The sequence below is a fragment of the Spirillospora sp. NPDC127506 genome (assembly GCF_040302145.1).
Taxonomy (GTDB): domain Bacteria; phylum Actinomycetota; class Actinomycetes; order Streptosporangiales; family Streptosporangiaceae; genus Spirillospora.
This window is the reverse complement of record NZ_JBEORG010000005.1, coordinates 166,497-262,575: the sequence shown is the minus strand read 5'-3', so window position 1 is coordinate 262,575 and position 96,079 is coordinate 166,497. Positions and strand designations below refer to the sequence as shown.

Annotated in this window: 98 protein-coding genes (1 of these 98 running past the window's edge); 48 read left to right on the top strand and 50 right to left on the bottom strand. The window is 72.9% G+C overall.

Annotation, left to right across the window (positions count from 1 at the left end; genetic code table 11):
- Positions 1 to 92 (top strand): acyl-CoA dehydrogenase family protein (locus ABTW95_RS08465; protein WP_353821960.1); only part of this gene is annotated, 92 nt, incomplete at its 5' end.
- Here the strand turns inward: ABTW95_RS08465 and ABTW95_RS08460 are convergent.
- Together ABTW95_RS08460 and ABTW95_RS08455 are read right to left on the bottom strand one after the other, a co-directional pair.
- The gene (locus ABTW95_RS08460; protein ID WP_396454734.1) at positions 85 to 1,515 is read right to left on the bottom strand and encodes a sensor histidine kinase; all 1,431 of its coding nucleotides are present in this window, start codon (positions 1,513 to 1,515) and stop codon (positions 85 to 87) included. The two genes, ABTW95_RS08465 and ABTW95_RS08460, sit on opposite strands and share 8 nt — an antisense overlap.
- A gap of 1 nt (position 1,516) precedes the next feature.
- Positions 1,517 to 2,197, bottom strand: a complete 681-nt coding sequence (locus ABTW95_RS08455; RefSeq protein WP_500225664.1) for a response regulator transcription factor — start codon at positions 2,195 to 2,197, stop codon at positions 1,517 to 1,519.
- 116 nt (positions 2,198 to 2,313) lie between these two features.
- On the opposite strand from ABTW95_RS08455, the gene ABTW95_RS08450 reads away from it, so the two are divergent.
- The 3 genes from ABTW95_RS08450 to ABTW95_RS08440 all read left to right on the top strand — a co-directional run bounded on the left by ABTW95_RS08450 (position 2,314) and on the right by ABTW95_RS08440 (position 4,723).
- Positions 2,314 to 2,973, top strand: a complete 660-nt coding sequence (locus ABTW95_RS08450; protein ID WP_396449185.1) for a PepSY domain-containing protein — start codon at positions 2,314 to 2,316, stop codon at positions 2,971 to 2,973.
- 39 nt (positions 2,974 to 3,012) lie between these two features.
- Complete coding sequence (locus ABTW95_RS08445) at positions 3,013 to 3,810, top strand: SAM-dependent methyltransferase (protein WP_396449186.1); 798 nt, start codon at positions 3,013 to 3,015, stop codon at positions 3,808 to 3,810.
- A 103-nt stretch (positions 3,811 to 3,913) separates the two neighbouring features.
- A complete protein-coding gene (locus tag ABTW95_RS08440; RefSeq protein WP_396449187.1) occupies positions 3,914 to 4,723 on the top strand; it encodes an ArsR/SmtB family transcription factor in 810 nt (269 codons plus the stop codon).
- Between the two features lie 173 nt (positions 4,724 to 4,896).
- Here the strand turns inward: ABTW95_RS08440 and ABTW95_RS08435 are convergent, their stop codons facing one another.
- A complete protein-coding gene (locus ABTW95_RS08435) occupies positions 4,897 to 5,553 on the bottom strand; it encodes a trimeric intracellular cation channel family protein (RefSeq protein ID WP_396449188.1) in 657 nt (218 codons plus the stop codon).
- A 37-nt stretch (positions 5,554 to 5,590) separates the two neighbouring features.
- Positions 5,591 to 5,860 carry a hypothetical protein gene (locus tag ABTW95_RS08430; protein WP_396449189.1) on the bottom strand — a complete coding sequence of 90 codons (270 nt, stop codon included), beginning with the start codon at positions 5,858 to 5,860 and terminating at the stop codon, positions 5,591 to 5,593.
- Positions 5,861 to 5,997: 137 nt separating this feature from the next.
- Between ABTW95_RS08430 and ABTW95_RS08425 the strand changes: the two genes are divergently transcribed.
- Positions 5,998 to 6,630 (top strand): YdcF family protein, encoded by a 633-nt coding sequence (locus tag ABTW95_RS08425; protein WP_500225660.1) that lies wholly within the window; start codon positions 5,998 to 6,000, stop codon positions 6,628 to 6,630.
- Between the two features lie 33 nt (positions 6,631 to 6,663).
- Here ABTW95_RS08425 and ABTW95_RS08420 read toward each other — a convergent pair whose 3' ends face one another.
- The 3 genes from ABTW95_RS08420 to ABTW95_RS08410 all read right to left on the bottom strand — a co-directional run bounded on the left by ABTW95_RS08420 (position 6,664) and on the right by ABTW95_RS08410 (position 8,606).
- Positions 6,664 to 6,852: a DUF5999 family protein gene (locus tag ABTW95_RS08420; RefSeq protein ID WP_500225679.1), complete on the bottom strand. Its 189-nt coding sequence runs from the start codon at positions 6,850 to 6,852 to the stop codon at positions 6,664 to 6,666.
- Between the two features lie 158 nt (positions 6,853 to 7,010).
- The gene (locus tag ABTW95_RS08415; protein ID WP_396449191.1) at positions 7,011 to 7,523 is read right to left on the bottom strand and encodes a hypothetical protein; all 513 of its coding nucleotides are present in this window, start codon (positions 7,521 to 7,523) and stop codon (positions 7,011 to 7,013) included.
- Between the two features lie 267 nt (positions 7,524 to 7,790).
- The gene (locus tag ABTW95_RS08410; RefSeq protein ID WP_396449192.1) at positions 7,791 to 8,606 is read right to left on the bottom strand and encodes an SAM-dependent methyltransferase; all 816 of its coding nucleotides are present in this window, start codon (positions 8,604 to 8,606) and stop codon (positions 7,791 to 7,793) included.
- A gap of 278 nt (positions 8,607 to 8,884) precedes the next feature.
- On the opposite strand from ABTW95_RS08410, the gene fdhA reads away from it, so the two are divergent.
- Entirely contained in the window at positions 8,885 to 10,099 is a 1,215-nt protein-coding gene (gene fdhA / locus ABTW95_RS08405) for a formaldehyde dehydrogenase, glutathione-independent (RefSeq protein ID WP_500225657.1), read from the top strand.
- Between the two features lie 36 nt (positions 10,100 to 10,135).
- Here the strand turns inward: fdhA and ABTW95_RS08400 are convergent, their stop codons facing one another.
- From ABTW95_RS08400 to ABTW95_RS08390, 3 genes are read right to left on the bottom strand one after another with little or no spacing between them, the layout of a single operon-like run.
- Positions 10,136 to 11,944 (bottom strand): GMC family oxidoreductase, encoded by a 1,809-nt coding sequence (locus ABTW95_RS08400; protein WP_396449194.1) that lies wholly within the window; start codon positions 11,942 to 11,944, stop codon positions 10,136 to 10,138.
- Entirely contained in the window at positions 11,941 to 13,317 is a 1,377-nt protein-coding gene (locus ABTW95_RS08395) for a tocopherol cyclase family protein (RefSeq protein WP_500225649.1), read from the bottom strand. The genes ABTW95_RS08400 and ABTW95_RS08395 overlap by 4 nt, the downstream gene beginning before the upstream one ends.
- Positions 13,314 to 14,009 (bottom strand): FadR/GntR family transcriptional regulator, encoded by a 696-nt coding sequence (locus ABTW95_RS08390; protein ID WP_500225647.1) that lies wholly within the window; start codon positions 14,007 to 14,009, stop codon positions 13,314 to 13,316. Before ABTW95_RS08390 ends, ABTW95_RS08395 begins: the two co-directional genes overlap by 4 nt.
- Positions 14,010 to 14,112: 103 nt before the next feature.
- Between ABTW95_RS08390 and ABTW95_RS08385 the strand changes: the two genes are divergently transcribed.
- Together ABTW95_RS08385 and ABTW95_RS08380 are read left to right on the top strand one after the other, a co-directional pair.
- Positions 14,113 to 14,631, top strand: coding sequence for a YbaK/EbsC family protein (locus ABTW95_RS08385; RefSeq protein WP_500225645.1), 519 nt, complete (start codon positions 14,113 to 14,115; stop codon positions 14,629 to 14,631).
- The gene (locus tag ABTW95_RS08380) at positions 14,628 to 15,215 is read left to right on the top strand and encodes an HD domain-containing protein (RefSeq protein ID WP_500225642.1); all 588 of its coding nucleotides are present in this window, start codon (positions 14,628 to 14,630) and stop codon (positions 15,213 to 15,215) included. The genes ABTW95_RS08385 and ABTW95_RS08380 overlap by 4 nt, the downstream gene beginning before the upstream one ends.
- Here ABTW95_RS08380 and ABTW95_RS08375 read toward each other — a convergent pair.
- Positions 15,191 to 16,285 carry an FAD-binding protein gene (locus ABTW95_RS08375; protein WP_500225641.1) on the bottom strand — a complete coding sequence of 365 codons (1,095 nt, stop codon included), beginning with the start codon at positions 16,283 to 16,285 and terminating at the stop codon, positions 15,191 to 15,193. The genes ABTW95_RS08380 and ABTW95_RS08375 overlap by 25 nt on opposite strands.
- Positions 16,286 to 16,294: 9 nt before the next feature.
- Positions 16,295 to 16,756 (bottom strand): MarR family winged helix-turn-helix transcriptional regulator, encoded by a 462-nt coding sequence (locus tag ABTW95_RS08370; RefSeq protein WP_396449200.1) that lies wholly within the window; start codon positions 16,754 to 16,756, stop codon positions 16,295 to 16,297.
- 118 nt (positions 16,757 to 16,874) lie between these two features.
- On the opposite strand from ABTW95_RS08370, the gene ABTW95_RS08365 reads away from it, so the two are divergent.
- Both ABTW95_RS08365 and ABTW95_RS08360 read left to right on the top strand, forming a co-directional pair.
- Positions 16,875 to 17,336, top strand: a complete 462-nt coding sequence (locus ABTW95_RS08365; protein ID WP_500225638.1) for a DoxX family protein — start codon at positions 16,875 to 16,877, stop codon at positions 17,334 to 17,336.
- 312 nt (positions 17,337 to 17,648) lie between these two features.
- Complete coding sequence (locus tag ABTW95_RS08360) at positions 17,649 to 19,082, top strand: alpha,alpha-trehalose-phosphate synthase (UDP-forming) (protein WP_500225634.1); 1,434 nt, start codon at positions 17,649 to 17,651, stop codon at positions 19,080 to 19,082.
- Here ABTW95_RS08360 and ABTW95_RS08355 read toward each other — a convergent pair.
- Entirely contained in the window at positions 19,015 to 19,695 is a 681-nt protein-coding gene (locus ABTW95_RS08355; RefSeq protein WP_396449203.1) for an ATP-binding protein, read from the bottom strand. The two genes, ABTW95_RS08360 and ABTW95_RS08355, sit on opposite strands and share 68 nt — an antisense overlap.
- Positions 19,696 to 19,888: 193 nt before the next feature.
- Here ABTW95_RS08355 and ABTW95_RS08350 point away from each other — a divergent pair, with 193 nt between their 5' ends.
- Together ABTW95_RS08350 and ABTW95_RS08345 are read left to right on the top strand one after the other, a co-directional pair.
- Positions 19,889 to 20,119: a DUF397 domain-containing protein gene (locus ABTW95_RS08350; protein ID WP_396449204.1), complete on the top strand. Its 231-nt coding sequence runs from the start codon at positions 19,889 to 19,891 to the stop codon at positions 20,117 to 20,119.
- A gap of 67 nt (positions 20,120 to 20,186) precedes the next feature.
- Positions 20,187 to 21,722, top strand: coding sequence for an AMP-binding protein (locus ABTW95_RS08345; RefSeq protein WP_396449205.1), 1,536 nt, complete (start codon positions 20,187 to 20,189; stop codon positions 21,720 to 21,722).
- 115 nt (positions 21,723 to 21,837) lie between these two features.
- Here the strand turns inward: ABTW95_RS08345 and ABTW95_RS08340 are convergent, their stop codons facing one another.
- Positions 21,838 to 23,373, bottom strand: coding sequence for a DHA2 family efflux MFS transporter permease subunit (locus ABTW95_RS08340; protein WP_396449206.1), 1,536 nt, complete (start codon positions 23,371 to 23,373; stop codon positions 21,838 to 21,840).
- Positions 23,374 to 23,706: 333 nt separating this feature from the next.
- Positions 23,707 to 26,967: an NACHT domain-containing protein gene (locus ABTW95_RS08335; RefSeq protein WP_500225631.1), complete on the bottom strand. Its 3,261-nt coding sequence runs from the start codon at positions 26,965 to 26,967 to the stop codon at positions 23,707 to 23,709.
- A gap of 186 nt (positions 26,968 to 27,153) precedes the next feature.
- Between ABTW95_RS08335 and ABTW95_RS08330 the strand changes: the two genes are divergently transcribed.
- From ABTW95_RS08330 to ABTW95_RS08320, 3 genes are all read left to right on the top strand, one after another.
- Positions 27,154 to 27,957, top strand: a complete 804-nt coding sequence (locus ABTW95_RS08330) for an MBL fold metallo-hydrolase (RefSeq protein ID WP_500225630.1) — start codon at positions 27,154 to 27,156, stop codon at positions 27,955 to 27,957.
- A gap of 69 nt (positions 27,958 to 28,026) precedes the next feature.
- Entirely contained in the window at positions 28,027 to 28,503 is a 477-nt protein-coding gene (locus ABTW95_RS08325; RefSeq protein WP_500225628.1) for a MarR family winged helix-turn-helix transcriptional regulator, read from the top strand.
- Positions 28,504 to 28,589: 86 nt separating this feature from the next.
- Complete coding sequence (locus ABTW95_RS08320) at positions 28,590 to 29,513, top strand: LLM class flavin-dependent oxidoreductase (RefSeq protein ID WP_396449210.1); 924 nt, start codon at positions 28,590 to 28,592, stop codon at positions 29,511 to 29,513.
- A gap of 43 nt (positions 29,514 to 29,556) precedes the next feature.
- On the opposite strand, the gene ABTW95_RS08315 is transcribed toward ABTW95_RS08320, so the two are convergent.
- Entirely contained in the window at positions 29,557 to 30,342 is a 786-nt protein-coding gene (locus ABTW95_RS08315; RefSeq protein WP_500225626.1) for a class I SAM-dependent methyltransferase, read from the bottom strand.
- Between the two features lie 48 nt (positions 30,343 to 30,390).
- On the opposite strand from ABTW95_RS08315, the gene ABTW95_RS08310 reads away from it, so the two are divergent.
- Positions 30,391 to 30,978, top strand: a complete 588-nt coding sequence (locus ABTW95_RS08310) for a TetR/AcrR family transcriptional regulator (RefSeq protein WP_396449212.1) — start codon at positions 30,391 to 30,393, stop codon at positions 30,976 to 30,978.
- A gap of 60 nt (positions 30,979 to 31,038) precedes the next feature.
- Here ABTW95_RS08310 and ABTW95_RS08305 read toward each other — a convergent pair whose 3' ends face one another.
- Entirely contained in the window at positions 31,039 to 31,779 is a 741-nt protein-coding gene (locus ABTW95_RS08305; protein WP_396449213.1) for an FkbM family methyltransferase, read from the bottom strand.
- A gap of 93 nt (positions 31,780 to 31,872) precedes the next feature.
- Between ABTW95_RS08305 and ABTW95_RS08300 the strand changes: the two genes are divergently transcribed.
- Together ABTW95_RS08300 and ABTW95_RS08295 are read left to right on the top strand one after the other, a co-directional pair.
- On the top strand, positions 31,873 to 32,391 hold the full coding sequence (locus tag ABTW95_RS08300; RefSeq protein ID WP_396449214.1) for a SigE family RNA polymerase sigma factor: 519 nt from the start codon (positions 31,873 to 31,875) through the stop codon (positions 32,389 to 32,391).
- On the top strand, positions 32,381 to 33,616 hold the full coding sequence (locus tag ABTW95_RS08295) for a hypothetical protein (RefSeq protein WP_396449215.1): 1,236 nt from the start codon (positions 32,381 to 32,383) through the stop codon (positions 33,614 to 33,616). Before ABTW95_RS08300 ends, ABTW95_RS08295 begins: the two co-directional genes overlap by 11 nt.
- A 57-nt stretch (positions 33,617 to 33,673) precedes the next feature.
- Here the strand turns inward: ABTW95_RS08295 and ABTW95_RS08290 are convergent, their stop codons facing one another.
- Genes ABTW95_RS08290 through ABTW95_RS08275 form a run of 4 tightly spaced genes read right to left on the bottom strand, consistent with a single transcriptional unit; the run spans position 33,674 to position 39,352 of the window.
- Positions 33,674 to 34,822 (bottom strand): acyl-CoA dehydrogenase family protein, encoded by a 1,149-nt coding sequence (locus ABTW95_RS08290; RefSeq protein WP_396454967.1) that lies wholly within the window; start codon positions 34,820 to 34,822, stop codon positions 33,674 to 33,676.
- A 5-nt stretch (positions 34,823 to 34,827) separates the two neighbouring features.
- The gene (locus ABTW95_RS08285) at positions 34,828 to 35,772 is read right to left on the bottom strand and encodes a hydroxymethylglutaryl-CoA lyase (protein WP_396449222.1); all 945 of its coding nucleotides are present in this window, start codon (positions 35,770 to 35,772) and stop codon (positions 34,828 to 34,830) included.
- Between the two features lie 11 nt (positions 35,773 to 35,783).
- Positions 35,784 to 37,730 (bottom strand): acetyl/propionyl/methylcrotonyl-CoA carboxylase subunit alpha, encoded by a 1,947-nt coding sequence (locus ABTW95_RS08280; RefSeq protein WP_396449217.1) that lies wholly within the window; start codon positions 37,728 to 37,730, stop codon positions 35,784 to 35,786.
- A gap of 8 nt (positions 37,731 to 37,738) precedes the next feature.
- Positions 37,739 to 39,352 (bottom strand): carboxyl transferase domain-containing protein, encoded by a 1,614-nt coding sequence (locus ABTW95_RS08275; RefSeq protein ID WP_396449218.1) that lies wholly within the window; start codon positions 39,350 to 39,352, stop codon positions 37,739 to 37,741.
- Between the two features lie 87 nt (positions 39,353 to 39,439).
- Here ABTW95_RS08275 and ABTW95_RS08270 point away from each other — a divergent pair, with 87 nt between their 5' ends.
- A complete protein-coding gene (locus tag ABTW95_RS08270) occupies positions 39,440 to 40,030 on the top strand; it encodes an SACE_7040 family transcriptional regulator (protein WP_396449219.1) in 591 nt (196 codons plus the stop codon).
- Here the strand turns inward: ABTW95_RS08270 and ABTW95_RS08265 are convergent.
- Both ABTW95_RS08265 and ABTW95_RS08260 read right to left on the bottom strand, forming a co-directional pair.
- Complete coding sequence (locus ABTW95_RS08265) at positions 40,027 to 41,376, bottom strand: extracellular solute-binding protein (protein ID WP_500225621.1); 1,350 nt, start codon at positions 41,374 to 41,376, stop codon at positions 40,027 to 40,029. The genes ABTW95_RS08270 and ABTW95_RS08265 overlap by 4 nt on opposite strands.
- Positions 41,373 to 43,469 carry a vWA domain-containing protein gene (locus tag ABTW95_RS08260; protein ID WP_396454395.1) on the bottom strand — a complete coding sequence of 699 codons (2,097 nt, stop codon included), beginning with the start codon at positions 43,467 to 43,469 and terminating at the stop codon, positions 41,373 to 41,375. Before ABTW95_RS08260 ends, ABTW95_RS08265 begins: the two co-directional genes overlap by 4 nt.
- 216 nt (positions 43,470 to 43,685) lie before the next feature.
- On the opposite strand from ABTW95_RS08260, the gene ABTW95_RS08255 reads away from it, so the two are divergent.
- Together ABTW95_RS08255 and ABTW95_RS08250 are read left to right on the top strand one after the other, a co-directional pair.
- On the top strand, positions 43,686 to 45,236 hold the full coding sequence (locus ABTW95_RS08255) for an AMP-binding protein (RefSeq protein ID WP_396448667.1): 1,551 nt from the start codon (positions 43,686 to 43,688) through the stop codon (positions 45,234 to 45,236).
- Positions 45,237 to 45,312: 76 nt separating this feature from the next.
- Positions 45,313 to 46,608: a chromosome segregation ATPase gene (locus tag ABTW95_RS08250; RefSeq protein ID WP_500225620.1), complete on the top strand. Its 1,296-nt coding sequence runs from the start codon at positions 45,313 to 45,315 to the stop codon at positions 46,606 to 46,608.
- Positions 46,609 to 46,717: 109 nt separating this feature from the next.
- On the opposite strand, the gene ABTW95_RS08245 is transcribed toward ABTW95_RS08250, so the two are convergent.
- Genes ABTW95_RS08245 through ABTW95_RS08230 form a run of 4 tightly spaced genes read right to left on the bottom strand, consistent with a single transcriptional unit; the run spans position 46,718 to position 50,180 of the window.
- Positions 46,718 to 47,404, bottom strand: a complete 687-nt coding sequence (locus tag ABTW95_RS08245) for an adenosylcobinamide amidohydrolase (RefSeq protein ID WP_500225619.1) — start codon at positions 47,402 to 47,404, stop codon at positions 46,718 to 46,720.
- 30 nt (positions 47,405 to 47,434) lie between these two features.
- Positions 47,435 to 48,223, bottom strand: coding sequence for an ABC transporter ATP-binding protein (locus ABTW95_RS08240; protein ID WP_396448663.1), 789 nt, complete (start codon positions 48,221 to 48,223; stop codon positions 47,435 to 47,437).
- On the bottom strand, positions 48,220 to 49,260 hold the full coding sequence (locus ABTW95_RS08235) for a FecCD family ABC transporter permease (RefSeq protein ID WP_396448662.1): 1,041 nt from the start codon (positions 49,258 to 49,260) through the stop codon (positions 48,220 to 48,222). The genes ABTW95_RS08240 and ABTW95_RS08235 overlap by 4 nt, the downstream gene beginning before the upstream one ends.
- Positions 49,257 to 50,180: an ABC transporter substrate-binding protein gene (locus ABTW95_RS08230; RefSeq protein WP_396448661.1), complete on the bottom strand. Its 924-nt coding sequence runs from the start codon at positions 50,178 to 50,180 to the stop codon at positions 49,257 to 49,259. Before ABTW95_RS08230 ends, ABTW95_RS08235 begins: the two co-directional genes overlap by 4 nt.
- Before the next feature lie 277 nt (positions 50,181 to 50,457).
- On the opposite strand from ABTW95_RS08230, the gene ABTW95_RS08225 reads away from it, so the two are divergent.
- Positions 50,458 to 51,087, top strand: a complete 630-nt coding sequence (locus ABTW95_RS08225; RefSeq protein WP_396448660.1) for a TetR/AcrR family transcriptional regulator — start codon at positions 50,458 to 50,460, stop codon at positions 51,085 to 51,087.
- Positions 51,087 to 51,473 carry a VOC family protein gene (locus ABTW95_RS08220; RefSeq protein ID WP_396448659.1) on the top strand — a complete coding sequence of 129 codons (387 nt, stop codon included), beginning with the start codon at positions 51,087 to 51,089 and terminating at the stop codon, positions 51,471 to 51,473. The genes ABTW95_RS08225 and ABTW95_RS08220 overlap by 1 nt, the downstream gene beginning before the upstream one ends.
- On the opposite strand, the gene ABTW95_RS08215 is transcribed toward ABTW95_RS08220, so the two are convergent.
- From ABTW95_RS08215 to ABTW95_RS08205, 3 genes are all read right to left on the bottom strand, one after another.
- Complete coding sequence (locus ABTW95_RS08215) at positions 51,451 to 52,362, bottom strand: LLM class F420-dependent oxidoreductase (RefSeq protein ID WP_500225616.1); 912 nt, start codon at positions 52,360 to 52,362, stop codon at positions 51,451 to 51,453. The genes ABTW95_RS08220 and ABTW95_RS08215 overlap by 23 nt on opposite strands.
- Positions 52,363 to 52,435: 73 nt before the next feature.
- Entirely contained in the window at positions 52,436 to 53,077 is a 642-nt protein-coding gene (locus ABTW95_RS08210) for a hypothetical protein (protein WP_500225615.1), read from the bottom strand.
- A gap of 54 nt (positions 53,078 to 53,131) precedes the next feature.
- Complete coding sequence (locus ABTW95_RS08205) at positions 53,132 to 53,422, bottom strand: hypothetical protein (protein WP_396448656.1); 291 nt, start codon at positions 53,420 to 53,422, stop codon at positions 53,132 to 53,134.
- A 105-nt stretch (positions 53,423 to 53,527) separates the two neighbouring features.
- Here ABTW95_RS08205 and ABTW95_RS08200 point away from each other — a divergent pair, with 105 nt between their 5' ends.
- Both ABTW95_RS08200 and ABTW95_RS08195 read left to right on the top strand, forming a co-directional pair.
- A complete protein-coding gene (locus tag ABTW95_RS08200; protein ID WP_396448654.1) occupies positions 53,528 to 54,283 on the top strand; it encodes an alpha/beta hydrolase in 756 nt (251 codons plus the stop codon).
- Positions 54,284 to 54,351: 68 nt separating this feature from the next.
- On the top strand, positions 54,352 to 55,251 hold the full coding sequence (locus ABTW95_RS08195) for a type IV toxin-antitoxin system AbiEi family antitoxin (protein ID WP_396454394.1): 900 nt from the start codon (positions 54,352 to 54,354) through the stop codon (positions 55,249 to 55,251).
- A gap of 21 nt (positions 55,252 to 55,272) precedes the next feature.
- On the opposite strand, the gene ABTW95_RS08190 is transcribed toward ABTW95_RS08195, so the two are convergent.
- Both ABTW95_RS08190 and ABTW95_RS08185 read right to left on the bottom strand, forming a co-directional pair.
- Positions 55,273 to 55,656 carry an MmcQ/YjbR family DNA-binding protein gene (locus tag ABTW95_RS08190; protein ID WP_396448652.1) on the bottom strand — a complete coding sequence of 128 codons (384 nt, stop codon included), beginning with the start codon at positions 55,654 to 55,656 and terminating at the stop codon, positions 55,273 to 55,275.
- A 266-nt stretch (positions 55,657 to 55,922) separates the two neighbouring features.
- A complete protein-coding gene (locus ABTW95_RS08185) occupies positions 55,923 to 57,440 on the bottom strand; it encodes a carboxylesterase/lipase family protein (RefSeq protein ID WP_396448651.1) in 1,518 nt (505 codons plus the stop codon).
- A 448-nt stretch (positions 57,441 to 57,888) separates the two neighbouring features.
- Here ABTW95_RS08185 and ABTW95_RS08180 point away from each other — a divergent pair, with 448 nt between their 5' ends.
- Positions 57,889 to 58,845 carry a PDR/VanB family oxidoreductase gene (locus ABTW95_RS08180; protein WP_500225612.1) on the top strand — a complete coding sequence of 319 codons (957 nt, stop codon included), beginning with the start codon at positions 57,889 to 57,891 and terminating at the stop codon, positions 58,843 to 58,845.
- Positions 58,846 to 58,862: 17 nt separating this feature from the next.
- On the opposite strand, the gene ABTW95_RS08175 is transcribed toward ABTW95_RS08180, so the two are convergent.
- A complete protein-coding gene (locus ABTW95_RS08175) occupies positions 58,863 to 59,813 on the bottom strand; it encodes an alpha/beta hydrolase (protein WP_396448649.1) in 951 nt (316 codons plus the stop codon).
- Positions 59,814 to 59,936: 123 nt separating this feature from the next.
- Between ABTW95_RS08175 and ABTW95_RS08170 the strand changes: the two genes are divergently transcribed.
- Both ABTW95_RS08170 and ABTW95_RS08165 read left to right on the top strand, forming a co-directional pair.
- Positions 59,937 to 60,986: a helix-turn-helix domain-containing protein gene (locus ABTW95_RS08170; RefSeq protein ID WP_396454393.1), complete on the top strand. Its 1,050-nt coding sequence runs from the start codon at positions 59,937 to 59,939 to the stop codon at positions 60,984 to 60,986.
- Between the two features lie 101 nt (positions 60,987 to 61,087).
- Positions 61,088 to 61,702 carry an HU family DNA-binding protein gene (locus ABTW95_RS08165; RefSeq protein ID WP_500225609.1) on the top strand — a complete coding sequence of 205 codons (615 nt, stop codon included), beginning with the start codon at positions 61,088 to 61,090 and terminating at the stop codon, positions 61,700 to 61,702.
- Positions 61,703 to 61,723: 21 nt separating this feature from the next.
- Here the strand turns inward: ABTW95_RS08165 and ABTW95_RS08160 are convergent, their stop codons facing one another.
- From ABTW95_RS08160 to ABTW95_RS08150, 3 genes are all read right to left on the bottom strand, one after another.
- On the bottom strand, positions 61,724 to 62,956 hold the full coding sequence (locus tag ABTW95_RS08160; protein WP_500225607.1) for an acetyl-CoA hydrolase/transferase family protein: 1,233 nt from the start codon (positions 62,954 to 62,956) through the stop codon (positions 61,724 to 61,726).
- Positions 62,956 to 63,567 carry a CBS domain-containing protein gene (locus ABTW95_RS08155; protein ID WP_396448645.1) on the bottom strand — a complete coding sequence of 204 codons (612 nt, stop codon included), beginning with the start codon at positions 63,565 to 63,567 and terminating at the stop codon, positions 62,956 to 62,958. Before ABTW95_RS08155 ends, ABTW95_RS08160 begins: the two co-directional genes overlap by 1 nt.
- Before the next feature lie 148 nt (positions 63,568 to 63,715).
- Complete coding sequence (locus tag ABTW95_RS08150; protein ID WP_396448644.1) at positions 63,716 to 65,110, bottom strand: GntP family permease; 1,395 nt, start codon at positions 65,108 to 65,110, stop codon at positions 63,716 to 63,718.
- A gap of 136 nt (positions 65,111 to 65,246) precedes the next feature.
- On the opposite strand from ABTW95_RS08150, the gene ABTW95_RS08145 reads away from it, so the two are divergent.
- Positions 65,247 to 66,029 carry a FadR/GntR family transcriptional regulator gene (locus ABTW95_RS08145; protein ID WP_396448643.1) on the top strand — a complete coding sequence of 261 codons (783 nt, stop codon included), beginning with the start codon at positions 65,247 to 65,249 and terminating at the stop codon, positions 66,027 to 66,029.
- On the opposite strand, the gene ABTW95_RS08140 is transcribed toward ABTW95_RS08145, so the two are convergent.
- On the bottom strand, positions 66,026 to 66,877 hold the full coding sequence (locus ABTW95_RS08140; RefSeq protein ID WP_396448642.1) for a DUF72 domain-containing protein: 852 nt from the start codon (positions 66,875 to 66,877) through the stop codon (positions 66,026 to 66,028). The genes ABTW95_RS08145 and ABTW95_RS08140 overlap by 4 nt on opposite strands.
- 55 nt (positions 66,878 to 66,932) lie before the next feature.
- On the opposite strand from ABTW95_RS08140, the gene ABTW95_RS08135 reads away from it, so the two are divergent.
- Both ABTW95_RS08135 and ABTW95_RS08130 read left to right on the top strand, forming a co-directional pair.
- Complete coding sequence (locus ABTW95_RS08135) at positions 66,933 to 68,072, top strand: AI-2E family transporter (protein ID WP_396448641.1); 1,140 nt, start codon at positions 66,933 to 66,935, stop codon at positions 68,070 to 68,072.
- A 155-nt stretch (positions 68,073 to 68,227) separates the two neighbouring features.
- A complete protein-coding gene (locus tag ABTW95_RS08130) occupies positions 68,228 to 68,641 on the top strand; it encodes an OsmC family protein (RefSeq protein ID WP_396448640.1) in 414 nt (137 codons plus the stop codon).
- On the opposite strand, the gene ABTW95_RS08125 is transcribed toward ABTW95_RS08130, so the two are convergent.
- Positions 68,586 to 69,836: an MFS transporter gene (locus ABTW95_RS08125; protein WP_396448639.1), complete on the bottom strand. Its 1,251-nt coding sequence runs from the start codon at positions 69,834 to 69,836 to the stop codon at positions 68,586 to 68,588. The two genes, ABTW95_RS08130 and ABTW95_RS08125, sit on opposite strands and share 56 nt — an antisense overlap.
- A gap of 36 nt (positions 69,837 to 69,872) precedes the next feature.
- Here ABTW95_RS08125 and ABTW95_RS08120 point away from each other — a divergent pair, with 36 nt between their 5' ends.
- Complete coding sequence (locus ABTW95_RS08120; protein ID WP_396448638.1) at positions 69,873 to 70,922, top strand: LacI family DNA-binding transcriptional regulator; 1,050 nt, start codon at positions 69,873 to 69,875, stop codon at positions 70,920 to 70,922.
- Positions 70,923 to 71,096: 174 nt separating this feature from the next.
- On the opposite strand, the gene ABTW95_RS08115 is transcribed toward ABTW95_RS08120, so the two are convergent.
- The gene (locus ABTW95_RS08115; RefSeq protein WP_396448637.1) at positions 71,097 to 71,726 is read right to left on the bottom strand and encodes an LUD domain-containing protein; all 630 of its coding nucleotides are present in this window, start codon (positions 71,724 to 71,726) and stop codon (positions 71,097 to 71,099) included.
- Positions 71,727 to 71,884: 158 nt separating this feature from the next.
- Between ABTW95_RS08115 and sigJ the strand changes: the two genes are divergently transcribed.
- Positions 71,885 to 72,823, top strand: a complete 939-nt coding sequence (gene sigJ, locus ABTW95_RS08110; RefSeq protein ID WP_396454390.1) for an RNA polymerase sigma factor SigJ — start codon at positions 71,885 to 71,887, stop codon at positions 72,821 to 72,823.
- 205 nt (positions 72,824 to 73,028) lie between these two features.
- On the opposite strand, the gene ABTW95_RS08105 is transcribed toward sigJ, so the two are convergent.
- Positions 73,029 to 74,453: an endo-1,4-beta-xylanase gene (locus tag ABTW95_RS08105; RefSeq protein WP_396454389.1), complete on the bottom strand. Its 1,425-nt coding sequence runs from the start codon at positions 74,451 to 74,453 to the stop codon at positions 73,029 to 73,031.
- A gap of 379 nt (positions 74,454 to 74,832) precedes the next feature.
- Between ABTW95_RS08105 and ABTW95_RS08100 the strand changes: the two genes are divergently transcribed.
- The 5 genes from ABTW95_RS08100 (at position 74,833) to ABTW95_RS08080 (ending at position 80,004) form a co-directional block, all read left to right on the top strand.
- Positions 74,833 to 76,266, top strand: coding sequence for a non-reducing end alpha-L-arabinofuranosidase family hydrolase (locus ABTW95_RS08100; RefSeq protein ID WP_396448634.1), 1,434 nt, complete (start codon positions 74,833 to 74,835; stop codon positions 76,264 to 76,266).
- Positions 76,267 to 76,421: 155 nt separating this feature from the next.
- Positions 76,422 to 78,053: a glycoside hydrolase family 27 protein gene (locus ABTW95_RS08095; RefSeq protein ID WP_396448633.1), complete on the top strand. Its 1,632-nt coding sequence runs from the start codon at positions 76,422 to 76,424 to the stop codon at positions 78,051 to 78,053.
- Between the two features lie 172 nt (positions 78,054 to 78,225).
- Positions 78,226 to 78,663: a MarR family winged helix-turn-helix transcriptional regulator gene (locus ABTW95_RS08090; RefSeq protein ID WP_396448632.1), complete on the top strand. Its 438-nt coding sequence runs from the start codon at positions 78,226 to 78,228 to the stop codon at positions 78,661 to 78,663.
- Positions 78,664 to 78,741: 78 nt separating this feature from the next.
- Positions 78,742 to 79,119, top strand: coding sequence for a Rid family detoxifying hydrolase (locus tag ABTW95_RS08085; protein ID WP_396448631.1), 378 nt, complete (start codon positions 78,742 to 78,744; stop codon positions 79,117 to 79,119).
- A 3-nt stretch (positions 79,120 to 79,122) separates the two neighbouring features.
- Entirely contained in the window at positions 79,123 to 80,004 is an 882-nt protein-coding gene (locus ABTW95_RS08080) for a PhzF family phenazine biosynthesis protein (protein WP_500225603.1), read from the top strand.
- A 77-nt stretch (positions 80,005 to 80,081) separates the two neighbouring features.
- Here ABTW95_RS08080 and ABTW95_RS08075 read toward each other — a convergent pair whose 3' ends face one another.
- Both ABTW95_RS08075 and ABTW95_RS08070 read right to left on the bottom strand, forming a co-directional pair.
- Positions 80,082 to 80,987 (bottom strand): phosphotriesterase family protein, encoded by a 906-nt coding sequence (locus ABTW95_RS08075; RefSeq protein ID WP_396454388.1) that lies wholly within the window; start codon positions 80,985 to 80,987, stop codon positions 80,082 to 80,084.
- Positions 80,984 to 81,412 carry a carboxymuconolactone decarboxylase family protein gene (locus ABTW95_RS08070; RefSeq protein ID WP_396448628.1) on the bottom strand — a complete coding sequence of 143 codons (429 nt, stop codon included), beginning with the start codon at positions 81,410 to 81,412 and terminating at the stop codon, positions 80,984 to 80,986. Before ABTW95_RS08070 ends, ABTW95_RS08075 begins: the two co-directional genes overlap by 4 nt.
- A gap of 86 nt (positions 81,413 to 81,498) precedes the next feature.
- Between ABTW95_RS08070 and ABTW95_RS08065 the strand changes: the two genes are divergently transcribed.
- Entirely contained in the window at positions 81,499 to 82,101 is a 603-nt protein-coding gene (locus tag ABTW95_RS08065; protein ID WP_396448627.1) for a CGNR zinc finger domain-containing protein, read from the top strand.
- Positions 82,102 to 82,242: 141 nt separating this feature from the next.
- On the opposite strand, the gene ABTW95_RS08060 is transcribed toward ABTW95_RS08065, so the two are convergent.
- Positions 82,243 to 82,860, bottom strand: a complete 618-nt coding sequence (locus tag ABTW95_RS08060) for a LysE family translocator (RefSeq protein ID WP_396448626.1) — start codon at positions 82,858 to 82,860, stop codon at positions 82,243 to 82,245.
- 22 nt (positions 82,861 to 82,882) lie between these two features.
- Between ABTW95_RS08060 and ABTW95_RS08055 the strand changes: the two genes are divergently transcribed.
- Positions 82,883 to 83,758, top strand: a complete 876-nt coding sequence (locus ABTW95_RS08055; RefSeq protein WP_396448625.1) for a helix-turn-helix domain-containing protein — start codon at positions 82,883 to 82,885, stop codon at positions 83,756 to 83,758.
- A 91-nt stretch (positions 83,759 to 83,849) separates the two neighbouring features.
- On the opposite strand, the gene ABTW95_RS08050 is transcribed toward ABTW95_RS08055, so the two are convergent.
- On the bottom strand, positions 83,850 to 84,764 hold the full coding sequence (locus ABTW95_RS08050) for a class I SAM-dependent methyltransferase (protein WP_396448624.1): 915 nt from the start codon (positions 84,762 to 84,764) through the stop codon (positions 83,850 to 83,852).
- 123 nt (positions 84,765 to 84,887) lie between these two features.
- Here ABTW95_RS08050 and ABTW95_RS08045 point away from each other — a divergent pair, with 123 nt between their 5' ends.
- The 3 genes from ABTW95_RS08045 (at position 84,888) to ABTW95_RS08035 (ending at position 87,515) form a co-directional block, all read left to right on the top strand.
- Positions 84,888 to 85,274 (top strand): VOC family protein, encoded by a 387-nt coding sequence (locus tag ABTW95_RS08045; protein WP_500225601.1) that lies wholly within the window; start codon positions 84,888 to 84,890, stop codon positions 85,272 to 85,274.
- Positions 85,275 to 85,567: 293 nt separating this feature from the next.
- A complete protein-coding gene (locus tag ABTW95_RS08040; protein WP_396455154.1) occupies positions 85,568 to 86,632 on the top strand; it encodes an L-type lectin family protein in 1,065 nt (354 codons plus the stop codon).
- A 367-nt stretch (positions 86,633 to 86,999) separates the two neighbouring features.
- Positions 87,000 to 87,515, top strand: coding sequence for a hypothetical protein (locus tag ABTW95_RS08035; RefSeq protein ID WP_500225600.1), 516 nt, complete (start codon positions 87,000 to 87,002; stop codon positions 87,513 to 87,515).
- Positions 87,516 to 87,606: 91 nt separating this feature from the next.
- Here ABTW95_RS08035 and ABTW95_RS08030 read toward each other — a convergent pair whose 3' ends face one another.
- A complete protein-coding gene (locus ABTW95_RS08030) occupies positions 87,607 to 89,166 on the bottom strand; it encodes a phytoene desaturase family protein (RefSeq protein WP_396453182.1) in 1,560 nt (519 codons plus the stop codon).
- A 60-nt stretch (positions 89,167 to 89,226) separates the two neighbouring features.
- Positions 89,227 to 89,850, bottom strand: coding sequence for a TetR/AcrR family transcriptional regulator (locus tag ABTW95_RS08025; RefSeq protein WP_500225598.1), 624 nt, complete (start codon positions 89,848 to 89,850; stop codon positions 89,227 to 89,229).
- 63 nt (positions 89,851 to 89,913) lie between these two features.
- On the opposite strand from ABTW95_RS08025, the gene ABTW95_RS08020 reads away from it, so the two are divergent.
- A complete protein-coding gene (locus ABTW95_RS08020; RefSeq protein WP_396453185.1) occupies positions 89,914 to 90,219 on the top strand; it encodes a DUF2834 domain-containing protein in 306 nt (101 codons plus the stop codon).
- A gap of 35 nt (positions 90,220 to 90,254) precedes the next feature.
- Here ABTW95_RS08020 and ABTW95_RS08015 read toward each other — a convergent pair whose 3' ends face one another.
- Positions 90,255 to 90,677, bottom strand: coding sequence for a VOC family protein (locus ABTW95_RS08015; RefSeq protein ID WP_500225677.1), 423 nt, complete (start codon positions 90,675 to 90,677; stop codon positions 90,255 to 90,257).
- Positions 90,678 to 91,163: 486 nt separating this feature from the next.
- Here ABTW95_RS08015 and ABTW95_RS08010 point away from each other — a divergent pair, with 486 nt between their 5' ends.
- The 3 genes from ABTW95_RS08010 (at position 91,164) to ABTW95_RS08000 (ending at position 94,114) form a co-directional block, all read left to right on the top strand.
- Positions 91,164 to 92,204, top strand: coding sequence for a zinc-dependent alcohol dehydrogenase family protein (locus ABTW95_RS08010; protein ID WP_396453192.1), 1,041 nt, complete (start codon positions 91,164 to 91,166; stop codon positions 92,202 to 92,204).
- A 165-nt stretch (positions 92,205 to 92,369) separates the two neighbouring features.
- Entirely contained in the window at positions 92,370 to 93,200 is an 831-nt protein-coding gene (locus ABTW95_RS08005) for a universal stress protein (protein ID WP_396453190.1), read from the top strand.
- A gap of 41 nt (positions 93,201 to 93,241) precedes the next feature.
- Positions 93,242 to 94,114, top strand: coding sequence for a universal stress protein (locus tag ABTW95_RS08000; RefSeq protein ID WP_396453188.1), 873 nt, complete (start codon positions 93,242 to 93,244; stop codon positions 94,112 to 94,114).
- Positions 94,115 to 94,208: 94 nt separating this feature from the next.
- Here the strand turns inward: ABTW95_RS08000 and ABTW95_RS07995 are convergent, their stop codons facing one another.
- The 3 genes from ABTW95_RS07995 to ABTW95_RS07985 form a co-directional block, all read right to left on the bottom strand.
- A complete protein-coding gene (locus ABTW95_RS07995; protein WP_500225596.1) occupies positions 94,209 to 94,625 on the bottom strand; it encodes an Hsp20/alpha crystallin family protein in 417 nt (138 codons plus the stop codon).
- Positions 94,626 to 94,796: 171 nt separating this feature from the next.
- The gene (locus ABTW95_RS07990; RefSeq protein ID WP_396451217.1) at positions 94,797 to 95,318 is read right to left on the bottom strand and encodes a CBS domain-containing protein; all 522 of its coding nucleotides are present in this window, start codon (positions 95,316 to 95,318) and stop codon (positions 94,797 to 94,799) included.
- Positions 95,319 to 95,386: 68 nt separating this feature from the next.
- A complete protein-coding gene (locus ABTW95_RS07985) occupies positions 95,387 to 95,701 on the bottom strand; it encodes an SHOCT domain-containing protein (RefSeq protein WP_396451215.1) in 315 nt (104 codons plus the stop codon).
- 140 nt (positions 95,702 to 95,841) lie between these two features.
- Here ABTW95_RS07985 and ABTW95_RS07980 point away from each other — a divergent pair, with 140 nt between their 5' ends.
- A protein-coding gene (locus ABTW95_RS07980; RefSeq protein ID WP_396451213.1) for a universal stress protein crosses the window boundary here: on the top strand, positions 95,842 to 96,079 show its 5' end (the start). 647 nt of this gene lie beyond the right edge of the window; 238 of the gene's 885 nt are visible here — the first part of the coding sequence; the start codon lies at positions 95,842 to 95,844; its stop codon lies beyond the right edge, outside the window.

The window sequence follows — 96,079 nt, the reverse complement described above, 5'->3', positions numbered from 1 at the left end:
AGCGGATGATGCGCGACGCCAAGATCACCCAGATCTACGAGGGCACCAACCAGATCCAGCGCATGGTCATGGCCCGCCAACTCCTCAAGTAGCCGGCAGCCGCACCTCGAACACCGCGCCGCCGCCGGGGGCGTCGCCGACGGCGATGCTCCCGCCGTGCGCCCGCGCCAGGTCCCGGGCGATGGCGAGGCCCAGCCCGGCGCCGCCCTCGTCCCGGCTGCGCGCGTCGTCCAGCCGCACGAACCGCTCGAAGATCCGCTCCCGGTCGGCGGCCGGCACGCCCGGCCCGTCGTCGGCGACCCGCAGCACGGCCGTGCCCGCCTCCTCGCGCAGCGAGAGCTCGACCGCGGCGTCCGCGTGCCGCTCGGCGTTGTCGAGCAGGTTGCCGACCACCCGCGACAGCCGTCCCGGCACCCCCATGACCCGCGGGTCGCCCTCGATCGACGCGCGCACCGCGACCCGGCCGGCGCCCGCGCGCCGCTCCAGCTCGTCCCGGACGAGCCGCCCGAGCGGCACCGGACGGGCCGGCGGGCGGTCGCCGGCGTCGATGCGCGCGAGGAGCAGCAGGTCGGCGGCGAGGTGCTGGAGCCGCACGACGTCCGCCACGAGCCCGTCCACGTCCAGCAGCCCCGGGTGCGCGGCCGCCACCTCCAGCTGCGTGCGCAGCGACGCGATCGGGCTGCGCAGCTCGTGCGAGGCGTCGGCGACGAACCCGCGCTGCCGCGCCACCGACTCCTCCAGAGCGGCGAGCGTCTCGTTGGTCGTCGCGGCGAGCCCGGCGATCTCGTCCCGCGACTCCGGCACCGGCACCCGCCGGGCCAGGTCGCCGGACGCGGTGATCTCCGCCAGCTCCGCCCGCACGGCCTCCACCGGCCGCAGCGCCCGCCGCGTGACCAGCCACGTCACCCCGGCGACCACGGCGAGCAGCAGCGGCAGCCCGGCCAGCATCGCCCGGGTGACCGTGCCGACCGCGTCCCGGGCGGCGGCCAGGTCGGCGCCCGCGTACACGGTGACGGTCTCGTCCCGCGGAGTCGTCACCTCGACCGCGGCGAACCGGTAGCCGGCGGTCCGGCCGTCCACGGTCGCGCCGCCGGTGGTGAACGCCGGGTCGCCGTCCGACACCTCGCCCCGTCCGGGATCGTCGTCCCGGTCGTCGCCCCGGTCATCGTCGTCGCCGCGGCCGCGCCCGGAACCGCCCGGCCGCACCTCGGAGGAGCCGGTGCCGTGAATCGCCTCCAGGTCCTCGCTCACCGCCCGGACACGGCCGTCCTCGCCGACGACCTGCACCGGATGGTCCTCGGCGTCGGGCAGGTCGAGCGCCCCGTAGGGGACGCCGGTCGCGAGCTGCGCCGCGACCTCCCGCGCCGCGACCTCGGCGCGCAGGTCGGCCTGCCCGGCGAGGTTCGCGCGCAGCAGCAGCACCACCGCGAGCCCCGCGGCGACCAGCGCGCCCGCCACCACGGCGGTCGCGCCCACGGTCGTCCGGGCCCGGACGGACGACGGGCGGCGGGCCACCTCAGGCGCCCCCGTCCCGGGCCAGCCGGTACCCGGCGCCGCGCACCGTCGTGATCGACCGGCGCCCGAACGGGACGTCGAGCTTGCGGCGCAGCGCGCTCACGTACACCTCGACGATGTTGGGGTCGCCGTCGTAGGCGAAGTCCCAGACCGCCTCCATGATCTGCGCCTTGGACACGACCCGCCCCGCGTTCGCCGCCAGGTGCTCCAGCACCGCGAACTCCTTGGCGGTCAGCTCCACCTCCGCGTCGCCCCGGAACACCCGGTGCGCGGCCGGGTCCACGGTGAGGTCGCCGAGCACGATGGCGGGCGCGGCGCCGCGCGTCCGGCGGCGCAGCAGCGCGCGGACGCGGGCCACCAGCACCACGTACGAGAACGGCTTGGTGAGGTAGTCGTCGGCGCCCGTGTCGAGGCCCTCGGCCTCGTCGTACTCGCCGTCCTTGGCGGTCAGCATCAGGATCGGCGTCTCGTCGCCCGCCGCCCGCAGCGCCGCGCACACCCGGTAGCCGTTCATCCCGGGCAGCATGATGTCCAGGACGATCAGGTCGTAGCCGCCGCCGAGCGCCCGGTGCAGGCCCTCGGCGCCGTCGTGGACGGCGTCCACCGCGAAGCCCTCGGCCGCCAGCCCCCGCGCGAGGGACGCGGCCAGGCGCTTCTCGTCCTCCACGATCAGCAGGCGCATGCCCTCAGCCTGCCAAACCCCGCCTGAAGACGGCTTCAGGTTGCTTCAGGAGCGCTACAGGAACGTCCGGCATCGTCGGTTCCGCAACGTCGGAGGGCACGAAGGGGCGGAGTCCGATGAAGATCGACGCACGGCGCCTGGCCGGGCGCATGGCCAGGGGACGCGGGCTGCTGGTCACGGTGGCCGCCGCGGGCGTCCTGGCGGCCGGGGGAGCGACGGCCGCGGTGGCCGCGGCGCACGACGACGACGGGCCGGGCGCGAGCGCGACCCCCACCGGCGACCGGCCCGGTACCCGGCCCGGCGACCGCAGCGGGGGCGGCGGCGCTCCGGCTGCGGCGGAGGTGCCGGTCGCGCGGGCGGTGGACGCCGCGCTGAAGGCGGCGCCCGGCAGGGTCGCGGAGATCGAACTCGACGACGAGCACGGCGTGACCGCCTGGGAGATCGACGTCGTCACCGACGGCGGCGACCGGCGCGACATCGCCGTCGACGCCGGAACCGGCGAGGTCCTGGCGAACCGCGCCGACGACCGCGACGACCGGGACGGCGACCGCGACGAGGACCCCGCGGCCCTGCGCCGGGCGAAGGTGACCGCGCCGGCCGCGGCCGGCGCGGCGCTGAAGGCGGTCTCCGGCCGGGTGACGTCCGCCGAGTTCGAGACCTGGCATGGCAAGGCCGTCTGGGAGGTCGACGTCACCGGCGAGGACGGGACGGCGTACGAGATAACCGTCGACGCCGCCACGGGCGAGGTTCTCGACAGGGAGGCGGAACAGGACTGACGCGTGTCGCGGCGGGGAAGGGGACCAGGGGAGGTGCGCATGAGTGAACAGAAACCCGGCCCCGACATCGACACCAGCGTCTCGCACGTGGCGCGCATCTGGAACTACTGGCTGGGTGGCAAGGACAACTATCCGGTCGACCGCGAGGTCGGCGACCAGATCCTCGGGATGCTGCCGGACGTGGCCCGGCTGGCGCGCGCGTCCCGGCTCTTCCTGAACCGGGTCGTGTGGCACCTCGCCGCCGAGGCGGGCATCCGCCAGTTCATCGACATCGGGACCGGCCTGCCCACGGTCGACAACACCCACGAGGTCGCGCAGCGGGCCGCGCCTGAGTCGAGGATCGTCTACGTCGACAACGACCCGCTGGTGCTGGAGCACGCGAAGTCGCTCCTCACCAGCACCCCCGAGGGCCGCACGGCCTACATCCACGCCGACGTGCGGGAGCCCGACGCGATCCTGGAGGCCGCCGCGGAGACGCTCGACTTCAGCAAGCCGATCGCGTTCACGCTGATGGGCATCCTGGAGTTCGTCCCCGACGACGAGGAGGCGTACCGGATCGTGCGGCGGCTGATGGCGGCGGTGCCGTCCGGGAGCTACTTCGCGATGTACGACGGGACGAACGTCATCCACGGAGAGGCGTCCGACCGGATCGTGGAGGTGTGGAACGCCTCCGGAAACGCGCAGCTGGCGCTGCGGACGCCCGAGCAGATCGCCGGGTTCTTCGAGGGCCTGGAGGTGCTGGAGCCGGGGATCGTCCCGGTGACGCACTGGCGCCCGGACACGCCCGGCGAGCAGGAGGCGGTCGACGCGTTCGGCGGGGTGGGCCGCAAGCCCTGACCGCCCGCGCCGTTGACATGCAACCATCCGGTTGCCTATCGTTTCAGGCAACCGGATGGCTGCATGTCCGGACGGCGGCCGCGACGAAGGCACTGGCGGGCAGATGGGCGCTCGCACGGACGAGGACATGGACGAGGACGACGTCTTCAAGGCGCTCGCCGACGCGAGCCGCCGCCGGCTGCTGGACGGCCTCAACGCCCGCAACGGCCAGACCCTCCGCGAACTGTGCGCCGGGCTCGACATGACCCGGCAGTCGGTCAGCAAGCACCTGGCGGTCCTGGAGGCCGCCGGGCTCGTCACGGCCATGCGCCGCGGGCGCGAGAAGCTCCACTACCTCGACGCCGCCCCCATCAACGCCATCGCCGACCGCTGGATGAGCCGGTACGACCGGCACCGGGCGCGCGCGCTCGCCGACCTGAAGACCGCATTGGAGCAGGCCCCGATGACCGCAAGCGAGTTCGTCTACACCACCTACATCAACACCACGCCGGAGCGCCTCTGGCAGGCCCTCACCGACCCCGCCTTCACCCGCGGCTACTGGGGCGTCTCCTTCGAGACCGACTGGAAGCCGGGCTCGACGATCACGTGGCACGAGGAGGGCGCGACCACCGCCGACCCCGAGCAGGTCGTCCTCGAAGCCGACCCCGGCCGCCGGCTCTCCTACACCTGGCACACCTTCACCCCCGAGTGGGCGAAGAGCGTCGGCGTGGACGAGGAGACGCGGCGCAGGCTCATGGCCGAGCCCCGCTCCACGGTGACCTTCGACATCGAGCCCGCCGGCGAGACGGTCAAGCTGACCGTCGTCCACCGGGCCGGCGAGGCGCTGCTCGACATGTCCCGGCACGGCTGGCCGCACGTCCTGTCCGGCCTGAAGACCCTGCTGGAGACCGGCGCCCCCCTGCCCAGCGTCTGACCGGCCGGCCACTTCCGCGACCGCGACCTGTCCCGCACACCGTCCTGTTCCGCACACCGTCCTGTTCCGCACACCGTCCTGTTCCGCACACCGTCCTGTCCCGCGCACCGTCGTCTCGCCCGACCTCGGCGACGCCGAGGAGGCCGCGGCCTTCGCCCGGCCGGGGCGCCGACTCACCGCCCGCCGCCGGGCGGGTCGTCCTCGGCGGCGGTGCCGGGCGGGCGCGGGGCGTTGAGGTTGTAGCGGACGCCGAGCATCCGGATGACGAAGCAGGCGCCCGCGGCGAGCAGCGCGGAGGGCAGCGCGTAGAGGTCGGCCTTGACGGCCGCGACGGTGATCCCCGCCGCGACGAGGGCCGGGATCGCGTACAGGTCGCTGCGCAGCACCGACGGGATCTGCAGGACGAGCGCGTCCCGGATCGTGCCTCCGCCGACCCCGGTGACCACCCCCAGCGCCAGCGCCGGCCCGATCCCCAGCCCGTAGGACAGGGCCTTGCTCGCCCCGATGACGGCGAACGTGCTCAGCCCGATGGCGTCCAGGACCGTGATCGGCATGTCCAGGCGGCCGAGCCGCCTGCTGAAAGCGAACGCGAGCAGCCCGCCGCCGGCGGCGAGGGCGAAGTAGCGCCAGTCGACGAACGTGGCGGGCGGGACCGCGCCGATGAGGACGTCGCGGACGACGCCGCCGCCCAGCGCCGTGATCATGCCGAGCGACACGACGCCGACAACGTCCAGCCGCGCCGCCCGCACCGCCGTCAGCGCCCCGTTCAGCCCGAACGCGAATGTGCCGGCCAGGTCCAGCGCGAGCAGCAGCGGCGGTTGGGTGCTCATCGCCCGTACCTGCCGAGGGGCGGGCGCGGCGCGCACGTCACAGCCGCATGCCGCTGCCGCCGGACTCCTCCTCGCCGTCGCTGGTGCGCTCCAGCTCCAGGTACTCGTCGTCGGGCCAGAGCTCGTCGGCGAGGCCGGCGAGGTACTCCTCCTCAGCGGGGTCCAGCTCGGCGACCATGGACTCCGGGTGCGCCGCCCCGGCGGGCGGTGCGCCGGGCGCGGCCCTCGACGGCATGGGGCGGAGCAGGCGGGGCAGGCAGAGGCCGAACAGCGCGAGCAGGCACGCGAGCACCAGGACTGTGATCACACCACACCGTCCTTTCGCGGTCGAGTTCCACATGATTCTTGCGTAAGTAACAAAACAGTTGAACGTTATCGGGACCGCCCGCCGGATGGGAGCCCGACATGCGGGGCGCCGGGGACAATGACCCGGTGGAGTCTCATGTGGACGCGCGTGCGCGCGAGCTGGCGAGGACCGTCTGGGACCACCTGGTGCTGTCCGGGCCTCTCTCCAAGGCTGACGTGATCCTCGCGCTGGGGTGCCACGACACGCGGGTCGCGGCGCACGCGGCGAGGCTTTGGCATGACGGATGGGCGCCGCTGGTGGTCGTCTCGGGCGGGCGCGGCAAGATCACCTCGGCCTGGGCGGAGACCGAGGCGCGGGTGTTCGGGCGGGTCGTGCGCGAGCACGGCGTCCCGGAGGACGCCCTGCTGCTGGAGGAGACGGCGGCCAACACCGGGGAGAACATCACGGCGTCGCGGCGGCTGCTGGGGGAGCGGGGGATCGCGGTGCGGAGCGGGATCCTGGTCGCCAAGCCCTATATGAAGCGGCGGGCGGTCGCGACGGCGCGGCGGCAGTGGCCCGGCGTGGACTGGTCCGCCGCCGCGCCCGACCTCGGGTTCGACGGGTTCGAGGCGGACGAGCGCCGGTTCATCGAGCTGATGGTGGGGGACCTGCAGCGGATGGTGGTGTACGCGGAACGCGGCTTCCAGGTGCCGATGCCCGTCCCGGCGGAGGTGTGGGCGGCCTACGAGGAGCTCGCCCGGCTGGGATACGACAGGCACGTGATCAGATGACGCGCCTCGGCCGGCGCGGCCGGTGCGCGCCCGCTACGCGGTCGTGATCGGGCGGTGCGGGGCGATGGCCCGGCCGTCCGGCAGCAGCTCGCCGGTGTCCTCGAAGACCACGATGCCGTTGCACAGCAGGCTCCATCCCTGCTCGGGATGGGCGGCGACGATCCGCGCGGCCTCGCGGTCGAGGTCGTCGGGCGCCGGACACTGCGGCTCGTGCGTGCAGATGGTGTCGTGCTGAGCGGTCACGGGGTTCCTCCACGGTGTCCCTGTGATTAAGGACATACTGCAGCCTGCCGCCGTGCGTCCGAAATATGCAAGTGGATGGCGGATTCTTTACCGTTCAGTGCGTGTGAAGCGCGGTGAGATCGGGCATTTGGTGCGATTCACCGCAAGAGACCACCGTCGGGCTCGTCGCCGTGGTCCACGTCCAGGCCGACGACGGACGTGCAGCCGGTGCAGATCCACTCGGCGATGACGGCCTCGGAGTTGGTCGCGTGCGTCCGGTACGGGCGGTCGACCGCCCGGCGGCGCATCCCGTGGCCGCACGACGAGTGCAGGAGCCGGCCGCAGGTGGGGCACGGCCACACGTCCTCGCGCCGGAGGTCGCAGCGCGGGCACAGCGGCGCCTCGTAGCCCCCCGCCGGCTCGCCGAAGGCCATCTCGTTGAGCCACTCCTGCTCAAGGTCGAGGTACTCGTCCCCGGGCCAGTGGTGGTCGGCGAGCCACGCGAGGTACTCCTCGTCCCCGGGCCCGAGGACGGTCGTCAGGGACTCGGGGTGCTCGCGGTCCGAGCCGTGCCGGTACGAGCGTTGTCGGCGCCTGCCGTGCCGCGCGGTGGCCAGGAGCGTCACGAGGCCCAGGAGCGCGGCCGCGGCCAGGCCTGTCGCCAGGGGCATCGCGGCGTCCTCACATGATCTTGTGGCGGGAAGGTCCGATCATGAATGCACTTCACAAAACGCTGCGAACGCTACAAGAAAGGGTTGACAACGGAAAAGTCGATCAGAAAGATCCTTTACTGATTCATGATCGGGGCCGGCGTCCGGAACCGGGCGGTCGCCGCGTCCGCAACCGCGCGGCCTGCGGGAACCGGCCCTCCGAGCCTCCCGGACCGCCCGCGCCCGGCGGCCCGGTTTCACTCTCCGCTGAATCCGGGTTTCCCGGACTCAGTCCTTGCGGCCGAGCACGGCCACCATCTGGGTGTGCAGGGGGTGCTCCAGCGGCCCGGCCGGCCCGTTGGGGCGCCACTCGGTCACGTTGGCGACGCCCGGCTCCAGGATCGTGAGCCCGTCCATGAACCGCGCGATCTCCGACGAGTGGCGGAAGTAGGAGCCGCCCAGGCCCGACTGCAGGATGCGCTTGGCCTCCTCGACGCGCGGGTCGTTCCCCGAGTCGTGCAGGTGCGTGAGAATGACGTGGCTGCCGGGCGCGAGGTGCTCCACCAGGGCCCGGACGACGCCCGCCGGGTCCCGCTCGTCCGGCACGTGGTGGATGATCGCGGCCAGCACGACCCCGATCGGGCGCGACAGGTCGAGCATCCCGGTCAGCGCGGGGTGGGAGAAGATCTTCTCCGGCTCGTACAGGTCGCCCTGGATGAACGTCGCGACGCCGTCCTCGGTGAGCAGCGCCCGCCCGTGCGCCAGCACGATCGGGTCGTTGTCGACGTACACGACCTTCGCGGCGGGGTTCGCGGCCCGCGCGAACTGGTGCACGTTGGACGCGGTCGGCAGCCCCGATCCGATGTCGAGGAACTGGTCGATGCCGACGTCGCGTCCCAGGTACGTCACCGCGCGCTCGATGGCGACCCGGTTGCCCTGCGCCACCACGGGCGCCTCCGGGACGAGCTCCATCACCATGTCGGCCACCTCGCGGTCGGCGGCGAAGTTGTCCTTCCCGCCGAGGAAGTAGTCGTACACCCGCGCGAACGTCGGCGTTGAGGGATCGATGCCGGGGGGCGCGCTCTCGGGAAGCTCATCGGCCACGACGTGCGGCTCCTTCTGTCCAAACGCCTACGCCGCCGGCGCAGGTGGTCCTGGCCCGAGCATAGGCCCGAATCCCTTGCGGGGGAGGGCCTTTCGCGCCCCGGGGTGCGGTTTCCGCGGAGCCGGGGTGCGGGGATCCGGGCGGGCGGGCCGGCCGGCCGCCGTGTCCTCGCAGTCCTGCGGTGCCCGGGGACCTGAACCAGCCTCCGAAAAACGGACTAAGGGACACAAGTCGGGTATGGGGTTCCGCACCGATCGTCAACGCGGAGGGAGCAACCGTGGCGGACACCAACCGAGGCGTCGTCTACCAGGGGCCGGGCAAGGTCACGGTCGAGGACCTGGACTTCCCGAAGCTCGAACTCGCCGAGCAGGGCGGGCGCAAGCTCCAGCACGGGGCGATCCTGAAGGTCCTGGCCACCAACATCTGCGGCTCCGACCAGCACATGGTGCGCGGCCGGACGACCGCGCCCGCCGGGCTGACGCTCGGCCACGAGATCACCGGCGAGGTGATCGAGACCGGCCGGGACGTCGAGTTCGTCAAGGAGGGCGACCTCGTCAGCGTCCCGTTCAACATCGCGTGCGGCCGCTGCCGCAACTGCAAGGAGGGCCACACCGGCGTCTGCGAGAACGTCAACCGGGAGCGGCCGGGCGCCGCCTACGGGTACGTCGACATGGGCGGCTGGCACGGCGGGCAGGCCCGGTACGCGGTCGTCCCGTACGCCGACTTCAACCTGCTCAAGTTCCCCGCCGACCGCGACACCGTGATGGCCAAGCTGCCGGACCTCGCGATGCTGTCGGACATCTTCCCGACCGGCTACCACGGTGCCTGCACCGCCGGCGTGACGACCGGCTCCACCGTGTACGTGGCGGGCGCGGGCCCGGTCGGCCTCGCGTGCGCGACCGCCTGCCTGCTGCTCGGCGCCGCCGTCGTGATCGTCGGCGACCTGAACGAGCAGCGGCTCGCGCAGGCCCGCGGCTTCGGCTGCGAGACGATCGACCTTTCGCGGCACGACGACGTGCCCGGGCGGATCGAGCAGATCCTCGGCGTCCCCGAGGTGGACGCGGCCGTCGACTGCGTCGGGTTCGAGGCGCGCGGCCACGGCCCCGAGGGCTCGGCGGGGGAGCAGCCGGCGACCGTCCTGAACACCCTGATGGAGATCACCCGCGCGGCGGGCGGGCTCGGCATCCCCGGCCTGTACGTCACCGGCGATCCCGGCGCCGCCGACGAGAACGCCAGGGTCGGGCAGTTGGGACTGCGTCTCGGGCTCGGCTGGGCCAAGTCGCAGTACTTCGTCACGGGGCAGTGCCCGGTGATGAGGTACAACCGGCAGCTGATGATGGCGATCCTGCACGACCGGGCGGAGATCGCGCGGAACGTCAACGCGTCGGCGATCCCGCTCGACCGGGCGCCCGAAGGGTACGCCGAGTTCGACCGGGGCGCGGCGCGCAAGTACATCCTGGACCCGCACGGCGTGCTGGGGTCCGCGGCCTGACGCCCGCCGGCCGCCGCACGTCGCCCGCCGGCCCCGTCACTCGATGCCCCGGGCGATCCGCAGCGCCATCGCCATGATGGTGAGCTGCGGGTTCACCTCGGGGCACGTCGGCAGCACGGACGCGTCCGCGACGTGCACGCCGCGCACGCCGCGCAGCCGCCCGTACGGGTCGACGGGCGCGGCGGCCTCGTCCACGCCGAGCCTGGCCGTGCCGGTCGGATGGAACCCGGCCAGGTGCAGGTCGGCGCGCGAGGCCGCCGCGACCGCCCGGACGAGCTGCTCCTCGTCCCGGACGACGGGGTCGCGGGCCAGCCCGGTCAGCACCTCCTCCGCCCCGGCGGCGAACAGGACCCGCCCCATCGCGACCATCGCGCGGCGCAGCCGCCCGGCGCTCTCGCGGGTCAGGTCGTAGCGGAGCAGCGGGCGGCGCCGCGCGCCGTGCACCCGGCCGGACGGGGCGTCCGCGATCATCGCGCCGAGCACGGCGAGGTCGCGCGCGCCGTCCAGCTCGCCGCGCAGGCCGCGGCCGAGGCCGGGCAGCGGGAACGAGGTCATGCCCGGCGGCGCGGCGGTCGCCTCGATGAGGATGCCGTCGCCGTGCAGCTCCTCGATGCCGACGCTCTGCATGACCCCCGTCCACGACTCCACCGGCTCGGCGAAGCGTCCGGCCACGTTCGTCGCGGGGTGGACGGCCATGCCGCGCCCCAGTTCCGGATGCCCGCCGAGGCCCGAGCGCCGCAGCAGCGGGGGCGTCTGCGTGGCGCCCGCCGCGACGACCACGCGCGGCGTGAGGATCTCGAAGGACGTGCCGTCCGGGCGGCGCGCCCGCACGCCGGTCGCGGTCCCGCGCTCGACCAGGATCCGCTCGGCCCGCGCATGGGTCACGATGCGCGCTCCGGCCTCGCACGCCTGCGGGAGCGCGTTGAGGTGCACGCCGTACTTGGCGTTGTGCGGGCACCCCACGGCGCACTGGGCGCTGCCCCTGCAGCCCGGCGCGTTGCGGCGCAGCGGCGCGGCCCGCCAGCCGAGCCGTTCGGCGCCCGCGAGCGCGAGCCGCCCGTTGCGGCCGAGCGGCCCGGCGGGCTGCCGCGCGACGCGCAGCGTGGCCTCGACCTCGTCGAGGTCCGCGGCGAAGTCCGCCACGGGGACGCCGAGGGACGTCCAGCGGCGCAGCACGCGGTCGGGCGTCCGGTAGCAGGTGCCGCTGTTCACGACGGTCGTCCCGCCGACCGCGCGGCCCTCGGGCAGCAGCACGGGCGGGCGGCCGAGCGCCACCGCCGCGCCGCCGTCCCGGTACAGGTCGAGGAACCGCTCCAGCGGCGGGCGCTCCCGGAACTCGGCGGCGGTGAACCGCCGCCCCTCCTCCAGGACCACCACCGACATGCCGCGCCTGGCCAGGGTCCGCGCCGCCATCGCGCCGCCCGCGCCGGACCCGATCACGACGGCGTCGGCGGTCGCGCAGGCCGGCCAGCCGGCGGACGGCGTGCAGTCGAGCGGGGCGTCGGGGCGGACGGGCTCGCCGGGCTCCGGCGGCCCGGGCAGCAGCCCGGTCCCGGCCGCCAGCAGCAGCGGGATCTTCATCGTCTCGGCGATCCGGGCGGTGGACGCGCGCGAGGCCAGCAGCGCGCAGAGCGCGTCCCGCCGGCCGGCGTCGAGCCGGTCCAGGGGCCGGCCGGTGGTGAGGCGCGACAGCGCGTCCAGCGTGCCGGCGCCCGCGGCCAGCCCGAGCCGCGCGGGACCGGGCAGCGCGTGCACGATGGCCTCGGCGCCCGCGGTGACCCGCGCCAGCTCGTCCTCGTCGTCGATGCCGAGCAGCACCGAGATCGTCCCCGCCATGGCGCTCATCGCAGCCCCACCTCCGCGTGGCCGGTGCCGTCCAGCCGCCACTCGCGCTCGGTCGCCCAGGAGCGCCCCGACCGGCGCGCCAGCGTGATCCGCACGTCCGCGCGCTCGGTGTTGTGGCAGACCGCCGGGGCGCCGTCGGGATCGGCGTAGTCGACCGCGACGGTCTCCTCAGGCCGCTGCGCGACCTCGACGCGCAGCAGCCGGTCCCCGATCCGGCCCCGGACCGTCCAGGCCGGGAGGCCGATGTCGGCGCGCAGCCGGAGCGCCGCGAGCAGCGGGTCGCCGGAGGGCAGGTCCCGCCCGTCCACCCGCAGCCGCACGAACGGGAGCGGGGGCAGCCGGTCCAGGCCCGGCCGCGTCGAGACCGCGGCCACGATCTCGCACACGTCGCCGCCGCCGAGGTCGGCGTGCAGCCACGCCCACCGGCGCGCGTTGCCGTGCCCGTAGATGCGGGCGGACGCGCCCGGCGCGCCCTCCAGCTCCAGGACCCGGTCGCCGAAGCGCACCGCGCCGCCGTAGACCGCCGCCGGCTTCGGGACGATCTGCGCCGCCGGCAGCAGCTCCCGCTCCCACGCCCAGCGCGGGAACGTGTGGATCGGCCGCCCGCCGCCGGACTCGCGCAGGTCCCACGTGATCGGCCCGGCCGTCCCGGTGAGCCGGTCGTCGGTCTGCACGACGGGCCCGGCGGCGAACAGGGCGTCCTCGGGGCGGGTCCACTCCTCCGGACCGAACCGCGCGAGCACCGGGCGCTCGCCGGGCGGGAACACCGCCGCCCAGCCGTGTGCGCGCGCACCGCCGCCGTCCGGCGCCACCAGCTCGTGGTGGAGCCACACCCCGGTGCCGGTCGCCGGGTCGGTCAGCGTCGTGTACCAGACCTCCAGCCGCCCGGGCCGGCCCCGCCACCGCGACCGCATCGGGTCGTCCCGCCGCGCCGGGACGCGGAAGCTCGCGAGGAACGCCGCGAGGTCCCGCCGCAGGCGGAACCGCAGCCGCGCCTCGCCGACCACCTTCCCGTCCGCGTCGGTCACGGTGGCCGGCAGCGAGGTCATCGAGCGGACGGGCCGGCCCGCGGACACCGACTTCCAGCCGTCCAGGTGCAGGCGGCGCCCGTCGCCGGCGGTGAAGTCCAGGGTGTAGCGGATCCGGCGGGCGGCGAGCGGCGCGACGCGGAGCCGGCCGGACGCCTCCGGGTCGTCCGCCCAGTCCGGCACCGCGACCCGTCCCGTCAGGGCGCCCTCGGCGTCGCCCCACGGCCGCAGGACCCCGGGCAGGTCGGCGGCCAGCTCCAGCCGCATCGGCCGCGCCCGGTCCTCCCCGGAGAGCCGCAGCTCGCCCTCCATGACCTCGCTGAACGTCGTGCGCCTGGCGCTCATCGCGCACCCCTCGTCATGATCGCCTCGGTCTCGGTGAAGTAGGCGTCGGCCGCCTCGCGCGTCCGGTCCGGGTCGCCGTCGCACAGCGCGTCGATCAGCGGCGTGAGCCGGTCCGCGGCCGCGCCGGGGTCGGCGAACGCGTGCGCGAACCCCTCCCGGACGGCCAGGTAGGCGTTCAGCAGCGCGTTCACCATGAACCCGTACACCCGGTTCCCGGTCGCGCCGCCGATGACGCGGTGGATCTCGCACTCGGCGAGCTGCGCCGCGTCCGCGTCCGGCGCGTTCCGGACCTCCTCGGCCAGGTCCCGCAGCAGGGCGCGCTGCCCGGGCGTCGCGTGCTCCGCCGCCCGCGCCGCCACCCGCGCGCCGACCTCGCGCCGGACCTCGAAGATCTCCGCCATCCAGGCGGGGCCGACCGTGCGGGCCAGCATCGGCAGCAGCTCGGGGCCGCCGAGCCGCTCGTAGTCGCGGACGCGCGTCCCCACGCCGTGCCGCGTCTCCAGCAGCCCGGCCTGCGCGAGCCGCACGATCGCGTGCTTCAGCGACGTGCGCGTCACCTCGTACCCGGCGGCCAGTTCCCGCTCGGGCGGCAGGTAGGAGCCGGGCGGGTACCGGCCGCTGAGCACGTCGTCGCGCAGCCGGTCGACGAGCGAGTCCACGACGGTGTCGCGGGGGATCGGCGAGGACGGCACGGAACCTCCTGTGGCTGAGTGGCTCAGCCACTGGACCACAAGGGAGGTCCCGGCGTCAAGACCGTGGCAAGGTGGGACGGGCGACACGGAAGGGGACGCACAGATGCTCGGCACGCTCGACTGGGGCCCGGCGGACGAACGGCTCGACCTCCTCGCGGCGCCCGTGGCCGCCGCTGTCGGCGCGGTACCGGACGCCGAGGTCGCCGAGATCGACCCCGGGCTCGCCGACACCGCCGCGTTCTGCGAGCGCTACGAGGTGCCCCTGGACGCCAGCGCCAACTGCGTGGTCGTCGCCGCCAAGCGCGGCGGCCAGGTCTCCTACGCGGCCTGCATGGTCCTCGCCACCGGCCGCGCCGACGTGAACGGCGTCGTCCGCAGGCGCCTCGGGGCCCGCAAGGTCTCGTTCGCGCCGATGGCGGACGCGACCTCGCTGACCGGCATGGAGTACGGCGGCATCACCCCCGTCGGCCTCCCCGGGGGCTGGCCGGTGCTGGTGGACGAGGCCGTCGCCGCCGCACCGCGCGTCGTCATCGGCAGCGGCCTCCGCAAGTCGAAGATCCTCCTGCCCGGCAAGGCGCTCACCGGGCTCCCGGGAGCCGAACTCCTCGCCCTGGCGCGGTGAGCGGCGCGCTGCGCCGGGTGCTGGCCGACCCGGGGCCGCGCCCGCTTCCGGACGCGGCCGTCCGCCTGCTGACCGCCGCCGGCGCGCCGCCGCGCCTCGCCGCGCACCTGCGCGCCGTCCACGACGTGGCCGCCGACCTGGTCGCCTGGGCCGGCGAGCGCCATCCGGCGGCGGCCGTGGACGCGGAGGCCGTCCTGTTCGGCGCCGCCACGCACGACATCGGCAAGGCGCTGCATCCCGCGGAGCTGTCCGGTCCGGGCTCGGCGCACGAGCGGGCCGGGCACGCCCTGCTGCGCGAGCACGGCGTGCCCGAGCGCCTCGCGCGCTTCGCCCGCACCCACGCGTCCTGGGACGCCCCCGGCACCGGCATCGACGACCTCCTCGTCAGCCTGGCCGACAAGATCTGGAAGGGCAAACGGGTCCCGGGCCTCGAACAGCGGATCGTGGACGTGCTCGCCGCCGCGTCCGGCGAGGAGGCGTGGCGGGTCTTCACGGAGCTCGACGACGTCTGCGACCGCCTCGCCGCGGGAGCCGACGCGCGGCTGGCCTTCCAGGCCGCCTATCCGGTCGAGTCGACGGCGTAGCGGACGCCGCCGGCGGCTCTGGCGCGGCCGAGGAGGCGGCGGTTGGCGGCGAGCATGTCCGGGACGGACGCGCAGCCGGGGGAGGCCGTGCGCAGCACGCTGAACAGGACCGGGTCGTCCGGCGCCGCCAGCATCGGGACGTGGCCGACCCGGAGCGCCTTCACCAGGATGACGCCGCTCAGGCCCAGCTCCGCCGGGGACGTCTCGGCGAGCGTCGACTCGATCACGGCGGCCGCGCGGGCCATGGGCAGGAACACCATGGCCCACGGGTGCGGGCGCGCCCATTCGCCGAGCGCGACCAGCTCCGCGACGTCGGGGCGCATCCGGTCGGCGAAGTCGAGGTAGGCCAGGGTCTCGGTCTCCGCGGTGCCGGGCGGCGGCTCGGCCCCGTCCCCGTACAGGACGGCCTTGGCCTCGAAGCGCCAGCCGCCGTCCGCGGGCCTGACCCGGCCCGAGATGTGATCGGCCGTGACCTCGCGCTGGACGCGCAGCAGGTCGCTCGCGTCCCGGCACGGGATCGTGCAGGAGAGGACCCGCTCGGGCGCCGGGACGAGCCGCAGCGCCGCTCCCGTGATGACCCCGTGCCGGCCGAGCCCGCCGCGGACGGCGTCGAAGAGGCCGGGCCGGACGGCGGGGGAGCAGGTCACCTGCGCGCCGTCCACGACGACGTCCAGCGAGAGCACGTTGTCGGCCTGCGTGCCGTGCACGTGGGACGTCCCGCCGATGCCGCCCGCGGAGATCGTCCCGCCGGCCGTCACGTCCAGGTGGTCGGTCAGGACGGGCGGGGCCAGGCCGTGCGGCAGCGTCGCGGCGAGGACCTCGCGCCAGGTCGTCCCGGCGGCGACGGACGCGTGCCGCTCGCCGACCTCGCGGACGCCCGCGAGCCCGCGCATGTCGAGGGAGACGCCCGCGGTCAGCGACTGCCCGGAGGCGGAGTGCCCGAGGCCGCGCGGGACCGCGTCCAGCCCGTCCGCGGCGGCCGCGCGGACGGCTTCCGCCACCTCCGCCGCGGACCCCGGGCGGACGACCCGCGCGGGCGAGCGTTCGACGATGCCCCCGAAATCGCGCATGGGCGCCGGTCAGCGGCCGCGGAGGCGGTCGGCCACGCGGCTGAGCGCGTCGCCGAGCAGCTCGATCTCCGCCGGGGTCAGCACGTCGATGAGCGTCTCGCGGACGACGCGGCGGTGCCCGGGCCGGACGCGGTCGAGGGCGGCGGCGCCGTCGTCGGTCAGTTCCGCCCACACCGAACGGCGGTCGGTGGCGCAGCCCGACCGCTTGACGAACCCGGCCCGTTCGAGCTGGGTGACCTGGTAGGTCAGCCGGCTCTTCGACACCATCACCTCCCGCGCCAGGTCCGACATGCGCAGCCTGCGTTCCGGGGCGGAGCGCAGTTTCACCAGCACCTCGAATTCGGCGTGGGACAGCCCGCCGTCCCGCTTGAGCTGCCGCTCGATCTCGTGGTCGACCAGGTGCCCTGCCGCGAGGAAGGCCATCCAGGCGCGCAGCTCGTGCGGCTCCAGTGCGTCCCCGGCATCGTTCACGTGGGTGATTCTAGTTGGCATGAAAACACCCTTGAAGTTTCTAAATGGTCTGAATTTGAATCATCTTGCTAGCGTTCTGCTAGTTCGCTTTTGAACCTTCCAGTGGAGGAGACGAGGTATGCTCCCACCCCGCCGCCATCCCGCCCTGCCCGACGCCGGCCTGCTCCTCGGCAGGCTCGCCGTCGGCGTCGTCTTCGTCGCGCACGGCTGGCAGAAGCTCACCGACGAGGGCCACGCGGCAGTCGCCCGCTCGTTCGACCACCTCGGCATCCCGCTGCCGGGCCTGGCGGCCGTCTACGGCACCTGGGTCGAGCTGCTCGGCGGCGCCGCGCTGATCGCCGGGGTCCTGGTGCCCCTCGCCGGCGTCCTCATCGCCCTCGACATGGCGGGGGCGTTCTACTACGTGCACATGGGCAAGGGGCTGTTCAACCAGGAGGGCGGCTATGAGTACGTGATGGTCCTCGGCGTCGTCTGCCTCCTGCTCGCCTTCACGGGCGGCGGCCGCTTCTCCCTCGACGCGCTCGTGCGGGGCCGCCGCCGCGGCGCGTCCGAACCCGGACGGCAGTCCGTCCCCGCCTGACGCCCCCCGCCTGACGCTCCCCGCCCGCTCGATCGACCGGGGCCGGGCCTCGCCGCCCCGAGGCCCGGCCCGTCAATGTGATCTGGGTAACTTTTCCGCCCGCTCGGCGGGTGCCGTGACCGCCGTCTCGACACCGGTCACCTGGCGGGAAAGGAATATGGCCCGCTCCAATCCCGCGGGATCGTCCTCCCCGGTCCCTGACATCCGCCTTTTCAACCTCCTGCTCCTTAGCGTCGAAGTGACAAGATGTTCCCGATGACCGTTTTTGGGCATGAGTGATCGCTGAGGGTTTCCTGGAGAGGCGGGTCGCAGGTGTCGCGCGGTAGTGAGTTCGTAGTGGTGGCCAACCGGCTTCCGGTCGACCGGATCGTCGGGGACGACGGCGTCCCCCGCTGGCGGCGCAGCCCGGGGGGCCTGGTCAGCGCCATCGCCCCGGTGATGCGGCGGCGGCAGGGCACGTGGATCGGGTGGACCGGTGCGCCGGACGAGGAGATCGAACCGTTCGAAGAGGACGGCATGGAGCTCCACCCCATCACCCAGTCCGCGCAGGAGGTCGAGCTCTACTACGAGGGCTTCTCCAACGCGACGCTATGGCCGCTCTACCACGACGTCGTGGCCCCGCCCGTGTACGACCGCGCGATGTGGGACGCCTACGTCCGCGTGAACAAGCGGTTCGCGGAGGCGGCGGCGGAGGTCGCGGCCAAGGGGGCGGTCGTCTGGGTGCAGGACTACCAGCTCCAGCTCGTCCCGTCGATGCTCCGGGAGCTGCGCCCCGACCTGCGCATCGGCTTCTTCCTGCACATCCCGTTCCCGCCGGTCGAGCTGTTCTGGCAGCTGCCGTGGCGGCGGCGGATCCTGGAGGGCCTGCTCGGCGCCGACCTGGTCGGCTTCCAGCTGCCCGGCGCCGCGGCCAACTTCGTGCGGCTCTGCCGGCGGCTGCTGGACGCCCGCTACGTCAAGCAGGACGTCTTCTGGGACGACCGCGTCGTGCGCGCCCGCGCGTTCCCGATCTCCGTGGACGTGGGCGAGCTGAACGACCTGGTCGGGCGGCCGGACGTCCAGGAGCGGGCGCAGGAGATCCGCGCCGACCTCGGCGACGCGACGATCCTGCTGGGCGTCGACCGGCTCGACTACACCAAGGGCATCACGCAGCGGCTGCAGGCGTTCGGGGAGCTGTTCGAGGACGGCCACCTCAAGCCGGGCCAGGGCGTGTTCGTGCAGATCGCCACGCCGAGCCGGGAGCGGGTCGAGCAGTACCAGCTGCTGCGCGAGGAGATCGAGCAGCTGGTCGGGCGCATCAATGGGGAGCACGGCGAGATCGGGTTTCCGGTCGTGCACTATCTGCACACCTCGTATGACCGCGCCGAGCTGGCCGCGCTCTACCTCGCCGCGGACGTGATGGTGGTGACCCCGCTGCGGGACGGCATGAACCTGGTCGCCAAGGAGTACGTGGCCTGCCGCAAGGACCTGCGGGGCACGCTGGTGCTGAGCGAGTTCACCGGCGCGGCGGCCGAGCTGAAGCGCGGCGCGTTCCAGGTCAACCCGTACGACATCGACGGGCTCAAGGGCACGCTGCTGGCGGCGCTGAACGCCGAGCCGGCCGACCAGGCGCGGCGGATGCGCGCGATGCGCCGCCGCGTGATCGAGAACGACGTGGACCGCTGGGCCCACGCGTTCCTCAGCGAGCTGGAGCGTCCGGAGCGGTCCCGCTCCGCTGAGCAGGCTCCGCCCCTGCCGGCGGGCTGACCCGCAGGTCGAAGGCCGCCCAGACGGCCTTGCCCCCGGTGGCGAGCCGCGCCCAGCCCCACGCGTCGCTGATCGCGCCGACCACGACCAGGCCGCGGCCGCCCTCCACGAAGCGGTCGGGCTCGGCCGGCGCCGGCTCGGGCGCGCGGGCCGACGGGTCCGTCACCGACACGACGAGCCGCCGCGGGTGCCCGACCAGCACGACCTGGATCGGGCACAGCGGCAGCGGCTGGGGCAGCCCCTCCAGGCCGTGCCGCAGCGCGTTCGTCACCAGCTCCGACACGGCCACGACCACGTCGCCGGCGTCGCCGGAGAGGCCCCACTCGTCCAGCGTGGCCTGGGTGAACTCGCGCGCCGACCGGGGTGCGGTGATCTCCGCGGGGAGCACCCGGCGCGCGGTGCGCGGGGTGCCGGCGTGCGGCGTCGGCCACAGCCCCGCCAGGCCGGGCACGGCGACCGGGACGCTCGCGCGGGGGTTCGCTGGGGCGTTCGGACCGGGCGGCGTCGGCGCCGCATCCGGCCAGGGCGCGTGCACCGCGGCGGCGGCGTGCCGCGGGCGGCCGCCCCCCATGGCGGCGGGGGCCGCGACTTCGTCTGCCTGGTCAACGGTCATGGTCGAACCTCTGAGGCGTGCGGAGTGGTCACCGGCGAGCGTTCGCTATCTTGCTCCCCAAGTCGTGCAGATGCAAGACCGTCTGCATGAACGAATGCAAGAACGAATGCACGTGCATCTCGTACCATTGTGTGGGGTGGGGCGAGATCGCGGTCTCCCCACGGGGAGACCAAGACGCCTAGAGGGGGCAGACATGGACGGCCACCACATGTCGGACGTCCGGCGCACCGGGCTCGTCTGGCAGAAGAGCCGGCGGAGCAACCCGTCCGGGAACTGCGTCGAGATGGCCGAACTCCCCAGCGGGGAGATCGCCGTGCGCAACTCCCGGGACCCCGAGGGAGCGATCCTCGTCTACACGCGCGAGGAGGTCGAGGCCTTCGTGGGCGGAGCAAAGGACGGTGACTTCGACCACATTCTCGTCTGACGCACCACCCGGCGGCGCAAAACCGAATCCCATTCCATTCCGCCGCCGAGCCCGGTAGGTTGCGGCCATGCACCTGGGGCAAATCGCAGCTCAGACGCCCGACAAGCCCGCCGTCGTCATGGCGGGCTCCGGGCGGGTCGTCACTTTCCGGGAACTGAACGAGGAGTCCAACCGGCTCGCGCAGCTGCTCCGCGCGGAGGGGCTGCGCCCGGGGGACCACATCGCGTTCATGCTGGAGAACCATCCGCTCTACCTGGCCATAGCCTGGGCCGCCCAGCGGTCCGGGCTCTACTACACCGCCATCAGCTCGCGGCTCCAGCACGAGGAGCTCGCCTACATCGCGGGCAACTGCGAGGCCAAGGTCTTCATCACCAGCGCGTCGATGGAGGCCGCCGCGCAGAACCCGCCGGACGTGCCGCTGCGCCTCATGCTCGGCGGCACGGCACCCGGCTACGAGTCCTACGAGGAGCGCGTGGCCCGGTACCCGTCCACGCCGATCGAGGACGAGTGCGAGGGCATGGACATGCTCTACTCGTCCGGCACGACCGGCCGCCCCAAGGGGGTGAAGCCGCCGCTGTCCAAGGCGCCGATGGGCGAGGCCGGCCCGCTCTACATGCTCATCTCGCACCTGTTCGCGGCGGACGCCGACTCGGTGTACCTGTCGCCGGCGCCGCTCTACCACGCCGCGCCGCTGCGCTACTCGCTCGTCTTCCACCGGCTCGGCGCCACCGTCGTCGTGATGGAGAAGTTCGACCCGGAGAAGGCCCTCGCGACCATCGAGAAGTACCGCGTCACGCACAGCCAGTGGGTGCCGACCATGTTCATCCGGATGCTCAAGCTCCCGGACGAGACCCGCGCCCGCTACGACGTGTCGTCGCTGGCCTGCGCCGTCCACGCCGCCGCGCCCTGCCCCATCCCGGTCAAGGAGCGGATGATCGAATGGTGGGGCCCGATCCTGCACGAGTACTACGCGGGCACCGAGGGCAACTGCTTCGTCTACACCAACTCCGAGGACTGGCTGACCCACAAGGGCACCGTCGGGCGCTGCATCCTGGGCGAGGTCCACGTCTGCGACGAGGAGGGCAACGAGCTGCCCCCGGGCGAACCGGGAACCCTGTACTTCGGCAACGGCCCCACGTTCGAGTACCACGAGGACGAGGAGAAGACCGCCGCCTCGCGCGACCCGAAGGGCCGCGGCTGGTCGACCCTCGGCGACGTCGGCTACGTCGACGAGGACGGCTTCATCTACCTCACCGACCGCCGCGCCTACATGATCATCAGCGGCGGTGTGAACATCTACCCGCAAGAGGCCGAGAACGTCCTCGCGGTGCACCCCAAGGTCGCCGACGTCGCCGTCTTCGGCGTCCCCGACGCGGAGATGGGGGAGGCGGTGAAGGCCGTCGTCCAGCCCCTGTCCATGGACGACGCCGGCCCGGAGCTGGAGGCCGAGCTGATCGCGTACTGCCGCGACCATCTCGCGCACTACAAGTGCCCGCGCTCGGTCGACTTCCGCCCCGAACTGCCGCGCCACCCCACCGGGAAGCTCTACAAGCGGCTGCTGAAGGACGAGTACTGGGGCGACAAGCGCCCTGCGACCGCCTGAGAGCGCCCAGGACGGCGAAACCCCGGCCGGGTCCCGCTCGGGATCCGGCCGGGGCGTGGAACGCGCCAGAGGCGCTCTGGCGGCTGGGCCCGGTGCATCGGCCCAGCGGCCCGGCCTAGTGGATCGGCACCGGCGCGTCGACCGCCGCGGCCTCCGGCTTCCGCCGCGGCAGCAGCAGCGCCGGCAGGAACGCCAGGGCGATCAGGCCGACCGCGTACCAGTAGGTGTGCTGGAACGCGTCCGCCATCGGCCCGGCGATCTTCTCCATGATCGCCGGCGGCACCTTCTCGGTGCTGCCGATCTCGCCGCCGGCCCCGCCGCCCAGCTTGCTGGTGAGCTGGTTCGCCAGCAGCACCGACATCATCGCGGTGCCGATGGACGCCGACACCTGCTGGATGATGTTCAGCATCGTGCTGGCCCGCGGCACCTCGTCGTGGGCGAGGGTCTGGATGGCCGCGGCCATCGTCGGCATCATCGTCAGCCCCATGCCGAGGCCCATCACGAACAGGACGCCGCCCAGCGTCCAGTAGGACGTGTCGCCTTGCAGCACCGCCGCGAAGGACGCCACCGACAGCGTCACGACGACCAGGCCGCCGAGCACGACGCGCCCGGGGCCGATCCGGTCGGTGAGCTTGCCGCCGATCGGCATCGTGACCATCGCGCCGAGGCCCTGCGGCGCCAGCAGCAGGCCGGCCGCCATCGCGCCCTCACCGCGCACCACCTGGTAGTACAGCGGCAGCAGCAGCATCGCGCCCATGAACGCGGTCACGAACAGCACCATGGTGCCGGACGCCGCCGCCACCGACCGGCGCTTCAGCAGCCGCAGGTCGATGAGCGGAGTGCGGGCGAGCAGCGCCCGGAACACGAACGCGATCATCAGCGCCGCGCCGGCCACCGTGAACACCAGCGGCTCGGTCTGGAGGAAGTCGCGCGCCTCGGCGCCCCTGGCCACGCCGTAGATCAGCGACGCCAGGCCGGGGGACAGCAGTATCAGCCCGAGCAGGTCGAGCCGCTCGGCCGGCTTCGGCTCGTCCTTCTTCAGGATCCTCGCCGCCAGCGCCAGCGCGACGATGCCGATCGGCAGGTTGATGAAGAAGATCCAGCGCCACGACACGTCGTCGACGAGCCAGCCGCCGATGATCGGGCCGAGGATGGGGCCGAGCAGCATCGGCACGCCGACGATGCTCATCACCTGGCCGACCCGCTGCGGCCCGGCCGCCTGCGTCATGATCGTCATGCCGGCCGGCATGATCATGCCGCCGCCGAGGCCCTGCAGCACCCGGAAGACGATCAGCGACTCGGCCGACCACGCCAGGCCGGCGAGCGTCGAGCCGGTCACGAACAGCAGGATCGAGACCATGTACAGGCGCTTGGTGCCGAACCGCGCGCAGGCCCATCCGGTGACGGGGATCACGGTGGCGAGCGCGAGGGTGTAGCCGGTCGCCACCCACTGGATCGTCGCCAGCGAGGTGCTGAACTCCTTGGCCAGGTCGTTGATGGCCACGTTGACGACGGTCACGTCCAGGATGGACATGATCGCGCCGAGGACGACGACCCCGGCCACGGCGAGGACGCCGCGGTCGAGACCACCGCCTGCGCCGGATCCCTTCAGCGGGGCGTCCGCCGTCTGTTGAGACGCGGGAGCGGTCAACTCTCTTCCAATCGTCGGGGCCCGCACGCGGGCACGCAGGACCGTGGGCACGTTTCAGGGGGTGAGCCGCAAAAATACTGCAGCGACTGACACTTTCGCGAACCGTTAAACTTCGCGCGCTCCGGGAGTATTCCAGCGCCCTACGACAGAACCCCCCAGCTCTCCGCCGTTCACGGTGCGACCTCGACCAAGGTCGAGGTCAACGAGATGTGACGCATCAGACACCGGACTCCTCCCTTCGCGGGTCACAGGGGGCAGACCGCCGCCCGCCCCGGAACTCATCGCTTCGGCGAGAAGAACCCGACCCGCCGGCGGTGTCGCTGATGAGGCCGATCAGCGGATCTTCAGCCGCCGTCCCAGCGCCTCGGCCCCGCGGACGTCCTGCCCCGCCCGGATCGTCACCGTCAGCCTGCGGTTGGCGGCCAAGGGCGACAGATCCAGCCCTGGCGCGGCGTCGGCCAGGATGAGTTCGCGAAGGCCCGGCAGGGACGCCAGCGGTCCCAGATCGGAGAGCCGCCGGCAGTTCTCGAGATCGAGAAGCGTCAGCCGCGGGAGGCTTTGCAGCGGCCGCAGGTCCTCGATCTCGGACCAGCCCACGTGCAGCCTCCGGACGCCGGTCAGGAGAGAGAGCGATCCGAAGTCGGTCACCTGCTTGCAGCCGGGGATCCAGAGATCGGTGAGCGGCAGGTCGGCCAGCGGACGGAGGTCCGTCAACCCGTCGCAGCGCCCCACGTACAGCTGACGCAGCCCGGGAATCTTCGCGCCGATGTCCGCGAAGCCGCCGGCGAGGTCCGTGTCGCTGATGTCCAACGACCGCAAGCGCCCGAGGGGGAGCTCGTCGAGGCTCGCCAGGCGGGTGCAGCCGAACAGCGAAAGATGGGTCAGCTCCGTCTGCCGCTTCACCGGGGAGAATTCGCTGATCCTCTCGCAGTCCGACAGCCAGAGCTCGTCGAGCCGGGGCAGGGCGTCCAGGAAAGCGGGGTCGCCGAGCAAGTGGCTGGGGAGCACGATCTCAAGGCTGCGCAGGGCAGGGAGGGGCGGCAAACCTGCGAGATCCGGGACCAGGTTCTCCGCCTCGAGGCTCAGGTGGACCAACTCGCCGGCGTGAGGGCTGAGGAAATCGAAGTCGTCGATGTCCTCGGCATCGACGCTCAGGTCGGATAGCGGGGGCACCTTTCCGAGTGCTTCCATCTGCCGGGGCTGCCGGTGGATCCTCAGGGTTCCGCCCGCAGGGGACCGGCCGAGGACATGCTCGGCGTACTCGTCGGCGTCGAAGTAGCTCCACGCCTGGTTCAGTTCGTCGCGCACGCGCCGCCGGGTGTCGCGGGCGTAGCGCGCCAGGAGGTCCAGCGCGCCGGGCCCGTTGATCAGCCAGGCAGTCTGCACCGTCGCCGAAGCAGCGGCCTCGCTGAGCCCGTCGAGGGTCTCGGGCAGCCGGGCGAGGACCGGTTCGCCGGCGGTGGCGAGGGACCGGGCGGACGCCTCGTCACGGGGCGGGATGAGGTCGTCCAGGCATTCGTCGAGGTCGCTGCGGAGATCGTCCGGTACGGAGGGGAGGGTCTCCAGGCAGGCGATCGCCATGAGCTTCAGGGCGCGGCCCCGCCGCCTTTCGGCGCGGGCACGGGCCAGGATGCCGCTCAGGAGTTCGCGGCGCAGGGGCTCGTTGGCATGGCCGGCGGCCATGATGACCGTTTCACGCCAGGTGTCGCGGTGCGCGTGCTGTACGAGCAGCTCCATGTCGCCGAGGTCCGCGGCCTGCTTGGCGGCGAGGTACTCCTGGACGGTCCGGTGCACGAAGTCGATGCGCCCCGGCACCGGCTCGCGGAGTACGCCGCTGCGCTGGAGCAGCTCGCCCAGGACCTCGTCCGGAGGGACCCGGACCTGCGGCATCGACGCCAGCCGGTCGGCGACGAGCCGCTCCACCATGCGCTTCGGCAACTCGACGCGGGAGCTGGTCGAGAGATGCCAGGCGATGTCCTGCAATATGCGGATCTTCTGGTCGCGTTCGAGGGCGCCCGGGATGCCGCGTCTGGCGTCCCGCGTCTCCAGGAGCATGTCCAGCGCGGCCCCGTACAGGCCCATGCGGTTGCGGGGGAGCACCTCCCGGTCGAGGTTGAGCGCGCACAGCATGGCGGCGAGCAGCGGGCTGGACGCGAGCGTCCGCAGGTGCGGCGCCGACTCCAGCCGGGCCAGGAGCCGCGCCTCGTACGAGGGGAGGCGCTGCGGCGGGCAGGGCAGGTCGGGGCAGTCGCGGACCGCGTTGTGCCAGTGCCGGACGAGCGTCCGGATGTCCGCCGGGGCCAGCTGCTCGAGGAACGCCGTCGCGAACCCCTCGGCCCGCAGCCAGTCGGAGCCGGCGGCGGCCGGACGCGAGGTGACGATGATCCGGATTCCGTGGAACGCGCCGACTATCCCCTTGAGCCACGTCCGGACGGCCTGGCGCTGGGCTCCGGGGACCTCGTCCACGCCGTCCACGAGGAGCAGCGCCCGGCCGGACCCCAGCCGCCGGTGCGCCCACCCGCGCGGCATGATCCCGGCGAGATGGCCGGCGACGTCGTCGATGAACTCCTCGGGACGCGGCAGCGGCTTGCCCGCGTGGCTCCGCAGCTTGACGACGAACGGGACGCACCCGTTCCAGTCCCGCAGCGGGCCGCTGAACGAACCCCGCGCGGCCGTGACCGCGAGCCAGCGGAGCAGCGTGCTCTTGCCGCCGCCCGCCTCACCGCGCAGCAGCATCAGCCGGTGGCCGCCGAGGGCCGCCTCGACCCGGACGGCGCCCTTCCTGACCTCGTCCCGCCAATCGCTGATCGGCACGGCGCGGGGCGCCTGCCGCCGAGGCTCCCGCCTGCTCTCGTCGGACACGTTGAGGCTGATGTAGGCGACGCTCAACGTCGTCTGCGGACGGGTGAACCGCTCGAACCGCACCCCGAACAGCTCCAGCGTGTCCAGGGAGTCGCTGATCGAGGCGAGGTACCTGCGGGTGAACTCGTCGTCGTCCGATTCGCCTTCGGGTGCGTCGAGGGTCCGGGCGGGAAGCCGGGCGAGGACGGCGTCCACCTGATCGGCCAGGCCGCTCAGCCGGCTCAACATCTCGACGGACGCGCGCGGGCCGAACTGCGGCAGGTGGACGATGATGCGCGCGAGGCAGTCGCAGCACTCGTCCAGTACCACCTCGTAGAGTCGCGCCCCGGCCTCGCCCAGTTCGAACTCGGCCTTCCGCGCCGGAAGCCGCGACCGCAGCCCCCGGGCCAGCTTGACCGGATCGGCGTCGGCGGCGAACAGCGCGTCGTCCGAGAGGTCGGCGCGGTCGAGGGTGCGGACGACCTCGTCCAGCGCCGCGACGCGGTCGCCGTCGGTGAGCCCGCCGAACTCGTGCCCGGCGAAGGTCATGAGCCGTTCGGCGACGGAGTCGGCGATGCCCTCGAACTGCCGCTGGACGCGCCGCCGCTTGATCTCGTCCGGGAAACCGGTCTTGATCAGCTCGACGAGGTCCTTGCCCGCCCCGTCCCTGGCGGACCGCCCCGCGAGCCACCGGCCCACGGCCAGCTGCGCCACCGACCCGCCCACCCGTAACGCGGCGACCTCGACGGACACGGAACCCCCAATGCACGGAGAGAGGCCATTATGACGAGAAGTGCTCCCGCACATCCACGCGATCTCGACGACCAGGCCGCCGTCCCGCCGCTCAAGGTGGCGCACTCTTTGCGGACCGGTAACCCGAGTATGGGCGTTCGGCGACACACTGGGGCATATCACCCTCAATGCGACATTGGGGGAGTCATGTTCATCTCACGACCGGCGCCGGACGTCGTCGCCCTGACGGACGCGGTGCCGCTTCCCGGTATCGGGTTCCTCCCGGTCAACGCCTACGTCCTGTACGCCGGGGAACCGGTGCTGATCGACACGGGCCTGCGGTCGTCGAGCCCGGAGTTCGTGGAGGAACTCTGGTCGCTCATCGAGCCCGCCGACCTGCGGTGGGTCATCCTGACCCACCCCGACGGCGATCACACCGGCAGCGTCTTCGAGATCCTCGACGCCGCCCCGAACACGCGGCTGGTGACCGCCATGCCGGACATGGACCGCCAGGCGCGCGAGCGCAGGATCTCGCCCGAGCGGGTATTCCTGCTCAACCCCGGCGAGTCGCTGGACGTGGGCGACCGGCGGCTGCTGGCGTTCCGTCCGCCCTTCTCCGACAGCCCGGCGAAGCTGGGCCTCATCGACGACGCGACCGGAAGCTGCTTCAGCTCCGACGGCTTCGGCGCCCCGGTGACCACCGCCGACTTCCTCGAAAGCGACGACATCGGCGCTGTTCCCGAGCCGGACCGCATCGCGGGCCAGCGCCTCTGGGCCGCGGTGGACAGCCCGTGGCCGTCCGGCATGGACAGGGATGCCTTCCTCTCCACCCTCCTGCCCCTCCGCGACGTCGACCCGCCGGTCGTTCTGAGCTCCCACCTGCCGCCGGCCCACCACAAGGCCGAGGCGCTGCTCGACACCTTGGCGAACGCCCAGGACGCCTGCCACGGCGTCGGCCCCGACCAGGCAGCGCTCCGCCGTATGTTCGCGGAGATGGCGGCCCGCACCTGACACTCGGCCGAGCCGCCTCTCAAAGCCGTCCCCGGTGGTAGTTCGTTGCGCGAACTGTACGCTGGATGCATGCGGAACCGGGATGACGAGCAGATCGGGGCTGTGTCGGCGCTCGTGCGGGGCGCGTTCTTGGTGAATGCCGTCTATACCGAGTCGGCGCGGGAGCACGGCATCACGTCGCAGCAGGGCCAGCTGCTGTGCGTGCTGATGGCGCGGCCGCGCGGGATGAGCGAACTCGGCGCGATGCTCGGGCTGGCCAAGTCGAGCCTCACCGGCCTGGTGGACCGCACCGAACGGAACGGCCTGGTCCGCCGCGAACCCGATCCGCAGGACATGCGCGCGGTCCGGGTCGCGCTGACTCCGCAGGGCGGCGCCCTCGCCGAGGAGTTCTACGCCGAGACCTGCCGGCGAGTCGAGAAGCTGACGGCGGGTCTGAGCCCCGCCGAACGCGACGCGCTCGCCGGGTTGCTCGGCCGCGTCGTCTTGGACAACGAGGTCCCCGTCGTCTTCCTGGAGCCGGCCGAAGGGGCCGGGCGCGACCGCTGACACTCCGGCGGGGTTTGAAGTTCGTACTGCGAACTATTATCGTTCGTGGTACGAACTCATCTCTTGTCTGTGGGAGCGTGGATCAGATGGACTCGGCATTGGCGCAGGATGTCGTTTTCGGCTTCGGAGCGCATAGCGTCATCGATGACGCGGCCGCACTGCTGCGCATGGCGCAGCAGGCCGACCGTGACGGGCTCGACCACTTCTCGCTGTCGGACCATCCCTACCTCGGCGAACGCCTGGACGCCTATGCCGCGATCGGCTTCATCCTCGGCCGCACGGAGCGCATCACGGGTTTCGCCAACGTCTCGAACCTGCCGACCCGGCCCGCGCCCATGCTGGCGCGGACGGTGACGTCGCTGTCCGCGCTGTCCGGCGGCCGCGTCATCCTCGGCATGGGCGCGGGCGGGCTGTGGGACCGGATCTCCGACATGGGGGTGCCGAAGCTCTCACCGGGCGAGGCCGTCGACGCCTTCGAGGAGGCGATCGTCCTGGTCAAGAAGCTGTCGGGCGGCGGCCCACCGGTCACCTACCGCGGCGCCCACTACCGGGTGAACGAGATCGCGCCGGCTCCGGTGGCCGCGCCGCCCGTGTGGACCGGGTCGGTCGGGCCGAAGTCCCTCGCCGCCACCGGGCGAGTGGCCGACGGCTGGATCCCCGGTCGCGCGGCGGACTGGCGCAGCGAGCGCTACCGGACGTCCCGCCCGGTCATCGACGAGGCGGCGGAGGCGGCGGGCCGCGATCCGCGCGAGATCCGCACGGTCTACAACCTGCCCGGACGCATCACCGACCGGCCGCTCGCCGCCACCCGCGACCGCAATGGACGCTGGATCGGCGGCTCCGCCGACCAGTGGATCGACGAGCTGACCGAGGCGGTGCTGGAGTACGGCGCCTCCGGGTTCACGCTCTTCTCGTCCGGCGGCGGGGCGCAGGACCTCGTCTCCCTCGCCCGCTGGGGGCAGGAGATCGTCCCGGCGGTGCGCGAGGCGGTGGCGAAGCGGACCGCTTAGCGCCACGCCTGCCGGCGGGCGGCGACGGCGCCGCGGCCGCCCCTCAATTGCGGGACGCGACCGCCACCACGGTGGTGTACCCCATGGTGAAGGCCCCGCCGACGGCGTCGATCGCGGCGCCGATGCCGTCGAGGACCTCCCGTTGCTTGTCGGCCGGAAGCTGGGAGTGGAGGCCGAACGTGGGCACCTGCTCCAGCCATTCGTCCCGGGTGTAATGGCGCTCCCAGTCGAAGCGCCACTCTTCCGGAGCGCCGTACGCGCCCGTCTCCCGCATCCCGTCGGACGCCTTGCCGCACAGCACCGAGTACGCGTCCGCGTTCGGCGTCGGGCGGTGGAAGAGCGGCGAGTCGGGCATGACGCGCCGGTAGACCGCGGTGAAGGCTTCCCCCAGGCCGGACGGAGGCTCGAACGCGTTCCAGAACACGGCCAGACGCCCCCCGGAGCGCAGCGCCTGTGCGGCCTTGGCCGCACCGGCGACCGGGTCCACCCAGTGCCACGCCTGTGCGGCTATGACCGTGTCGAACGTCCGCCCTGCGGGTTCCCAGTCCTCGATCTTCGCCACCTCGGTGTCCACGCCGCTGCGCCGGGCCAGGTTGGCCATGCGCGCGTCCGGCTCGACGCCGAGCACCCGGCAGCCGGCCGCTCGGAACTGCCGGGCCGCGATGCCCGTGCCGCAGCCGACGTCGAGGACGTCGGGCCCGCCCGCGGCGAGCCGCCGCACGAGGGCGTCCGGGTAGCTGGGCCGGGTCCGGTCGTAGCGGTCGGCGTCGGCGCCGAACGACTCCGCCACGTGGCGCTGGTGATGGGGCTCGTTCGATAGAGTGGGCATGTGCCCACCATAGTGGGCGCTTGCCCACTCGTCTAGGGGGGATGCGCGGTGCCGACGGGAGTGGCCCTGCGGGACGTCCGCGAGCAGCTGTTCGACGCCGCCGAGCGGATCCTGCTCCAGGACGGCCCCAGCGCGCTGACCAGCCGGGCGGTCACCGCGGAGGCCGGCGTCGCCAAGGGCGTCCTGCACCGGCACTTCACCGACTTCGACGCCTTCCTGGCCGAGTTCGTCATCGACCGGGTCGGCCGGATGGACCCGCAGGCCGCGGCCCTGCGCGAGTCCGCCGGCACGGGCGCGGTCATCGACAACCTCACCGACGCGCTGGCGGCCCTGTTCGCGTCCGTCGCCGTCGCGATCGTCCCGCTCGTCACCTTCCGGACCCGGCTCCGCGTCCTGCTCCGGCGGACGTGGCCCGCCGGCGTGCCCGTGCTGACGGAGGCCGTGACCATCATCGAGTCCTACCTCGCCGCCGAACGCGATCTGGGCCGCCTCGCGCCGGGCGCCGACGTCGAGACGCTCGCCCCCACCCTCATCGGCGCCGCGCACCTGCTGTTCGCCGACCGCACCGGCCCCCGGCCGGAGCGCGACGCCGTCCGCAAGATGGTGTCCACGGTCATCGGCGGCGCCCTTCACTGACCCCCCGATCCTCCGATCAGGGCAGGAACGGCGCCTGACGGCCCTCGGCCGGCCCGGTGCTCAGCCGCGCAGCCGGGCGTAGACGTCCCCGGAGCGCCCGCGCGGCCTGATGCGCTCCAGCTGCCGCCGCAGCTCGGACGCGTCCAGCCACCGCGGGGCGGCGAACCGCATCGTCTCGACGGGGGAGTAGTTGTACTCGTACGCGCCGAGCTCCTCCACGATGCGCAGCACCTCCAGGGAGGCGTCGTGCGCCGACGGGATGTACTCGAACGACAGCGCGGGCACCGGCTGGGACAGGCCCGCGAGGACGTCCGCCTCGAAGCCCTCGACGTCGATCTTGCAGAAGGCGGGCACGCCGTGCACCGCGATGAGATCGTCCAGCGTGGTCACCTCGACCTCGGCCGACCGGTCCCAGCGGACGCGCGCGAAGCTGCTGTCGGCCGTCACCGACTCGATCCATCCGGGCGACATGGACGACACGGTCGGCGTCGCGCTGGACAGCGCCAGCCGGGCCTTCCCCGGCTTGGCGCCGGCGGCGCCCGGTACGATCACGACGTCCCGGTCGCGCCCGAAGAAGAGCCGCAGGACGCGCAGGCAGTCGGGCTGGGGCTCGACGGCCACCACCCGCGCGCCGAGCCGCCGCCACACCCGCACCCGGCCGCCCACGTGGGCGCCGATGTCGAAGGCGACGTCACCGGCCCCGAGGAACTGCCCGTAGAGGCGCATCGCGCGCCGGTGCTTGCCCGGAACCCCGTAGTACATGACCAGCGAACGAGCGATCCCATAGGCGCGCAGCAGCATCCACCGACCCTACCCCGCCGTCACCCGCGCGAACGGGCGTGCAACAGATTCGGCGGAACGGGCGTCCTGGGTGTGAAAGGAAAGGACGGGCCTTTGGACGACGACGGCGTGACGTACGAGGAATTCGTGGCGGCCCGTGCGCAGGCGCTGCTGCGGTACGGCTACGTCCTCACCGGCAACGCGGACGACGCGGCCGACCTGCTGCAGGAGGGGTTGATCAGGTTGCGCGGGGCCTGGGGACGGGTCGTCAACAAGCACGATCCCGAGGGGTACGTCCGGAAGATCATGTCGCGGCAGCACATCAACATGTGGCGGCGGCGCAGGCGCGAGCACCTCGTCGGGAGCGTGCCGGAACGGCACTACGACGACGGCGGCCTGGAGCGGGCCGAGCACGACCCGCGGCTGTGGGAGGCGCTGACGACGCTCCCGCCGAGGCAGCGCGCGGTGCTGGTGCTGCGCTACTACGAGGACCTGTCCGACGAGGAGATCGCCGGGACGCTCGGCATATCGCGCGGGACGGTGCGCAGCCAGGCCTCCCGCGCGCTCGACAAACTTCGCGCGGACTGGCGGCCGGCCGCCGCGTCCGCCGCGGGAGGGCATCATGACCGATGATCTGGACCGCGCACTGCGCGGCACGCTGTCGACCGCGGCGCGGGAGGCCCCGGGGCTCCCGCCGGAACTGCTGGAGCGCGTCGAGGCGGGCCACCATCGCAGGCGGCGCCGCCGGGCGGCGGCCGCCGGGCTCGCCGTCGCGGTGGCGGTCGCCGGGACCGGTGTCGCCGGCGCCCTGGCGCGCTCGGCGGACGAGGCGGCTCCCGTCGCCGCGGACGGCCGGCTGAAGCCGCTGTCGCCCGCCGACCTCGGAACGCCGGTGAAGGTGCGCGAACGGTGGCCGGACGCCGTCCGGAGCGTCCCCGGCCGGCTGCCGAACGGGCGCGAGCTGCACCCCGTCGAGCTGCTGGGCGACGGCACGCTGGTGGCCGCGACATGGTCGTCCCTCCAGATGCCGGACAAGCTGTGGTCCTACGACCTCGCCGCCGGCGAGGCCCGGACGATCACCGACATCGTGGTCCCGCGCGGATCGAGGATCTACGCGTCCGACTTCACCATCGCGGGGGACCAGGTCGTGTGGTGGCTGTCGTACCGGGCGAAGGGCGGCGACAGGGTCGAGGTCTGGGGCGCGCCGCTCGCGGGCGGCGCGGCGCACAAGATCACCGGGCTGCCGGGGCGGGACGTGTCGACGCTGCTCGCCGAGGAGGACGGCGTCGTCCTGGCGACGAGCGACGGCGTGTACCGGGCGCCGCTCGCGGGAGGCGCGGCCGAGCGGATCCCCGGCACCGAAGGCTTTGAGATCGTGTCCTGGCCGTGGATCGGCTCCCCCGCCTCCCTGAAGGGCGGCGTCGGCTACATCCGGTACCGCACGCTCTGGAACGTGAGCACCGGGGAGCGCCGCAAGGCCCGCCTCGCGCCGTTCAAGGGGGCGTGGACGTGCGGCGTGACCTGGTGCGTCGGCGGCCCCGCGTCCGGGGTCACCTACCACGGCGACGTGAAGACGGCCGTCCAGCGCAGGGACGGGAAGGCCGGCAGGACGCTGCCCGGCGACCGCGTCGGGCCGACACAGCCCCCGATCTACGGGCGGTACCTCGCGTACTTCCCGGAAGGCCCCGCCAAGACGAAGACCCACATCCTGTACGACATCGAGTCGGGCAGGCTGCTCGACACCGGGATACGGCGGACGCACGAGGTGCTGGGCTCCGTGCGGAACAACCAGGACCCGCAGTACTTCCTTGAGGCCGAGGGCGGGACGGTGCTGCTCGACCTGTCGAAGATCCGCTGATCGTGCGGCCGGCCCGTGGCGCGCGGGCCGGCCGCTCCGTTCGATCAGGCCGCCCGATCAGGACGGCGGGAGGCCGAGGGCGCGGGCGATGAGCATGCGCTGCACCTCGGAGGTGCCCTCGCCCACTTCGAGGATCTTGGCGTCGCGGTAGAACCGGCCGACGGCGTACTCGTTCATGAACCCGTAGCCGCCGAAGATCTGCGTGGCGTCGCGGGCGTTGTCCATCGCGGCGTTCGAGGCGACCAGCTTCGCGATCGCCGCCTCCTTCTTGAACGGCTCGCCGCGCAGCATCTTCGCGGCCGCCGCGTAGTAGGCGAGGCGGGAGGTGTGCGCGCGCAGCTCCATGTCGGCGATCTTGAACTGCACGGCCTGGTAGCGGCCGATCTCCTTGCCGAACGCCTGCCGCTCGCGGACGTAGCGCAGGCACTCGTCCACGCAGCCCTGGGCGAGCCCGACCGACAGCGCGGCGATCGCGATGCGGCCCTCGTCCAGGATGCGGAGGAACTGGGCGTAGCCGCGGCCGCGCTCGCCCACCAGGTTCTCGGCCGGGACGCGCACGTCGTCGAAGGACAGCTCGCGCGTGTCGGACGACGACCAGCCCACCTTCGAGTACTTGCGGCCGACGGTGAAGCCCGGGGTGCCGTTCGGGACGATGATCGTGGAGATCTCGTTCTCGCCGGTGTAGGCGGTGACGGTGACGAACGCGGTGATGTCGGTGCCGGAGTTCGTGATGAACGCCTTCGACCCGTTGATCACCCAGGAGTCGCCGTCCAGGCGGGCCGTGGTGCGCATGCCGCCCGGGACGTCGGAGCCGCCGCCCGGCTCGGTCAGCCCGAACGCGGCCAGCTTCTCCCCGGACGTGAGCTGCGGCAGCCACCGCTCCTTCTGCGCGGCGGTGCCGAACCGGTAGATCGGCATCGCGCCGAGCGAGACGCCGGCCTCCAGCGTGATCGCCACGGACGAGTCGACGCGGGCGAGCTCCTCCAGGGCGAGGCAGAGCGCGAAGTAGTCGCCGCCCATGCCGCCGTGCTCCTCGGGGAACGGCAGCCCGAACAGCCCCATCTTGCCCATCGCGGCGACGATCTCGTACGGGAACTCGCCGCGCTCGTACAGGTCGCCGATCACCGGGGCGACGCTCTCGCGGGCGAACCGCTCGACCGTGCGCCGCAGCTCCTCCTGCTCGTCGCTGAGCGTGAAGTCGATCATCAGTGCTACTCCGAATCGGGTGACGGGGACGGTGCGGGGGACGGGGTGGGCGACAGGGCCTGGACCACGCGGGACGGGCTGGGCCGGCCGAGCCGCTCGGCCATCCAGCGGCTGGTGGCGGCGAGCTTGTCGAGGTCGACGCCGGTGTCGATGCCGAGGCCGTTCAGCATCCAGACGAGGTCCTCGGTGGGCAGGTTGCCGGTGGCGCTCTCCGCGTAGGGGCAGCCGCCGAGGCCGCCGGCGGAGGCGTCCACGACGGTGACGCCCGCCCGCAGCGCGGCGAGGGTGTTGGCGAGCGCCTGCCCGTAGGTGTCGTGGAAGTGGACGGCGAGCCGGTCGGGGCCGATGCCCGCCGCGGCCAGCGCCTCGATGAGCGCGGTGACGTGGCCGGGCGTGCCGACGCCGATGGTGTCGCCGAGGCTGAGCTGGGAGCAGCCCATGTCCATCATGCGGGACGCCACGGACACCACCTGCGGGATGGGCACGTCGCCCTCCCACGGGTCGCCGCACACCATCGACACGTAGGCGCGCACCCAGAGGCCCTCGGCGCGGGCGCGCCGCACGACGGGCGCGAACATCGCGAGGGACTCGTCGACGGTCCGGTTGAGGTTGCGGCGCGCGAACGTCTCGGTGGCGCTGCCGAAGACGGCGATCTCGCGGACGCCGTTGGCGAGCGCCCGGTCGAGCCCCCGCTCGTTCGGGACGAGCACCGGGTAGCGCAGCCCGGGCGAGCGCGGCAGGACGTCGAGCAGCTGCTCCGCGTCGGCGAGCTGCGGAACCCACTTGGGGTGGACGAAGCTGGTCGTCTCGATCGTGCGCAGCCCCGCGTCCGCCAGCCGGGTCACGAACTCCGACTTGACGTCGACGGGGACGACCGCCTTCTCGTTCTGCAGGCCGTCCCGCGGCCCGACCTCGTAGATCGTGACCCGCTCGGGAAGCCCGGAAAGCATTACCCGCACTGTCAAGCCTCCTCGATCACGGCCAGCACCGCGTCCAGCGCGACCTGCGCGCCCGCGCGGACCGGCAGCTTCGCCACGACGCCGGCGAGCGGCGCGGTGACGGTGTGCTCCATCTTCATCGCCTCGACGACCACGAGCGCCTGCCCGGCCTCGACCCGGTCGCCCTCGGCAGCCTTGACCGCCAGGACCGTTCCCGGCATGGGGCTGCGCAGCACGCCGTCGCCGGCGGCGGCCGCCGCGGCGCCGCCCTCGGCGCGGACGTGCTCGCTCAGCGCCCACACGTGCCCGCCGCGGCCGAGCCACAGCGTGCCGCCGTCGCGGACGGCCTCGAAGGAGGTCGTCCTTCCACCGTAGGTCAGGGTGAACGGGCCGCTCAGCGCCGCGTCGACCGGTTCGCCGTCGCCGATCGCGACGCGCGCGGACGCGGCCCGGCCCTGCACGCGGACCTCGACCGGGTCGCCGCCGGACGGCGTGATGATCCACGGCGCCCAGGCGTGCGCGCCGGGACGCCAGCCGTCCGGGATGTCCCAGGGGTCGCCGGCGCCGTCCGCGGATTCGAGGGCGCGCATGCGCTCCAGCGCGGCGGCGGCGAGCACCTCCGGCGGGACCGGCCCGCTCGCCGTCAGGTCGTCCAGCGAGCGCTCGACCAGGCCCGTGTCGAGATCGCCCGCGACGACCGAGGGGTGCCGCACCAGCGCGCGCAGGAACGCGACGTTCGTCGGGACGCCCAGCAGCGTGTACCCGGCGAGCGCCCGGTCGAGGCGGTGCAGTGCCTCGGCCCGGTCCGCGCCGTGGACGATCACCTTGGCGAGCATCGGGTCGTAGGAGCCGCCGACCTCGGTGCCGGTGTCGAGCCCAGAGTCGACGCGGACCCCGGCGGGTTCGCCGAGCGCCAGCACGCGCCCGCCGGTGGGCAGGAAGCCGCGGGACGGGTCCTCCGCGTAGACGCGGGCCTCGATGGAGTGCCCGTCGAGGCGGACGTCGTCCTGCGTGAACGGCAGCGGCTCCCCGGCGGCGACCCGGAGCTGGAGCTCGACCAGGTCGAGGCCCGTGACCAGCTCGGTGACCGGGTGCTCCACCTGCAGCCGGGTGTTCATCTCCATGAAGAAGAACTCGCCGGGGCGGTCGGCGGAGACGATGTACTCGACGGTTCCGGCGCCCGCGTATCCGACGGCCCGCGCGGCGGCGACGGCGGCGGCGCCCATGCGCGCGCGGGACTCCTCGTCCAGCAGCGGGGACGGCGCCTCCTCGATGATCTTCTGGTGCCGGCGCTGCAGGCTGCACTCGCGCTCGCCCAGGTGGACGGCGCCGCCGTGCGCGTCCGCGAACACCTGGATCTCGATGTGCCGCGGGTTCTCCACGAAGCGCTCGGCGAGCAGCGTGTCGTCGCCGAACGAGCCGCGCGCCTCGCGGCGGGCGGAGGCGATGGCCTCGGGCAGGTCCGCCGCGTCCCGCACGAGCCGCATGCCCTTCCCGCCGCCCCCGGCGGACGGCTTGAGCAGCACCGGCAGCCCGACCTCCAGCGCGGCGGCCTCCAGTTCGGCGTCCGAGAGACCCGGCTCGTCGCGCCCCGGGACGACGGGGACGCCGGCCGCCGCGACCGTCCGCTTCGCGCGGATCTTGTCGCCCATCGCCTCGATCGCCTCGGCGGGCGGGCCGATGAACACCAGCCCCGCCTCGCCGCACGCCCGCGCGAACGCCGTGTTCTCGGCGAGGAACCCGTACCCGGGGTGGACGGCGGGCGCCCCGGCGGCGCGGGCCGCCGCGATCACCGCCTCGATGTCCAGGTACGACGGGATCAGCAGGGCCTCGTCCGCCTCCCGCACGTGCCGGGCGCCCGCGTCGGCGGCGGTGTGCACCGCCGCGGAGCGGACGCCGAGCCGCCGCAGCGTGCGGAACACGCGGACGGCGATCTCCCCGCGGTTGGCGACCAGGACGCTGTCGAACATCAACACCCTCACATCCGGAAGACGCCGTAGCCGACCGGCTCCAGCGGTGCGTTGGCGGCCACCGACAGCCCGAGCCCCAGCACGCGCCGGGTGTCGAGCGGGTCGATCACCCCGTCGTCCCACAGCCGCGCCGTCGAGTAGTAGGGGTTGCCCTGCGCCTCGTACTGCTCGCGGATCGGCGCCTTGAACCGCTCCTCCTCCTCGGCGGGCCACTCCTCGCCGCGCGCCTCCATCCGGTCGCGGCGGACGGTCGCGAGGACGCTCGCGGCCTGCTCCCCGCCCATGACCGAGATGCGCGCGTTCGGCCACATCCACAGGAACCGGGGCGAGTACGCCCGGCCGCACATCGCGTAGTTGCCGGCGCCGAACGAGCCGCCGATGACGACGGTGAACTTGGGGACGCGGGCGCACGCGACGGCGGTGACCATCTTCGCGCCGTGCTTGGCGATGCCGCCCGCCTCGTACTCGCGGCCGACCATGAACCCGGTGATGTTCTGCAGGAACACCAGCGGGACGCTCCGCCGGTCGCACAGCTCGATGAAGTGCGCGCCCTTCTGCGCGGACTCGCTGAACAGGATGCCGTTGTTCGCGACGATCCCGACCGGGTGCCCGTGGAGGCGGGCGAACCCGGTGACGAGCGTGGCGCCGTACTCCTTCTTGAACTCCTGGAAGCGGCTGCCGTCCACGATCCGGGCGATGACCTCGCGCACGTCGTAGGGGGTGCGCGAGTCGGGCGGGACGATCCCGTACAGCTCGGCCGGGTCGGCGGACGGTTCCTCGGACGGGACGACGTCCCACGGGCGCGGCTCGCGCGGGCCGAGCCCGGCGACGATGTCGCGGACGATCCGCAGCGCGTGCGCGTCGTCCTCGGCGAGGTGGTCGGTGACGCCGGACGTCCGGGAGTGCAGTTCGCCGCCGCCCAGCTCCTCGGCCGTCACGACCTCGCCGGTCGCGGCCTTCACCAGCGGCGGCCCGCCGAGGAAGATCGTCCCCTGGCCGCGCACGATCACGGCCTCGTCGCTCATCGCCGGGACGTACGCGCCGCCCGCCGTGCACGAGCCCAGCACCGCCGCGATCTGCGGGATGCCCTTCCCCGACAGCGTGGCCTGGTTGTAGAAGATGCGGCCGAAGTGCTCGCGGTCGGGGAACACCTCGTCCTGCCGGGGCAGGAACGCGCCGCCCGAGTCGACCAGGTAGACGCACGGGAGCCGGTTCTGCAGCGCCACCTCCTGCGCGCGCAGGTGCTTCTTCACCGTGACGGGGTAGTACGTGCCGCCCTTGACGGTGGCGTCGTTGGCGACGATCACGCACTCGCGGCCGGAGACCCGGCCGACGCCGGTGATGATCCCCGCGCCCGGCGCCTCGCCGCCGTACATGCCGTTCGCGGCCAGCGGCGACAGCTCCAGGAAGGGCGAGCCGGGGTCGAGCAGCGTGTCGACCCGGTCGCGGGGGAGCAGCTTCCCGCGCGCGACGTGCCGCTCGCGGGCCCGCTCCGGCCCGCCGCGCCCGGCCTCGTCGATGCGCTCGCGCAGCTCCGCGACCAGGGCCTCGTTGTGCGCGGCGTTCGCCTTGAACGCCTCGCCCGCGACGTCGGCGCGGGTCCCGATCTCGGGTCCGGCCATGGCCCCCCTCCCGGTTAACGCTCATTAACAATGCTTGTGCAGGGCCGATGTTAACGGCCGTTAACAACTCTAGTCTAGACTGCCCCCATGACCTCCCCACGGGCCGCGGCGCTGGACGGCCCGCCGAACCCGCGCCGCGCCGAGATCCTCGGCGCCGCCGCCGAACTGTTCGCGCGGCGCGGCTACCACGGCGCGTCCATCGGCGACCTCGGCCGCGCCGTCGGGCTCACCGGCCCCGCCCTGTACCGGCACTTCAGCGGCAAGGAGGCCGTGCTCGCCGAGATGCTCCTCGACATCAGCGAGCGGCTGCTCGCCGAGGGCGTCCGCCGCGCCGCCGACCCCGACCCCGCGCGCGCCCTCGACGCGCTGCTGCGCTGGCACATCGCGTTCGCGCTCGACAACCCGGCGCTGATCACCGTGCACGAGCGGGAACTGGACAACGTGCCCGAGCCGCAGCGGCACCGCGTCCGCCGGCTCCAGCGCGCCTACGTGGAGGAATGGGTCGCCGTCCTGCGCCGGCTCACCCCCGGCCTGCCGGACGACCGGACGCGCGCCGCCGTCCACGCGTGCTTCGGCCTGCTCAACTCCACCCCGCGCAGCGCCACCGGCCTCGACCGCGACGCCATGGGCGACCTCCTGCACGCGATGGCCCGCGCGGCGCTCGAAGGCGTCCGCTAGCAGGACGCCGTGCGCCCGTCCAGCGACCGCTCGACCGCCCGCGCGAACGACTCGGCGTCCGTCCCGGCCCCGTCGAAGATCTTCTGCACGCAGCCGCGGAACGTGCCGGTGAACGTGCTGTAGTGCGGGGTCACCGGGCGCGGCCTGGCCCGCCCGAGCGCGGTCACCACCGCGCGTCCCAGCTGGGTGAGCTGCGCCTGGTCGGGCGTCTCGACCTCGCCCGGTCCGGGCGGCTGCCCGGTGAGGGACGAGCACGCCGCCGCCTTCACGTCGGCGGGGGAGTGGCGGCCGGGGGACAGGCCGAGCGCCGAGTAGCGGCCGGGCGCGAACCCGCCGCAGGAGAACAGCAGGCGCTGGCTGCCCGTCCCGCTCAGGAACTCCACCAGGTCGGCGGCGGCGTCCGGGTTCGGGGAGTGCTTCGACACCGCGAGGTTCTGCCCGCCGAGGACGGTGCTGCCCGGCAGCGCCGTCACCCCGAACCGCAGGCGCGCGCCGTCCCGCATCCGGGGCTCGGACGCCAGCGCCGAGAACGCGTACGGCCAGTTGCGCATCAGCCTCGTCCCGGACGCGAACGCCTCGATGCTCTGCAGCTCCCCGTACCGCCGCGACGCGGCCAGCGGCCCGTGCACGCGCGCCGCGAGCCGGGACAGCGCCGGGTACACCTTCGTCCGCAGGTCGTCCTCGCTCGGCCGAGCCTCCCCGGTGAGCCGCCCGGCGCCGCCGTCGTTCCACACGGCCTCCAGCGCGTTCACCGTCAGCCCCTCGTAGTCGGCGAGCTGCGTCGCGACCTCGGACTGGGCGAGCCCGGGCCACGCGGACGGCGGCGTCACGCCCTCCCGGTAGTAGAGGAGCCCGACGTCCACGTTGAAGGGGACGGCGTACTGCTCGCCGTCCCACTCGCCCGTCCGCAGCGCCGCGGGGAAGAAGTCGTCCAGGTCGTCGATGCCCTCCAGCGGACGCAGGTAGCCGGCGTCGGCGAACTGCGCCGTCCACGTGTTGTCCATGATCAGGACGTCGTAGGCGCAGCCGCCGGACTCCTCCACCGCCTTGATCTGGCTGTGCTGCAGGTCGGTGGACTCCGCCACCTCCACGAGCGTGGCGTGCGGGTGCGGGCGGCCGTCCGGGTAGCGGCCCTCGTTCCACTGCCGGATCAACGCGCGCCGCTGGTTCTTCAGGCTGACGTCCGTCCCGCCCGCGACGAACAGCTCGGCCCGGTCGCAGCCGGCCTTCATCGCCGGGTACGACGCGTCCGGCCACAGCACCGCCACCAGCCACGCGGCCAGCACGAGCGCCGCCCCGGCCGCCGCGGCGACCCAGGCCCTCCGGCTCTGCGGCACCCCTCTCATCGCAGCTCCGACAGCAGTTCGGCGGCCTGCTCGGCCTCGGGCGCCCCGGTCAGCGCCACGCAGCCCTTCCCGTCCTCCGGGCCGAGCGCGGCCGCGATCTCCTTCACGGGCGAGGCGTCGCACGTCGCGGGGCCGGTCAGCACCACGGTGAGCCGCAGCCCCGGATGCCGCTCGCGGAACTCGCCGGACAGCCACTTCACCCGCGACCCGAGCCCCGGGTTGGTGGCCGGGACCTGCCCGTCGGTGACGAGGACGAGGTTCTGCCTGCCGGGCCCGAGGCCGGCCGCCGCGATCGCGTCGCTGAGCGGCTGGTCGGCCCCGCCGGACGCGACCGCCTGCAGCCGGCTGGTGATCGCGCTCTTCTGCTCCGGGGACGCCGCGTCCTGCGGGACGTTCCCGAACGTCTCGGGGCTGCCCGGCGGCGCCGTCGCCGACGACACCTGCAGGCCGGCGCGGTCGTTGCTCTGCAACTGCGCCACGAGGCTGCGCAGGAACGACGTCCCGCGCGCGAGGCGGGAGCCGCCGCGGGCCTGCGCGGCGCCGCCCATCGACCCGGACACGTCCAGCATCAGCGACACCGACGTCCGGGGGCGCGCCGCCCCGATCCGGTCGAGGGTCTCCTGCACGCCCGCCGGCGGCTGCAGCCCGACGACGGGCGGCATGACGCGGGCGCCGACCATGCCCTGCAGCCGCGACAGGTAGTAGTGCCGGGTGTCGCCCTCGCGGGGCGCCGGGACGACGCCGCGGTCGTCGCGGAACCCCTGCAGCGTCAGCGGGTTGCGGTCCAGCCACTCGCGGAACGCGGTGACCGCCGCGTCCCGCTCCCGCGTGTCCTGGCCGCGCCACCTGACCTGGACGAACGGGTGGTCCAGCGTCGGCAGGTCGGTCGCGTAGTAAGGGTGCAGCCGCCACTCGGCGTAGGGGGCGGCGCCGGGGTCGACGGCCCCGCAGCGGTCGCCGAGCGGCCGCCCCATGTCGTAGTCGTGCAGCGCCTGCTCGGGCACGGCGACGGCGATGTCGTCCGGGGGCTCGGACTGCTGCGCGGCGGCCCGCTCCCGGAAGCGGCACAGCAGCGACACCGCGTCCGGGGCCACCAGGTCGGCGGGTTCGGCGAACCGCTCGTCCGCCGCGTCGCCGCCCGGCATCCCGTCGTACAGCGCGGGCGTGACGGCGAGCGCCGCCGCCGACGTCTCCGGGACGGGGCGGGCGATCGCGCGCAGCCGCACCCCCGCGTCCGCGATCCGGTCCAGCAGCGCCGCCGTGGCCGGCGCGATCGGCGCCGCGATCGGGTCGGCCACGGACTCGTGCGCCTTGGTGAACAGCGCCAGCACCAGCGGCGACGTCCCGACCGAGCCGCGCACCCGGAACACCGGGTCGCCCTTGCCGGCCGGGGCTCCCGCGACCGCCCCCGCCGCCGTGGTCTGGCCGGGCCCCTTGGGGACGAAGTCGTACTCCGCCGTCGACGACGGGATCCAGATGTCGGGCTGCGGGCCGAACAGCTGCTGGTCGTCGGCGTGGCCCGGGTCGGCCGCCTCGCTGTGCCGCCACAGCAGCCGGAACCCGTCGTACAGCGAGACGGGCCCCGCCTCCGGGACGACGGTGACGCTGTACTCGCGGCAGCCGCGGTCCTCGCTGTCGTCGGCGAACTCGGCCGCGGCGGCGCGCAGCGGCGTCAGCGTCTCCGGCGCGGTGAGCACCCGCAGTTCGAGGGGCTGCCCGCACGGGCTCGCGTGCTCGCGGAGCCGGTGCACGCCGGTACCGGCCAGCAGCACGAGCGCCATCAGCGCGGCCCCGCCGAGCCCCCACCCGAGGACCGCGCCGCCCCGCCGCAGCGTCCGCGACACGCGTTCCAGGACGGCGTGCACCATCCGCGGGTAGAAGGCGAACAGGGCGCCCGTCACCACGGCGAGGATCAGCAGCGCGACGGCCGCGTTCAGCCAGAACGTGCCGTGCACCAGCGTCACCCCGAGGCTGACGATCAGCGCCGAGCACACGTCGATCGCGATGACCTGGAGGATCCGGCGGAGCCAGCCCGGTAACCCGTCTCGGCGCCCGGGGCCGGGTGGCCGGCCGCCGCCGTACGGTTGCGTCATCCCCGTCCCATCGACGCGCAGGTTCGCTCTCGGCCCCCGGTTCTGACGCTTCATGATACGTAGCCGCCCCCTCACGGTCAGGCGGGTTTCGCTGTCCGGGGCCGGTCGGTCTTCGCGGGGCCGGTGCGCCCGACCGTCTTGACGGACCGCCAGCAAGGTGGGTCAGATGGATCCGGGGGTCCCCCGGCCGCCAGTCCCGGACAGAGGAGATGCCGTATGGGTGTCGAAGGTGTCGGCTTCTACGAGATCGCACGGAACGACCCGGACCGCCCCGCCGTCCTCGCCCCCGGCGGACCGGTGACGTACGGCGGGCTGCACGCCGAGGTGAACCGCCTCTCCCGCGCGCTCGGCGACATCGGCCTCGGCCCCGGCGACGTGCTGGCGACCGTCCTCGGTAACCGCCGCGAGTTCCTCACCGTGATGCTGGCCGCGATGCAGTCGGGGCTCTACCTCGTGCCGGTGAGCCGCCACCTGACCGAGCCCGAGATCGGCTACATCCTCGCCGACTCCGGCGCCAGGGCCGTCGTCACCGAGAGCGAGTTCGCCGGCGCGGTCTCCGGCGCCGCCGACGAGGCGGGCGTGCCGGCCGAGGGGCGGGTGAGCGCCGACGAGGCGGAGGGGTACCGCCCGCTCGCCGGGCTGTGCGCGTCCGGGAGCGCCGACCCGCCCGCCAAGCGGCAGATGGGCTCGGTCATGCTCTACACCTCCGGGACCACGGGACGGCCCAAGGGCGTCCGGCGCCCGCTCATGGACATCCCGCCCGAGATGCTGTTCGAGGTCATGCGGCAGACGCTGATGAAGAACCTCAGCCTCGAACCCGGCGACGACGAGGTCCATCTCGTCGTCGGGCCGCTGTACCACTCGGCGCCGTGCGTCCATGCGCTGATGGCGCTCAGCCTCGGCCACGCCGTGGTGATCTCCGCCCACTTCGGACCCGAGCGGACCCTGGAGCTGATCCAGCGGCACCGCGTCACCAACTCGCTGATGGTGCCGACCATGTTCCACCGCATGCTCGGGCTGCCGGACGAGGTCAAGGCGAAGTACGACGTGTCGTCGCTGCGGCAGGTGTTCCACACGGCCGCGCCCATCCCGGTGGAGACCAAGCAGCGGATGATGGACTGGTGGGGTCCCGTCCTCTACGAGTACTACGGCTCCACCGAGAGCGGCCCCGTCGTGGTCGCCGGCCCGCACGAGTGGCTCGCCCGCCCCGGCACGGTCGGCCGCGCCGTCGAGGGCGTCCAGATCAAGATCCTCGACCCGGACGGCGCCGAGCTGCCGCCGGGGGAGACCGGCCTGATCTACGCGAGCGGGCAGCCGGGGTTCGAGTACCACGACGACCCGGAGAAGACCGCCGCCGCGATGCGCGGCGACTTCTACACCCCCGGCGACCTCGGCCGCCTCGACGAGGACGGCTGGCTCTACATGAGCGACCGGCGCACCGACCTCATCATCTCCGGCGGCGTCAACATCTACCCCGCCGAGATCGAGTCCGTGCTGCTGCAGCATCCGGCGGTGGGCGACGCCGTGGTGATCGGCGTCCCGGACGATGACTGGGGGCAGAGCGTCGTCGCGCTGATCGAGCCGGCCGAGGGCGCCGAGGCCGGCGGCGAGCTGGCCGCCGAGCTGCTCGCGTTCTGCGAGCCGCGGCTGGCGAAGCTGAAGCACCCCCGGCGGCTGGAGTTCCGCGCGTCGCTGCCGCGCACCCCGTCCGGCAAGCTCAGCCGCCGCCGCGTGCGGGAGGACTACCTGGGCGAACGGCGGGACTGACCGCTCCGCGGGCGCCGGCCGAAACTCGTCGCGGGAATCGTCGAACGCCTCGTGCGGCCGATGCGTACAACGGCACATGAAGGACCAGAAGGTCGCCCCGCTCGACGACGTCGCCCCGACCCCCGCCGCCACGACGAAGACCGACCTTCCCGTCATCACCGACCCGGCCGCCTACGCCGAGGAGGAGGCCGCGTCCGGCGGCGGGGCCGCGGAGCCCGGCGATCCGGGCGGGTCCGCCGATGACGACCGCGCCGGGATCGCACGCCTCGGTGACCCGGTCGCGGTCTGGCCGTGCGCCGGCTGCGGACGGCCCGTGCCGCAGCCGGTGCGCGGCGCCCGCACCGTCCGCTACTGCCAGGACCGCGACGGCGCGTGCGAGCGGGCCGCGCTGGAGGCGCGCGAACGCGGGCTGGAGTCCCCCGGGCTCACCGGGCAGGTCGCCTGGGCGTGGGAGATGGTCGACCGGCTGGAGGGCGTCGCCGACCGGCTCGCCGGCTCGCTGATGTCGGAGCTCAGCGTCGCCGGCGTCGAGCGGCGGGTCGCCGACGCCCGCGCCGAGGCCGCCGGGCAGATCGCGATCGCGCAGCGCGAGCGGGACGCCTCCCAGCGGCAGGCCGAGCGGGCGTGGCGGGAGACCGCCACCGCCCGCGCCCGCGCGGAGGCCGCCGAGCAGGAGGCCGCGTCCGCCCGCGCCTCGGTGGAGCGGCTCACGGCCGAGCGGGACGCCGCGCGGCAGGAGGCGGCGGAGGCCAGGGACGAGGTGGAGGCGGCGAAGGCGGCCCGGCTCGCCGCCGAGCGGGAGCGCGACCGCGTCGCGTCCCGGGAGGGGGAGCTGCTCGCCTCGCTGGAGAGCGCCCGGTCCGAGCTCGTCTCCCTGCACGGGCGGGTCTCGGAGGCCGAGACGCTGGTCGAGGGCCAGCGCGTCGAGGCCGCCGCGGCCAAGCGCACCGCCGACGACCTGCGCTCCGCCGTCCGCGAGGCCGAGACGAAGCGCGGGCAGGCCGTCGCCGACCGCGACCAGATCCAGGCGCGGGCCCGCGAGCTGGAGCAGCACAACTGGCAGCTGTCCCGCACGGCCGAGGAGCTGCGCGCGGCGGTGCAGGCGCTCACCGCCGAACGCGACGCCGCCCGCGCCGAGGCCGACCGGGCGCGCCGCCGCGTCGACGCGCTCACCGCGCTGGCCGACCGGCACGACACCGGGCCGCGCCCGGTGGTCGACCGGGAGCCGCCCACGGGGCTGCACTCGCTGCCCCCCGTGAACGGGACGCGGGGCGGTTCGCTGCTGGACGGCGGCGACCCGCTGGCCACCGGGCCCCTGAACCGCAACGGGAGCGTCAACCGCAACGGACATCGCCTTCCCCACGCCGGCTGACGGTCACGCCGGCGGAGCGACGGACAGGTAGGAGGTGAGGCCCAACCCCCACACTGCACTGGCCCTGAACCGGCCGCCGTACCGCACCGGGGTGGTACGGCGGCCGGTGCTAGTCGCGGGCCTCCAGGTACTCGGCGTAGTCGAGGGCTCCCGCGCGGACGGCCGCGTGGACGGCGCGGGCGATGCGCGCGCCCCAGGCGGAGCGGGGACCCGCGAAGATCTCCGGCTCCCCTTCGGCGGCGGCCGCCACGCAGACCGCGTCGGACGCGGTGCCGGTGCACGGGAAGCCGGCCTCCAGGAGCGCCTGGGTCTTGGCCTCCGTCGCGGTGACGACCGCGTTCACCAGTGCCGCGTCGCTCAGCGGGACGGGCACGGCGACCACGATGTTGACGGTGCCGGGCGCCCAGGCGAGGCGGGGGTCCCCGTCCAGCGGCGCCAGCTCCGGGTCGGGGGTTCCGGCGGGGGAGGCCGCCCAGGTCGGGACCCGCAGCCCGACCGTCGCCGACGCGCGCACGCCCTCGTCGTCCCGCCGCACGGTGCGGGCGACGGACGCGGCCGTGAGCATCCCGACGCCGGGGCCGTCCAGCCCGTAGGACGCGGCCAGCTCGGCCAGGTGGGCGACCGGGTCGGTGCGCGAGTAGGCGCCCGCGACCTGCGCGTTCAGCACCCAGCGGAGCGGGCCGATCCCGCCGCCCAGCAGCGCCGACGAGATCGCCCGGTGCCCGCCGCCGGCCCGCCACACCGTCGCGGCGAGGCGCTTCCCGTCCTCCTCGCGCCACATCGTCTCTAGGTCCACCGGGTCTCCAGGTTCACGGGGTCTCCAGGTTCACGGGTGCTCCATGTTCACGGGCCGCTCCAGGGACAGGATCGGGCGGCCGTCCGGGCCCTCGGCGACGTGGACGCGCGCGTCGAAGTGCCTCTCGACGACGGCCCGGGTGAGGACCTTCCCGGGCGGGCCGGCCGCGGCGACCCGCCCGCCGGAGAGGAGGACGAGGGCGTCGGCGTACTGGCCGGCGAGGGTCAGGTCGTGGATGGTGGTGACCACCGTCAGCTCGTCGGACAGCCGAAGCCGGTCGATCAGCTCCATCACCTGCTGCTGGTGGCCTATGTCGAGGGCGGTGGTCGGCTCGTCCAGCAGCAGCACCGACGTCTGCTGCGCGAGGGCGCGCGCCAGCACCACCCGCTGCCGCTCGCCGCCGGAGAGGTGGCCCAGGGGCCGGGCGGCGAACGCGGTGAGGGCGAGGCGGTCCAGGACCTCCGCGGCGATGGCCCGGTCGCGGGCGCTCTCCCGGCCGAGATGCGGGATGTAGGGGGAACGTCCGAGAAGGGTGTAGTCGAACACGGTCATGCCCGCGGGCAGGTTCGGGCTCTGCGCGGCGTAGGCGACGATCCGGGCGCGCTGCCGCGGCTTGAGCCGCTGGAGGTCGGCGCCCGCCACGCTGATCCCGCCGTGCGACGCCACCAGGCCGAGGATCGCGCGGAGCAGCGTCGACTTCCCGGCGCCGTTCGGCCCGATGACCGCCGTCCACGACCCGGCCGGGACCTCCAGCGACACGCCGTTCAGGACCCGGCGGCCGCCGAGCGACACGTCCAGGTCCCGCACCTTGACGGTCACGTCTCCACCTGCCGGCGGGACGCGCGGAGCACCGCCACGAAGAACGGGCCGCCGACGAACGCGGTCACGACGCCGAGCGGCAGCTCGCCCGGGCTGATCACCGTCCGCGCCGCCAGGTCCACCACCTCCAGGAACGCCGCCCCGCCGAGCAGCGACAGCGGCAGCACCACCCGGTAGGAACCGCCCGCCAGCCGCCGCACGATGTGCGGCACGACGATGCCGACGAACCCGATCAGGCCGCTCACCGCGACCGCCGACGCCGTCGCCAGCGACGCCGCGACGAGCACGGTCAGCCGCACCCGCGCGGCGGACAGCCCGAGGCTCGCCGCCTCCTCGTCCCCGACGCTCAGCACGTCCAGGAGGCGGCCGTGCGCCAGCAGGACGACGGTCGAGACGAGCGCGTACGGGGCCACCAGCGACAGCTGGCGCCAGTCCGCCGTCCCGACCCCGCCGAGGATCCAGGAGAAGATCCGCTGGAGCTCCTCGGCGTTCATCTGCTGGAGGAACGTCTGCACCGCCGCCAGGAACGACGACACCGCGACGCCGGCCAGCACCAGCGTCGCCGCCCCGTCGCCGCCCGCCGTCCGGCCCAGCAGGTAGGCGAGCGCGACGCCGCAGATCGCGCCGGCGAACGCGGCGAGCGGCACCCCGTAGCCGGGGTCGCCCGGCACCAGGGCGATCACCAGCGTCGCCCCGACCCCGGCCCCCGCCGCCGCGCCCAGCAGGTACGGGTCGGCGAGCGGGTTGCGGAACACGCCCTGGTAGCCGGCGCCGGCCATGGCGAGCATCCCGCCGACCAGCGCCGCCATCAGGGCGCGCGGCACCCGCAGCTCGAACAGCACGCTCTCGTCGATCGGCCCGAACCCGGGGTCGGCGTGCACGAGCGGGAGCTTGTCGGCGAGCGCCTTCAGGACCCCGCCGACCGGCAGCCCCGCGGCTCCCACCAGCACCCCCGCCAGCAGCGCCGCGGCGAGGAGCGCGACCGCCGCCGCCAGCGGCAGCGGCCGCAGCCTCGCGTGGGAGCGGTCCGCCGTCACTGCACCTTCTGGACGGCGTCGCCGATCGCCTTGACCAGCTCGGGCAGGCGGGGCCCCCAGCGGGAGGCGATGTCGTCGTCGAGCTCGACCACGTTGCCGTCCTTCACCGCGCCGAGGCCGGACCAGCCCGGGCGCTTCGCCAGGGTCGCTGCGTTCTGCCCGCAGCACTTGGTGTCGGCGAGGAAGATGAGGTCGGGGTCCTGCTTGAGCAGGTACTCGCGTGACAGCTGCGGGTAGCCGCCGGACGCCTTGTCGGCCTTGTCGGCGACGTTCCGCAGCCCGAACAGCCCGTACACCTGGCCCAGGAACGTCTTCGACGTCACCGAGTGCAGCTGGCCGTCGAGCTCGTGGTAGTACGTCAGGCCCTTGGCCTTCGCGGACGCGGCGACCGTCTGCCGGATCCGCGCCCTCATGTCGTCGGCGAGCTTCTTCGCCTCATCGGCGTGGCCGGTGGCCCGGCCGATGTCGTCGATCTCGTCGTAGACGTCGTCCAGCTTCGTCGCGGCGGGCTCCAGCAGGACGGGGACCTTCACCTTCTCCAGGGCCTTGACGACGCCGTTGAGGTCGTCGGACACCACGACGAGGTCGGGCTTGTAGGCGATGATGGCCTCGGCGTTCGGCTTGAAGCCGGACAGCTTGCTGCGCGGCGCGTTCGCGGGGTAGTTCGAGTAGTCGCTGACCGCCACCACCTGCGGGCCGGCGCCGACGGCGAACAGCGTCTCGGTGTGGGTGGGGGAGAGCGAGACGATGCGCTTCGGCTTGGCGGGGATGGTCACCGCGCCGTTGGCGGCCTGGACGGTGACGCCCTGCGCGCCGCCGTCGCCGCCCGCGGCGCCGCCGTCGCCGCCACCGCCGCATGCGGCGGTGACCAGGGCGACGCCGATCGCCATCGCCGCGCCGAAAGTACGTACGGGTCTCATAGGAGCCTCCAGGCTGGAGGGAAGCCGCGGCCCGCTCATGACGGATCGCCCTTCCACGAGGTCGATGAACGTCGGCGCGCGCAGGAGGCGACCTGGCTCGGCCACTTCGAGAGGGGCACCACAGTTGCGGGACAGCGCCGGGATCTCACCGGACTTCGCTCCTGGGCGCGCAGCACCGCAACGCTATCAGGCAGGAAATCCCTGTCTGTCCGGGTCTCCGGAGTGAGTGCTCACTCCACCATTGACGGAGTGAGCACTCACTCCGTATGGTGGCGGCATGGAGAACGCGAGCCGGCGCCGGGCGCCGGGCATGAGCCCGCGGCAGCGCCGGGAGATGATCGTGCGGACCGCGCTGCCGCTGGTCGCCGAGCACGGCACGGCCGTGACCACCGGGCAGATCGCCCGGGCCGCGGGCATCGGCGAGGCGACGATCTTCCGCGTCTTCGCCGACAAGGACGAGCTGCTGGACGCCTGCGTCGCCGAGGCGCTGCGCCCCGACCACGTCCTGGCGGAGATCGAGGAGATCCCGCTCGACCAGCCGCTGCCCGCCCGGCTCGCCGAGGCGAGCGCCGCGATCGAGGCCTACCTCGTCCGCATGGGCATGGTCATCGGCGCCCTGCACGCCACCGGCCGCGGCCTGCGGGGGAGCGGCGACCCCCGCGGCGGGGAGGACGGCGCCCAGCCCGGCCGCGAGGCCGCCATGAACCGGACCCGGGACGCCATCGCGGAGCTCTTCGAGCCGGAGCGCGACCGGCTCCGCCTGTCCGCCGAGCAGACCGCGAGCCTGTTCATGGGGCTGGCGTTCACCCGCGCCCGCCCGCCCGCCGGGCCCGCTCCGTCGGGCCCGTCCGTGGAGGAGTGCCTGGACGTGTTCCTGCACGGCGCGCTCAGGGAGGAGACCGCCTGATGGCCATCAGCCTGAGCCACATGATCGTGACGGCCGCCGACAACGACGAGGCCGCCCGCTTCTTCGCCGGCGTCATGGGCCTGCGGTACACGGGGGTGCACCCGCACGCGCGGCACTTCGTGCCGATCCGCGTGAACGAGCGCCTCACCCTCGACTACCTGACGGTCGCGCACCCGCAGGGCCACCACCTGGCCTTCGACGTGGACGGCGGCACGTTCGACGCGGTCGTCGACCGCCTCGACGCGCGCGAGATCCCCTACGGCGACGAACCCGCGCACGCCGACAACGGGCGCGTCGACGAGGCCCACCCGCTCGGCGGGCGCGGCCTGTACTTCTCCGACTCCAGCGGCAACCTCTACGAGCTCATCGCGCCGCCGCGGACCTGAGGAACCGCCGGGTGCGCTCGCGGTCGCCGCCCGGCATGAAGCCGGCGGCGACGAAGTCGGTGACGCCCGCCTCGGCCAGCTCCTCCAGCCTGGCCGCGACCGCGTCCTCGTCGCCGACGACGGCGAGGTCGGCGGGGCCGTCCACGCCCTCCCGGTCCATCATCGCGCGGTACGACGGCAGGTGCCCGTACATCTCGAACGTCTTGGCGGCCTGCTCCCGCGCGCGCTCGGGGTCGCTCGTGACGCAGGTGGGCAGGGCGCACACGATCCGCGGCTCCGCGCGTCCGGCCGCCTCGGCCGCCGCCCTGATGGTGGGCGCGATGTGCTCGCGGACGGTCACGGGGCCGGTCATCCAGAGCACCGTCCCGTCGGCCCTCTCCCCCGCCAGCTTGAGCATCTTCGGGCCGAGCGCGGCCAGCAGCACCGGCACACGCCCCTCGTTGGGGACGCTCAACCCGATGCTGCCCTGCAGCGTCTCGCCCTTGAAGGACGCGTTCTCCCCGCTGAGCAGGGGGAGGAGCACCGACAGGTACTCGTCCATGTGCCGGAGGGGCCGGCCGTAGTCGTACCCGTACATGTCCTCGATGACGATCTTGTGCGACAGCCCGATGCCGAGCGTCAGCCGTCCCTCCAGGGCCAGCGCCGCCGTCCGCGCCTGCTGCGCCATGACGGCCGGGTGGCGCGGATACGTCGGCACGACCGCGGTGCCCAGCTCGATGCCCGGGACCCCGCGTCCGGCCACGGCGAGCGCGGTGAGCGCGTCCACCCCGAAGATCTGCGAGATCCAGGCCGACGAGAACCCGTCGTCGGCGGCGCGCCGCACATCGTCCGCCAGCTTGTCCAGCGCGTCCGCCCCGCCCCGTTCGTTCAGCAGAACACCAACCCGCACAACGACCTCCCTGGAACCGTGTAAACCGATCTTTACACAGGCGCCGTGCGATGCCGGTGCGGGGACACGGGGATCAGCGCGGACCGCGCGGCCGGTCGCGGGCGGCCCGGTCGCGGGCCTCCATGAAGAAGTCGAACAGCGCCGTCGCGCCGGGCAGCAGGCGCAGCGGCCGCGTCGCGCCGAAGGAGGCGTTCCAGAACGCCCCCTGGCGCGGTTCCCACGGACCGGCGTAGGCGTACGGCTCGTCCAGGTGGGAGTCGCCGGGGGACACGCCGTAGTTGACCTCGTCCAGGCTGATGCCGAGGTCGAAGTGCTCCGGCCAGAGCACGGGCGTGACGTCCGGAGCGAACCGGGACAGGGCCTCCTGCCCGCGGGCGAACGCCTCGTGGACGCGGTGCGCGGCCTCCGCGCCGACGCCGAGGGTCTCGTCGGGGCCGACTCCGCTGCCGTCCTTGTAGAGGTCCTGGGCGGCCCCCGCCTCGGTGTCCGCCGCCGTCGCCAGCTCCCGGCAGGTCGCGCCGTCCAGCGGGATCCCGCGGTCGCCGCACACGAGCTCCGTCCCGGTCACGCGCAGGTCGGGATCCCGGACGGTGCCGAAGCCGCCGGGGACCACCCGCAGCCGGATCGTCCCGCTGTGCCGGTACTGCGGCCCGGCGAGCACCAGCTCCGCCACCCCGTGCAGCGATCGGCGGGCGGTTCGCAGGTCGGCCGTCATGTCTCCATCCTCCGTCGGGTGCGCTGCTCCTCCGGCAGAGCACGGCGCGGGCGCTCAGGAGCGGCCGGGGCCGCTCCCGGGCGCGTACTGCCGGGCCAGCTCCCGGTCGTTCGCCGCCCACCTGCGGTGCCGGGCGGCCGACTGCAGGTGGAGCTCGGCCTCCTCGGGATGGGCGGCGGCCATCCCCTCCAGCAGCGCCGCGGCCCGCTCGTGGGCGCGCGCCGAGGACACCATCGCCCGGCAGGCGTAGTCGTCGGCCTCACGCCGGCCCGCCGCGCCGCTCTCCGGGCCGTCCGCGCGGCTCGCGCGCGCCGTCACCCCGACCGGGCGGTCTTCGCTGTCCATAGCCGCCAGCCTGACGCCCGAGCCCGCCGATCAACCAGCCCTCCAGACACGTTCCCCTACCTACCCAGCTACCCGTTCGTTCAGCCCGCACCGGCATGACCGATCATGGAGACCGTGACGACTCCGGAACCGCTGACCCTCTACACCGCCGACGGGGTGCGCATCGACGCGGGTCACCTGCGGGGCGACGGCGGCGTGTGCTTCATACTCGCGCACGGGTTCACCTGCTCGTGGCGGCAGCCCGCCCTCCGCCGGATCGCCGGCGCCCTCAACGCGCACGGGGGCGTCGTCGCCCTCGACTTCCGCGGCCACGGACGGTCGGGCGGGCACACCACGGTCGGCGACAGGGAGGTCCTCGACCTCGGCGCGGCCGCGGACGCGGCCCGCCGCAGAGGGTACGAGCACGTCGTCGTCGCCGGGTTCTCGATGGGCGGCGCCGTCGCCGTCCGGTACGCGGCCCTGCACGGCGGGGCCGACGCGGTGGTGTCGGTGAGCGCGCCCGCCCGCTGGTACTACCGCGGCACGAAACCGATGCGGCGCGCCCACTGGGCGGTGGAACGCCGCCTCGGCCGGCTGGCGGTGCGCCTCGCCCGCGGTACCCGCGTCGCCCCGAAGGGCTGGGATCCGGTGCCCGAGGCGCCCCATGAGGTCGCCGGACGCATAGCCCCGGCGCCGCTCCTGGTCGTCCACGGCGACGCGGACGCGTTCTTCCCCCTCGAACACGCGCACCAGCTGTACGAGGCGGCGTCCGACCCGAAGGAACTGTGGATCGAGCCGGCATTCGGGCACGCCGAGGTGGCGGCCACGCCCGCCCTGATCGAACGCATCGCGAAATGGGGGACCGGCGCCGTCTCACGCTGACCTTCCGGGGTTATCCACATTCCCGGAGCCGCCGCCGCGGGGCTCGCCGGCGCGGGCACCATCGCCGCATGACCGGTTTCACCCTCACCTGGAGACGCACCGCCGGCGACTCGGTCGTGCCGGTCGGCCCGGGCGTCTGCTTCGTCCCGGCCAAGGGCGCGTCCCTCACCGCGCGGGCCGCCGCCCTCAGCGGTCTCCTCCCGCGGGAAGCCGTCGTGGGCCGCCGTACGGCCGCCTGGATATGGGGCCTGGACGTCCTGCCCCCGGGAGTGGACGAGGCCGGCTGGGACGTCGAACTCATCACTCCCAGAACGTCCGGCTCCGAACCGGTCACCGCCGACACCGTGGAGCTTCCGGCCGGCCACGTCATGGAGGAGGCCGATGTCCGCCTCACGTCCCCGGCCCGCACCGCGCTCGACTGCGCTCGATGGCTTCCCCGTCTCGCGGCGGTCGCCGCGCTCGACCAGTTCCTCCGGCAGGGCGTCGCCACCGGCGAACTCACCGCGATGGCCCGTGCGCTGGCGGGCTACCGCGGAAACAAACGCCTCCGCGAGATCATCCGCCTCGCCGATCGCGGCGCGGCCTCTCCCGGTGAGACGTGGGTTCGCGTCGCCCTCGCGGACACCGGCTTCCCTCGTCCGCACACCCAGGTTCCGGTGAGAGGTGCGCACGGCCGGCGGCTCTACATCGACCTCGGCTACCCGGACTTTCGCGTCGGCCTCGAATACGACGGGGAACGGCACCACACCGGGGCCCGCGCCCGTGGCCACGACACGGCCCGCCGCCGGTGGCTCGCCAAGGAGATGCGCTGGGAGGTCATCCCGGTCACCAAGGACTTCCTCGCCTACCCGGCCCCCTACCTGGAGGCCCTCCTGACCGCCCTGCTGCACCGGGGCTGGAACCCCGACAGCGCCACCGTGGACAGGATCGCCACCCGCCTGAGGAACCTGAACCGCCGACCCCGCTGACGCCGGCCGGCACAGGACTGCTCAGTCGCGGTCGAGGAGGTCGACCAGGCGCTTCGGGGCGACGAGGCGGTAGCTGTCCTCGATGAGTTCGGCCATCTCGTCCCAGTCGTGGTCGACGTCGAGGCGGGCGCCGACCCAGCCCTTGGCGCCCACGTACTTGGGGACGAAGAAGCGCTCGGGGCTCTCCGCCACGAGGGCCTCCTGCACACCGGGGCCGGCCTTGAACGTCATGTAGAGGCCGTCCTCGCTGGTCATCACGAACAGCTTGTCGCGGACCCGGAAGGAGGGCGCCGTGTGCCCGCCGAACGGCTTCTCCGTCGCCTCCGGCAGTGCAAGGCAGGTCTTCCTGATCAGCATCAGGGCGTCGACGTCGCTCACCGGGCGCTCCCCTCCGTTCGCGGGCATGCCCGCAATCGTAGACACAGGGTGTGACACATCCCGGCGCGCCGGCGGCCGGACCGCGCCGGCTCGGTGAGCGTCGCGCGGAGGTTCTGAGGCGAAGGTTCTAAGGGAGGGATGGACGCGGCCTCGGGAAGCGTCAGGCCGCGGCCATCCCGTGCGGTCGGCGGTACGGGCAACCGCCCCCGCTGGTCGTGGGAGCCCGGCGGGCGTCATGGCGCGCGGTTCGGGTGGGGCCGTTTCGCCCCGCCGGCCGGGGTGAAGGAGCGTGTTCACGGACGGAAGACATGCGGTGCCGGGGCGGGTGGAGGGGCGGTTTCGGCGAGCAGGGGGAGCGGGGCGAAGGTGTGGGACGACCAAAGGGCTCGGGAGGTTTCGTTCGGGTACCGGGTGACGGCGGGGGTCGTGTCCAGCACGTGGGTAAGGCGCTGGGTCGTGTCGAAGGCGGGCCAGCCCGGGGATCCGGTCTTGGCGAAGGCCGTCCATGCGGTGCGGATCTTCGTCGAGAGGGCCGCGGCCCCTTCGGTGTCGGTGATCAAGAGGTCGGCCATGCCGCCGCTGAGGTTGCCCCAGACGAGCGGGACGTCCAGTGCGTGGCAGGCGCCGAGGGGACCGCCGCGCCACGCGAGTTCGTACAGGTGGACGCGCCCGCCCGCGGCGGCCTGCGCCTCGGCGAGGTGCACGGTCGGCATGCGGAACAGCCAGTCGGAGTGGACGAGTTCGTACAGGGTCTCCGGCGGGACGCCCGGGAACGCGTCGGGGTAGCCCTCCGGGTCCGGGGCGAAGGTGCGCAGAGCGGTCGATGCCTGGTCGCCGGTGACGCGGCCGAGGAGGCCCTGCATCGCGACGAACAGCCGGTACTCGTCGCGGTTGTGGCCGGTGACCAGGGGGACGTCGCGGGCCGCTCCGGCCCTGAGCGCCTCCCACGGGGTCTGCGGCAGCACCTCGCCGTCCACGACCGGCGCGAAGGGCGTCGGCGTGTGGGAGACCGGGCCCCACCGCGGATGGTTCCGCATGGCGGCGGTCACCGTGTCGACGGCGCGCATCACGCGGGCGGGAGTGAGCGCGGCCAGGTCCTCGCGGACCGGGCGGGCGCCGGCCTCGGCGGCGATCGCGGCGCCGATGTCGCCGGCGAGCGGCGGGGAGAAGAAGACCCCGGGGACGCTCTGCGCGATCGCCCGGCGGAACAGGCCCCTGGCGCGCGGCATCGCGAGGAGCGCGGCGATCGAGCCCGCGCCCGCGGACTCGCCGAAGACGGTGACCTCGCCCGGGTCGCCGCCGAACGCCGCGATGTTCTCCTGCACCCACGCGAGGGCCGCGACCTGGTCGAGGAGGCCGCGGTTGGCGGGCGCGCCCGCGATCTGCCCGAAGCCCTCCATGGCCACGCGGTAGTTGAAGGTCACGACGACGACGCCGTCCCGGGCCGGCGCCGTGCCGTCGTAGTCCGGGTCGGACGAGTGCCCGATGAGGTAGGCGCCGCCGTAGATCCACACCATGACCGGCAGGCCCGCGCCGCCCGGGTCGGGCGTCCAGACGTTGCAGGTCAGCCAGTCGTCGCCGGTCGTCTCCGGGACGTCCGGAGCGAGCGCCGCCGACTGCGGCGGCGCGGGCCCGAACTCGGTGGCCGGGCGCGTGCCGTCCCAGGGCTCGGGCGGCAGGGGCGCGGCGAAGCGGAGCTCGCCGACCGGCGGCCGGGCGAACGGGATGCCCCGGAAGACGGCGATCCCGTCCTTCCGGAGGCCGCGCACTCTCCCCGACGCGGTGATGGCTTCGGCATCGTCCGTGGTCATCGGTCACCTGTCCTTGCCGCCTGTCTCGGCGCGGTGGCGGATCCTGCGGTCCTGTGCGTGCGGAGGTCGGGATCGTGCTGGATGGGGTCAGGGGGCCTTGCTGCGGCCGGTCCCGGCGGCCGGTCCCGGCGGCCGGTCCGACGGGACGCCGCGGAAGGCGGCGGCCTCAATCGTTCCGGATCACTGTGCCGCGGGGGAGGGGATTGGTCCTGTGAGTCGTCGAGAATTGAGCGGCTCTTGTGATCCTTGCCGGTGGACGCGGTCCAGGAGGCGGGTTCTTCCGCTTGGCGGAAGCCCTACTGGTGACCGCTGCCGCGGGCGGCGAAGGTCGGGAGGACGGACGGACCGGCCGTCGCGGCGCGGCAGGCGCCCGGCGAGCGGCCGAGGACGGCCCGCGGGCGCGGTGGAGGGACGTCGCGGGCGGCCGAGCTGGGAGGTGGAGTCGCGGGTGTCGCCTGATCGAGTGTCGCCTGGTGGGGACGCGGAGACCGAGGTCGTCGTCGACGGCAGGGCGGTGCTCGCCGACGGTGTCGTCGGGTTGACGCTGCGGGCGGCCGGCGGGGGCGATCTGCCGGGCTGGCGGCCCGGGGCGCACATCGACGTGCTGCTCGGGGAGGGGCTCGTCCGGCAGTACTCGCTGTGCGGCGACCCGGACGATTCGCGGACGTGGCGGATCGCCGTCCTGAAGGAGGGGCCGGGGTCCACGGTCGTGCACGAGCGCGTCCGGCCGGGGGACCGGCTGACGGTGCGGGGCCCGCGGAACAACTTCGCGCTGGAGGACGCCCCCCGCTACGTGTTCCTCGCCGGCGGCATCGGCATCACCCCGATCCTGCCGATGGTCGCCGCGGCCGAGGCGGCGGGCGCCGACTGGCGGCTGCACTACGGCGGGCGGCGCCGCGCCGCCATGGCGTTCGCGGACGAGCTGTCGCGGTACGGCGAGCGGGTGGAGCTGCGTCCGCAGGACGAGTTCGGCCTGCTCGACCTCGACGGCATCCTGTCCGGCACCGAGCCGGACGCGCTGGTGTACTGCTGCGGCCCGGAGCCGATGCTCGCGGCCGCCGAGGAGCGGTGCGCCGCGCTGGCGCCGGGGGCGCTGCGCACCGAGCGGTTCTCCCCGAAACCGGTCACGGGGCCGGACGAGGCGTTCGAGGTCGAGCTGGCGCTCAGCGGCCGCACCCTGCGGGTCGAACCCGGATGCTCGATCCTGGAGACCGTGGAGAAGGCGGGCGTCAGCGTCCTGTCGTCCTGCCGCGAGGGCACGTGCGGGACGTGCGAGACCGGGGTTCTGGAGGGCGAGCCCGACCATCGCGATTCCGTGCTGACGGAGGCGGAGCGCGCGGACGGCGGCTTCATGATGATCTGCGTGTCGCGCGCCCGCGGGCCCCGCCTCGTCCTGGAGCTCTGAGGTTCCCGCGCGGGCCGCTAGCCGGCGGGGTGGAGGGCGCGGCGGAGGGCGTCGGCGCGGTCGGCGTTCATGCGCTTCGCCACGGCCGCGCCGCGCACGATGGTGGAGCCGTGGAAGGTGCCCGGATAGTGGTGCATCTCGGTCGGGACGCCCGCCTGGATCAGCCGCCGCCCGTAGTCCAGGCCCTCGTCGCGCAGCGGGTCGAACTCGCAGGTGGTGATGTAGGCGGGCGGGAGCCCGGACAGGTCCTCCGCGCGGGCCGGCGCCGCGTACGGGGAGACGCCGGCGGTGCCGCGGACGCCCTCGCCGAGGTAGTAGTCCCAGCTCAGCTCGGCGTTGGGCCGGTGCCAGATGGGCGTGTCGGTGTAGGCGCGCATGGACGGGGTGTCGAGCCGGTCGTCCAGTTCGGGGATGCCGAGGAACTGGAAGCACAGGGCCGGGCCGCCGCGGTCGCGGGCGAGCAGCGCGACCGCGGCGGACAGGCCCCCGCCGGCGCTCTCGCCGCCGACCGCGAGCCGGCCCGGGTCGATGCCGAGGTCGCCCGCGTGGGAGGCGGTCCAGCTCAGCGCGGCGTAGCAGTCTTCGAGGCCGGCGGGGAAGGGGTGCTCGGGGGCGAGCCGGTACTCGACCGACACGACCGCGGCGCCGGCCTCGGCCGCGATGGCGGTCGCGTCGTCGTGGTAGAGGTCGACGCTGCCGAGGACGAACCCGCCGCCGTGGATGTAGACGAGGCCGGGCAGGACGCCGGCGCGGCCCGCCGGCCGGTAGATCCGGACGGGGACGTCCGGCGCGTCCCGCGGGCCCGGCACGGCGAGGTCGCGGGTCTCGACCGGGACGGGCGGCTCGTACGCCGGCTCCTCCCAGAACTGGTCCCCTTCCTCCCGGCGCGCCTTCTGGATGTCGGCGATCGAGAGGTGCGGGATCATCGAGATCCACGGGACGAGTTCCGGGTCGTAGGCGTAGGTCACCAGGGCTCCTTTCGTGCGGCCGGCGACACCAGTGTCGGGCCTGCGGTCCGTCCTGCCCACCCGCCGTCCGCCGGGCAGAACGGCCCGCGGGCCGCCGATCGTCGGGTGCCGTACGCTGCCCCCATGAAGGGCCTGCTCCTGCGGCTGTCGGCGCTGGACGCCGACGCGGAGAACGCCGTCCGGGTGATCGGCTTCTTCGACGCGCTGATCGCGGCGAAGGCGAGCCCGCGGACCCTCGTGCGGGAGACCGCCCGCCTCGCCGGATGCCCGGCCGGCCTCGCCGACACCGCCCTGGGCCTCGCCCTCCACGAGCCTCCCGGCGCCGACCCGTTCTCCGGCGGCCTGGTCCGGGAGTTCTCGGAGACGGGGCGGGTGTGGCTGGGGAGGGACGAGCCCCTTCCGCTCGACGAGATCGTGCTGGAGCGGTTCGCGATCGCCGCCGGCCTGCTGCTGGAGGCGGTGCCGCCGCCGGGGGACGGCGGGCTCGTCGAGCTGGTCCTCTCGGAGGACGCCGGGGAGCTCGAACGGTCGCGGGCGCTTCGCCTGCTGCGCGTCGGACCGGACGACCGGGTGCACGTCCTCGCCGTCGAAGGCGACCTCGCCGTTGCAGGCGACCTTGCGGTTAAAGGCGACAAGGCCGCGGACGCCTTTCCGGGTGCGCACGCGGTGTCGCTCGGACGCGTCCGCGCCGTCCTCACGAAGGGCCTGCCGGACCGGTTCCCGCCCGGTCTCCGGGTGGGAGTCGGCAGCGGGGTGCCCGCGATCGAGGCGCCCGCGTCCTGGCGGCAGGCCCGCACCGCCCTGCGCTTCACCGGGCTCGGCGCGGACGTCGTCCGCCACGACGGGCTCGGGGCGCTCGCGGTCATCGCCGCGCGGATGCGGGCCGAGGACATCGCCGGCGTCGCCGACGTGGCCGCGCTCGACCGGCTCGCCGCCGAGCCGAACGGGGCCGGGACGCTCGCCGTCCTGGCCGCGTTCTGCGCCGCCGGGTCCGCCCGCGGGGCCGCCGCGCGGGTGCACCGGCACCACAGCACGATCGCCGCGCGGCTCGCGCACGCCGAGTCGAAGCTCGGGTTCTCGCTCGCCGACCCCGGCGGGCGGCGGCGGCTCGACCTGGCCATCCTGCTGCGGCACCTGCGCGACCGCCCGGACGCGCCGGCCGGTCCCGGCTGAAGCGGCAAGGACACGCTGGCCGGGACGCCGATTGCCGGGTCCCGGCCGCCCCGCCGCATTACGCTGAGCGCCACAGATCGCCACAGTGGAGGGCATGGCGCATGAACCGGAGTGAACTGGTCAGGATCGTGGCGGAGCGTGCGGGAAGCGACGAGTCCGTCGCGCGCCGGCATGTGGACGCCGTGTTCGACACGGTGATGGAGCGGGTGTCCGCCGGGGAGCGCGTCACCGTCACCGGGTTCGGGACGTTCGACAGCCTGGCCCGCCCGGCCCGCAGCGCCCGCAACCCGCGCACCGGCCTGCCGGTCGAGGTGCCCGCCGGGCAGGTGCCGCGGTTCCGGTCCGGGCAGACGTTCCGCAACCGCGTCGCCGGGAGCGCGCCCGCCGCCTCCGCCGCGGCGGTCGAGGCGGCCGGTGAGCCGGCGCCGGAGGCGGTGGTGGCGGCCCCGGTCGAGGCGCCGGCGCCGAAGAAGACCGGCAAGAAGGACGGCAAGAAGGCCGGGAAGAACGCCGGGGGGAAGAAGGGGTCCGGCCGGAAGGCGTCCGGCCAGAAGGCGTCCGACAGGGACGCGGCGGCCGTCCCGGCTGCGAAGGCCGCGAAGAACGGCAAGAAGGACGCCGGGAAGAACGGCAAGGCCGGCAAGGACGCGAAGGGCCCGAAGAACGGGAAGAAGAAGGCGGGGAAGGCGAAGGCGCGGGCCAAGGCCGCCGGGTAGGCCGGCGCCGGCGCGGCGCCGTCAGCGCAGCGGGAAGCCCAGCTCGCGCCCCTGCTCGCGCAGCTCGTCGCGGGCCGACGGGTGCGCCACCAGGTCCACGATCTGCTGGGCCTGCGACACCGAGTCGCGGCCCCAGATGGCGGCGGTGCCCTGCTCGCTGACGATGAAGCTGTGCTGGAACGAGGTGACCGGCCCGGACAGCCGCGGGATGACCGTGGACACGTCCGCCTTCGGATGCCACGACGGCAGCGCGATGACCGCCCGGCCGCCGGGGGAGTGCAGCGCGCCCACCACGAAGTCGGTCTGCCCGCCGAACCCCGAGTAGATCACCCCGCGCACCCGGCTGGCGTTGGCCTGCGCGTACAGGTCGACCTGCAGCGCGGAGTTCACCGACACGAGCCGGGGCCGCCGCGCGATCAGGCTCGGGTCGTTGGTCTTCTCGGTGCGCAGCATCCGGACGCGCTCGTTGCAGTCCGCCCAGTCGTAGAGCTCCTCGCCGCCGAACGCGAACGAGGCGGTGATCGGCGTGTCGGGATCGAGCGCCCCCGCCTTCTCCAGCGCGAGCACCCCGTCGCTGAACATCTCCGACCAGATGCCGAGGCCGCGGCGGTCGAGCAGCGAGGCGAGCACCGCGTCCGGGACGGCGCCGATGCCGAGCTGCAGCGTCCCCCGCTCGGGGACGAGCCCCGCCACCCTGGCCCCGATCTCGCGGGCGACGTCTCCGGGCGGACGCGGCACGGGGCTCGCGAGCGGCTCGTCCGACTCGATCGCGTAGTCGATCTCGTCCACCGCCATCACGGCGTCCCCGAAGGTGTACGGCATCCGCGGGTTGAGCTGGGCGATCACCAGCCCGCCGCGGGCGCGCACCGCCTCGACGGCCGCGGGCAGGATGTTGACCTCGATGCCGAGCGACACCGTCCCGTTGCGCGGCGTGGACGTCTGGAGGACGACGACGTCGGGCGGCAGCGACTCCTTCAGCAGGTTCGGGACGAGCGACAGCCGCGACGGGAAGTACCGCAGGTTCGGCAGGCCGCGCATGCCCGCCCCGACGAACGGCGTCTCCAGCTCGACGCCGTCGCGGTCCGGGATCCCGTCCTGCGCGTTCAGCATGAACAGCCGGTACTCGGGGGCCGCCCCGTCCAGGACGGCGAGGGCGCGGCGGGGGGTGGCGAAGTTGCCGCCGGCGACGACCCGCGGCCGCCCCGGCAGGCCCGCGAGGATGCTGGCGAGGTGCGATTCGGAGATGACGCGCATCAGTCCCGCCCTCCGGCTTCCCGGATGGAGACCCGGGTGACGCCGGGCACGGTGCGGGCGAGGATGTCGGCGATCCGCCGGGCCGGCTCGTCCGCGCCGCCGCGCAGCTCGACGGCGCCGTCGCGCACCGACACCTCCCAGCGCCGCCCGTCCGGCGCGTACTCCTCGATCGCGGCGAGCACGTCGTCGTGGATGCGGGCGTCGCTCCGGGCGAGGATCGCGATGAGGTCGCGGCGGCTGACGATGCCGACGATGTCGTCGCCGTCCAGCACGGGGACGCTCTTGATCCGGGTCCGCATCATCGTGTCGGCGAGGGTCGCCGCGTCGGTGTTGGGCCGCGCGGTCTCCACGTCGCGGGTCATGACCTCCTCGACCAGGCGCGGTGCGGGGCTCGCCGTCGTCGCGACCGGCCGGGCGAAGGCCCGCGGGTCCCGCTCGAACACGCCGCGCAGGAGGTCCATCTCGCTGACGATTCCGGCGAGCCGGCCCGCGTCGTCCACGACCGGCAGCGCGGTGATCTCGTGCTCGTGCAGGACGCGGATCGCCTGGCGGACCGTGGCCGTCCGCGGGATCGTGACGACGGGCGAGGTCATCGCCTCCCGGACCAGCATGGCCTGTCTCCTTCCGGCGGAGGACGCCGTTGACCTACCCGTGCGGGCCTTCCCGACCCCTGCCCCTCCATGATCGCCCAGCGGACGGCGGAGGCCCAGGGCCGAACGTCCCGGCCCCGGGCCCCTCCGCGGTGCCGCGGTCCGCCGGCTAGACGACGAGGTTCAGCAGCAGGACGAAGACCAGGCCGCACACGGAGATGACGGTCTCCATCAGGGACCACGTCTTCACGGTCTGCCCGACGCCGAGGCCGAAGTACTCCTTCACCAGCCAGAAGCCCGCGTCGTTGACGTGCGAGAAGAACAGCGACCCGGCGCCGATCGCCAGCACGAGCAGCGAGGTCTCGCCGGTGTCGAGCGCGCCGGTGAGCGGGGCGAGGATGCCGGCGGCGGTGACGGTGGCGACGGTCGCCGAGCCGGTGGCCAGCCGGATCAGGACGGCGACCAGCCAGGCGAGGAACAGCACCGAGAACCCGCTGTCCTTGACCCAGTCGGCGACCATCTCGCCGATCCCGGTCGCGATCAGCGTCTGCTTGAAGCCGCCGCCGGCCGCCACGATCAGCAGGATCCCGGCGATGGGCGGCAGCGACTCGGCCAGCGTGGCGGAGACCGACCGCCGGTTCATGCCCGCGCCGAGGCCGAGCGTGAACATCCCGACGACCACGGCGATGAGCAGCGCGATCAGCGGGGTGCCGAGGTTGTCGAGGACCGTGCGGACGCCGCCGCCCTCGTCCAGCGCGATGTCGGCGATGGCCTTGCCCAGCATCAGCACCACGGGCAGGAGGACGGTGGCGAGGGTGACCGGGAAGGACGGGCGGCGCCGCGGGCTCCCGTCCTCCGCGGGCTTCCCGTCCTCCTCCTCGGAGTCGTCGAGGTAGAGGCGGGGCGGCATGACGTCCACCCACCGGGCCGCGTAGCGGGCGAACACCGGACCGGACAGCGCGACCGTCGGGATCGCGACCAGCACGCCGAAGCCGAGCGTGAGACCGAGGTCGGCCTTGAGCGCGTCGATGGCGACGAGCGGCCCCGGGTGCGGCGGGACGAGCCCGTGCATGGCCGACAGCCCGGCCAGCGCCGGGATGCCGACCGCGATGAGCGACAGGCCCGAGCGGCGCGCCACCAGGAAGATGACCGGCATCAGCAGGACGAGCCCGATCTCGAAGAACATCGGCAGCCCGATCAGCGCGCCGACGAGGGCCATCGCCCACGGGAGGAACGCGCGCCGGGAGCGCCCGACGATGGTGTCGACGATCTGGTCGGCGCCGCCGGAGTCGGCCAGCAGCTTGCCGAACATGGCGCCGAGCGCGATGAGCGCGCCGACGCCGGCCGCGGTGTCGCCGAAGCCCTTGCCGAACGCGTCGACGGTGTCGGACATGGGCAGCCCGGCGATGGCGCCGACCAGCAGCGCGCCGAGCGTGAGGCTCAGGAAGGGGTGGACCTTGAAGTAGGTGATGAGTACGACGATCAGCGCGATTCCGGCGAGCGCCGCCGGCACGAGCCGCCCGCTCGAGGCCGCCGGCGCCGCTGCCAGCAGGATCGGGTGCATGCGTCATCCTCCGGGAGCGTGGCGAAGATGATGGACTGCCCGAGTGTGACCGTAATGACATGCTCATTACAAGAGATAGAGCTGAAAAATCAGATCTTTATGCAGGAGTCACCAGGCTTCGTGTGATGATTGGGTCATGGTGGACAACGCGCAGACGGGGCTGCACGGCAGCGTCCTCGACCGGCTCGGCACGATGATCACGTCCGGTGCGCTGGGCGCCGGCGAGGTGCTGCGGATCGAGCAGCTGGAGGCCCGGTTCGGGGTCTCCCGGTCGGTGGTCCGGGAGGCGATCCGCGTCCTGGAGTCGATGGGCATGGTGACCAGCCGCCGCCGCGTCGGCATCACGGTCGCCGAGCGGGCGCGGTGGAACCTGTTCGACCCGCAGATCATCGGCTGGCGGCTGGACGGCCCCGGCCGCGACGAGCAGCTGCGCTCGCTCGGCGAGCTGCGCCGCGGGCTGGAGCCGGTCGCCGCCGCGCTCGCCGCCCGCCGCGCCACGCCCGCGCAGTGCGGCACGCTGACCGGCGCCGTCATGGACATGGCCGTCCACGGCCGGTCCGGGGACCTGGAGGCGTACCTCGTCGCCGACATCCGGTTCCACCGGACGCTGCTGGAGGCGTCCGGCAACGAGATGATGGCCGCGCTCAGCGGCGTGGTCGCCGCCGTCCTCGCCGGCCGCACCCACCACCACCTGATGCCCGCGCATCCCGAGCCGGTCGCCATCCGCTGGCACATGGAGGTGGCGCAGGCCGTCCAGTCGGGGGACGCGGACGCCGCCGAGCGCGCCATGCGCGACATCGTCGACGAGGCCACCCGGGCGATGCTGGGCGCCGGCGACGAGACCAAGAACGACGAGCCCCGGAACGACGAGCCCCGGAACGACGAGACCCGGAGCCGGGCCCCCGGAGCCGGGACCTAGAACAGGGTGGGCGGTTCGGCCGGCACCGGCTCCGGCAGCGGCTCGACCTCCGGCGCCAGCGCCCGCACCTCGCCGTGGAAGCGGCGCGCGAGCGCGAGCGCGTCGGCGTTGTCCGGCGTGTGGACGAACACGGTGGGGGAGCGCCCCTCGCGCACCCACTCCGCGGCCTTCTCCACCCAGAACCGCCAGCCCTCGGCGGTGCGCTCGGCGTCGTCCCGCCCGAGGTAGCGGACGATGGGACGGTCGGTGAGCGCCGCCGACCGGCGCGGCACGCGCGGCTTCTTCGTCCACGCGTCCCGTTCGGCGTCGCTGGTCGGCGGGCTCCGGAAGAACGCCGTGGTGTCGAACGGGACCCACTCGGCCCCGGTCCGGCCGAGCACCCGCTCCAGGTCGCGGGCGCACCGCGCGTCCTCGAAGAACGCCCGGTGCCGCACCTCGACGGCATACCGGTGCGCCGCGGGCAGCCCGCGCAGGAACCCGGCGAGCGTCCCGAGGTCGCCGGGGCCGAACGAGCCGGGCAGCTGCACCCAGAGCGCGTGCGCCCGCGACTCCAGCGGCTCCACCGCCCACAGGAACGACCGGAGGTCGGCCTCGAACCCCGCGAGCCGCCGCTCATGCGTGATCGTCTTCGGCAGCTTCACGACGAACCGGAAGTCCGGCGCGGTCTGCTCCGCCCACGACTCCACCGCGCTCCGCGCCGGCGTCGCGTAGAAGGTCGTGTTGCCCTCCACCGCGTCGCACCAGCTCGCGTAGGCGCGCAACCGCTCGCCGGGGGGCAGCGACGGCGGCAGGAACCGCCCCTGCCACCGTGCGTGCGCCCACATCGCGCACCCCACATGAACCCGCATGGCGTCCGACGCTACCGCGCGATTGCGCACCGGACGACCGGGTACGTGGCGCGCGATGGCCACCGGCAGGGGATTCGAGTCCGTCCCGTCCGCGCTGCGCAACGCCGCGGCGGCGGCCGCGTGCCTCCTGCTGGTCGCCGGCGCCGTCTGGCTGGCCGTCTACGTCCTGTTCAAGGTCATGGCGCTGACGATGGCGGTCGTCGCCGCGCTGCTGCTGACCGCGCTGGTGGCGCCGGTGGCCCGGCTGGTGCGGCGGCTGCGGGCGCCCGCCTGGGCGGCCGCGCTCTCCGGGCTGCTGACCCTGCTCGTCGCGATCGGCGGGGCGCTCACCCTGGTCGGCGACCAGGTCGCCGGGCAGTGGAGGGAGATGAGCCGCGGCCTGACCAGCGGGCTGGACCGGGCCCGCGACCAGCTCGTCAACGGGCCCCTGCCGATCAGCGAGCAGCAGCTGGACAACATCGTCGACGGCATGGTCAAGGCCGCCCGGCGCGCCTCGCCCGACCCGATGACCAGCGCGAGCGTCGCCGCGGAGGTGGCGGCCGCCGCGCTGATCTCCCTGTTCCTGCTGTTCTTCATGCTGAAGGACGGCATGGGCATGTGGGGCTGGATCCTGCGCCTGGTGCCCGCGCACCGCCGCCCGGAGATCGACGCGGCGGGCCGGGCCGGATGGCAGGCGCTGGTCTCCTACGTGCACGGCATCGTGCTGATCGCCCTGGTGGACGCGCTCGGCATCGGCCTCGCGCTGGTGCTGATCGGGGTGCCGTTCGCGCTGCCGCTCACCCTGCTGACGTTCATCGCCGCGTTCGTCCCGTTCGCCGGGGCGATCGTCGCGGGGGCCGCCGCCGTGCTCATCGCCTTCGTCAGCGGCGGGCTCACCGACGCGCTGCTGGTGCTCGCCGCCGTGATCGCCGTCCAGCAGGCCGAGAGCCACCTCCTGCAACCGCTGATCATGGGACGCACGCTGAACCTGCACCCGGTCGTGGTCGTCGTCTCGGTCACGGCCGGGACGCTGCTGGCGGGCGTCGCGGGGGCCGTCATCGCCGTGCCGGTCGTCGCGGTCGTGTACCGGGTCGCCTCCGTGCTCGCCGGCGGCGGCGAGCCCGCACCGGAACCCCCGCCCGATCCGCGGCCCGGATCTCCGGCCGAACCTCCGCCCGAGCCGCCGCCCGCCTCCCCGCCCGCAGCGGACGCTTAGCGCCGCCCACCTGACATCGCAGGTCAATGCCGCTGTCCGCGCGCGGGCACCGGTGCCGAGTGTCCTCCCCGCTCGGGACCTTCGGCACTACGCCCGGCGGGCCCCGGGATCGGAGACTGGAACACACGTCATCAGGAGCAGAGGAGATGGTCCGGATGAGGGAGATGCTGGTCGTCCACCGGGACAACGACGCCTTCGCCGTGCTTGTCCGTGACCACGTGATACATGTGGACCAGCCGTACTCGGCGGGCGGCATGGACGTCGGCCCCACGCCCGTTGAGCTGTTCGTCGCGTCGCTGGCCGCCTGCGCCGCCCACTACGCGCGGCGCTACCTGAACCGGCACAGCCTGCCCACCGCGGGGCTGGAGGTCGTCGCCGGCTACGCCATGAGCCCGACCATCCCGGTCCGGGTGTCGCGCATCGACCTGCGGCTGCGCCCGCCGGCGCGGCTCACGGACGCGGAGACCGATGGGCTGATGGCGGCCGTCGACAACTGCACGGTGCACAACTCGATCATCGACGCGCCCCGTATCGGGGTGCACTTGGAGACCGAGGCCCGCGCCGCCTGACGTCCGGCGGGCCCGGCTCCCCGCCGCGCCCGCCGCCGAGCCGCAGCAGCGGCGGGGTGAGGACGAGCAGGGCGGCCGCGAGGGCGGCGACCGCGACCATGGCCCCGCGCAGGCCCACGGCGTCCGCCCAGAGCCCCACGTAGCCGGGGCCGGCGAGGAAGCCGAGGTAGGACACCGTCGTCACGACCGAGGTCGCGCGGCCGCGGCGGGCCTCCTCGACGTTCACCGAAACGAGGCCCAGCAGGGTCGGGAACAGCACCGCGGTGCCGGCCGCGGCGACCGCGAGGCCCAGCCCGGCGATCAGCAGCGTGGGCGCGGCGGCGATGACGGCCGCGCCGGCCGCGGCGGCGGACGCGCCGCAGAGCAGGACCGTGCGCGCGTGGGCGGGCCCGAGGCCGCCGATCAGGAACCGCGTGATCGCGACCGTCCCGGCGAACACGGCGGGCGCGACGGTGCTCAGCCCCGCGCCCGAACGCAGTTCCCGATACGCGAAGACCGCGCTCCAGCTCTGGTGGGCGTTCTCGCTCGCGAACGACAGCGCGCCCAGCACTCCGACGAGCAGGAACGGGACGATCCCATGCCGGCCGGGCGACGCCGGCCCGGCCGCGCGGCCGCGTCCGGCAGTGGCGCCGCGCCTCGCGGGCAGATGCGCGAGCAGGGCGGCGCCGGCCGCCAGGCAGAGGGCCGCGGCGGCGAGGAACGGCGCGGCGAGCGGCAGCGAGGCGGCCGACGCGAGCCCCGTGCCGAGGCCGGCCAGGACGACCAGGCTGGAGAAGACCGCGTGGGCGCGGGTGATGACGGGCCGGCCCGCGGCCCTCTCGGCGCGCCCGGCGACCGCGTTCATGGCGACGTCCGCCGCTCCGCTCGCCGCGCCGACCAGGGCGAGCGCGGCGCACAGACCGACCAGGTTCACCGAGGCCGGCGCCGCCGCGGCGCCCGCGGCGCCGAGGGCGGCGATGGCCGCGGCCGAGACCCGCGGCCCCCACCGGTCGAGCGCGCGGCCCGCCAGCGGCATCGCCGGCAGCGCCCCCGCGCCGATGAACAGCAGTGCGAGGCCGAGCTGCCCGTCGCCGACGCCGGCCTGCTGCTGCACCCGCGGCACCGACCCGCCCCACACGCCCCAGAACGAGCCGAACGCGGCGAACGCCACGAACGCCGAAGCGGTCAGGCGGCGGGGGGATCCGGCGGACGTCATCTGTGTAACGATACACAACCCGCTAGGGTGGACCCCATGGCATCGTCCGCGAGCTCAAGGCGGGTGACCCTCGCGCAGGTGGCCGAACTGGCCGGGGTGTCGGTCATGACCGCCTCCTACGCCTACAACAGGCCGGAGCGCGTATCGGCGCGGTCCCGGTCGAAGGTGCTGGCCGCCGCGGCCCGGCTCGGCTACGCCGGGCCGGATCCCAGCGCCCGGTCGCTGCGCCGCGGCAGCACCCGCACGCTCGGCGTCGTGATGGGCGAGCACCTGAGCTACGCGTTCGACGACCCGCAGGCGGTGTCGTTCATGGCGGGGATCGCCGATGTCTGCGCAGGCCGGGGCTACGGCATGACGATCCTGCCGATCACCGGCGCCGCGGGCGACGTGCCGCGCATCACCGACACCGCCGTGGACGGGTTCATCGTCTGGACGACCTCCGACGACGACCCCGTCCTGGCGGCCGTCCGGGGGACCAGGCGTCCCGCCGTCGTCCACGGAGGGCCCGCGGTCGGCGGCCTGGGACTGGTGAGCATCGACAACCGCGCGGCGGCGCACGCCGTGGGCGCGCTCGCCTTCGCCGGTGCCCGGCGTCCGGCGGTGGTCGGCTTCCCGCTGTCCCGCGAGCGCATCAGCACGATCACCAGCGGAGCCGCCATCACGGACGTCTCGTTCCCGGTGACGCGTGAACGGCTGGAGGGCTACCGGCGCGCGGCCGAAGAGGCCGGCACCGCCTGGCAGGACGTGACCGTCGCCGTGTGCGCGCGCAACGACGCGGCCGAGGCCGAGCGGATCGCGGCGGCCCTCCTGGCCTCCGCCGAACCGCCCGATGCGATCGCCGCGATGAGCGACCAGCAGGCCGCCGGGGTCGTCCGCGCCGTCCGCTCCGTCGGCCTCGCCGTCCCGGACGACGTGGCGGTCACCGGGTGGGACGACGCGGCGGTGGCGGCGCAGCTCGGGCTGACCACGGTCGCGCAGTCACTCCGCGACCAGGGCGCGGCCTGCGCGCGGGCCGCGCTCGGGGAGCCACTGAAGTCCCCGGCCGCACCGTGGAGGATCGTCCGCAGGAGCAGCACCCGGCCGTGACGGGTGCTCAAGGAGACGGGCGGACGGGCTCGCGCCGGGCGGGGCGCATGCCGAAGCCGGCCAGGACCGGCAAGGGCGTGACCGACCTGGAGCCCTGACGGCCGCACTGCCCGGGGGCGGTGGCGCTGGTCCGGCGCCACCGCCGTGCGGGTTTCAGTGACGGGTGCCGCCGGTTCAGAATCCGATGGCTTCGCGGAGGAGCAGGACGGTTCCGCGTCCGGGGACCGGTTCCGCGTTGAGGACGAGGAGGCGGTTGATGGCGCTGGGCTGGCCGTAGACCTTCATGGCGCGGTCGTTCTCCAGCGGGAGGCAGTGCTCTTCGACGCGGCGCAGCGCGCTGGGCAGGTCGGGCACGACCTTCTGCGCCCCGACGATCCAGATCGCGTGGGCGGCGGCGCCGGCGTAGCCGGGCAGCTGGCTTCCGCTGGCCGAGGCGATCACCAGGGAGCCGGTCTCGGTCACCGCGGCGGCACTGCCCACGATGACGTCGGGGGTGGACAGGAGCCCCCAGATCTCGCGCATCTGGGTGGCCCGGTCCATGCCCAGGCCGCGCGGCTTGACGGCGTCGTAGCGTCCGCCGGCGTTGATGTCGTCGTCGATGCCGGACAGGCGGAGGGTCTCGCTGGCCCCGGTGAACACGCTGGCCCCCTCGGGGATCAGCTGTCCGATCCGGGTGCGCGCGGCGGCGGCGTCGGCGAGGATCTCGACGGCGAAGCCGTGTTCCGACAGTGCGGCGGCCGCACGTTCCAGGCGCTGCGCCGGTGCGGGGTCGGTGAACGGTGATGCCGGAGTCGATGTGGTCATGATGTCTCTGCGCTCCCTGTCGCTGGACGGTGTGGTCGTCTCCGGCACTACGACGACGCAGCCCCCCGCGATGTCAGGCTGCGCGCCGACCTCACATCTGCGCGTGCTGTCTCGTCGAACAGGTGAGGACAGATCCGACTGAGGGGGCCGGCGACACCATGAACACCCGATCCGAGGCCGGGCAGAGCCGGCCCGACTCCGGCGGCGGTGCGCTGATGGGGGAGCGCCGCCACCTGATCAACCTCGCCTACCGGCTCCTGGGCTCCCTTGCGGAGGCCGAGGACGTCGTGCAGGAGACCTACGCCCGCTGGTACGCCATGCCCCGGGAGCAGCGGGGCGCCATCGAGTCCCCGGGCGCCTGGCTGACCAAGGTCGCCGGCCGCATCGCCCTGGACGTGCTCGGCTCGGCACGCGCGCGGCGCGAGCGGTACGTGGGCGAGTGGATCCCCGAGCCGCTGCCCGAGCGCACGGAGTGGATCAGCGGGCGGCGGGGCGACGCGTTCGCCGACCCGGCCGACCGGGTCACCCTGGACGAGTCGGTCAACATGGCCTTCCTGGTCGTCCTCGAATCGATGACCCCGGCCGAGCGCGTGGCGTTCATCCTCCACGACGTCTTCCGCCACCCCTTCGCCGAAGTGGCCGAGATCGTCGGCCGCACCCCGGCGGCGTGCCGCCAGCTGGCCTCCTCGGCCCGCCGCCGCGTCCGCGAATCGCAGGACCCGGCGACGCCGACGGCCCGGCAGGCGGCCATCATCAGGGACTTCAAGCAGGCGTGGGAGGCCAAGGACATCGAGGCCCTGATCGGCCTCCTCGACCCCGACGCCACGGCGGTCGCGGACGGCGGCGGACTCGCCCTCACGTTCCTGGACCCGATCGAGGGCTGCGAGCAGATCGCGCGCGCCTGGGTCGAGATCGCCGGCCACAGGCCCGCCGGCACGGCGATCCTGGAGCGCACGGTCAACGGCCGTCCCGGGCTCGTGGCCCAGCATGGCGGCGCCATCGTGACGGTGTTCGCGTTCGAGGTCTCAGGCGACCGGATCAAGCACATCTGGGCGGTGCGCAACCCCGAGAAGCTCCGGCACTGGACGACGAACTGAGACACGTCCCCGCGTCTCGCCGCCTGCCGCGCCGGCTCCGGGCGGCCGGGGGCCACGATCCTCAGCGGCCCGGCCCACCTGCCGCGGGGCGCCTGAAACAGATGGTCGGCGGGGTGGAGCCAGGGCGCTCCTGGCTCCACCCCGCCGTGATCACCGCGGCGGGCATCCGACCGCGAGGGCCGCCGTCACCGCGAAGGACGGAAGGTCAGGAGATGGTCCAGCGCTGGTTGCTGCCGCCCCAGCAGGAGTAGATCTGGATCGGGGTGCCGTTGCCGGAGCCGGCGGCGTCCAGGCAGAGGCCCGACTGGACGCCGACGATCGATCCGTCGGAGTTCAGGCGCCACTTCTGGTTGTCGCCGCCCCAGCAGCTGTAGATCTGGACCTTGGTGCCGTTCCCGGTGCCGGCGGCGTCAAGGCACTTGTTGCCGTAGACCCGGAGCTCCTGCGAGTCGGTGTAGGTCCACTGCTGGTTGGTGCCGCCGTGGCAGTCCCACAGCTGGAGCTGGACGCCGTCGCTGGTGCTGGCGTTGGGCACGTCCAGGCAGCGGCCCGAGCCGACGCCCTTGATCGTCCCGGCGTCGGAGGTGGGCGGGGGCTCGGAGGTGCCGCCGCCGTTGAGGGCGTTGAGGACGGCGGAGTAGGCCGCCTTCTTGTTGCCGTTGCCGTCGAACAGCAGCGGTGTCTGGTCCGAGCGCCAGGAGTCGGTGTCGCGCACGCCCCAGACGGTGATGCCGAGGCAGCGGGAGACGGCCAGGCAGTCGTTGACCACGTTGGCGTACGTCGTGGGGGAGGCGCCCTGGATGTCCAGTTCGGTGATGGCGACGTCGACGCCGAGGGCGGCGAAGTTCTGCAGCGTGGTGCGGAAGTTGCTGTTGTAGGGGCTGCCGCTGTTGAAGTGGGACTGGAAGCCGACGCAGTCGATGGGCACGCCGCGCTGCTTGAAGTCGCGGACCATGTTGTACACGCCCTGGGTCTTGGCCCAGTTCCAGTTCTCGATGTTGTAGTCGTTGTAGCAGAGCTTGGCGTTCGGGTCGGCGTTGCGCGCGGTGCGGAAGGCGACCTCGATCCAGTCGTTGCCGGTGCGCTGCAGGTTGGAGTCGCGGCGGCCGCCGGAGTTGCCGTCGGCGAACGCCTCGTTCACGACGTCCCACTGGACGATCTTGCCCTTGTAGTGGGCCATGACGCCGTTGATGTGGTCGATCATCGCCTGGCGGAGGCTGCTGCCGCTGAGGCTCTGCATCCAGCCGGGCTGCTGGGAGTGCCAGGCCAGGGTGTGGCCGCGTACCTGCTTGCCGTTCTGGACCGCCCAGTTGTAGATGCGGTCGGCGGAGCTGAAGTTGAACTGGCCGCGGTTGGGCTCGGTGGCGTCGATCTTCATCTCGTTCTCGGCGGTCACCATGTTGAACTCGCGGTTCGCGATCGTGGTGTACGTCGAGTCGTTGAGCCGGCCCGAGGCGATGGCGGTGCCGAAGTAGCGGCCGCTCTGCGCGGCCGCGGCGCCCAGCGTGCTCTCCGCGGCGACGGCCGGGGACGGCGCCACCAGGGCGGCGGCCGCCGTGAGCAGTCCGACGGCGCCGGCGAGAAGAGCCCGCTTGCGGGCTCCGGGCCTGGGCATGACGTTGATGGGCACGTCTGATCCTCCATGAGTGAAGCGAAGAAGGGGCACGGGCACAGCCGTGCAGCAGACGCCGCGTTCCCTCACCGGAACGCCCACCACCAAGGCGTCGGGGACTCATTGTGTGAGGCCGTGAACGTTTCGTCAATAGTTTCAAAACATTTCATGGCAGATGCCCGATCACCGGCGTGAACGCGCGGTTTGGCAGGGCGACCTGCATACGAAACGTTTCGACGAGATTGCCCCTTGACGAGCCGCGCGGCCTCGTATTTACTCCGGCGCACCACCACCTCCCCCCAATCGCCGATGGAGAAGAGGTTCTGCCCGGCTCGAAATGTTAGCGGTAACATTCACCCACGAAGGGAAGAAGTCCATGCTGAGGACCGGTGCGGCGGTGATTGCATCGCTCCTGCTGTCGGTGCTCTTGTCCGTGATCAACACACAGGCCGCCCTAGCCGCGACAGTGGACGTGAACAAGTGGTACGTCCTGGTCAACCGCAACAGCGGCAAGGCCCTGGACGTCTACAACCTCGCGACCAACGACGGCGCCCGCATCACCCAGTGGACCAGGAACGACCAGTACCAGCAGCAGTGGCAGTTCGTCGACTCCGGCGGCGGCTACTACCGCCTGAGGTCGCGCCACTCCGGCAAGGTGCTGGACGTCTACAACTACTCCACCGCCAACGGCGCCCCGATCGTCCAGTGGTCCGACCACAACGGCACGAACCAGCAGTGGCGGCTCGCAGACAGCTCGGGAGGCTATGTCAGGTTCATCTCGCGCAACAGCAACAAGGCCCTCGAAGTGCAGGGCGGCTCCACCGCCGACGGCGCGAACATCGTCCAGTACGACGACTGGGGCGGCGCGAACCAGCAGTGGCAGCTCGTCGAGGTCGGCGGCGGCAGCGGCGACCCCGGCCAGTCGTGCGATCTTCCGTCCTCGTACCACTGGACGTCGACGGGCCCGCTGGCGCAGCCCAGGTCAGGGTGGGTCTCGCTCAAGGACTTCACCGTCGCTCCCTACAACGGCCAGCACCTCGTCTACGCGACCACCCACGACACCGGGACGAGATGGGGGTCGATGAACTTCGGCCTGTTCAGCGACTGGTCGCAGATGGGGTCCGTCAGCCAGAACGCGATGTCGAACTCCACCGTGGCTCCCACGCTCTTCTACTTCGCGCCGAAGAACATCTGGGTACTCGCCTACCAGTGGGGCAGCAGCGCCTTCTCCTACCGGACGTCCAACGACCCCGCCAACCCGAACGGCTGGTCGTCCGAGCACGCGCTCTTCACCGGGAGCATCTCGGGCTCCGGAACGGGACCCATCGACCAGACGCTCATCGGCGACGGCTCGAACATGTACCTGTTCTTCGCCGGCGACAACGGCAAGATCTACCGGGCCAGCATGCCGATCGGGAACTTCCCCGGCAACTTCGGCTCGAACTCGACCGTGATCATGAGCGATTCGACCAACAACCTGTTCGAAGCCGTCCAGGTCTACAAGCTCAAGGACCAGAACCGCTACCTCATGATCGTCGAGGCGATCGGCTCCCAGGGACGCTACTTCCGCTCGTTCACGGCCACCAGCCTGAACGGTTCGTGGACGCCGCAGGCCACGAGCGAGGGCAACCCCTTCGCCGGCAAGGCCAACAGCGGCGCCACCTGGACCAACGACATCAGCCACGGCGAACTGATCCGCACCAGCGCCGACCAGACCTTCACCGTCGACCCCTGCAACCTGCAACTGCTCTACCAGGGGCGCAGCCCCAACTCCGGCGGCGACTACGGCCTCCTGCCCTACCGGCCGGGTCTGCTGACACTGCAGCGCTGACGACGTGACACGGGTCCGGCTCGGGGAGGACCCGCCGTCGCGAACTCGGTGCGGCGGCCCGGTGCGGCGGGCCCGGTGAAAGGCCGGGCCCGCTGCCCGGGTCACCGCAGACGATCCACCCCACGGAACGGGCCATGACACTGCGGAGCGAATCTATGAGCAGGAAACGAATCCGCGCGCTGCTGACCACCGCGGCCGCGGCCGCCGCGATGGCCGTCGCACTGACCCCCGCCCCCCAGGCCCAAGCGCTGGACAACGGCGTGGGCCGCACCCCGCCGATGGGGTGGAACACCTGGAACTCCTTCGGCTGCAACATCAGCGAGACACTGATCCACCAGGCGGCCGACGCGATCGTCGCCTCCGGCATGCGCGACCTCGGATACCAGTACGTCGTGGTCGACGACTGCTGGTTCGACCCCAACCGCGACTCGTCCGGCAACCTGCGGGCCAATCCGTCGAGATTCCCGAGCGGCATGAAGGCGCTCGGCGACTACCTGCACAGCAGGGGCCTGAAGTTCGGCCTCTACGAAGTGCCCCTCGACCGTACGTGCGCCCAGTACTTCGGCTCCTATCCGGGCGCCACCGGCAGTCTCGGCCACGAGGCCCAGGACGCCCGGCAGTTCGCCGCCTGGGGCGTCGACTACCTCAAGTACGACTGGTGCTCTCCCACCGGCAGCATCGACGACCAGGTCCGCACCTTCGCGAAAATGCGCGACGCGCTGGCGGCCACCGGGCGGCCGATCCTCTACAGCATCAACCCCAACAGCATCCACGAGAAGACCGGCCCGCAGCGGAACTGGGGCGACGTCGCCAATATCTGGCGGACGACCGAGGACATCACGAACGTCTGGGACTCGGGCCAGACCAACGGCTACCCGATGGGCATCCAGAACATCGTCAACGTCAACGTGCCCCTGTCGGGCTACGCGAAGCCGGGACAGTTCAACGACCCCGACATGATGGTGGTCGGCCGCGGCGGCATGACCGACACCGAGATGCGCAGCCATTTCGCCCTGTGGGCCATCATGGCCGCGCCGCTGATCGCGGGAAACGACGTGCGGAACATGGACTCCGCGACCGCCACGATCCTGAAGAACCAGAACCTGATCGCCATCAACCAGGACTCGCTCGGCCTCCAGGCCGACCAGATCAGCAACGACGGCACCCGCCGCGTCCTGGCCAAACGGCTCAGCAACGGCGACGTCGCGGTCGCGCTGTTCAACCAGGGCGGCGGCACGACGACCGTCAGCACCAGCGCCTCGGCGATCGGCCTGTCCGGCAGCTCCTTCAGCCTCCGCGACGCCTGGACGAACGCCGTCACCTCGACCACCGGCTCCATCTCGGCGAGCGTGCCCTCGCACGGCACCGTCGTCTACCGGGTCAGCGGCGGAACCCCCAACCCCGCGTCCCAGATCCGCGGAGTGGGCTCGGGAAGATGCGTGGACGTCACCGAAGCGTCCCAGGCCAACGGAACGCGCGTCGAAATCTGGGACTGCAACGGCCAGAGCAACCAGCAGTGGACCTCCACGGCCGCCGGCGAACTGCGCGTCTACGGAAGCAAGTGCCTCGACGTGAACAACAACGGCACGGCCAACGGAACCAGCGTGATCATCTGGGACTGCAACGGCCAGAACAACCAGAAGTGGCGCTTCAACTCCGACGGAAGCATCACCGCCGTCGGCGCGAACAAGTGCCTGGACGTCCCCAACAACGCCACGTCCAACGGCACCTACCTCCAAATCTGGACATGCAACGGCGGCGCCAACCAACGTTGGACCCGCCCCTGACCGTCCTCCCCTGATCTGACGCAGCACGCAGGCCAACCGCAACCGCCGCGCGCCGGCCCCTGCCTCAGGCCGGCCGCGGCGGCCACCGGCGCACCCCGGGACGGGCATTCCAGGGAGACGGCGCGGGCATAGGGGGTTGACAGGCAAATGCGTGTATATACACTCATTTTCTGTGAAGCCGGTAGAGAGCGACTGCGTGTGCACCTCGCTGCGGATGGCGACGCGAGCCGTGAACAGGCTGTACGACCGGGCGTTGTCGGGGGTCGGCCTGCGCGTGACCGGCTACAGCATCATGTCGCGGCTGTCGAAGGAAGGCCCGCTGACCATCAGCGAACTGGCCGGACGCTTGGCCATGGAACGCTCGACGTGCTCCCGCGAGGTGGGTCCGCTGGTGGAGGCGGGTCTGGTCGAAGCGATGACGGGGACGGACCGGCGCAGCCGGGTGCTGCGGCTGACGGACCGCGGGGTGCGCAAGCACGCGGAGGCGTATCCGCTGTGGGAAGAGGTGCAGCGGAAGGTCGCGGACGAGTTCGGCGACGCCGAAGTCACCGATCTGCTCGCGCGACTGCGCCGGCTCCGGGAGAGCAGCGAATTCCTGTCCGAGGCATGACTGCCGACGCCCTTGTCTCGGGGCGCCGAGCCGCCGGATGAGCAAGTACTGGAATGACACAGGGAAGAGGTATCGACCATGGCGCGCGAAGCCATCACCAGCGACAAGCTCCCGGCGCCGGTAGGGCCGTTCTCGCTTGCCGTCCACGGCGGCGGACTCCTGTACCTGAGCGGGCAGGTGGCCCAGGACCCCGCCACAGGCGCACTGATCGACGGTGACGTCGCTCAGCAGACCGACCAGATCCTCTCCAACATCTCGACCGTCTTGGAGAGCGCAGGCAAGAGTCTCGGCGACGTTGTCCGAGTCGGGGTCTACCTCACCGACATGGACGATTTCGCGGCCATGAACGGGGCGTACGCCAAGCATTTCGCCGAGCCCTTCCCCGCGCGCACCGCGATCGGCGTCGCCGCCCTGCCACTGGGTGCGGCAGTCGAGATGGACGTGGTGGTGAGCTGAGGCATGGGTTTCGAGTTCACCCTGGTCGACGTCTTCAGCGACCGTCCTTTCGGCGGAAACCGGCTCGCGGTGTTCCCGGACGCCGAGGGCATCTCCGAGACGGAGATGCAGAGCCTGGCGCGGGAGTTCAACTTCCCGGAGACCACGTTCGTCCTGCCGCCCAGCGACCCGTCCAACACCTGCCGGGTCCGGATTTTCACTCCGCTCCAGGAACTGCCTTTCGCCGGTCACCCGACCATCGGCACCGCGGCGGTCTTGGCGAGCCTCGGCAAAGGTGACGCTCAGCGGCAGTTTGTCCTCGAAGAGGGCATCGGTCCTGTGTCCGTTGCCATTGACGGGCGGACGGTACAACTCTGCCTGCGGTCTCCCGAGTATGAGACCGCTGACGAGACGCCCCCGGTGGATGCCATCACCAAGGCTCTCGGACTGCCCCCGGACTCCGTCGCCGAAAGCTTCTACGCAAGCGTAGGGGTGAGGTTCTGTTTCGTGCGCCTGACCGACCGGGACCTGGTGGACCGAGCCGTGCTGGACAGGGCCGCATGGGAAGCCGGCATCGCCGACGGCTGGTCCCCCCACCTGTACGTTTTCGCCGAGGACAATGGCGACCGTCGCCGGCTGAACGCCCGGATGTTCGCCCCCGCCCTCGGTATCGACGAAGACCCGGCCACCGGGTCGGCATGCGCAGCTCTGGTCGCCGCCATCGCCCATCGTTCACCGAACCAAGACGCCACCTGCCATGTGCAGATCGACCAGGGACTCGCCATGGGCCGCCCGAGTTCGCTAGAGGGCACCGCTCGCAAGGAGGAGGGACGACTCGCCGAGGTCACCGTCGGCGGACACGCAACAATCATCGGCAACGGCGTGATGACCCTGCCGGCCATCTAGACAGAGCCCCGGTGCCGGCACGGTGCCGCCCGCGCGCTTCCGTCTTGTGACCGGCAGAGGATCGGGGATTTCATCCGTCATGGCTGTCGCCATTGCACCGCCAGGGCGCGGGCCGGATTCTCGGTGAAGACGGCGGACGCGAGTTCTGGGCCGAGTTCCCGCTCGATCCGCGGACGCAGGCCGCTGAGCAGGAACGGCATGCCGGGGCCGTCGGCGCTGGAGCGGGCGGCCGCGGTGACCGTGTCGGCTCCGAGCAGGATCTGATGAGCGTGGCCGGCGTCCGAGAGGGCGGCGAGGCTGCCCAGCAGGAGCCAGTCGGTGGCGTGGTGCGCCCGCGAGGGGCCGTCGAACACCAGGAACGCGCCTGCCTCGGCGGCCTGCCGGTGGATGCTCGCGTCCGGGAAACGCTGCAGGTGCCCGAGGAGTACGCGGTGCGGGGCGACCCCGTGAGTTCCGCACAGCACATCGAGCACGTCCAGGGCGGCGCTCCCGGCCTCCAGGTGGACGCCGATGGGCGCGCCGGTGGCGTGGTGGGCTTCGGCGGCCGCGGCCAGAACACGGCGTGCGTGGCCGTCGAGGCCGTGATAGGCCCCGGCGACTTTGATCATCCCTGCCTTCACGGGCGGGCTGGTCAGCTCCCTGATGAACAGCTCGGCCAGGCTGTCCCGAACACGCCCCAGCTCGTCCGGCTCATAGTGCCGGGCCTGGTGCATTCCGGTGGCGGAGACGATGTGGACGCCGGACTGCCGAGACAGGGCGGGCAGCTCTCCGGCGCGCGGACCCATTCCCCACGGCGTCCACTGGACCACGGCCCGGCCGCCGAGTGCGGCGAACGCGTCGAGTTCGGAGCGTGCGGCCACCGCGTCGTCCAGTGCTCGTCCCGGCAGGGCGGGCGAGCTGATGAACAGATGGTCGTGGGCGTCGCAGACGCCCAGCTCCTCGGGCCGAATGTCCCCGAGCACGGTCCGGATCGCCGCGGTCATCGTCCGGTCTCCTGCTCGACCTCGGCGAGGGCCGCCGAGGCGACCCTCAAGCCGGCCAGTGCCTTAGGGACGCCGATGTACGGCGCCAGATGCACAAAGACCTCGACGACCTCCTGGCGGGTCATGCCGACCCGCAGTGCCGTCTTGACGTGGCCGGACAACTGCGGGTCCACGCCGCCGACCGCGGTGAGCGCGGCCAGGTTGACGAGCTGCCGGTCGCGCAGCGACAACCCGTCCCGCAGGTAGGTGCCGCCGAACAGGGCGGTGACGATCCAGTCGGCGTATCCGGGGGCGATCTGTTCGAGGCCGGGCAGCACCGCCCGCTGGGCGGCCTCGTCCTGGAGGAGATCCAGCATCCGGTAGCCCTCGTCGCGATCCAGCCGCGCGGGGGTCAGCTGCTCTGCCAGTCCCTGGTGCGTCGCCATGACTGCGCCCTCACATCTCGAACGACTGTGTAACGCCTGGGACGTTACATCATTTTCGGTAACGGATGAAGCGTTACACTTGCCTCATGGTCAGAGAGGACAAGCTCGCCTTCCGGTTCGACTGCGGCGCCGCCTGGTTGAACCTCCTCGCCACCAGGGGCCGCGCGTTCAGCCCGAACCCGGTCGAGCGCCTGGCCACACCCGCCCGCCTCGCCGATTGGCTGGAGCGGTGCGAGCTGTCTCCGGCGCGCCGGCCTGACCAGCACGACCTGGACCGGGCGCGCGAGCTGCGCGAGACGCTGCGCGCCCTGGCGCTCGCCACCGTCGCCGAACGGCCCCCGCCCGCGGACGCCGTGGCCGACCTGGCCGACTTCCTCGCCGAATACGACGATCCGGTGAAACTCGCCGTGGCCGGCCGGCTGCGACGCGAGCCCCCGGCGACGACCGCGCACGCCCTCGCCCGGATCGCCCGCCAGGCCGTCGATCAGATGACCGGTTCAGACCGCCTGGCTCTCAAGATCTGCCCGGAAGACGACTGCAGGGGCGTGTTCATCGACCCGCCGGGGCGGCGGCGCTGGTGCCCATCCCCGGCATGCGCGAGCCGGGGCCGAGTCCGCGCACTGCGAGCCCGCCGCAGTGCTGCCGCGTCCGAGACGACTGAAGACTCCAAGTCCGCGCCGGAGCAGTGACGAGAAGCCCATCCCGCACACCGAGACCACCCCATATGCGGCGGTACTCGCTAACCCGCGCTTCGTGGGTTCCAGGCCACTCGGCATGAGTCGCCGCGCGTCAGGCGGCGCGGGTCGGTGAAGGTCTTCGCCCAGTTCGAATCAGCGGTGAGGCCAGACGAAGAGGGCGACCGACGCCACCAGCAGGCCGGCCATTACAGAGCGGTAGACGAGCCAGGTCCGGGGCGTGCGGAGGGTGTGCTGAAGTGCGGCGCCGAAGGCCAGCCACGGCAGGCAGCAGGGCAGAGCGGTGAGCATGAACAGAACTGTGAGGGTGAGGGATCGGCTCAGGATTCCGCCGTGCTGGTCGAGGAAGGCGGCGTTCGCCGCGACGCTGATCAGCCAGCCTTTGGGATTGGCCCACTGGAAGGCGGCCATGCCGAGGAAGCCGGACCAAGCAGGGGCGCTCGCGTCCCCTTCCGAAAACGTTGCGGTCGCGATGTTCCAGGCCATCCAGCAAAGCAGCAGCGCGCCACCCCACTTGAGGGTTTCCAGGAGCCACGGGCGGTCGAGGAGGAGGCCGCCGATTCCCAGGGTGACGGCCAGCAGCAGGGCGCTCATCCCGACCACCTGCCCGAGCAGGCTCGGCACACCATGCCGTATACCGCCCCTGGCGCCGGCGGCGGCCAGCAGCACGTTGCTGGGACCGGGAGTTCCCGCGGCCACCGCGGCGAATGTCATGAACGCGATCGTCTGGGTCGTTGAGAGGGAGACCCCCATGACTTCTCCTTAGACTCCACATATGGCGCCCAGCGTGGCCGGACCGCCTCCCAGCGGTCTTGAAGGTTCGTGTGATGCCGGCGAGTGGGTGGAGACCAGCGGACCCGTCGATGGCGTGGAGCTGTTCCGGGCGGGGTTGCGCGGCCACCCGTACAGCCGGCACCGGCACGACGTGTACGCCGTCGGAGTCACCGAAACGGGGGCGCAGGCGTTCCACTACCGGGGCGCCGTGCGGCGCAGCGCCCCGGGACAGGTCTTCGTGCTGCATCCCGATGAGCCGCACGACGGCTGGGCCGACGGGCCGGACCTCCTCGGTTACGCGCAGATCTACGTCGCACCGGCCCGAATCGCGGACGCCCTGCCGGCCATCACAGGACGACCGACTTCCTTGCCCTTCGCGGCCCCCGTGGCCGACGACCCGGTCCTCGCGCGCACGATACGGGCGGCGTTCGACTCGACGGCCGAGCCATTGGCGCTCGATGCTCTGGTCTTGGAGATCGCCGAGGGCCTGCTCCGGTGCAGCGCAGGCACCCGCGTTCCTGACCGGCCCGGCCGTGTCGACCTGCCCGCCCTCGAACGCGGCCGAGAGTTCATGGACAGTCGTCCGGCAATCGTGCGCTCAAGCGAGCTGGAGGCGGTGACCGGCCTTGACCGCTATCAGTTCGCACGCCAGTTCCGTGCCCTATACGGCACCAGTCCCTACCGATACTCGGTCATGCGCCGTCTCGACCTCGCCCGCGAGAAACTGCGCATGGGCAGGCCCCTGGCGGAGACCGCTTTCGCAGTCGGCTTCGCGGACCAGGCCCACTTCACCAGGATGTTCAAGGCAGCGTTCGGCATGACACCCGGACGCTACGCAAGGCTCTGCAGAGCACCAGACCAGGATCCAGGGTCCTAACGAGCGCCAAGCAGCCAGAAGCCGCTTGGCCGTTGAGGGTCTGTTTCTCGGGCCGAGTGGCCGGGCGCCGGGGCCGCCATTACGGGGGCGGTCAGCTGCTTGCGGGAGCGGCGCCGGTGAAACGGGCGACGGCAACACGCCCGTTGCGTAGGGATCGACTGTGCTTGGCGGGTGAGCCGAGGTCGTGGGCGAGTTGCAGCAGGTCGGCGTCCTGCTCAACGGCGAAGCCCCGTGCGGCCAAGAGTTCGGCCATCCCGGCGGGCGTCCACGCCGAGCGCCACGGTTCGTCCGCGGTGGGGGTCTCGATGCGCCCGATGCGGGCGACGAGATTGGCCAAGCCCCGGCCGAGGCCGGCCGTCAGGGAAGGGGTCTGGTAGTTCACCACCAGGACGCTGCCTTCGGCCGACCGGCGCGCCAGCGCGGTCGCAGCCGTCGCCACGTCGGCCTTGCGCAGGTAGGGCACGACTCCCTCCCAGAGCCAGACTGTCGGTGCCGTCCGATCATGCCCGGCGGACTCAAGGGCGGCATCCAGCGGCTGGGTGGTCAGGTCGACCGCGGCGAACACCAGGTGCCGGGTCACGGGGCTGAGCTCCGAGGCACGGGCTTGCGCGTCGGCCTGGGTGGCGGGGTGGTCCACGCAGAACACCGTCGCCGTCTCCAGGGCCGGCAGGCGCCATGGCCTGGTGTCCAGCCCGGCGCCGAGCAGGACGACCTGCTTGCAGTCCCCATCGGTAACGGCGCTGGTCACCGTGTCGTCGATCATCACGGTGCGGGGCACCACGATTTCGGCGCAGGCCCGGACGGATTCCACCGCCCACCGCTCCCGGCCGCCATCCGGGCCAGGGGCGGCGTCTGCCCGTGCCGCGTCTACCGGCTTCAGCTCCTCGGGCCGAAGCAACTGCCTGGCCACTGGATCGCTGAACCGGCCCACGGCCCACCGGCCATCCGCCACCGCACGCCCCTGGCACACGAAGACCGCCGTCCGGCTGGCTCCGCCTGATTTCACGGCACCTCCTCACGACCATGATCGCATCCATCGCCCACCACCGGGAGCAACGCACAAGCGGCATGAGCATGTGCTCGGTGACGGTTGCGATGGGGTGGCTCTCGGGTCTCTAGACTCGGTTCCGTGCTCAGACTCGGATTCCCTGTGATCGGCGTGACCGACATCCCCCGCGCCGCGGCCTTCTGGACGGCGGCGCTGGACCTTGTTTCCGTATCGGAGAAGGAAAGCCCGCGCTGGAGGACGCTGGAGCACGCAGACGGGTCCGGCCCGGCATTGGGTCTCATGCACAGCGAGTCGCCGGTCGAGCCCCATCCCCGTCTGCACCTCGACCTGTTCGTGGACACCGCAGAGGAGCAGGAATCCGAGGTCGCGCGTCTGATCGGCCTTGGAGCGAGCCGAGTCGACTGGGACCTCTACCCACCGGATCCGGACTTCGTCGTCCTCGCAGACCCGGACGGAAACCGGTTCTGCGTCGTAGATCTGAGCCAGGCAGAGTCCGGCTCGAATTAACGCACCGGCGGAAGAAGCTGAAACCGGGCGGAACGTCATGATCCCGGACAGCCTGTGAGCAGAGCCGTGGAGCCATGCCGTGGCGGAGGTTCTCCGCCGAGTGTTCCGGAAGGTGATCGACGATGACGGTGTTATGGCGATCGCGTGGCCGTTCGAAAAGATGACACGCTTTCTGGTAATGATCTAGCGGCAATATCGACATGATCGAGGAAATCCGGCGGGCCGGCCGTGACCTCATGTTCTGATGAATGCGGCGGGAGGAGACTTTTCGAACAGCGGGGAAGGTCGACAACATGGGCCATGGGGTGCTTCGTGCCATCGCGGCGATCGGAATGGTCGCGGCGCTCACGGCGGCCGGACGTTCTCCGGCGGCAGACGAGCGACGTGACGCGGTGCTGGTCGACGAGGCGTTCACCGGGGCCACCGCGGACACCCGCTTCGTCGGGTACGGGGCCGCCTGCCTGACGGGTGCTCCACGAGGCGGGAAGGTCGAGGAAGCCGCGAACCATCCGCTCGGCGGCTGCCATCCGGACCCGGCCGGCCCCGTCCCGCCGGTGGGTGCGGCGCCGCACGGCTATCTGCAGCTCACCGATGCCCACTTCGAAGAGACCGGCGCCGTGCTCTTCGACTCGCCGGTCCCGGTGCAGGACGGTCTTGAGGTGACGTTCGAGCAGTGGCAGTACGGCAGCACCACGCGGACGCCCGCCGACGGGATCTCCTTCTTCCTCACCGACGGCGCCGAGCGGCTCACCACTCCGGGCGCTTTCGGCGGAAGCCTCGGCTACGCCCAGAGACTGCCGGACGACAGTCCGGGAGCCGACTTCGTTCCCGGTGTCGCAGGCGGTTACCTCGGCATCGGACTCGACGTGCTGGGCGACTACGTCGGGGACGGAGAAAGACGCGGGAACGGCTGCAGGCGGCGTTCCCCGGCGGGCACGTCGTTTCAACCGCCTCCTCCCGGGCCCAACGTCGTGACCGCCCGCGGTCCAGGGAACGGCGCCGAAGGATATTGCGTCCTCGCCGCCACTATGGGCGAGAAGACGTCCACCGGAACCTGGCGGTCGACGCTACCGGGCCGACTCCACGGCGAGTTGGCGGCCATGCCCGCCGGTGTCGCGCCGACGCGGGCCGAGGCCCTGCTGGAACCGGTCAAGCGGATCGTCCGTGTCGCCATAGCGCGCGAGCCGGACCCGGTCGTGACGGTCGACGTCGATTTCCAGGACGGAGGGGGCTTCCGCCAGGTTCTACGCTTCCCCGCCCCCGAGCCCATCCCGGACACCGTCAGGTTCGGGTTCGCCTCGTCTACAGGACCGCTCACCGACGTGCACCTCATCCGCCGGGTCACGGTCCGTTCCTGACATCTCCCGCCGGGCCTGGAAACGGCCCCTGCGTCAGGGAGTGCTGGTCTCGTCCTGCTGCCCGACGATGGGAGTGCGGGCCGCTGGAAAGAAGCAGGCAAAGGACTGCTGTGTTGCACCCATACGGGTATGGCGCTGGTCGCAGCATCGCCGCCATGCCTGCTCCCGTCCTCTGCAGGGCGGCCGAGTGCTGCTGTCACCCGCACTCGTCCTCGATCCCGAGTAGCACAAGGTTGTGCCCGCAGACTAAAGACGTGTGCGCTTATTTGTAACACATGTTCAGCCGCAGCCCGCATCCTTAATACGGGACTCAACGCCGGTCAGATCGGCGTTTCCGGACTGCAAAGTGCAAAGACTGGGGAGAGGAATGCTGCGGAACAAGAGGATCGGTGTGGTATTCACGCTGACAGCCGTACTGGCGCCGCTGGGAGCTTCTCCGGCGGCAGCCCAGTCACCGGCTGACCATGCCAGAGCGTCGGGGGACATGCAGCCGGCAGGGATGACGTGGCCGGGGATTCCGGGTCCATTCAAGATCATGAACCCCTTGACGGGACTGTGTTTCGATTCCAACACCGGCGCGGCCTACTACGGTCGATGCAACTCCACTGACGTGGGGCAGCGATGGGGATGGTGGAACGGCGGATTCCTGATCAGCCTCCAGACGGGGCAGTGCCTTGTCCCCTACTCGGGCTGGCCTTACCCCTATATGTCGCTGGTGCCGTGCGACAACAGGGACTCGCGTCACTTCTGGACCCACCAGAACATGGCGATCCTGAACAAGGCCACGGGTAGGTGTGTCATCGCCGGAGTCGAGGGTGAGGCTCTGAAGGCGGAGCCGTGCGTGACGACACCGACGATGGCGTGGTCTGTGACCTACTGGTGAACCAGGTCCGCCGGCCGGTCGCCCGCTGATGCGGAGCGGCCCGTCCGCCCAGGTGGCGGACACTCGGTGAGCACCGCAGACGGGCGTCGGGTCAGCTGTCGGTGAGGGCCGCGTGGGCGGCGTTGTAGCCGGGGATGAAGGTGATGCCCGGGCCGCCGTGGCAACCCGCGCTGCCCAGGTAGAGCCCGTCGATGCCGAGCGGCCGGTCGGCGTATCCGGTCGGACCGGGGCGGTGGGGACCCATCTGCTCCGGGTGGAGCAGGCCGTGGCAGTAGTCGCCGCCCGGCGCCCCGAACATGGTGCTCATGTGGCGTGGTGTGAACGTGGTGTGCTTGGTGATGAGGTCGGCGAAGCCGGGTGCCACCCGGGTGATCTTGTCGATCACGCGCTGTCCCATCTCGGCCTTCAACCGGGCGTAGTCGGCGCGGTCGGCCTCGATGGGGAACCACAGTGAGAACGCCGATGCCGCGTGCTTGCCCGGCGGCGCGAGGCCGGGGTCGTGTGCCGAGGGGATCTGGAACGCGATGGCCGGGTCGGCCGGCACGATCCCGCGGCGGCAGTCCTCCCACTGCCGCTGGAGTTCCTCCGGCGTGCTGAACAGGCCGATGGCCGCCTGCATCGACGGGTCGTTGAGCAGCTCGTAGGGTGCCGCGAACTCCGGTGCGCCGTCCAACGCGAAGTGCATCTGGACGTAGCTGCCGCGGTGGTCGACGCGGGAGAAGCGGTGGCGCACGTCGGCGGCCACGGCGCTGGACGGGACCAGGCGGGTGATCGTCAGGTCGGGGGCGATGCAGGAGACGACGATCGGGGCGTCGAGCGTTGACCCGTCCTTGGTCCGGACGCCCACGACGCGTCCATTCACGACGCGGATCTCTGTCACTTCGGTGCGCAGCCGCAGCTCTCCGCCGGCGGAGGTGAACAGGTCCCGGAGGTGCGCGGTGAGCGCTCCGATGCCGCCCCGCGGCTTCTTCATCAGAACCGTGCTCTCGTCGGGGACGGCCAGGCCGAAGGCCAGAGCTGCGGCGCTCCCCGGCGTGGCCGGGCCGCGGTAGGTGGTGTTGACCGCGAGGAAGGCGAGCATCCCCCGCAGTGCGCCGTGCTTGTCCTTGTCGGGGAGGTAGCGGTCGAGCACGTCGGTGACCGATCCGAACAGCAGGTCGGTGATGCTGGACCGTTCGCGCTCATTGGTCGCGCAGGCGTACATCTCGTCCAGCGTCTTGGGTGGCGACCCGGCGTCGAAGCGTCCGAGTGCCCGGGCCGGTGCCCGGCTCCATGCCATCAGCTCGGCCATGCCGTTGACGACCTCGGTGCCGTGCACCTCGTTCAGGTGGGTCATCAGCCGCATCGGGTCGGTGTAGTAGACGAGCGGGTCGTCGCCGACGCCGCGCAGTGACACCGACATGACGTCCACGTCCACGGTGGGCACCGCGTCCAGGCCGAGTTCGCGGCTGACCGTCGCGGACGTCGGGAACTGCAGCGAGCCCGCGATCTCGAACTTGTAGCCGTCGAAGAGCTCGACGGTGGAGGCCATCCCGCCGGCGTACCGCTTGGACTCCAGGCAGACGGTCCGCAGACCTGCCCGCTGCAGCAGGGCGGCCGCCGCCAGCCCGTTGTGCCCCGCGCCGATGACGATCGCGTCGAAGCGCTGCATCGCGCCGCCTCCCCGGTTCCCGTGGCCTCTCCGGGAGGCTGACACGCCCTCCAGGTTTCGTCAATAGTGACGAAACATGCCATCGACCATCCCGGCCTCGATCGAGGAGAGCGCGGAGTGGCACAGCTGCGCCAGCTCGGCCAAGGACCGCTCCTCGCCCAGCATCCAGACCTCCATCGCACCGAAGACGGCGGCGGCGACGCACCGCGCGGTCACGGTGACGGCGAGCCGCTCGCCGATCGGCGCACCGCCGTCCGGGGCCGTGAGGCGGGCGAGCCGTTCGGCCACCGCCTCGGCGAAGTCCGACTCGACCTGGCGGATGTGCTGGACGATCTGGGAGGGGTCGAGCGCCTCGGCCCGCAGGGCGGCGATCTGCGTGACGGCCTCCACGTCGTAGGGGAAGGCGAAGATGGCCGCCCGCACCGACCCGATGATGGGCTCGTCGTCCGGACGGGCCGCCAGCGCGCTGCGGAACCAGTGCAGGCCGGCGTCGTAGTCGGCGAACAGCAAGTCGTGCTTCGAGGCGAAGTGGCGGTAGAAGGTCCGCAGCGACACCCCGGCGTCGGCGGCGATCTGCTCGGCCGAGGTGTTCTCCACTCCCTGGGCGAGGAACCGGACCAGAGCGGCGCGCCGCAGCGCCTCGCGGGTGCGTTCGCTGCGCGCCGTCTGCGCCGGCTTGGCCATGCGCCTGAACCTATCTGTTTCGACAATAATGACAAAACTGCGGGGCGGCGTGGCGCTGACGAGGTGCTGTCGCTCCTCGGCAACGTCAACCCGATCTGGGGCGACGGCAGCTGGGCGCAGTACATCGACCTGATGTTCACCGACCCCGCCGCGAACTCCGCCGGCCAGGACTACACGATCGGCAACGTGATCCTGCTGCCGCTCATGACGATCATCGACGGCCGCCGCCGCGGCATCGGCCGCCCATGGCTGTTCTTCGTCTCCAGCCTCTTCACCAGCTTCGCATTCGCCTGGGCCTTCTACCTGGCCACCGTCGAACGGCAGCGCCGCCTGGCGGGCACACCCTCACACCCCCAGGGGGTGACCTGACTTTCAGGGCGCGCCCTGATGCGGGGGCGACTCTGTCAGTTGGTCTGCTCGGCCAGCGCGACGATGATGCCTGCCGGGCCGCGGAGGTAGCAGAGCCGGTAGCTGTCCTCGTACTGGACGAGTTCGCCGAGGAGTTCGGCTCCGTGCGGCCGCAGGCGTTCGAGGACGTCGTCCATGTCGTCGACGGCGAACATGATGCGATGCGCGCCCAGCGTGTGCGGCGGAGCGTGCGCGTCACCGTCCAGGCTCGGCGGTGTGCGGTACTTGGTCAGCTCGACCCGTCCGTGGCCGTCCGGAGTGCGCATCATCGCGATGTCCGTTCGGACTCCCTCAAGCCCGAGGAGGCGGTCCAGCACGGCGCCCTCGAGTGTCGCCTCGCCTTCCAGATCCATTCCGAGTTCGGCGAAGAAGGCCACAGCGGCTGCGAGGTCGTCGACGACGATGGCTACGTTGTCCATCCGCTGGATCGTTCCGCGCCCAGATCGGCGGCTGCGCTGGTCGGTGTCGCTCATGGGGATCTCCTTACGAGTCGGCCGCGGGGTTCGGGGACGTGTTCGGACCAGATTCGGGACGGTTTCTCAGTCGCGGTGCGGTTGTCTCGCTCAGCGTCCCCGCATCGCTCATTCGTCCGATGACAAAGCTCTGGCCGATTCGTTCATACCGTTGCGCACGCAGGATGTCCCGCCGTTTACGGGATCTTGTGGCGACCGCCGCGGAGCCTCTTCAGCTCCGCCGCGACGTTGCCGCCGATCAGTGCTGAACGCCCGCCGATCCGCCGGCGAGCAGGGCGACAGCGCCGGAATGGGCGGTGTCGAGCCGGGCATAGCGCCGGGACGGGCTGAGGGACGTTGGCACCCCTGACGCCGGGACGTTGGGCACTGCCCTCGCCGCTCCGCGCAGACCAATGCTGAAGACCGGAGCCGAATCGATGGAGGAGGTGCGCTATGCGAGCGCTGGTGTACCACGGGCCTGGAAGCAAGGCGTGGGAGGAGGTGCCCAAGCCGCGGATCGTCGAGGACGGCGACGCGATCGTGCGCGTGGACGCGGTGACCATCTGCGGGACGGACCTGCACATTCTCAAGGGCGACGTCCCGGCGGTGACCGACGGGCGGATCCTCGGGCACGAGGCGGTCGGGACGGTCGAGGCGGTCGGTGCGGGCGTGCGGACGGTCAAGCCCGGCGACCAGGTGCTGGTGTCGTGCATCACCGCGTGCGGGACGTGCCGGTTCTGCCGCGAGGGCCGCTACGGGCTGTGCGCGGGCGGCGGCGGCTGGATCCTCGGCCACAAGATCGACGGGACGCAGGCCGAGTACGTGCGGGTGCCGTTCGCCGACACCTCGGTGCACCCGCTGCCGGACGGGGTGCCCGCGCAGGACGTGCTGATGCTGGCCGACATCCTGCCGACCGGCTACGAGGTCGGCGTGCTGAACGGCGCGGTCCGCCCCGGCGACACGGTCGCGGTCGTGGGCGCCGGGCCGATCGGGCTGGCGGCGATCATGGGGGCGCGGCTGTTCAGCCCCAGCCGGATCATCGCGATCGACCTGGCCGACAGCCGCCTGGAGGCGGCCGAGCGCTTCGGCGCCGACACCACCGTCAACAACTCCCGCCAGGACCCGCTGGCGGCGGTGCGGGAGCTCACCGGCGGGCTGGGCGCGGACGTGGCCATCGAGGCGGTCGGCGTGCCCGCGACGTTCGAGGCGGCGGTGGCCCTGGCCCGGCCGGGCGGGCGCATCGCCAACATCGGCGTGCACGGCGGCCCCGCCACGCTGCACCTGGAAGAGCAGTGGATCCGCGGCATCACGATCACCACGGGGCTGGTGGACACCTACTCCACGCCGACCCTGCTGCGGCTGGTCGCCGGCGGGCAGCTGGACGCGGGGCGGTTCGCCACCCACCACTTCCCGATGGAGGAGTTCATCAAGGCCTACGAGGTCTTCGGCGACGCCGCGCAGTCCGGCGCGCTCAAGGTGGTCCTGACCCGCTGACCCCGCGAACGCGAGGCCGCGGCCCGGAGCGGGGCCGCGGCCTCCGGCCGTGCCCGGGCCGGTGACCGTCGTCCCACGGCCGGCGGGACCTTTGGCCGCTGAATGCCGGAAAGGCGCGGCCTAGCGTCGAAGGTGAACCGAACGGCTCCCCGGGAGGGATGGACGATGCGGACTCCGATCGTCGTGGGAATTGACGGCTCCGCGCACGCGTGGCGGGCGCTGGACTGGGCGGCGGACCGCGCCGTGCGCCATCGGCTGCCGCTGCTCCTCGTGCACGGCTCCCGCGCCCTCCTGGACGACGGGTCGATCCCGCCGGACGCGCTGCGCCGCCTCACCGGGGAGCGGGAGGACCTGCTCGCCGAGGCCCGCCAGTACGCGCTGAAGCTCCATCCGGGGCTGGACGTCGAGACGCGCCTCGTGCCGGCCGATCCGGGCCGGGCGCTGGTGGGGGAGAGCGAGCACGCGGACCTGGTGACGGTCGGGTCGCGCGGGCAGGGCGGCTTCGAGGGCCTGCTGTTCGGCTCCGTCGGCCTGTACACCGCCGCGCACGCCCGCTGCCCGGTGCTGGTGGTGTCGCGGTCGGCGCCGTACCCCACCGACGCGCCGCGGCAGATCGTGATCGGGATCGAGGGGCTGGACGACGAGCGCTCCTTCATCGAATGGGCGTTCGGGGAGGCCGCGTCCCGCGGCGCCAAGATCCTCGCCCTGCACGCGGTGGGCGGGGAGTTCTCCCCGCGCCGCCGGGTGATCGAGCAGCTTGAGCTGTCGGAGTCCCTGGCCGGTTACGGGGAACGGTACCCGGACGTGACGGTTGAGCGGCTGGTGTCCGACCGGACTCCCGCCCAGGCGCTGGTGGAGGCGTCGGGGAACGCGGCACTGGTCGTGGTCGGCGCTCGCCGCCGGCGCGCGCCCCTGGCCGGGATGGCGCTGGGCCGGGTCAACCACACGGTGCTGCACCACGCGCACTGCCCCGTGGTCGTCGTCCCGGACCGGTGAGCCGGGGGACGCCCCAGGAAGAGCGAGAAGAGGAGCTGGCCATGTCCGACCCGATCGTCGTCGGCGCCGACGGCTCGGCGCCGTCCGAGCACGCCGTGGCCTGGGCGGCCGATGAGGCCGCCCGCTACAAGCGCGGTCTGAAGATCGTGCACGCCATAGAGAAATGGCCGTTCGACATCCCGTTGACCCTCGCGCCCGGCGAGGCGGGATCGCTGTCCCGCAGGGGCGGCGAGGTGCTCGCGGGCGCCGAGCGCGTCGCGCACGCCCGCCGGCCCGAGGTTCCGGTGAGCGTCGAACTGGCCTCCGGACGCACCGTCCAGGTGCTGGCCGAGCAGTCCAGGGAGTCGTTCGAGCTGGTGGTGGGGCACCGCGGCCTGGGCGGCTTCGCCGGGCTCCTGCTCGGGTCGGTCGGGCTCGGGGTCGTCCGCAGCGCCGCGTCCCCGGTGGTGCTGGTCCGCGGCGAGCCGAAGGCCGACCGGTCGGAGATCGCCGTGGGCATCGGCCTCGGAGACGATTCCGCGGCCCTGGAGTACGCGTTCGGGGCCGCCGCGGCGCGCAACGCCAGGCTGCGGGTCGTGCACGCCTGGCGGTTCCCCGAGGCGCTGGAGGAGCCCGGAGCGGGAGCCGACCTGAAGCGGATCGAGGAGCGGGCGCGGTGGCGCGTCATCGAGGCGCACGCCCCGATGCGCAAGCGCTACCCGGGCGTGGACGTGGTCGAGGACATCGTCCAGGACAACCCCGCCGCCGCCCTCGTCACCGCGTCCCGCGACGCCGACCTGGTGATCGCGGGCACGCGCCCGCGCACGGGGCTGCCGGTCCCGCGCAGCCACGCGGTGACCCACGCGCTGATCCACCACGCGCACTGCCCGGTCGCGGTCGTCCCCGCCGCGTCCGAGAACGAGACCGAGAGATAGAGAACGAGAGAGATAGAGAACGAGACCGAGGGATGGCGGTATGCGGAAGAGGCCCGGTCCACCGGGCCTCTTCCGGCGCGTTCACAATATGTCGCTACTTCTCGATGGCGATCCGCTTGGATTCGGCCTTGGCGGCCTCGGGCATCGGCACGCGGACGGTGAGGATGCCCTTGTCGTAGCTCGCCTTGATGTCGTCGACGTCAACGTCGGCCGGGAGAGTGAAGGAGCGGGTGAAGGAGCCGTAGTGGAACTCCGACCGGTGGGCCTCCTTCTTCTCCTCGTGGCGCTCGGCGTGGATCCGCAGGACGCCGCCGGTCACGGTGATCTCGACGTCCTTGTCGGGATCGATGCCGGGCAGCTCGGCGCGGATCACGTGGTCGCCGTTCTCGATGTAGTTCTCGACCCGCATCGTCTGGCCGTTCCCGGTGCGGAACATGGAGAACGGCGACTCGAACCAGTCGAACAGATCGGGGAAGATGCTGCGCGGCTCGCGCCGCTCCAGTGCGCTCATGATGCCTCCCTTAACCGGATCTGAGCGGCACCCTCCGTAGGGGACGTGGCCGATGCGGATGGCTCCGTTCCCCCAGCGGCGGAGTGCCACCCTTCACGTTTCCTCTGGAACGCACTGCCCCCACGGCCATGGATCACACGTTGCCGAGGCCAAAGACATCCCGGTTTTCCCTCAGTCGGGCGGCAAGGCGCTGTGCCCCGGGTGGGCCTGCGGGGTGCGGGGCAGTACAGGCTCGATCCGGTAAAGGGACGGCATGCCGCCGCTGGGCGGGGCGGCCTCGCGCTCCAGCCCGGCGAGCACGCCGATCAGGTCCCGTGCGGTGATCAGGCCCACCAGGACGCCGCGGTCGTCGGTCACCGGCACGTAGTCGGTGTTCGAATCGAGCATGGCGCGCGCCGCCTCGCGGACGGTGGCCGACGGCCGCACCGCGGCGGGCGGCCGGGGCGGCAGGAGGCTCGTCACGGGCCGGCGGGCGTGCTGCGGGCCGGCCGCGCTCCATGTCGAGGTCAGGGTCTGCGCGTCGACGACGCCCAGGAAGCCGCCCTCGTCGTCGGTGACGGGCAGATGATGCACCTCGGCCTTGCACATCAGCTCCCAGGCCATCAGCACCGACTCGCTCGCGGCGATGGTGAGCAGGTCCCGGGTCATCAGGCCGGCGGCGGGGCGCCCTTCCAGCGGCGGGTGCGCTGTCATGCTCGTTCCTCCCGGTGGTCTCGCCTTCATCGGGCCCGCACGCCGGGTCGCCGCGGCGGCGGTGCGGGTCAGACGCGGACGTCGTGTTCGCGCAGCTTGGCCAGCCGCTCGTCGTACTCCTCGGTGCTGATCTCACCGCGCGCGTAGCGCTCGGCGAGGATCTCGCGGGCGCGGTCCGGCCGCGCTGCGCCGGGGGCCGGCGGGCGCGTGCGGTGCGGCGTCGCGGCACGGGCGACCAGCCATGCCGCCGCACCGATCACGATGACCCAGAACAGCACCATCGCCGCCCCCCACAGCCACATCCAGCCGGACCAGCCGCCGTTTCCCATGTGCCCCCAGCCATCGCCGGGCGCGGCGGCCACGAGGGCGTATCCGATGTCCATGACCGCACCTCCTTCTCATCTCCAGCTTGCGATCGCCCGCCGCGCGCACCCAGGGCCGAAGGTCCTGTGCGCGGGTGGACCCATGCCCCTGCATGCGGTCCCTCCGATAGGTGAGGCTCGAAACCAGGAGGTGACCTCCAATGGACGGATCTGCTGTTCTGGTGGGGTTCGATGCCTCGCCGGCCGCTGAACGGGCAGTGCGCTGGGCGGCCGCCGAGGCGTCCCTGCGGCAGGTTCCCCTGGTGGTCTGCCACGCCTGGACGTGGCCCTACCCGCTGACTCCGCGGGACGCCGACGCGCTGGAGATCGTCCGGCGCATGGGCGCCATGGCCCTCGACGACGGCGCCCGGCTCGCCCGGAAGTCCGCGCCGGGCCTGG

Coding starts and splice junctions, on each gene's coding strand:
- ABTW95_RS08400 (WP_396449194.1), bottom strand. CDS start 11,944: ATGAGCGCCATGGCGGGGACGATCTCGGTGCTGCTCGGCATCGACGAC.
- ABTW95_RS08150 (WP_396448644.1), bottom strand. CDS start 65,110: ATGCACCCGATCCTGCTGGCAGCGGCGCCGGCGGCCTCGAGCGGGCGG.
- ABTW95_RS08030 (WP_396453182.1), bottom strand. CDS start 89,166: ATGCAGCGCTTCGACGCGATCGTCATCGGCGCGGGGCACAACGGGCTG.
- ABTW95_RS08265 (WP_500225621.1), bottom strand. CDS start 41,376: ATGAGAGGGGTGCCGCAGAGCCGGAGGGCCTGGGTCGCCGCGGCGGCC.
- ABTW95_RS08070 (WP_396448628.1), bottom strand. CDS start 81,412: ATGGCGACGCACCAGGGACTGGCAGAGCAGCTGACCCCCGCGCGGCTG.
- ABTW95_RS08375 (WP_500225641.1), bottom strand. CDS start 16,285: ATGCGCGATTTCGGGGGCATCGTCGAACGCTCGCCCGCGCGGGTCGTC.
- ABTW95_RS08135 (WP_396448641.1), top strand. CDS start 66,933: ATGGCCACCGGCAGGGGATTCGAGTCCGTCCCGTCCGCGCTGCGCAAC.
- ABTW95_RS08000 (WP_396453188.1), top strand. CDS start 93,242: ATGTCCGACCCGATCGTCGTCGGCGCCGACGGCTCGGCGCCGTCCGAG.
- ABTW95_RS08445 (WP_396449186.1), top strand. CDS start 3,013: ATGAGTGAACAGAAACCCGGCCCCGACATCGACACCAGCGTCTCGCAC.
- ABTW95_RS08080 (WP_500225603.1), top strand. CDS start 79,123: ATGGGTTTCGAGTTCACCCTGGTCGACGTCTTCAGCGACCGTCCTTTC.
- ABTW95_RS07990 (WP_396451217.1), bottom strand. CDS start 95,318: ATGACAGCGCACCCGCCGCTGGAAGGGCGCCCCGCCGCCGGCCTGATG.
- ABTW95_RS08210 (WP_500225615.1), bottom strand. CDS start 53,077: ATGACGGCCGACCTGCGAACCGCCCGCCGATCGCTGCACGGGGTGGCG.
- ABTW95_RS08355 (WP_396449203.1), bottom strand. CDS start 19,695: ATGACCGTTGACCAGGCAGACGAAGTCGCGGCCCCCGCCGCCATGGGG.
- ABTW95_RS08165 (WP_500225609.1), top strand. CDS start 61,088: ATGAACCGGAGTGAACTGGTCAGGATCGTGGCGGAGCGTGCGGGAAGC.
- ABTW95_RS08160 (WP_500225607.1), bottom strand. CDS start 62,956: ATGCGCGTCATCTCCGAATCGCACCTCGCCAGCATCCTCGCGGGCCTG.
- ABTW95_RS08055 (WP_396448625.1), top strand. CDS start 82,883: ATGGCGCCCAGCGTGGCCGGACCGCCTCCCAGCGGTCTTGAAGGTTCG.
- ABTW95_RS08415 (WP_396449191.1), bottom strand. CDS start 7,523: ATGCCCCTGGCGACAGGCCTGGCCGCGGCCGCGCTCCTGGGCCTCGTG.
- ABTW95_RS08200 (WP_396448654.1), top strand. CDS start 53,528: ATGGAGACCGTGACGACTCCGGAACCGCTGACCCTCTACACCGCCGAC.
- ABTW95_RS08085 (WP_396448631.1), top strand. CDS start 78,742: ATGGCGCGCGAAGCCATCACCAGCGACAAGCTCCCGGCGCCGGTAGGG.
- ABTW95_RS08065 (WP_396448627.1), top strand. CDS start 81,499: ATGGTCAGAGAGGACAAGCTCGCCTTCCGGTTCGACTGCGGCGCCGCC.
- ABTW95_RS08330 (WP_500225630.1), top strand. CDS start 27,154: ATGTTCATCTCACGACCGGCGCCGGACGTCGTCGCCCTGACGGACGCG.
- ABTW95_RS08395 (WP_500225649.1), bottom strand. CDS start 13,317: ATGAGCGCCAGGCGCACGACGTTCAGCGAGGTCATGGAGGGCGAGCTG.
- ABTW95_RS08435 (WP_396449188.1), bottom strand. CDS start 5,553: ATGAGCACCCAACCGCCGCTGCTGCTCGCGCTGGACCTGGCCGGCACA.
- ABTW95_RS07985 (WP_396451215.1), bottom strand. CDS start 95,701: ATGGACATCGGATACGCCCTCGTGGCCGCCGCGCCCGGCGATGGCTGG.
- ABTW95_RS08115 (WP_396448637.1), bottom strand. CDS start 71,726: ATGACCACATCGACTCCGGCATCACCGTTCACCGACCCCGCACCGGCG.
- ABTW95_RS08205 (WP_396448656.1), bottom strand. CDS start 53,422: ATGGACAGCGAAGACCGCCCGGTCGGGGTGACGGCGCGCGCGAGCCGC.
- ABTW95_RS08005 (WP_396453190.1), top strand. CDS start 92,370: ATGCGGACTCCGATCGTCGTGGGAATTGACGGCTCCGCGCACGCGTGG.
- ABTW95_RS08120 (WP_396448638.1), top strand. CDS start 69,873: ATGGCATCGTCCGCGAGCTCAAGGCGGGTGACCCTCGCGCAGGTGGCC.
- ABTW95_RS08260 (WP_396454395.1), bottom strand. CDS start 43,469: ATGACGCAACCGTACGGCGGCGGCCGGCCACCCGGCCCCGGGCGCCGA.
- ABTW95_RS08010 (WP_396453192.1), top strand. CDS start 91,164: ATGCGAGCGCTGGTGTACCACGGGCCTGGAAGCAAGGCGTGGGAGGAG.
- ABTW95_RS08040 (WP_396455154.1), top strand. CDS start 85,568: ATGGGCCATGGGGTGCTTCGTGCCATCGCGGCGATCGGAATGGTCGCG.
- ABTW95_RS08230 (WP_396448661.1), bottom strand. CDS start 50,180: ATGAGACCCGTACGTACTTTCGGCGCGGCGATGGCGATCGGCGTCGCC.
- ABTW95_RS08450 (WP_396449185.1), top strand. CDS start 2,314: ATGAAGATCGACGCACGGCGCCTGGCCGGGCGCATGGCCAGGGGACGC.
- ABTW95_RS08140 (WP_396448642.1), bottom strand. CDS start 66,877: ATGCGGGTTCATGTGGGGTGCGCGATGTGGGCGCACGCACGGTGGCAG.
- ABTW95_RS08315 (WP_500225626.1), bottom strand. CDS start 30,342: ATGCCCACTCTATCGAACGAGCCCCATCACCAGCGCCACGTGGCGGAG.
- ABTW95_RS08145 (WP_396448643.1), top strand. CDS start 65,247: ATGGTGGACAACGCGCAGACGGGGCTGCACGGCAGCGTCCTCGACCGG.
- ABTW95_RS08190 (WP_396448652.1), bottom strand. CDS start 55,656: ATGCCCGCGAACGGAGGGGAGCGCCCGGTGAGCGACGTCGACGCCCTG.
- ABTW95_RS08305 (WP_396449213.1), bottom strand. CDS start 31,779: ATGCTGCTGCGCGCCTATGGGATCGCTCGTTCGCTGGTCATGTACTAC.
- ABTW95_RS08255 (WP_396448667.1), top strand. CDS start 43,686: ATGGGTGTCGAAGGTGTCGGCTTCTACGAGATCGCACGGAACGACCCG.
- ABTW95_RS08320 (WP_396449210.1), top strand. CDS start 28,590: ATGGACTCGGCATTGGCGCAGGATGTCGTTTTCGGCTTCGGAGCGCAT.
- ABTW95_RS08225 (WP_396448660.1), top strand. CDS start 50,458: ATGGAGAACGCGAGCCGGCGCCGGGCGCCGGGCATGAGCCCGCGGCAG.
- ABTW95_RS08250 (WP_500225620.1), top strand. CDS start 45,313: ATGAAGGACCAGAAGGTCGCCCCGCTCGACGACGTCGCCCCGACCCCC.
- ABTW95_RS08455 (WP_500225664.1), bottom strand. CDS start 2,197: ATGCGCCTGCTGATCGTGGAGGACGAGAAGCGCCTGGCCGCGTCCCTC.
- ABTW95_RS08325 (WP_500225628.1), top strand. CDS start 28,027: ATGCGGAACCGGGATGACGAGCAGATCGGGGCTGTGTCGGCGCTCGTG.
- ABTW95_RS08075 (WP_396454388.1), bottom strand. CDS start 80,987: ATGACCGCGGCGATCCGGACCGTGCTCGGGGACATTCGGCCCGAGGAG.
- ABTW95_RS08220 (WP_396448659.1), top strand. CDS start 51,087: ATGGCCATCAGCCTGAGCCACATGATCGTGACGGCCGCCGACAACGAC.
- ABTW95_RS08170 (WP_396454393.1), top strand. CDS start 59,937: ATGAAGGGCCTGCTCCTGCGGCTGTCGGCGCTGGACGCCGACGCGGAG.
- ABTW95_RS08440 (WP_396449187.1), top strand. CDS start 3,914: ATGGGCGCTCGCACGGACGAGGACATGGACGAGGACGACGTCTTCAAG.
- ABTW95_RS08385 (WP_500225645.1), top strand. CDS start 14,113: ATGCTCGGCACGCTCGACTGGGGCCCGGCGGACGAACGGCTCGACCTC.
- ABTW95_RS08290 (WP_396454967.1), bottom strand. CDS start 34,822: ATGATCGACTTCACGCTCAGCGACGAGCAGGAGGAGCTGCGGCGCACG.
- ABTW95_RS08275 (WP_396449218.1), bottom strand. CDS start 39,352: ATGGCCGGACCCGAGATCGGGACCCGCGCCGACGTCGCGGGCGAGGCG.
- ABTW95_RS08155 (WP_396448645.1), bottom strand. CDS start 63,567: ATGCTGGTCCGGGAGGCGATGACCTCGCCCGTCGTCACGATCCCGCGG.
- ABTW95_RS08130 (WP_396448640.1), top strand. CDS start 68,228: ATGAGGGAGATGCTGGTCGTCCACCGGGACAACGACGCCTTCGCCGTG.
- ABTW95_RS08025 (WP_500225598.1), bottom strand. CDS start 89,850: ATGGCCAAGCCGGCGCAGACGGCGCGCAGCGAACGCACCCGCGAGGCG.
- ABTW95_RS08365 (WP_500225638.1), top strand. CDS start 16,875: ATGCTCCCACCCCGCCGCCATCCCGCCCTGCCCGACGCCGGCCTGCTC.
- sigJ (WP_396454390.1), top strand. CDS start 71,885: ATGAACACCCGATCCGAGGCCGGGCAGAGCCGGCCCGACTCCGGCGGC.
- ABTW95_RS08125 (WP_396448639.1), bottom strand. CDS start 69,836: ATGACGTCCGCCGGATCCCCCCGCCGCCTGACCGCTTCGGCGTTCGTG.
- ABTW95_RS08270 (WP_396449219.1), top strand. CDS start 39,440: ATGACCTCCCCACGGGCCGCGGCGCTGGACGGCCCGCCGAACCCGCGC.
- ABTW95_RS08095 (WP_396448633.1), top strand. CDS start 76,422: ATGAGCAGGAAACGAATCCGCGCGCTGCTGACCACCGCGGCCGCGGCC.
- ABTW95_RS08185 (WP_396448651.1), bottom strand. CDS start 57,440: ATGACCACGGACGATGCCGAAGCCATCACCGCGTCGGGGAGAGTGCGC.
- ABTW95_RS08285 (WP_396449222.1), bottom strand. CDS start 35,772: ATGCTTTCCGGGCTTCCCGAGCGGGTCACGATCTACGAGGTCGGGCCG.
- ABTW95_RS08060 (WP_396448626.1), bottom strand. CDS start 82,860: ATGGGGGTCTCCCTCTCAACGACCCAGACGATCGCGTTCATGACATTC.
- ABTW95_RS08035 (WP_500225600.1), top strand. CDS start 87,000: ATGCTGCGGAACAAGAGGATCGGTGTGGTATTCACGCTGACAGCCGTA.
- ABTW95_RS08280 (WP_396449217.1), bottom strand. CDS start 37,730: ATGTTCGACAGCGTCCTGGTCGCCAACCGCGGGGAGATCGCCGTCCGC.
- ABTW95_RS08195 (WP_396454394.1), top strand. CDS start 54,352: ATGACCGGTTTCACCCTCACCTGGAGACGCACCGCCGGCGACTCGGTC.
- ABTW95_RS08350 (WP_396449204.1), top strand. CDS start 19,889: ATGGACGGCCACCACATGTCGGACGTCCGGCGCACCGGGCTCGTCTGG.
- ABTW95_RS08015 (WP_500225677.1), bottom strand. CDS start 90,677: ATGGACAACGTAGCCATCGTCGTCGACGACCTCGCAGCCGCTGTGGCC.
- ABTW95_RS08345 (WP_396449205.1), top strand. CDS start 20,187: ATGCACCTGGGGCAAATCGCAGCTCAGACGCCCGACAAGCCCGCCGTC.
- ABTW95_RS07995 (WP_500225596.1), bottom strand. CDS start 94,625: ATGAGCGCACTGGAGCGGCGCGAGCCGCGCAGCATCTTCCCCGATCTG.
- ABTW95_RS08295 (WP_396449215.1), top strand. CDS start 32,381: ATGACCGATGATCTGGACCGCGCACTGCGCGGCACGCTGTCGACCGCG.